At 37.3% G+C, this 115343-nt stretch carries 94 protein-coding genes (1 of these 94 cut by a window edge); 33 read left to right on the top strand and 61 right to left on the bottom strand.

Going from position 1 to position 115343, the window contains the following annotated elements:
- Positions 1-2139 carry the 3' portion of a peptidoglycan-binding domain-containing protein gene (locus ACTJJF_RS01395; protein ID WP_440698435.1) on the top strand. It extends 1077 nt beyond the left edge of the window, so the window shows 2139 of its 3216 coding nt (coding positions 1078-3216); its start codon lies off the left edge, out of view; its stop codon occupies positions 2137-2139.
- Between the two features lie 6 nt (positions 2140-2145).
- Positions 2146-2643, top strand: a complete 498-nt coding sequence (locus tag ACTJJF_RS01390; protein ID WP_312296680.1) for a hypothetical protein — start codon at positions 2146-2148, stop codon at positions 2641-2643.
- 199 nt (positions 2644-2842) lie between these two features.
- Here ACTJJF_RS01390 and ACTJJF_RS01385 read toward each other — a convergent pair whose 3' ends face one another.
- Together ACTJJF_RS01385 and ACTJJF_RS01380 are read right to left on the bottom strand one after the other, a co-directional pair.
- On the bottom strand, positions 2843-3754 hold the full coding sequence (locus tag ACTJJF_RS01385; protein ID WP_440698434.1) for a helix-turn-helix domain-containing protein: 912 nt from the start codon (positions 3752-3754) through the stop codon (positions 2843-2845).
- A gap of 81 nt (positions 3755-3835) precedes the next feature.
- Complete coding sequence (locus ACTJJF_RS01380; RefSeq protein ID WP_440698433.1) at positions 3836-4774, bottom strand: NAD-dependent epimerase/dehydratase family protein; 939 nt, start codon at positions 4772-4774, stop codon at positions 3836-3838.
- A gap of 341 nt (positions 4775-5115) precedes the next feature.
- On the opposite strand from ACTJJF_RS01380, the gene ACTJJF_RS01375 reads away from it, so the two are divergent.
- On the top strand, positions 5116-5487 hold the full coding sequence (locus tag ACTJJF_RS01375) for a jacalin-like lectin (protein WP_312296675.1): 372 nt from the start codon (positions 5116-5118) through the stop codon (positions 5485-5487).
- 105 nt (positions 5488-5592) lie between these two features.
- On the opposite strand, the gene ACTJJF_RS01370 is transcribed toward ACTJJF_RS01375, so the two are convergent.
- Both ACTJJF_RS01370 and ACTJJF_RS01365 read right to left on the bottom strand, forming a co-directional pair.
- A complete protein-coding gene (locus tag ACTJJF_RS01370; protein ID WP_440698432.1) occupies positions 5593-7101 on the bottom strand; it encodes an adenosine kinase in 1509 nt (502 codons plus the stop codon).
- A gap of 365 nt (positions 7102-7466) precedes the next feature.
- Entirely contained in the window at positions 7467-8276 is an 810-nt protein-coding gene (locus ACTJJF_RS01365; protein WP_440698431.1) for a phospholipase D-like domain-containing protein, read from the bottom strand.
- Positions 8277-9113: 837 nt separating this feature from the next.
- Between ACTJJF_RS01365 and ACTJJF_RS01360 the strand changes: the two genes are divergently transcribed.
- Together ACTJJF_RS01360 and ACTJJF_RS01355 are read left to right on the top strand one after the other, a co-directional pair.
- On the top strand, positions 9114-12068 hold the full coding sequence (locus ACTJJF_RS01360; RefSeq protein WP_440698430.1) for a SusC/RagA family TonB-linked outer membrane protein: 2955 nt from the start codon (positions 9114-9116) through the stop codon (positions 12066-12068).
- A 9-nt stretch (positions 12069-12077) separates the two neighbouring features.
- Positions 12078-13541, top strand: coding sequence for a RagB/SusD family nutrient uptake outer membrane protein (locus ACTJJF_RS01355; RefSeq protein ID WP_440698429.1), 1464 nt, complete (start codon positions 12078-12080; stop codon positions 13539-13541).
- A 168-nt stretch (positions 13542-13709) separates the two neighbouring features.
- On the opposite strand, the gene ACTJJF_RS01350 is transcribed toward ACTJJF_RS01355, so the two are convergent.
- The 3 genes from ACTJJF_RS01350 to ACTJJF_RS01340 all read right to left on the bottom strand — a co-directional run bounded on the left by ACTJJF_RS01350 (position 13710) and on the right by ACTJJF_RS01340 (position 16856).
- The gene (locus ACTJJF_RS01350) at positions 13710-14966 is read right to left on the bottom strand and encodes a retropepsin-like aspartic protease (RefSeq protein ID WP_440698428.1); all 1257 of its coding nucleotides are present in this window, start codon (positions 14964-14966) and stop codon (positions 13710-13712) included.
- Positions 14967-15225: 259 nt separating this feature from the next.
- Positions 15226-15753 (bottom strand): DUF305 domain-containing protein, encoded by a 528-nt coding sequence (locus ACTJJF_RS01345; RefSeq protein WP_440698427.1) that lies wholly within the window; start codon positions 15751-15753, stop codon positions 15226-15228.
- 149 nt (positions 15754-15902) lie between these two features.
- Positions 15903-16856 carry an alpha/beta fold hydrolase gene (locus ACTJJF_RS01340; RefSeq protein WP_440698426.1) on the bottom strand — a complete coding sequence of 318 codons (954 nt, stop codon included), beginning with the start codon at positions 16854-16856 and terminating at the stop codon, positions 15903-15905.
- A 190-nt stretch (positions 16857-17046) separates the two neighbouring features.
- On the opposite strand from ACTJJF_RS01340, the gene bla reads away from it, so the two are divergent.
- The 3 genes from bla to ACTJJF_RS01325 all read left to right on the top strand — a co-directional run bounded on the left by bla (position 17047) and on the right by ACTJJF_RS01325 (position 19280).
- A complete protein-coding gene (bla, locus tag ACTJJF_RS01335) occupies positions 17047-17937 on the top strand; it encodes a class A beta-lactamase (RefSeq protein WP_440698425.1) in 891 nt (296 codons plus the stop codon).
- 3 nt (positions 17938-17940) lie between these two features.
- A complete protein-coding gene (locus tag ACTJJF_RS01330) occupies positions 17941-18978 on the top strand; it encodes a serine hydrolase domain-containing protein (protein WP_440698424.1) in 1038 nt (345 codons plus the stop codon).
- Positions 18979-19070: 92 nt separating this feature from the next.
- The gene (locus tag ACTJJF_RS01325) at positions 19071-19280 is read left to right on the top strand and encodes a hypothetical protein (protein ID WP_440698423.1); all 210 of its coding nucleotides are present in this window, start codon (positions 19071-19073) and stop codon (positions 19278-19280) included.
- Here ACTJJF_RS01325 and ACTJJF_RS01320 read toward each other — a convergent pair.
- Positions 19261-20397, bottom strand: a complete 1137-nt coding sequence (locus ACTJJF_RS01320) for an acyltransferase family protein (protein WP_440698422.1) — start codon at positions 20395-20397, stop codon at positions 19261-19263. The two genes, ACTJJF_RS01325 and ACTJJF_RS01320, sit on opposite strands and share 20 nt — an antisense overlap.
- A gap of 185 nt (positions 20398-20582) precedes the next feature.
- Between ACTJJF_RS01320 and ACTJJF_RS01315 the strand changes: the two genes are divergently transcribed.
- The 5 genes from ACTJJF_RS01315 to ACTJJF_RS01295 all read left to right on the top strand — a co-directional run bounded on the left by ACTJJF_RS01315 (position 20583) and on the right by ACTJJF_RS01295 (position 24707).
- Positions 20583-21647: a sensor histidine kinase gene (locus ACTJJF_RS01315; protein ID WP_440698421.1), complete on the top strand. Its 1065-nt coding sequence runs from the start codon at positions 20583-20585 to the stop codon at positions 21645-21647.
- Positions 21640-22335, top strand: coding sequence for a LytR/AlgR family response regulator transcription factor (locus tag ACTJJF_RS01310; protein ID WP_440698420.1), 696 nt, complete (start codon positions 21640-21642; stop codon positions 22333-22335). Before ACTJJF_RS01315 ends, ACTJJF_RS01310 begins: the two co-directional genes overlap by 8 nt.
- 373 nt (positions 22336-22708) lie before the next feature.
- Complete coding sequence (locus tag ACTJJF_RS01305; RefSeq protein WP_312296650.1) at positions 22709-23254, top strand: hypothetical protein; 546 nt, start codon at positions 22709-22711, stop codon at positions 23252-23254.
- Positions 23255-23334: 80 nt separating this feature from the next.
- A complete protein-coding gene (locus tag ACTJJF_RS01300) occupies positions 23335-24039 on the top strand; it encodes an ABC transporter ATP-binding protein (RefSeq protein WP_312296649.1) in 705 nt (234 codons plus the stop codon).
- 227 nt (positions 24040-24266) lie between these two features.
- Positions 24267-24707: a hypothetical protein gene (locus tag ACTJJF_RS01295; protein WP_440698419.1), complete on the top strand. Its 441-nt coding sequence runs from the start codon at positions 24267-24269 to the stop codon at positions 24705-24707.
- A gap of 58 nt (positions 24708-24765) precedes the next feature.
- On the opposite strand, the gene ACTJJF_RS01290 is transcribed toward ACTJJF_RS01295, so the two are convergent.
- On the bottom strand, positions 24766-25566 hold the full coding sequence (locus ACTJJF_RS01290; RefSeq protein WP_312296646.1) for a patatin-like phospholipase family protein: 801 nt from the start codon (positions 25564-25566) through the stop codon (positions 24766-24768).
- A 173-nt stretch (positions 25567-25739) separates the two neighbouring features.
- On the opposite strand from ACTJJF_RS01290, the gene ACTJJF_RS01285 reads away from it, so the two are divergent.
- Together ACTJJF_RS01285 and ACTJJF_RS01280 are read left to right on the top strand one after the other, a co-directional pair.
- On the top strand, positions 25740-26315 hold the full coding sequence (locus ACTJJF_RS01285; RefSeq protein ID WP_440698418.1) for a Crp/Fnr family transcriptional regulator: 576 nt from the start codon (positions 25740-25742) through the stop codon (positions 26313-26315).
- Positions 26316-26386: 71 nt separating this feature from the next.
- The gene (locus tag ACTJJF_RS01280) at positions 26387-27214 is read left to right on the top strand and encodes a hypothetical protein (RefSeq protein WP_440698417.1); all 828 of its coding nucleotides are present in this window, start codon (positions 26387-26389) and stop codon (positions 27212-27214) included.
- Positions 27215-27292: 78 nt separating this feature from the next.
- Here the strand turns inward: ACTJJF_RS01280 and lpdA are convergent, their stop codons facing one another.
- Positions 27293-28681: a dihydrolipoyl dehydrogenase gene (lpdA, locus tag ACTJJF_RS01275; RefSeq protein WP_312296642.1), complete on the bottom strand. Its 1389-nt coding sequence runs from the start codon at positions 28679-28681 to the stop codon at positions 27293-27295.
- 225 nt (positions 28682-28906) lie between these two features.
- Positions 28907-29170, bottom strand: a complete 264-nt coding sequence (locus ACTJJF_RS01270; RefSeq protein WP_065399692.1) for a hypothetical protein — start codon at positions 29168-29170, stop codon at positions 28907-28909.
- Positions 29171-29524: 354 nt separating this feature from the next.
- Between ACTJJF_RS01270 and ACTJJF_RS01265 the strand changes: the two genes are divergently transcribed.
- Positions 29525-30415, top strand: coding sequence for a hypothetical protein (locus tag ACTJJF_RS01265; RefSeq protein ID WP_212648929.1), 891 nt, complete (start codon positions 29525-29527; stop codon positions 30413-30415).
- Positions 30416-30469: 54 nt separating this feature from the next.
- Here ACTJJF_RS01265 and ACTJJF_RS01260 read toward each other — a convergent pair whose 3' ends face one another.
- The 11 genes from ACTJJF_RS01260 to ACTJJF_RS01210 all read right to left on the bottom strand — a co-directional run bounded on the left by ACTJJF_RS01260 (position 30470) and on the right by ACTJJF_RS01210 (position 46792).
- Positions 30470-31906 (bottom strand): alpha-L-fucosidase, encoded by a 1437-nt coding sequence (locus tag ACTJJF_RS01260; RefSeq protein WP_440698416.1) that lies wholly within the window; start codon positions 31904-31906, stop codon positions 30470-30472.
- Positions 31907-31955: 49 nt separating this feature from the next.
- A complete protein-coding gene (locus ACTJJF_RS01255) occupies positions 31956-32855 on the bottom strand; it encodes a TIGR01777 family oxidoreductase (RefSeq protein ID WP_440698415.1) in 900 nt (299 codons plus the stop codon).
- A 67-nt stretch (positions 32856-32922) separates the two neighbouring features.
- Positions 32923-33627 carry a YqjF family protein gene (locus tag ACTJJF_RS01250; RefSeq protein WP_440698414.1) on the bottom strand — a complete coding sequence of 235 codons (705 nt, stop codon included), beginning with the start codon at positions 33625-33627 and terminating at the stop codon, positions 32923-32925.
- A gap of 18 nt (positions 33628-33645) precedes the next feature.
- A complete protein-coding gene (locus ACTJJF_RS01245) occupies positions 33646-34122 on the bottom strand; it encodes an SRPBCC family protein (protein ID WP_440698413.1) in 477 nt (158 codons plus the stop codon).
- A gap of 147 nt (positions 34123-34269) precedes the next feature.
- Entirely contained in the window at positions 34270-34932 is a 663-nt protein-coding gene (locus tag ACTJJF_RS01240; protein ID WP_440698412.1) for a methyltransferase domain-containing protein, read from the bottom strand.
- Positions 34925-35869 (bottom strand): hypothetical protein, encoded by a 945-nt coding sequence (locus ACTJJF_RS01235; RefSeq protein ID WP_440698411.1) that lies wholly within the window; start codon positions 35867-35869, stop codon positions 34925-34927. Before ACTJJF_RS01235 ends, ACTJJF_RS01240 begins: the two co-directional genes overlap by 8 nt.
- 76 nt (positions 35870-35945) lie before the next feature.
- Complete coding sequence (locus ACTJJF_RS01230; protein ID WP_312296631.1) at positions 35946-36449, bottom strand: GbsR/MarR family transcriptional regulator; 504 nt, start codon at positions 36447-36449, stop codon at positions 35946-35948.
- Positions 36450-36595: 146 nt separating this feature from the next.
- Positions 36596-41110 (bottom strand): TonB-dependent receptor plug domain-containing protein, encoded by a 4515-nt coding sequence (locus tag ACTJJF_RS01225; protein WP_440698410.1) that lies wholly within the window; start codon positions 41108-41110, stop codon positions 36596-36598.
- A 3-nt stretch (positions 41111-41113) separates the two neighbouring features.
- The gene (locus tag ACTJJF_RS01220) at positions 41114-43885 is read right to left on the bottom strand and encodes a hypothetical protein (protein WP_440698409.1); all 2772 of its coding nucleotides are present in this window, start codon (positions 43883-43885) and stop codon (positions 41114-41116) included.
- Positions 43886-43954: 69 nt separating this feature from the next.
- Positions 43955-46258, bottom strand: coding sequence for a T9SS type A sorting domain-containing protein (locus ACTJJF_RS01215; RefSeq protein ID WP_440698408.1), 2304 nt, complete (start codon positions 46256-46258; stop codon positions 43955-43957).
- Positions 46259-46270: 12 nt separating this feature from the next.
- The gene (locus tag ACTJJF_RS01210) at positions 46271-46792 is read right to left on the bottom strand and encodes an RNA polymerase sigma factor (RefSeq protein WP_440698407.1); all 522 of its coding nucleotides are present in this window, start codon (positions 46790-46792) and stop codon (positions 46271-46273) included.
- 210 nt (positions 46793-47002) lie between these two features.
- Between ACTJJF_RS01210 and ACTJJF_RS01205 the strand changes: the two genes are divergently transcribed.
- Positions 47003-48205 (top strand): aminopeptidase C, encoded by a 1203-nt coding sequence (locus ACTJJF_RS01205; protein ID WP_312296623.1) that lies wholly within the window; start codon positions 47003-47005, stop codon positions 48203-48205.
- Between the two features lie 306 nt (positions 48206-48511).
- On the opposite strand, the gene ACTJJF_RS01200 is transcribed toward ACTJJF_RS01205, so the two are convergent.
- On the bottom strand, positions 48512-49573 hold the full coding sequence (locus ACTJJF_RS01200; protein ID WP_312296622.1) for an NADH:flavin oxidoreductase: 1062 nt from the start codon (positions 49571-49573) through the stop codon (positions 48512-48514).
- A 123-nt stretch (positions 49574-49696) separates the two neighbouring features.
- Between ACTJJF_RS01200 and ACTJJF_RS01195 the strand changes: the two genes are divergently transcribed.
- Positions 49697-50086: a winged helix-turn-helix transcriptional regulator gene (locus ACTJJF_RS01195; protein WP_440698406.1), complete on the top strand. Its 390-nt coding sequence runs from the start codon at positions 49697-49699 to the stop codon at positions 50084-50086.
- Between the two features lies 1 nt (position 50087).
- Here ACTJJF_RS01195 and ACTJJF_RS01190 read toward each other — a convergent pair whose 3' ends face one another.
- From ACTJJF_RS01190 to ACTJJF_RS01180, 3 genes are all read right to left on the bottom strand, one after another.
- Positions 50088-51116 carry a hypothetical protein gene (locus tag ACTJJF_RS01190; protein WP_440698405.1) on the bottom strand — a complete coding sequence of 343 codons (1029 nt, stop codon included), beginning with the start codon at positions 51114-51116 and terminating at the stop codon, positions 50088-50090.
- A gap of 60 nt (positions 51117-51176) precedes the next feature.
- Positions 51177-51914 carry a methyltransferase domain-containing protein gene (locus ACTJJF_RS01185; protein WP_440698404.1) on the bottom strand — a complete coding sequence of 246 codons (738 nt, stop codon included), beginning with the start codon at positions 51912-51914 and terminating at the stop codon, positions 51177-51179.
- A 117-nt stretch (positions 51915-52031) separates the two neighbouring features.
- Positions 52032-54464, bottom strand: coding sequence for an alpha-ketoacid dehydrogenase subunit alpha/beta (locus tag ACTJJF_RS01180; RefSeq protein WP_440698403.1), 2433 nt, complete (start codon positions 54462-54464; stop codon positions 52032-52034).
- A gap of 136 nt (positions 54465-54600) precedes the next feature.
- Here ACTJJF_RS01180 and ACTJJF_RS01175 point away from each other — a divergent pair, with 136 nt between their 5' ends.
- Entirely contained in the window at positions 54601-54894 is a 294-nt protein-coding gene (locus tag ACTJJF_RS01175) for a hypothetical protein (protein WP_312296616.1), read from the top strand.
- 1 nt (position 54895) lies between these two features.
- On the opposite strand, the gene ACTJJF_RS01170 is transcribed toward ACTJJF_RS01175, so the two are convergent.
- The 6 genes from ACTJJF_RS01170 to queA form a co-directional block, all read right to left on the bottom strand.
- Positions 54896-55873 carry a polyprenyl synthetase family protein gene (locus tag ACTJJF_RS01170; protein WP_440698402.1) on the bottom strand — a complete coding sequence of 326 codons (978 nt, stop codon included), beginning with the start codon at positions 55871-55873 and terminating at the stop codon, positions 54896-54898.
- Positions 55874-55946: 73 nt separating this feature from the next.
- On the bottom strand, positions 55947-56822 hold the full coding sequence (locus ACTJJF_RS01165; RefSeq protein ID WP_440698401.1) for a hypothetical protein: 876 nt from the start codon (positions 56820-56822) through the stop codon (positions 55947-55949).
- A gap of 143 nt (positions 56823-56965) precedes the next feature.
- Positions 56966-57916 (bottom strand): sterol desaturase family protein, encoded by a 951-nt coding sequence (locus tag ACTJJF_RS01160; protein ID WP_312296610.1) that lies wholly within the window; start codon positions 57914-57916, stop codon positions 56966-56968.
- 74 nt (positions 57917-57990) lie between these two features.
- Positions 57991-59025: a 23S rRNA (adenine(2503)-C(2))-methyltransferase RlmN gene (gene rlmN / locus ACTJJF_RS01155; RefSeq protein ID WP_312296608.1), complete on the bottom strand. Its 1035-nt coding sequence runs from the start codon at positions 59023-59025 to the stop codon at positions 57991-57993.
- 32 nt (positions 59026-59057) lie between these two features.
- A complete protein-coding gene (locus ACTJJF_RS01150) occupies positions 59058-59405 on the bottom strand; it encodes a four helix bundle protein (protein WP_440698400.1) in 348 nt (115 codons plus the stop codon).
- 41 nt (positions 59406-59446) lie between these two features.
- Positions 59447-60496, bottom strand: a complete 1050-nt coding sequence (gene queA, locus ACTJJF_RS01145) for a tRNA preQ1(34) S-adenosylmethionine ribosyltransferase-isomerase QueA (RefSeq protein WP_065398568.1) — start codon at positions 60494-60496, stop codon at positions 59447-59449.
- 154 nt (positions 60497-60650) lie between these two features.
- On the opposite strand from queA, the gene ACTJJF_RS01140 reads away from it, so the two are divergent.
- The 6 genes from ACTJJF_RS01140 (at position 60651) to ACTJJF_RS01115 (ending at position 67221) form a co-directional block, all read left to right on the top strand.
- Positions 60651-61364, top strand: a complete 714-nt coding sequence (locus tag ACTJJF_RS01140; protein ID WP_440698399.1) for a hypothetical protein — start codon at positions 60651-60653, stop codon at positions 61362-61364.
- A gap of 37 nt (positions 61365-61401) precedes the next feature.
- Positions 61402-62094, top strand: a complete 693-nt coding sequence (locus ACTJJF_RS01135; RefSeq protein ID WP_440698398.1) for an AIM24 family protein — start codon at positions 61402-61404, stop codon at positions 62092-62094.
- A gap of 47 nt (positions 62095-62141) precedes the next feature.
- Positions 62142-63677 carry a M61 family metallopeptidase gene (locus tag ACTJJF_RS01130; protein WP_440698397.1) on the top strand — a complete coding sequence of 512 codons (1536 nt, stop codon included), beginning with the start codon at positions 62142-62144 and terminating at the stop codon, positions 63675-63677.
- A gap of 220 nt (positions 63678-63897) precedes the next feature.
- Complete coding sequence (locus ACTJJF_RS01125) at positions 63898-65295, top strand: Gfo/Idh/MocA family protein (protein WP_440698396.1); 1398 nt, start codon at positions 63898-63900, stop codon at positions 65293-65295.
- Positions 65285-66199 (top strand): sugar phosphate nucleotidyltransferase, encoded by a 915-nt coding sequence (locus ACTJJF_RS01120; RefSeq protein WP_440698395.1) that lies wholly within the window; start codon positions 65285-65287, stop codon positions 66197-66199. The genes ACTJJF_RS01125 and ACTJJF_RS01120 overlap by 11 nt, the downstream gene beginning before the upstream one ends.
- Entirely contained in the window at positions 66190-67221 is a 1032-nt protein-coding gene (locus tag ACTJJF_RS01115) for a phosphotransferase enzyme family protein (RefSeq protein ID WP_440698394.1), read from the top strand. Before ACTJJF_RS01120 ends, ACTJJF_RS01115 begins: the two co-directional genes overlap by 10 nt.
- Positions 67222-67364: 143 nt before the next feature.
- Here ACTJJF_RS01115 and ACTJJF_RS01110 read toward each other — a convergent pair whose 3' ends face one another.
- The 6 genes from ACTJJF_RS01110 to ACTJJF_RS01085 all read right to left on the bottom strand — a co-directional run bounded on the left by ACTJJF_RS01110 (position 67365) and on the right by ACTJJF_RS01085 (position 74263).
- A complete protein-coding gene (locus ACTJJF_RS01110) occupies positions 67365-67856 on the bottom strand; it encodes a DNA-deoxyinosine glycosylase (RefSeq protein WP_440698393.1) in 492 nt (163 codons plus the stop codon).
- A gap of 158 nt (positions 67857-68014) precedes the next feature.
- Positions 68015-70009, bottom strand: a complete 1995-nt coding sequence (locus ACTJJF_RS01105) for an alpha/beta fold hydrolase (RefSeq protein ID WP_440698392.1) — start codon at positions 70007-70009, stop codon at positions 68015-68017.
- Positions 70010-70280: 271 nt separating this feature from the next.
- Positions 70281-70625, bottom strand: a complete 345-nt coding sequence (locus ACTJJF_RS01100; protein ID WP_312296593.1) for a phage holin family protein — start codon at positions 70623-70625, stop codon at positions 70281-70283.
- A gap of 117 nt (positions 70626-70742) precedes the next feature.
- Positions 70743-71165: a PaaI family thioesterase gene (locus ACTJJF_RS01095; protein ID WP_312296592.1), complete on the bottom strand. Its 423-nt coding sequence runs from the start codon at positions 71163-71165 to the stop codon at positions 70743-70745.
- Positions 71166-71286: 121 nt separating this feature from the next.
- A complete protein-coding gene (locus tag ACTJJF_RS01090; protein WP_440698391.1) occupies positions 71287-72840 on the bottom strand; it encodes a GMC family oxidoreductase in 1554 nt (517 codons plus the stop codon).
- Positions 72841-72856: 16 nt separating this feature from the next.
- On the bottom strand, positions 72857-74263 hold the full coding sequence (locus tag ACTJJF_RS01085; RefSeq protein ID WP_440698390.1) for an aldehyde dehydrogenase family protein: 1407 nt from the start codon (positions 74261-74263) through the stop codon (positions 72857-72859).
- A gap of 102 nt (positions 74264-74365) precedes the next feature.
- Here ACTJJF_RS01085 and ACTJJF_RS01080 point away from each other — a divergent pair, with 102 nt between their 5' ends.
- A complete protein-coding gene (locus tag ACTJJF_RS01080; protein WP_440698389.1) occupies positions 74366-75235 on the top strand; it encodes a helix-turn-helix domain-containing protein in 870 nt (289 codons plus the stop codon).
- A gap of 94 nt (positions 75236-75329) precedes the next feature.
- Complete coding sequence (locus ACTJJF_RS01075) at positions 75330-75752, top strand: hypothetical protein (RefSeq protein WP_440698388.1); 423 nt, start codon at positions 75330-75332, stop codon at positions 75750-75752.
- A gap of 325 nt (positions 75753-76077) precedes the next feature.
- Here the strand turns inward: ACTJJF_RS01075 and ACTJJF_RS01070 are convergent, their stop codons facing one another.
- The 15 genes from ACTJJF_RS01070 to ACTJJF_RS01000 all read right to left on the bottom strand — a co-directional run bounded on the left by ACTJJF_RS01070 (position 76078) and on the right by ACTJJF_RS01000 (position 94956).
- Entirely contained in the window at positions 76078-78204 is a 2127-nt protein-coding gene (locus ACTJJF_RS01070) for a DNA topoisomerase 3 (protein ID WP_440698387.1), read from the bottom strand.
- A 120-nt stretch (positions 78205-78324) separates the two neighbouring features.
- Positions 78325-81699, bottom strand: a complete 3375-nt coding sequence (locus tag ACTJJF_RS01065) for a hypothetical protein (RefSeq protein ID WP_440698386.1) — start codon at positions 81697-81699, stop codon at positions 78325-78327.
- Positions 81700-81778: 79 nt separating this feature from the next.
- A complete protein-coding gene (locus ACTJJF_RS01060) occupies positions 81779-82507 on the bottom strand; it encodes a M17 family peptidase N-terminal domain-containing protein (protein WP_440698385.1) in 729 nt (242 codons plus the stop codon).
- 290 nt (positions 82508-82797) lie between these two features.
- Positions 82798-84165, bottom strand: coding sequence for an alginate export family protein (locus ACTJJF_RS01055; RefSeq protein ID WP_440698384.1), 1368 nt, complete (start codon positions 84163-84165; stop codon positions 82798-82800).
- Positions 84162-84593, bottom strand: a complete 432-nt coding sequence (locus ACTJJF_RS01050; protein ID WP_440698383.1) for a DoxX family protein — start codon at positions 84591-84593, stop codon at positions 84162-84164. The genes ACTJJF_RS01055 and ACTJJF_RS01050 overlap by 4 nt, the downstream gene beginning before the upstream one ends.
- 236 nt (positions 84594-84829) lie before the next feature.
- A complete protein-coding gene (locus ACTJJF_RS01045) occupies positions 84830-86602 on the bottom strand; it encodes an amidohydrolase (RefSeq protein ID WP_440698382.1) in 1773 nt (590 codons plus the stop codon).
- 59 nt (positions 86603-86661) lie between these two features.
- On the bottom strand, positions 86662-87351 hold the full coding sequence (locus tag ACTJJF_RS01040) for a hydrolase (protein WP_110010611.1): 690 nt from the start codon (positions 87349-87351) through the stop codon (positions 86662-86664).
- Between the two features lie 40 nt (positions 87352-87391).
- Positions 87392-88267 carry a pirin family protein gene (locus ACTJJF_RS01035; RefSeq protein WP_440698381.1) on the bottom strand — a complete coding sequence of 292 codons (876 nt, stop codon included), beginning with the start codon at positions 88265-88267 and terminating at the stop codon, positions 87392-87394.
- Positions 88268-88747: 480 nt separating this feature from the next.
- Positions 88748-89332 (bottom strand): Crp/Fnr family transcriptional regulator, encoded by a 585-nt coding sequence (locus tag ACTJJF_RS01030; protein WP_413931741.1) that lies wholly within the window; start codon positions 89330-89332, stop codon positions 88748-88750.
- Between the two features lie 10 nt (positions 89333-89342).
- Positions 89343-89654: a hypothetical protein gene (locus ACTJJF_RS01025; protein WP_440698380.1), complete on the bottom strand. Its 312-nt coding sequence runs from the start codon at positions 89652-89654 to the stop codon at positions 89343-89345.
- A gap of 295 nt (positions 89655-89949) precedes the next feature.
- Positions 89950-91560 carry a Na+/H+ antiporter gene (locus tag ACTJJF_RS01020; protein ID WP_440698379.1) on the bottom strand — a complete coding sequence of 537 codons (1611 nt, stop codon included), beginning with the start codon at positions 91558-91560 and terminating at the stop codon, positions 89950-89952.
- A 338-nt stretch (positions 91561-91898) separates the two neighbouring features.
- Positions 91899-92519: an alpha/beta hydrolase gene (locus tag ACTJJF_RS01015; protein ID WP_114822502.1), complete on the bottom strand. Its 621-nt coding sequence runs from the start codon at positions 92517-92519 to the stop codon at positions 91899-91901.
- A 5-nt stretch (positions 92520-92524) separates the two neighbouring features.
- Entirely contained in the window at positions 92525-93478 is a 954-nt protein-coding gene (locus ACTJJF_RS01010) for a VOC family protein (RefSeq protein WP_212648965.1), read from the bottom strand.
- Positions 93479-93667: 189 nt separating this feature from the next.
- Positions 93668-93964, bottom strand: a complete 297-nt coding sequence (locus ACTJJF_RS01005) for a GNAT family N-acetyltransferase (protein WP_047433770.1) — start codon at positions 93962-93964, stop codon at positions 93668-93670.
- A gap of 59 nt (positions 93965-94023) precedes the next feature.
- On the bottom strand, positions 94024-94956 hold the full coding sequence (locus ACTJJF_RS01000; protein WP_440698378.1) for a ring-cleaving dioxygenase: 933 nt from the start codon (positions 94954-94956) through the stop codon (positions 94024-94026).
- A 573-nt stretch (positions 94957-95529) separates the two neighbouring features.
- Here ACTJJF_RS01000 and ACTJJF_RS00995 point away from each other — a divergent pair.
- From ACTJJF_RS00995 to ACTJJF_RS00975, 5 genes are all read left to right on the top strand, one after another.
- Entirely contained in the window at positions 95530-96525 is a 996-nt protein-coding gene (locus ACTJJF_RS00995) for an EamA family transporter (protein ID WP_440698377.1), read from the top strand.
- A gap of 18 nt (positions 96526-96543) precedes the next feature.
- A complete protein-coding gene (locus ACTJJF_RS00990) occupies positions 96544-97572 on the top strand; it encodes a methionine ABC transporter ATP-binding protein (protein ID WP_440698376.1) in 1029 nt (342 codons plus the stop codon).
- Positions 97565-98221, top strand: coding sequence for a methionine ABC transporter permease MetI (gene metI, locus ACTJJF_RS00985; protein ID WP_413931733.1), 657 nt, complete (start codon positions 97565-97567; stop codon positions 98219-98221). The genes ACTJJF_RS00990 and metI overlap by 8 nt, the downstream gene beginning before the upstream one ends.
- A gap of 131 nt (positions 98222-98352) precedes the next feature.
- Positions 98353-99162, top strand: a complete 810-nt coding sequence (gene metQ, locus ACTJJF_RS00980; protein ID WP_440698375.1) for a methionine ABC transporter substrate-binding lipoprotein MetQ — start codon at positions 98353-98355, stop codon at positions 99160-99162.
- A 479-nt stretch (positions 99163-99641) separates the two neighbouring features.
- Positions 99642-101906 carry a glycoside hydrolase family 3 C-terminal domain-containing protein gene (locus tag ACTJJF_RS00975; protein ID WP_440698374.1) on the top strand — a complete coding sequence of 755 codons (2265 nt, stop codon included), beginning with the start codon at positions 99642-99644 and terminating at the stop codon, positions 101904-101906.
- 459 nt (positions 101907-102365) lie between these two features.
- Here ACTJJF_RS00975 and ACTJJF_RS00970 read toward each other — a convergent pair whose 3' ends face one another.
- The 8 genes from ACTJJF_RS00970 to ACTJJF_RS00935 all read right to left on the bottom strand — a co-directional run bounded on the left by ACTJJF_RS00970 (position 102366) and on the right by ACTJJF_RS00935 (position 114658).
- Positions 102366-104528, bottom strand: coding sequence for an outer membrane beta-barrel protein (locus ACTJJF_RS00970; RefSeq protein ID WP_440698373.1), 2163 nt, complete (start codon positions 104526-104528; stop codon positions 102366-102368).
- Between the two features lie 316 nt (positions 104529-104844).
- On the bottom strand, positions 104845-105396 hold the full coding sequence (locus ACTJJF_RS00965) for a DUF2652 domain-containing protein (RefSeq protein ID WP_440698372.1): 552 nt from the start codon (positions 105394-105396) through the stop codon (positions 104845-104847).
- 59 nt (positions 105397-105455) lie between these two features.
- On the bottom strand, positions 105456-106868 hold the full coding sequence (locus ACTJJF_RS00960; RefSeq protein WP_440698371.1) for an efflux transporter outer membrane subunit: 1413 nt from the start codon (positions 106866-106868) through the stop codon (positions 105456-105458).
- A gap of 17 nt (positions 106869-106885) precedes the next feature.
- On the bottom strand, positions 106886-110026 hold the full coding sequence (locus ACTJJF_RS00955; protein ID WP_440698370.1) for an efflux RND transporter permease subunit: 3141 nt from the start codon (positions 110024-110026) through the stop codon (positions 106886-106888).
- Positions 110027-110035: 9 nt separating this feature from the next.
- Positions 110036-111181, bottom strand: coding sequence for an efflux RND transporter periplasmic adaptor subunit (locus ACTJJF_RS00950; protein WP_440698369.1), 1146 nt, complete (start codon positions 111179-111181; stop codon positions 110036-110038).
- A 214-nt stretch (positions 111182-111395) separates the two neighbouring features.
- Positions 111396-112310, bottom strand: a complete 915-nt coding sequence (locus tag ACTJJF_RS00945) for a helix-turn-helix domain-containing protein (protein ID WP_440698368.1) — start codon at positions 112308-112310, stop codon at positions 111396-111398.
- A gap of 73 nt (positions 112311-112383) precedes the next feature.
- Entirely contained in the window at positions 112384-113136 is a 753-nt protein-coding gene (locus ACTJJF_RS00940; protein WP_440698367.1) for a metallophosphoesterase, read from the bottom strand.
- Positions 113137-113266: 130 nt separating this feature from the next.
- Positions 113267-114658, bottom strand: coding sequence for an MFS transporter (locus tag ACTJJF_RS00935; protein WP_440698366.1), 1392 nt, complete (start codon positions 114656-114658; stop codon positions 113267-113269).
- 143 nt (positions 114659-114801) lie between these two features.
- Here ACTJJF_RS00935 and ACTJJF_RS00930 point away from each other — a divergent pair, with 143 nt between their 5' ends.
- The gene (locus ACTJJF_RS00930) at positions 114802-115272 is read left to right on the top strand and encodes an Lrp/AsnC family transcriptional regulator (protein ID WP_131435042.1); all 471 of its coding nucleotides are present in this window, start codon (positions 114802-114804) and stop codon (positions 115270-115272) included.
- The last annotated feature ends 71 nt before the right edge of the window (positions 115273-115343 follow it).

The raw sequence follows: 115343 nt of genomic DNA, 5'->3' as shown, positions 1-115343 counted from the left end.
GGATTAGAAGCTTTATACAAACAATATATTGATTATATTAAGTTTAAAAACAGTCATGAAGCCACACTTTATGAACCTGGGGATCCTAATAAAGCCTTTTTTGAAAATGCATTAAATAGACAATCAGAAGCATTATTCTTATCCCTTAACACAAATGGGTTCACATTAGAATCATTCAAAAAAATGATTACAGATTATGAACTTTCTTTCCGTAAAGAAACTGTTCACATTGCAGAAGATGCCCTGATAAAATACAGACATCTTCTTTTTGAACAAAAAAAGAAATTACTTGATAATGTATTTATAAAAAACTTATTAGAAAAAATAAAAGCTTCTAAAGCTAAAGAAAGTTATCAAGAATCTGATAAAGCTACTCCGCATTTTTATGACAGGCTGTCAGCACCAGCTGAAAAGGAATTTAAAGCTAAAATGGAAACACTTGCCGGAAGTAAAAAAGCAGAAGGTGATGCAGCCATTAAAGAATTATCTTCTATCATTCCGCTGACTGAAGACAATGGCTTTGATAAGGAGGATTTTTCCAAAGTAGAAACTCAGCAGGAACTTCATAGCTTTTTAGAAGATTATATTAATGATCAGGAAGAAAATATAAATAAAATCATTGCAAATTTACATGCCCATCAAGGACTTTCTATCTATGGTTTCCCAGATTTGCTTCAAAAATCAAAAGAGCAGCAAGGAATAGTTAGAGACAGTATTTTTGACTTAATAATTGCAGATAAAACCGAAGAAGAAAGTGCTAAATATATTATAAAAGGTATATTAATAGGAGTTTTAGCAGTTGCTTTAGGATTACTTTCTTTTGGTACAGGAACAGTTGCAGTATTATTGGCCGCAGGAAATTTTGCTTTAGGAGCTTATATTACTTATGAAGAAATTGAAGCTTACCGTACCCAACTTGCTGCCTATAAGGTAAATATTTCCCAAGATGAACCAAGTGCTGTTTGGGTGGTTATCTCAGTTGTAGGTTCGCTTTTAGATGTTGCTGCTGTAGCAAAAATATCAGCTAAATTAGTAGAAGCAGGCAGAGTATTTGAGCTTACAAAGGATATCAATCAAACTAAAAAGCTGCTCACAGAAGCAAAATTACACCCTACAATTCAGGACAAGATCATAAAGGCATTGGAAGAAGATTTAGCCAGAATCAAAGGTCTTGAAAATAAGGTAGAAGCTAATATTTTAAAACAGACTGAACTAAAGGCAGAATTCGACAAGTTATCACATGAGTTTTTACAAGCCACAGCGACATTTAATACGGGCATTAATCCTGCAGCTCTGCCAAAACTAACTCGTTTAGCTGGTGTTGGCATTCAAAGAGGCATTACTACTTTTGAAGGTTTCTTATTAGAATTGCAACTTAACAAAATAATTAGAAGTATAGACAGTCTCACTGATGACGAGCTAAGGATTATCAAAGATGCATTTTCTAAAGCTAAAAATAATGATAAAGTTGCAGGAAAAGTTGATAACCTATATAATGAAATTGATGTTAACCACAAACCAAAGGGATTTGAAAGTCTTGAAGATATTGAGAACTTTGACCCTAAATATGGAAGAGGAATCGTAACGAGATTTGATGATTACGAAGGATATTTTTACAGAAATTATGATTCTAAGAAAAAGATTTTTACTTTTAACCATGGATTTTCAAATGATTTACCGAAATGGGTGGAAGATGTAAAAGTACCATTAGTAGAAGGGAAAGGTATTCCTACCCAAGCTTATTTTACCTTAAGACAGATGAAATTATTAAGTATCGCTGAAGGGGAAATACAAGTGGTAAAAATGTCTCAGATACAGAATTTAGATACTGCTGCTTTTATTCACAAGATGACAGAAGGAAAAATTATACGTAATTTTGATTCAATAGATATTTTAGATGCACCAAGTAATGCATATATGAAAACGGTTATGACACAAGCCGGCTATGAAACCATAAGTGGAAGAATTACAGGAAAAGGTCAATATATTTCAGTAAAACAACTTCAAAAAAATGATTATCCACTTAACCCTAAATTTAAAGGTTCCTATGATGCATTCATGAAAGAACATGGATTAACGTTAAGTGATATGTTATATATTAATTATAATATTGAAATAAAAGTGAAATATGTAAAATAAAGAACTATGATAAAAGTGAAATTATTAAAAATAGAAAATGTTGAGCCAGTAGGAGTAGATAATTTGGATAAATTTATTCAAGGTTTAAATAATGTTTTGGGATATCCGGTAGAAACTGTAAATAAAGTAGATCCTAATTTTGATGGATATTATTTATTACCAATGGGTTTTACAATTCCGGAAGATGGAAATGGCTCTGTAAAAGAAAATATTAATGAAAAAGTTTTTTTGTTGAGTGTAATTAATAGTAATATTCCAAGAATACTAGAAGAGTGTAAACCAGCAGGATTAACAAATTGGGCACTTTTTTTTAAAGCTGGAACATCAGTAATAGGTAAAAAAGAAGTGATTGATAAAGTATCAATTCGTGAAGAAGATGAAGATGTATGGTATGAAGATTTAGGCTATGACCAGTATATACCGATATTAAAAGATGGCACTTATGAAACTGTCGCAAAGTCTATTTTAAGTTATTTACAAGCTTATGATAAATATTCACAATAATGGTAGAGATTACTATGAAAATAATATAAAGAAATAGACACTATCCCGTAAAGTGGTAAGTTAAAAAGTTAGGCTTGGATTTTATAATCTGAGCCTTTTTTCAAAAAATAAGCATAAAATTGATTGAGAACAATTCTCCGATTTTGGATAGTGGGAAATACTCATGATTTTTCGACCTATATTCTCATTCCTCAAGGTATTAATTAAAAGAAGTCCTGAACTCCAAAGGCGAGAAAGAGGTCCGGTTTTTAAATAAACGGTGGAAAGACTGTGGATGCTCAAATCCCAGATGGTAAGCAATTTCAGAGACAGACATTTCCGTGGTAGACAGCATTTCTTTGGCTTTTTCAATCAATCTGTTTTGAATGTGCTGCTGGGTGGTTTGCCCGGTCTGCACTCTAAGCATATCACTCAGGTAGTTCGGGCTCAGATTCAACTGCTCAGCAATAAAATGAACAGTAGGAATACCGTTCAGAATCAGCTGATCATTTTTAAAATACTCATCCAGTAAGCCGTCAAGCTTTGAAAGCAGATCATTGTTTATTTTTTTCCGGGTTAAAAACTGACGGTTATAAAAGCGGTCACAATATTTCAATAAAAGCTCCAGATTAGACACCAGAAGATCCTGGGTAAAGGAATCCATATTGGTTTCTATCTCCTGTTCTACATTTTCTATAATATCCATGATCGATTTTTCTTCCTTTTCAGAAAGATAAAGAGCCTCGTTCGCAGTATAGGAAAAAAAACCATAATCTTTGATCTTTGCAGCGAGTGGATACCCCTGAAGAAAGTCAGGATGTACAGTCAGTACAAACCCATCAACCTCATTCAGGAGAATATCTTCAAACTGCAGTACCTGATGAGGTGCCAAAAAGTACATAATTCCTTCTTCAAAATCATAATATTGCTGTCCATACCTGCATTTTCCTCCGGCACAGTCTTTTTTCAAAGCAATTACATAAAAATCCGTGGCTATTGCACTGAGAATTGTTTCCGGTTCAAGCTTTACCTCATCAAAGCTGAATACACTTATCAGTGGATTTGAAGGCTTTTTCAATCCCAGATATTGATGCATTGCGTGTATTGATTGGACTTTCACCGGTGTTTTCATATTGATTTTCTTTATTGAATCACATAGGCACATAGCCTTAATAAATATAAGTCATAATTCATACTTTCTAAGTTACTGATTTTATTTTTGGTTAGAAAGCTGTTCGTTTTTGATCTGGCTGATTCCCTGTTTATAAGACGTCACCTGAAAATCGGGAAATCTGATTCTAAACTTCGAATCATCAAATACATTATCATGTTCATATCTTGGGAGCAGTTCCAGTAATTCTTTCACTCTTTTATTGAACAAAGCGCCAAGTTTAAAAACAAATTTAGAAACAACGGAATATTTCAGATCCCGGCCATAAATTCCGGAAGCGGTTCTGATGAATTCTCTGTAAGTTGGATGGGTTTTATCTACGGGAAGGTGCCAGGTCTGTCCAAATGCATCCGGTGTATTTCCGATCAATGCGGTGGCACGGCTTGCATCCGGCGTCCATATCAGACTTCTTTTTTTATCTGCACTTAATGGCACTTTCAGTTTTTTCCCTTCTTTGATATTATTAAAAATCAGCGTGTTGGTGATGCTCTGCGTTTTTCCCGGCCCGTAAAATTCAGGGGCACGGCAGATCACAGCTTCCAGTTTACCGGACTCTATTTCCTTCAAAACCATTTCTGCCATTTCTCTTCGCACCCTGCCCTTTCTTCCCACCGGAGCAAATCTTGTATTTTCAGTCAAAACATGATCATCCTGAGGATACATATACGTATTATCAAAGAAGACAAGTTTGGTCCCATTGATCTTACAGGCATCAATCACATTGCGTAAAATAAGCGGAAACTGTTTTTCCCAAAGATCTGAACTGATCGGAAGCCCCAATGTAAAGTAGGCAATTTCACTACCTTTTACCGCTTCAACAGCCTTTTCCCGGATCGAAAGGTCTGCAGAAAACACTTCATCCGTATCATTTACTTTTTTTGCATCTCTGCTGACAATGCGAATATCTGATGTAAAATTTCTTTTCAGTTCCCTTGCCAGCTCTTCACCAATCTGTCCGTTGGCTCCTAATATTGTTTGCATATGACTTTATTTTGATAAACATTAATACTCTTCCTGTTTTGGTATGACAAAGTTCGGAAGAATAGAGCTCATAAAAGTATCTCAATTCCGGGAAGTTGTAACAGAATCTCTGTTCAGGAAAAAACATGGCCGATTTTTTTAAAACAATATAGATTCTGCTTATACCGGGTGCAAATACGTATTTTTCAAAACAAGTATTCTCCTTCTCATTCTGTGCCGGGGGCATCGCTAAATTTGTTGTATCAAAAGCTTTTGACAGTGAAGATCTGAAATCACTCAAAAAACGAGGCGGAACCGAAAAGCCAGACGAGTAGGTTATTAACTCTTTAAAAACAAGAATCATGAATCATTACATCATTAAATCTATCGGAGGAGGCGGAGGTTCTCTCTTTGACATGTCCATCGTTCAATCTATCGGCATCCATGCCGGGAAATATGTAGACCAGATTATCATCAATGGCGTTACTCACGGCGGAGGAGGTGGTGACAACGATGGGACTTTAATTCTGGAAGATGATGAATTCGTTGAACGGATTGATTACAGAGCCGGAAAATACATTGATTATATTAAATTCACTACCAACAAAAACCGCAGTATTTCAGGTGGAGGTAGAGGTGGTGACGAAAATACGATTGACGGAAAACTCATTGCCATTTCCGGCCAAAGCGGAAAATACGTTGACAGCTTAAATTTTCTCTTAGAAATAAACTGATCTGATCAGGCAAAAAAAATAATCATCTCTATGAAATACCATAAACGCATGATTACAAAAAAAAATCGGAATTATTCAAATTCCGATTTTTGACTTTTATGGATATTAAAATTTTCCGCCAGTTTGCTTCTTAATAAAATCTTCCCATTGTTTATTCAGGTATTCAACAGCCTGTTTCTTTTCACTGGCATTCAGAGACGAGTAATTGATTGAGTTGAAAACAAGTTTTTTCATCGCTTTTACATCTAATTCCCAATACACAAAAGCCATCCAGAAATCGTAGCTGAGTCCTTCGTATCCATAGACTGACGGATCATCGCTGCTGATGGAGCACTGTACCCCGTTACTTAATAAAACTCTCGCCGGGTGATTTCTAAGATCACTCACATATCCAAGAACCTGGTTGCTGATAGGGCTTACCTCAACCAATTTATTCTGTTTTCTGATCAGTTCCATTGTTTTCGGAAAATAAATCAGATTCAGACCATGTCCGATTCTTTGGTTATTCAGCAAAGCAATATCCAGAACATTTTTATTCGACACCGAATTACTTTCACCGGCATGCAGGAAAAGCGGCATTTCTACTCCGTATTTTTTAGAAAGTTCTTTCAGTTGGGTCCAGTTTCCCTGGAAATAATTAATGCGTTTACCGGTAGCTTCATCTGCCACCAGATCAAATCCCGAGATCAGATCCGGATATTCCTTTTTGAACTCAAAAGCTGTTTCAAGTTGCTTTTCCACTTCATCCTGTCCTAAAAACTTAAAACTTGAATAAATTAACTTCAGGGTGAACTGAGGATGGGTCTGGCGAGTCTGTTTAACAATATCCTGCAAATCTGTAATGGCTGTTTTTGAAGAATATTTTCCGTGCTGAAAATCGTAAAGATCACCAAAGATATATCTGATCTCAACATGCTGTACATGATCTTTTACAAGGTCCTGAAAGCCTTTCAGATAATATTCTTTAAAAAACGGACGATAAGGCAGCAACAGATTAATACGCTGAAAACGTTTCTCGAATTCAATCCAGTAATCGGTATAAGAACATAAATTATCACGCTTCAGGATGAGAAGATCCTGCAATTCCTTTTCAAAACCGGGATTAGAGATCAGTTTCTGATCAAGGCTCACAAAACCGCCGGGTACTTTTCCTTTCTCAAAAAAAGCCAGCTGACCATAAATATAGTCTCCTTGATCTTTTTGATCATAAACATAGCATTCTCTATATTTTCTTACGGTCGCTATCACCCATTTCACATCGGTAAACCCTCCGCTGTGGGTATGCAGCAGGCCTCCTTTAGGCATTGATCGGATGACGTCAAACAATTTGCTGCTTTCGATCATCGGTTTTATTTCGTTGAAAGACAGGTTGTATAAAGGTATTTTTTTGTCTTTCGCATCACTCATGATCTGTTGCCTTAATCCGGACAGTTTATGATCCAATGCTTTTTCAGCATCAGACAATGTCAGATCTGCATCAAAGGCAACGGCCTCATTTTGCTGTTCCAGTGAGGTCCAGCTCTTTTGATAATCAGAATTTTGATTTCCTTTATTCTGAGCTCCCAATAGCGGGAATCCCAAAAGTAATATATACGTTAAATATTTTCTCATCATAAATATTGTGTTAGATTAATACGATCAATCATTCTTAATGTTTATGAACAATTGACCCTATGAATACAATAATTTACAAAAATATAATTAATTTTTCTGGTAAAAAGAAGTATTGATTTAGAATAAAAGATCAACACATAAGATATGATCAGGACCGGTAATCGTAAGATCAGGATAGAAGTCATATCATTAAATGTAGAGAATAGTGATGATAAAAACGCCTTAGAAAGCTTTTTGCCAACAAACCACCTGATTCATTTATTTTGTTAAAATTAAAAAAAATTTCTTAAACCTGATAATGCCGCAGAATAATTATTGTATTAATTTTTTTTTTAATTCAAAATTGCAGATTAAATGATGAGTGATCAATACATTTCTTCTCTGTAAACTCTTTTGCCAAGATAAAAAAGTTCATGTTTCTTAAGATTAACGTTATCTTCAAAAATATCATGAACAAAATGGATGAGCTCATTTACTTTTTCCTTCTGTGTAATTCTGATCCGGGATTCAAAATTGGTGGTAAATCCGCTCTTGGTATAGTTCAATGATCCGAGGTAAGCTACTCTCCTATCGATCACATAAATCTTTGAATGCAGGAATTTACTTTCATAGCGGTTATTCCGGATAAATTTGAAGTTCAGGTTTTCAGAGTAATGGTATTTGTAAATCTCCATTTTTTCCACTTCGGTTTTCTTTTCCCAGCACAGGTAAAACCCATAAAGAGAGACAACCGAAATCAAGAGAGCAAAAAAATTATTGGCATTGATGAGGTCATCAATAATATGAATACCAAAATAGGCCAGCGAAATGATCCCCAGGCACAACAAAGCTATGGCAGTCAGAAAATAAATGCTTTTCAGGCTTTCTCTTCTTTCCTTTTTCTTTACATCTGTTACCTTATGCTGATGAATAAGCTTCCGGAGTACATCTTCATATTGCTCCGGCCGCAGATCACTGAATGCCAGTCTCACATTCACCGCTCTATTCTTCAGCATCAGGAGATCATCTACTTTAGATTCATCAATATAAGGCGAAATGATCAAAACTTCTTCCTGCGCATTCAGGATATCCTTATTCAACTGGTTTCCTGCGTTTTGCCCAACAAAGACTTCAACACCTTCTTTATTTTCGGTATCAATTTTAAAATAATATTTTTTGTGTTCTCTGTAATACACTTTGTTTTTTCTTAAATTCTATTCGGATAATGGTGGCTTCAAATATGCTCAAGATCTGTTCAGGAACCGAACAAGCCTGTTATCATATTTTTCAGGCCGCAAATTTACATTTCTTTTCCTGGTATACTTTACGGTTTAGCATAAATGAATAAAGAAAATTTCATTCTTCCCAAAACAATAATGCAATCTCCAACATAAAAGAATAAAATCAGTAAAAACAACAAATCAGTGATATAAAATAAACAAAAAGTCTATAAAAACAATAGACTAATATTATTAACTTTTATTCATCACTGAAATTTTAAATAATCACAGTACTCAAAACAACAGTAAAACACTAATAATCAAAATGTTACATTTGTTAACTCAATTACCCTACTAAATCAGTAGACTTATATGATATTTCTCATACCCTCTTTTAACAAAGTTTTATGAATTATTAAATAATTTTGACCCAGTTAAAAAAAATATATAAACTTTATTCTCATGAATAAGAACAACTTTGATTCTTACCTATGCACCATCAAGGCTGCGTTACCTGCTCAACAAACGTGTTCTGCAGCGCCTGCTTTTTCACAACACAATCTTATTTCCAAATACATGTGTTCTGATATGATGTGCCCAATGATGATGTCATAACTTTCAAGCAAATACTATCATTACTGTAGGAATTAAAGTAAATCATTCCAGACTTCTTTAATCCGGATACTCTCCTGTAATTTTTTAACGTTTTACCTTTCACAACCTCCCTGAAAAAGGAGGCAGGGAATTGTTTTCTTTCATTCGCAGAGACCGGCAGTAATACACACATTCACTTTTAAACCTAAGATTAATATAATGAGAAAAAAACAATGCAAAATTGGTGTATTGGCTGTGGTTCTGTCTGCACAATATGCCTTTGCACAGACCAAAGACAGTCTTTCGAAAGAGACGTCCATCAAAGAAGTGGTGGTGGTCGCTTTCGGAAAGCAGAAAAAAGAAGAAATAACAGGATCTGTACAGTCTCTGAAAGCCAAGGATCTATCTACCCTTCAAAATGGGAATATCCTTCAGGGAATTGGAGGTAAAGTGGCCGGAGTACAGGTGATCTCTTCCGGACAACCGGGTTCACAACCTACCATCAGAATGAGAGGAATAGGTTCCATCAATGCATCCAGCGATCCTCTTATTGTACTGGACGGTATCCCTTATAGCGGAAACCTGAACAGTATTGCCGCATCAGATATTGAAAGTATTTCTTTCCTTGAAGATGCGTCATCCAATGCTCTGTATGGGTCAAGAGGAGCCAACGGGGTTATTATCGTAAATACCAAACGGGGAAAAAATAAAGGGCTGAGCATTGAAGCTGATGTGAGAACCGGAGTCAATTTCAGATCTATACAGGACTATTCCGTTTTTACTTCCCCACAGGATTATTATACGGCTTTTTATAACAGGGGGAGAATCGGGGAAATCGCAAGATTAAAACAGCCGGGAGCTGTTCCTTCCGGTAATACCCCTCATGATGTGGGTCTGGCTGCACTTAACAGATTGGGATACAATGCTTATAATGTACCTTTCAGCCAACTGATCGGAAAAGACGGTAATTTTAATCCCGATGCACAGCTTCTCTATCAGGATAACTGGAAAAAACTGCTTTTCAGACCTGCTTTAAGAAGGGAAGCAACCTTAGGAATCAATGCCAATGGTGATCAGGTGAAATCATATACTTCTCTTAATTATCTGGATGATAAAGGGTATCTGATCTCCTCCGGATTTGAGAGATTTGGAATAAGGTCTAATGTAGATTATTCCATCACATCAAAATTAAAACTGACGAGTGCCCTGTCTTACACATACAGCAAGCAGGATTTCGGGGAGACAGGTGGCTTTTCCAATCCTTTCCAGTTTGCCAGAAATATATCTCCTTTTTACCCGGTATTTCTCAGAGATGATAATTACCAGAGATTATATGACAGCCATGGAAATGCTTTGTATGATTATGGAGACGGACAAGGTCCAAACGGAGCCACAAGGTCATATGCGGTTTTTGAAAATCCGGTAGGTAATCTACAAAAGGATAAATCTCAGACAGTAAGCAATATCACCAACCTTAATCTTGGATTAAATTATGAGATTATTAAAGGCCTGGATTTTACCTATAATTTTGGAGCCTATCTTGAAAATGTAAAAAATCTTCAGTTCGGAAATACGGAAGGAGGAACCTCTTCTTCTGTAGGCGGAACAATTACCCAGGGATCAATATTCAAATACACTCTGAATCATCAGCAATTGCTTACTTATCAGAAGAAGCTGGGGAACCATAATTTCAACATTCTGATTGGACATGAGCTGAACAAAATAAAAAATGAAGGTTTTTCAGGAACGAAGCAGCAGCTTTTATTACCAGACTCACATTCTTTTGATAATGCCGTAAAGATCACAGATCTGTCAGGAAACGGCTACGAATATGCTGTAGAAGGGTATTTTTCGAGGCTGCTTTATAATTATGACGGAAAATATTTCTTTAATGCCAACATCAGAAGAGACGGTTCGTCCGTATTTTCACCTGAAAGCAGATGGGGAAATTTTTATGGGTTGGGTGCCGCATGGAATGTAGCAAAAGAAGATTTTCTTAAGGACAACAGTGTGATCAGTTCTTTAAAACTGAAAGCGTCTTACGGACAGCAGGGTAATGATAATATCCTTCTGGATGGTACTAACAGAGACTATTATGCATACCAGGACATCTACGGAATCAATAATTTTGGTGATGGCAAACCGGTTTTATCCCTTAAAAAGCAGGGAAATAAAGACCTGAAATGGGAAACTTCCAAAAATCTGAACGCAGGATTTGAGATTTCTCTTTTGAAAAACAGAATAACGCTGAATGCAGATTATTTTGAAAGAAAAGTGTCTGACATGATCTATACGCTTCCTCTTCCTCCTTCCAATGCCGGATCTTATGTGAAATACGGAAACATCGGTGATATGACTAACCGGGGAGTACAGGCCAACATCAACGTTGATATTTTCCGCACGGAACAGTTCCAATGGAGTGTGTATGCCAACGCAACCCACTATAAAAATAAGATTACACGGTTACCTGCCGAACAAAGAAACACGGGTCTCGTTACAGGTTTATTTATCCTTACTGAAGGTGGAGACCGGTATACCTACTATCTGAAGGAGTTTGCGGGAGTAAACCCTGATAACGGGGATGCACTGTGGTACCGAACCGTCATCAATCCGGTTACTCAACAGCAGGAAAGGGTTATCACCAACAATTACAAGGAAGCAACCGATTACAATACAGGAAAATCTGCAATTCCGAAGGTATATGGAGGATTCGGAACGGATGTGACTTATAAAAGATTCAATCTTGCAGTCAATTTTGCCTATCAGTTTGGAGGATACGGCTATGATGATATTTACAGGAGTTTATTCCATTCCGATACTTACGGTTCTAATTATTCTACTGATCTGGATAAAACATGGACGCCTGAAAATCCTACGGCAGCATTACCGAGAGTTGACCTTACAGCGACCAATCAGAACGGAAATTCAACGCTGTATCTGATCAAATCTGACTACATCAGCTTACAGGATGTAACACTCTCTTATCAGTTGCCTGATGCTTTTGCCCAGCAGGCCGGCTTATCCGGTTTGAAAGTCTATTTCACAGGAAACAATCTTTACTTATGGTCTAAAAGAAAAGGTTATGATCCGAGGGCTTCACTGACCGGAGTATCTGATCCCTACAGGTATTCCCTGTTATCAAGTGTTTCTGTAGGCTTTAAATTAACATTTTAAAAGAAAACAATGAAAAAAATAAAATACTTTGTAGCTGCACTTGCCATAGGCTTTATTACCAATAGCTGCGCCAGCGACCTGAATACTTTACCGGAAGGAGATATATCCGGTGAACAGCTGAACGATGATCAGTCCAAGCCTGAAAAGATATTAGGCGGAATTTACCTTGATCTCCGAAGCAACGGAGCCGGAGGAACCACTTCCCATTCTGATTTCGGGATTATGGCGATAAAAGCGGGAGCTGATCTGATGTCTAATGACGTTATTCAGTCTACCAACCAGCATTTGGGAATGTTTTATAATTATGAGGCAACCAACGCAAGCAATCTTGCCTCGGAAATCGTCTGGACTACTTTTTATGCAAGAATATTCGTCATCAATAAACTCCTCGATGATCTGCAGAATGATGGAAATGCAAAGAACAGAGCTATCAAAGGGCAATTGCTGGCATTAAGGGCTTATTCTTATTTCTATCTGGTAAGATTCTATGCTCATGATTATAAAGAGCATCCGTCTGATCCGGGACTTCCGCTGGTACTGACAAGCAGTAATCCTAACCAGGGGCTTCCAAGATCAACAGTGTCTGAAGTGTATGGGCAGATCACCAAAGACATTGAAGAGTCTATCGGTTTACTTGACAGCTTTGCACGCCCATCAAGAGCACAGATTGACCAGAGAACGGCAAAAGCTATTGCTGCAGAGGTATTTCTACAAACGGGAGATTATGCAAAAGCAGGTAAATATGCTGATGAAAGTAAACAGGGTATTGCGCTCATGACTGAAAACGAGTATACTACTACAGGATTTTCCAACATCAATAACCCTGAGGTGATATGGGGCTTCCATAATACGATTTCTACAATGAGTATCGGAAACTACTATGCTTCTTTCTTTTCAATGTTTGATAATACCAACGAAGGGTATGCCGGGGCTGCACAAATCCGTAAGCTTATAGATAAAAGACTTTACGAAGCCATTCCGGAAACAGATTACCGAAAAAAAGTATTCAACGGAAGCCAGAGTGCCCAATATACCTTTAACGGTAAAACGAAAAACTACCCGGCCTATGTAAGCTGGAAATTTAAGGATCCCAGCCTTTTTGAAGGAGATTATATCTATATCAGGGCCTCTTCTCTGTATTATATAGAAGCTGAAGCACTGGCAAGACAGGGCCGTGAAGCGGAAGCAAGGCAGATACTGTTTGATATCACCTCAAAAAGGGATAAAAACTATACACTGTCATCAAAATCAGGAAATGATCTGATCAACGAAATCATCCTGCAAAAAAGGATAGAACTTTGGGGAGAAGGCTACGCATGGTTTGATATGAAACGACTGAACACCCCTCTGGAAAGGATTTATACGGGTACGAACCATACTTTCGGAAGGTTCAATCTTACTCCTGATAAATTCAGATTCCAGATACCGAATAAAGAGATTAATAATAACCCACAAATCAAACAGAATGAGTAAATAAACAGAACACGAGCTGAAAAGCACAACAATTTTAATATATTTGATTAAATGCTGTCCCTGTATTTGCAAAATGAAATGCAGGAGACAGCTTTTATATTTTTAATAAATTACCTTTTCTGATCTTCCTTGATGAGGTCTTTTATTATTATGTATCAGCTCTTCTTTTTAATCAAACTTAATGAACATCTGATCAAAGTTCAAAGTCATTGTATTGAACTGACGGATAACATCCTGCCCCATATTTCCGTAAACATTTTCTTTATTAATTTTAGATTTCAACAGGCTGATATCCTTCAGCAGGATTTCTTTTCCGAGTATGTGAAAGGTATGATTCACTTTGAAACCATCATATTCTGCATTCCCTCCTGCTCCACCCATACTGATTTTGGCAGGCTTATACCGTGCTTCAATATTCTTTTTGTTTTCCTGATAAAAAGGAGCATATAAAATAGTATGATCAGCACCGGTATCAAAGGTAAAATGTTTACCATCCACAAAAATAAGCGGAGTAAGGCCATCGATTGCCATATTGGACGGACCGGCTATTTTCGTTTCTTTTTCAGGCACTATAAAATAGTCGTCCTGAGTAAGCTGAACTTCCTTTAAAGCTTCTATGACAGGAAATCCTAAAATACCATTGATCTGATAGCTGATCTGCGGAAAGCTGAGTGCCTGATCTGCAAACACAAGAAACACTGCATTTTCAACGGTGATATTCCCAAACGTCAGTTTTTCACATACTGCAAGATCCGCTTTTACAGCAATACCGGTGATGGCATCCACATCAATATCTGCAGGAATGATTTTCATTTTTAAACGCTTTGCCGTACTAGCCGAAACAGTAGAAATATTAGCTCCCGTATCAAAGATAAAGTTCATGGAATCTGTCCCTGTTTTTATGGAAAGATTTTTCAGGTTAGCAACATCCTTTTTCATTTTCAGGCGGGTATTGCCGTTTCTTACGACCTTCTGCCGGGGCTGTTTCTCCAGAGCAGTCCAGATTTTCAGATTGTTTTTCAGATCCGTTCTCTCTTCTTCCGTAAGCAGATTATTATATTTTTGAAGAGTTACCTCTACAGCATTTTTTGCTCCTGAATAATCATACTGTTTCATACAGTTATCTTCTTTGATATGTGAAATTTTAAGCATAAGTGAATCAGGAAGTTCAGTTTTCAACCCTGAAAGTTTGAGAATTTTCCGATTGGACTCTTCAGGTTTATTAAATGCATTGTCAAGAACCGCCTCGGTAAAATACAGATAGTCTGCAGGCAATTTCTTTTTCGTTTCTCTAAAAATATCCCGGGCTTTAAAGAAATTTTTATCTTTTATCTGACGGTATATATTTTCAAATTCCAGATGACGCTGCTGTCCAGATCCTGCAACAGATAATAACAACAGCATAAGTAATGAAAGTCTTTGCATAGTTCTTTTCTTTAATACTGGTGTCTTTAAGCGTTTCTTTATAAATAATGGCTTTACAGCGACTGGATTCTTCATAGTAATAGTTTGGGTATTTGAAAGTTGACAATTCAAACTGCTAATTTATTTTAAAAAATAGGATCTCCGTATTTCTCCTCCTATAAATTTATTCCGTTCAGCCGGAATTCTAAAAAATAAGATAAAACAAATGGCATCATTGGTTGAAACGATGCCATTCTATACAATTTGATAATCAATAAAATTAGTTTTTATCCTCCTTATATTTTTCCATTTCTTTAAGTTTACGTTTCATCAGTTCAATTTCATCAGCTTGGGTTTCAAGAATATTCTTTTTCAGCTTTATCAGGTCCGGATCAGTAAGCTTTGCTTTTTCAGACATCAGTAACGCTGCAGCATGATGGGGGATCATCCCTTTTACAAACTGCCTGTCCCCAATATTGATCTGTTCCCGGATTCCAAACCATGAAAATACACCAAGCATAACTGCTATTGCACCAATGATCCAGTTTATTTTAGGATGGGTATACATTTTTCTCATCATCCATAATTCGATCAGCATCATTACGGAAACCATCAGCAGAGTCATATACAGGTTATTCAGATTCGGAATAAGATTCTCAAAACCGTCAATCATAGCAAACATAATGAAATACATTGCAACAAACATCACAAAGACCATGACGGCAAATCGCCAATACATGGAATATACTGAATGCTTCTCTTCATTTCCCGAAGAATGATCCATCCCCGTATGTTGCTGGCTTTTCATCACAATAAACTGATTATGTTACATTTATTCCGGACACGTATTCAGAACGCTGATCTTCAAATATAAAAATACAGCTATTTCTCTAAATGGTTTATGCTTCTGGTCATAACAGCGAATTCAAAAACATTAGCTTTTCCTCAGTTCTGTCTTTAATCCTGATAAAATTTTGGTTTGATTTTTTTAATGATCAAATCCTGCAGTTTTTCAGGTTCGGTGTTGAAAATGGTATGTCCTGATTTTTTGAACCAAAAAAGCTTTTTATTCTTAGCTTTTACAAACTGATAATATTGTTCGGCAATGGTATAATAAGACTGATTATCTCCCCTTCCGATGAAAAAATAAACGGAACATTGTATCTCAGGAACGGTGCCGAATAAATTTGTTTTTGCATTCTCTTTCCAGACCGGAAACCAGGTATCCATCCATTTATAATAGATTTTCCTGAAATCTTCGGTTCCTGCACCCTCTACTCCGTTGTGAACGAAGAGCCATTTCTGAGCCAGAAAAAAATCATCCTTATTACGAAACGGTATTTTTATGCTTTCCAATTCCCTGATCGCTTCATCGTTTTCTGTTTTTACTGCCCATTTTTTAAGGGAGTTTACTGATAAAAGAGCACTCTTATCAGCATCGATCACCGGACTGACAGGAATGTAGGCATACAGCAGCTCAGGATGTTTTACCGCTATATCAAATCCCATGACGGAACCCCAGGAATGAGAGAGTAAGAATATTTTCTTCTGGTGGAATTTTTCTATCAGATAGTTGACAACTTCCAGGGCATCTTTTTTAAGTAAATCAAGGCTAAGATCACTGGATGAGTTGTTGAGTTCCTCTATTTTCGGGGTCCCCCTCTGATCCCAGTTGACCACTACAAATTCTTTCTTCAGCTTATCTGTAAAACCGTCAGACATCGCTGTCAGTGATTTACCAGGTCCTCCATGCAGGATCAAAAGAACAGGATTTTCCCTATTATCCCCTTTTATACTGATCAACTGTCTGATCCCACCAATCCGGACAATCTCCGCAGTATCAATTTTTGTCTGGGCCGGACTCATGAAATAGATCAAACAAAGGACAGAAAGCAGGAAATTAGTTTTCATTGAATATTGGTTTTTAGTACACATCCGGAATCTTACACGTAATCAATAACCGGTATTGTTTTTCACCTCCAATATAGGAAAATACCCTACACCAGGGATTATAAAAACAAAAATCATTTCTTTAAATTTTCAGTATAAAGAAATACATATATTTGAGGCAATAAAAAACTCATAAAATAACCTTGTAAAAATGAAGAAGGAAGCCATTTTCACAATATTATTACTGTTTTTAAGTGTATCACTTTTTTCACAGCAGAAAACATTTCCTGATTTAGCTCAACAGCTTAAAACTCTTATTGCCGGCAAAAAAGCTGATGTAGGAATTTCCATTATTTCCCCTTATAAAAGAGAAGTTATCCAGATCAATGGGGACCGGTTTTACCCTATGCTCAGTACGGTTAAATTTCATATTGCCCTTACCCTTCTCCATAAGATTGAAAAAGGAGAATTATCTTTTCAGCAGAAGCTTTTCATCAAAAAAGAAGAACTCTTAGAAGATACATGGAGTCCTTTCAAAAAGGAATATCCTGAAGGAAATATTGAGATCAGTCTGGAAGACGCTATGAAATGGATGGTTTCCTACAGTGACAATAATCTGACCGACATCCTGCTGAGGTTAATCGGCGGCCCGGAACCTGTGCAGAAGTTCATCAACAGCCAAAACTTTATCATTAAAAACAATGAAGAAGACATGCATAAAGACTGGCAGTCTCAATTCATCAATACAATTACTCCCAATGAAGCTACCAGGCTGCTTGAAAAATTCTACAATGGGAAACTCCTGAATAAAAAGCATACCCAATGGCTTTATATGGCCATGATAAATAATGCTTCCGGAGCAAAAAGGCTCAAAGGCAATCTTCCGAAAACCGTGAAAGTAGCACACCGTACAGGTACTTCGTTCACCAACAAAGAAGGTATGACAGGGGCTGTTAATGACTTTGGAATTATAGAACTTTCTGACAAGGAAAGAGTATACATTGCCGTTTTTGTACATGATACCTACGAGACATTTGAAAACGCAGAAGCTATTATTGCAGACATTGCCAAAACAACCTATGACTACTATCACAAAAAATAAAAAATGACCCAAATAAAACTGTTTTTCACCCTTGCCCTTGCCACAATTCTGTCTGCCAATACACAGGCTCAGAAAAAAAACAACTATATCCATCAGATTGACAGCATTATAACAGCTTCTTCCCCACTCACGTTCAACGGGGTGGTTCTGGTATCGCAAAAAGGAAAAATAAAGTATCTCAAATCTAACGGCTATAAGGATTTTGATAAGAAAATTCCTTTGAAAACAGATGATCAGTTTGAAATCATGTCCAATACCAAACAGGTTACTGCCGTTTTGATCCTGCAGGCTGCCGAACAGGGAAAGCTTAATCTTCAGACTCCTATTAAAAAATATCTTCCTGCTCTGACACAGCCCTGGGCAGATTCGGTAACGATACACCATCTTTTAAACCATACCCACGGCATTACTAACGTAGAGAAACCCGCCGCTTTCAAAGCGGGATCACAGTTTAAATATGGAAATCTTTCCTATATGCTTTTAGGAGAAATCCTTAAAAATACAACCGGAAAGACCTTTACAGAACTGGCTGATTCTCTTTTCAGAAAACTGAAAATGGAGAAAACTTTTGTGTACAATACAAAAGATAACCAATCATTAGTACCAGGCTATATAAGCGAAAATAATCAGTTTGAAAGGGTAAAAGAATCATTTCTGAATGATGATATTGCCCCTGCTGCGGGCGTAGTTTCTACAGTACAGGATCTTGCCAGATGGGATCAGGCATTGTTTAAAGGAAAGCTTTTGTCACCGGAATTCCTGAAGCTGATGCTCACTCCTTCCACCACTTCCCAGCACAATGTTTTTGGAAAAGAAAGTATGGGGTTTGGCTATAATGTAAGGATCATTAAAGAAGCCGGACTGGATTATTTCGGGGTTACCGGTCTTGGAGACGGCTTCACATGCCTTAATGTATATTTCCCTTCCACAGATACAACTTTGGTTATTCTGGAGAATCAGATGCCGGAAAAGAGTGAAAACTGGAGCTTCCAGGAAGCAGCCATCAAGAATATTGTTCTGAAAAGTATAGCTTTACAGTAGTATTTTGCTCATCATCAGTACAGAATCAGCTTAAAAATGAAATAAGTTTCTGTATTTGTTATTTTTATCCTGTTTAAAACATAAATCTACAGATGGGAATAATCATTGTTTTTGTATTCATTATCGCTCTGCCTATGCTGCTGCTATCAAAATCAAAGATATCAAAGAGGCAAAAAATTCTGTGGCCTGTTTGTATCTTCATTAGTCTTGTATTTCTGGCAATGTATATTCTCATTCAGGGATTTGAAAGGGGAAGAGACCCTGAAAGACCTGCAGAAGAACTCAATCAGCCTGCAAAGTAGATTTCTCTTTATCTTTTAAAATTCCGGATCTAATTCCGGAAAAAGGTTTTTCAATAAGGATTGTGTACAGTACCGCTGCTGCAATACAAGCCAACAAACACAAAATCAAGCATATATTATCTGCTGTCTGAATATTAAACTTATCCAGTGTAACCTGTACCATATGTATAATCCCTTTGTGGGAAAGATAGATGGCATAAGATAGAGCAGCCAGCTTTGCTGTAATATATGACTTTGACCGATACAGGAAGGAAGATTTTGAAACGGCAGATATTACAATGAGCCCATAGCTTAAAGCTACCAGTGTAAATCCAAATACTGAAGCTGTTTCTGAAGTCTGCTCATTACAAATCCAAAATGAAATGCCCAGCAGCACAAGTCCTAAAAGAAAGATCATGTTTCCACGGTGGTGAACGATCTTTTTAAATCCTGATGAATACTGCATGAGATAACCGATCAGAACTCCCATACCAAGCCCGTCTAACCTTGTATGGGTAGGATAATAGATTTTCATATACCATGACCGCCAGAAGTCCAGGGAATCAGGCTGTACAGGGATTATATATTGGTTCCACATGACAATCCTTACCATCAAAGAAAAAGTGATTACACCAATGAGCAGTACAGGCAGATATTTAAAAAGTCTGGTTTTAGCCAAAATAAGGAGCAACAGTGGAAGAAAAAGATAAAACTGCTCTTCAATACACAGCGACCACGCATGTGAAAAGGTACCACGATTAATAACATCCAGCCCGTAGTTCTGTGTAAAGGTCAAAAACTTCCACAGGGGTGATAAGGCTTCCCGTTCCCTGAAAAAAGGAAATGTAAAATATAGGAAAAGTGTGAAAAAGTAAGCCGGAATGATCCGGAAGAACCGTTTGATATAAAATATCTTTACGCTAAATTTTCCCTTCCTTTCAATTTCTTTAAACAACTGGCCTGAGATCAGGAAACCGCTCAGCACAAAAAACAGATCCACCCCCGTCCAGCCGAATCTTCCGACCTCATCAATCCATTGAGGATGCTTAAAAGCCCTGTAATGATACATTAACACGAGTATGATAGCCGCAGCCCTCAGATGATCCAAACCATACCATCTTTCCGAATGTTTTTCCATTTATTTTTTTTCAGCAAATATGAATCAATCCCTGAATGCTTTTAAATACGTGGTCCGGAAAACAGATCAATTGGTATGAACAGTAAAATAAGCCGTCTGCATCTTTAATAGTGTTGTTTAACCGTTTTTTTAAACCTTTTACATCAATTTCATCAGTTGTTTCCTAAGTTTTTATATTTTTGATCATGATGAAGCTCCGGCCAGAAATTCATATCAGACAGAATATTTATTTTCAGTTGTTTTTCTGGATTGCTTTATTTGTATTCGGAATAGCGAGAACTTATGGTGAATACGACGGGATCATCATCAGGGAGCTTGTGATCTATAATTTCTGTCACTGGATTTTCCAGATCATCGGAGCCAATTTTATTTATTATATTCTGATCCGTTATTTTTTTGACCGGAGAAAATATGTAACGTTTTCAATAGGTCTTATCATCAGCCTTTATATGATTTCGGTGATCAACAGGATCTTTATTGTTTATCTTGCCGAACCTTTTTTCACTGATCTTCATAAAGATAGTTTCATCAGTATTTTCACGGATTTCAGATACCTTTTATTCCATTATACTTTTCCAATCATCAGTGGGACATTTATATTCGTTTCAGTGATGTTCATGATGCGTTACAAAGACGAAAAAGAACGTACGGCCCTATTACAGAGAGAAAAGGCGGAACTTGAGCTGCAATCTCTGAAGGCACAGCTTCACCCTCATTTTCTTTTCAATACGCTGAATAACATCTATTCCCTTTCTGTGAGCCATTCTGAAAAAACCTCCCAATCCATCAGCCAGCTTTCTGATATCCTGGATTATATTTTATACAAAGGTCAGAAAAAATGGGTTTCTGTTTCTGATGAAATAGCCATTATCAAACATTATATCACCCTGGAAAGCCTTCGTTATCATGACAGCAGACTCAAGATAAGCCAACATTTTTCCCTGAACGCTCCCAATACAATACCGCCTTTACTATATCTTACTTTGGTTGAAAATGCTTTCAAACATGGCGCAGGGAAAAGTTCAGCCCCTACAGATATAAGAATCGAAGTAGAAACAAACACCCATCAATCTGTTTTTACCATTGAGAATACCTGTACAAACAGCCGCAACAACAATGACAAAGGCATTGGTCTCCGGAATATCCAACGACAGCTGCAACACCATTACCAGGAAAATTTTGTTTTCAGAATTTCCCGGGAAAATAATAATTTTAAAGTTGAAATAATCACCCCTTCACACTATGATTAAATGCATCATTGTAGACGACGAACCTTTAGCTGCCACATTATTGGAAAACCATATTTCCAGGATTGACGACCTGAAACTGACCGGAAAAGCTACAGATGCACTGGAAGCCTATAAAATCCTTCAGAATCAAACGGTGGATCTTATGTTTCTTGATATTCAGATGCCTCATCTGAACGGGATCGACTTTCTGAAATCCTTATCTCAAAAACCCAAAACCATTTTTACCACAGCCTATCGTGATTTTGCTATTGAAGGTTTTGAGCTTGAAGCGGTAGATTATCTCCTGAAACCTATTACTTTTGAACGCTTTTTCAGGTCTGTAGATCGCATTCTCAGAAGTACAGCAGGAACAAAGGAAGAATTTATGATCGTCAGAAATGAAGGCGTACACAAAAAAGTGCCTCTTTCCGATATTCTTTATTTTGAAAGCCAGGGTAACGATGTCAAAATTGTCCTGACCAACCAGGAAAACAGTATTTCTAAAACCAAAATAACAGATCTTGAGAGGGCACTTTCCGGGAAAGGTTTTGTAAGAGTTCACAGGTCTTTTATCATCAACATACAATTTGTGACGGCCTTCAGTCATCATGAAGTAATGCTGGGCATCCACCATATCCCCGTCGGAAGAAGCTATAAGCAGGAATATGATTCTTTTACAGCTGCCATTTTAAAGAGCCGCCTGCTATAAAACTCCTTATGAATGGCTTATACTCTGGTATTACAAGTTTTCCATTACAACGAATTCTATTTTTAACGTTTATTTTAAATATTTTTTAATAAGATGAATTGAAGAATTATTTTTCGATCTGTTTTTCAACACCTTACACATTACCATCAGTATAATTTCATATCGCATGCTATAAGTTATTCATCTCAGAAAAACAAATAACAACATGATTTACAGCAAATTGAAAAACCAATGATATCCATAGCATTCGCATATCTTCCTTTATAAATATTAAAAAAAAGTATTACTTTTGCTTTAGATTAATAAAATTGTTTTAACTTATTTTATTAATAAATTTATGTGCACCAATTTATAAAACATTAAAATTCATTCCATGAGAAAAATAATTCTACTTATTACATGTATGTTCAGTATTTCAGTTTTCTCACAGATTAAAGTGTTGAAAAATGAAAGTTTGGTAGAAATTGGTAAAGATAATTCCGTTGGTCTATATAAAAAGGAAGATAAATTTACAATCAATTACCAGGATCTGAATACCAGCAACCTGAATACAATCCGGTCTTTTTCATTCCAAAATCTGAACGGGGATGTATCTGGCCTGTATAAACTCATTATGGATGGTTTTATATCAGCCGCTGATGAAAATATCATTCTGGAGCTTCCCAACGATATTATCGAACTTCATTATGAAAAAAATTATGGTCAGCAGACCGTACAGTTTATTCAGGTGATCAATAAAAACCGGAAATACATCGGAAAATCGCAGTTTTTAACCAGAAAACAGGTTGATAAAATCTTTGGGAGAACCAACGGAAAGTATGCTCTGTATGACAAACAGACTACGGTTCCGAATAAGGCAGCTTCAACTGCTTCTACAGCAACTCCAGCATCCGGAAACGGAAAAAAAGCAAGAAAATAATCATAATTTATAAATATTACGAAACTCATTCCATTGAATGAGTTTTTTTATTTTATTTTTGCAGAAAGACATTATAACTTATGCCGCTTCAGATAATCAATCTAACCAAAAAATTTGGTGAACAGACTGCCTTGGATACGATCAATATTTCTATCGATAAAAATGAGATCATCGGTCTTCTTGGTCCGAACGGAGCAGGAAAATCTACCCTGATGAAATCTATTGTCGGTGCATTGAAAGTGGATCAGGGAGAGATCATCTTTAACGGGTTGAATATTTCAGACCATCAGATTGAAAGCAAGAAAAAAATAGGATTTCTGCCGGAAAATAATCCTCTTTATCTGGAAATGTATGTAAAAGAATACCTTCAGTTTGTAGCCAATATTCATAAAATCTCTGAATCCAGAGTAGATGAGGTGATTGAGCTGGTAGGCATTACTCCTGAAAAATCAAAAAAAATAGGTCAGCTTTCCAAAGGATATAAGCAGCGTGTAGGACTGGCACAGGCCATCATTCATCAGCCGGATCTTTTAATTCTGGATGAACCAACGAACGGGCTGGATCCCAATCAGATCCTTGAGATCAGAAATGTAGTGAAAGAAATAGGCCAGCAGAAAACGGTTTTACTTTCCACACATATAATGCAGGAAGTAGAAGCACTTTGCTCACGGGTTATTCTGATACATAAAGGAAATATTCTGCAGGATTGCCCTATTGATGAATTTAAAGGGAAGTTCAATAGTCTGGAAGAGGCCTTTGCAAGTTATACAGCAACGCAAAAATAAAGAGATCATTTTAAAACTCAGATATTAAAAATAATCTTTAAACCATTAAGAAGGATGAAGATATTAAGTTGAGTTAAGGCAAAATAATTTTTTTTAGCTTTCTTTTTAATGTGAAACGTCTTAATATTCTTATTGGTTTAATCGCTTACACTGCCAATAATATTAAAAAGGCTACATAATGGCGTTATATTTGATGAGGTTTGACCGTTAACCAATAACCACTCAATATGATCAAGCATATTTTATTAGGAGCTTTTTGTTTAGCTCAGTTTTCTTTCGCTTCTGCTAAAGAAATTCCCAATCATCCGCAAACCGGAAACATGATAACATCTTCTGCGCTTCAGCAGGTACCAAAGACTGTTATTATCAAAACCAAAAAATTCAAGATAAGAATAGATAAGCAACCGAACGGTAAATATCTGTACCAATCCTGGAATGCCAATGCAAGCCTTACCACCAAGCCAAGTATGATCATCAGCGACGGTGAACTTGTTCCTGACGGGACAGGAGGTAACTATTATATTGCTTTCAATAATGAAGGCTATACTTATCAGGTTTGGAGAAATTACCTTACAGATTATGGTAAAAAAGCGCCTTACACCCTGACCGTTAATGATCCCAATGACCGTGAAATTCTAAGTCAGGACGGATATGTCGTAAAAAAATAAGCTGAATAACACTGAAAAAAATAAAATCCTGTACACTATTTGTACAGGGTTTCTTTTTTTATGTTCCGGATTGTCTGAGCTGTGTAAGGAAACGGCTGGATTCATAACTTTCTTTAGCTGCTTTATACCCGATGTTGAAGATTTCTTCCAGGCGTTCTTTCTTGCGTTCAAAAGTTCCGTAAGAAGATAATTTCTGAGAAGAAATGAACCAGTCACAATAATCAAATTTCCCACGTTCGATCCTGTAGGAAAGAAGATCGTAAGAGCGTGATACTATTGCTTTGATGGAATTCAGGTCTTTAATCTTTGCTTCGTTTGGCGGCGATACAAAAACGCCTATCAGCCTGTCACACTCGTCCCTGATGATATCTGCCGGAAAATTGTTCAGAACTCCCCCATCACAATACATTTCGTCACCAATGATGTAAGGTGTGGTAATGCCCGGAATGGAACAGGATGCAATGATGGCATCTACGATTTCAAAATCTTTGTCGAAAATCTTCTGGGTTCCGGAAACCAATTCTGTAGCTACTATTTTCACCTCTATATCCAGATCACCCAATTTCATATCATGAAAAACAGGCTTAAGATAATTTCTGAAAATAATGGAAGAAACCAACCCCGGCTGATTGAATGTAAAATGTTTCCAGTTGAAAAAATACACCGAATTGAAAAATTCCAGAATCTCATCGGGAGTTTTTCCTATAGCATGCAGGCAGCCTACAATAGATCCGGCACTGCAGCAGGAAAGGATATCAATTTCAATATTTTTTTCCTCTAAGAATTTTAATACTCCTGCATGGGCGATTCCTTTGGTACCGCCTCCTGATAAAACAAGTCCTACTTTCTCAAAATTCATTGAATAAATTTAAGAAAACAGGTTGATATAATCGGATTAATTTTTATAAATATCTTTATTTTAAAGTTATTTTAATATCCATCATGAATTTATTGTTCATATTTGCTCTAAATTCTGATATAAAATATAACCATGTAAGAATAACTTCTATAATCAGATTTATAGCTACATATATGGATGAAATCTATTTATACTTACAAACTCATTTTGGCACCACCCATGAAGATTGGGAGATAATAGCTTCTAAAATGTTTGTTCAGCAATTTAAAAAAAAGGAAATTATCCTACATCCGGGTGGCCAGGAAGATCATCTTTCATTTTTATCAAAAGGAGTATTAAGATTCTTTATCCCGACGGATGAAAATAAAGAAACGGATATTACGTATGATTTTATGTTTGAAAAAAAATTTGCGTGTGCCGACGAATCCTTTATTACCAGAACACCTTCCCTATATGGGATTGAGGCATTGACAGATGTATTACTTTACCGGTTTACCTATAAGGATCTTCAGGATATCTATAAAAAAACAAAAGGCGCTGAACGCATTGGAAGAATAGCTCATCAGAATATGTTTTTGGAGCGTTCTCAAAGGCTTCACTCTTTCCTAAGGTATTCAGCCAAAGAGAGATACCAAAATTTATTTAAAGAAAATCCTATTCTGATTAAACAGATCCCTCAAAAATATATTGCTTCTTATCTTGGAATTACACCTCAGGCTTTAAGCAGAATCAGAAGGCAGATTTATTAACATTTGTTCATTGTTTAATCAATAAGGGTCATCTAATTTTGCTCCCGTTTAATCAAACTAACAAAAAACACATGACATTATTGAAATTAAAACATTTTGCAGCTTCTTTTATTTTTATGAGTACTTCCATGTTCGGACAGGTAGGGATAAATACAGCAAATCCTCTGGGTACCTTCCATGTAGACGGAGGAAAAAACAACCCAACATCCGGATCTCCGTCAACCACCCAATTATCAGATGATTTTATTGTTGCAAAGACAGGAAATGTAGGCTTTGGTGTACTTTCCCCCTCTGTAAAAGTAGATATATCTACTTCAGGAACTGCAGCCTCACCTCTTCCGGGGATTAAAATAAATGATGGGCTACAAGGAAAAAATAAAGTACTCACATCTGACGAAAATGGTATAGGAACATGGAAGAGACAAAGCTTAGAGCTTGTAGTAGGAACCATGGGGAACGGATATAATCTTCCTTTTTTATATGATTACAATTATCATCAGACAGGGTCCAATATTGTGCTGCCTCCTGGAAAATGGCTTGTTACCGTAAATTTATTATCCGTAAATAATAATAATTCTGTATTAAATTCTGATGATTATATTTGGTTCAGATCTACATTTTCAGATTCTCAATTTTTCACTGATAAAAGTGCTGACATTCAAGGAAGTGCTGATAAAGTCAGTGGTATGCTGCAGGGGCCTGTTCCTTCAGGAGCACTAAAATATAATATTGCCAACGGCCAGGTTCTTATCAACAACAGTTCCGGCATCAGTAAAACTTATTGGCTCATTGTTGGAAACTCAGAAGTGATAGGAACTCCATCGTCTTCTGTTTATTTAGATCGTTTGGGAGGGGCAAACTGGGGAGAAAATATGATATCTGCAGTTCCGATACAATAAATAAGCTCATATTTCGATCAGTATCAACAAAAAGCCCGGAAAAAATCCGGGCTTTCTTATATAATTTTGTATTTCAGATTAGATGTGGATCACCTCACCGTAAGCAGCAGCAGCAGCTTCCATAATCGCTTCAGAAACTGTTGGGTGCGGGTGGATAGATTTGATGATCTCATGACCTGTAGTTTCCAGTTTTCTGGCTACAACAGCTTCTGCAACCATATCTGTTACACCTTCACCGATCATATGGCATCCTAACCATTCACCGTATTTAGCATCAAAAATTACTTTGATAAATCCGTCTGTATTTCCGTTTGCCGTAGCTTTACCACTTGCAGAAAGAGGGAATTTACCTACTTTGATTTCGTATCCTTTTTCTTTAGCCTGTTTTTCTGTAAGACCTACAGAAGCTACTTCAGGGTGGCAGTAAGTACATCCAGGGATGTTGCCGTAGTCAATTTTCTCAACGTGCATTCCTTTGATTTTCTCAACACAAGTGATTCCTTCAGCAGAAGCAACGTGAGCCAGTGCCTGAGTAGGGATGATATCACCGATTGCATAGTAACCAGGTACTGAAGTTTCATACCATTCGTTTACCAATACTCTTCCTTTGTCTGTCTGGATTCCTACTTCTTCTAAACCGATGTTTTCGATGTTGGCAGCAATACCTACAGCAGATAACAGGATATCAGCTTCAAGGGTGATGTTCCCGTTAGCAGTTTTAACGTTAGCTTTTACGCCTTCTCCTGTTGTGTCTACGCTTTCTACAGAAGCGTTTGTCATGATTTCGATTCCTGACTTTTTCAAAGATTTCTCAAGGTGCTTAGAGATTTCTTCATCTTCTACAGGAACGATGTTTGGCATAAATTCAACAACAGTTACTTTCGTTCCCATTGTGTTATAAAAATCAGCAAATTCTACCCCGATAGCTCCTGAACCTACAACGATCATGGATTTCGGCTGCTCAGGAAGAGATAATGCCTGTCTGTATCCGATTACTTTTTTACCATCCTGCGGTAAATTCGGTAATTCTCTTGAACGGGCTCCTGTAGCGATAATGATATGAGTACCTGTATATTCAGTTACTTTACCGTCTTTATCTGTCACAGAAACTTTTTTACCTTTCTGTACTTTTGCAGTACCAAGAATTACGTCAATCTTATTCTTTTTCATTAAGAATTCGATTCCTTTGCTCATTTTGCTGGCAACACCACGGCTTCTCTGGATTACATTCGGGAATTCAAAGCTTGCCTCTACTTTATTCAAACCATAATCTTCAGCATGGTTGATATAATGAAAAACCTGAGCAGATTTCAATAAAGCTTTAGTTGGAATACATCCCCAGTTAAGGCAGATTCCCCCTAAATTTTCCTTCTCGATAATTGCGGTTTTGAAACCCAATTGAGCTGCTCTGATCGCAGTAACGTATCCACCAGGACCACTTCCAATGACAATAATATCGTAATTCATTACTTTAAAAATTTTTATGCGAATTTAAGGAAAAATATTGGATGTTTCATGTTTCTTCAGATTGATCTCAAAATGCACCGACGAAGCTATTTTATTCAATTTTAAATAAAAAAGAGAACACAAAAAGCATTCTCTTTCAATAAATCTTATTTTGTAATGAAAATTTATCAAATTCCAAAATATAAAAAACGGTTTTCTAATTTCAATAACTGCAAAAATTATGTATTATTTTGCCTGTCTTAGTAATCGTTTTTCTGCCGCATATCTTTCATTCAAGGCTTTCATCTGATCTCTTTTCATCTGCTTGGTAGCAAGAGGATGATTAAGGATGAGTTTTTTTTCAGTATTGTATTTTTTGGTGAGCTCCTGCATTTTAATATTCACCAACTCACTTTTTGAAGGATGCGGAGGAGCCGGCGGTCGTTTCTGAGCTGATACATTCATTGATAAACCTAATAGCAATAGTGTTGATATTAAAAACTTTTTCATGATGTTTATATTTTTGAATGAATTCAACGGATTGGTCATGATCTCATTTCATTCATTCAGGTTCAGTGATTAATCTGCATATTTCATACCAAGATTTTTCAAAAACTCAAAATACGATACATAAATGATTGATGAATGGGTATGTTTACAAGATCAGCAAAAGTTTATGGATGGTCATGACGATTAAGAAGTTACATCTTACCGAAAATTTCAGGGCCATCTGCTGTTTCGCTTAATCCTTCATCTTTTCCAATATCACGACCATGTGATTTTATAAAATAAGTGTATAATTTATTATTTATTAAGTTATATTTAGAATATTTTTTTATATTTTTGTTTAACAAATAGAATAGTATGAAAAAATACCTCTCGATTCTCTTATTCGGAGCTTTATCCCTCAATGCACAAGTAGGAATTAATACTACTACTCCGAATAGTACCTTGGCAGTCAACGGTTCCCTGAGAGCAGGCTACACCCAGGTTACAGCCACCAGCTATAATATTCTGGCTAATGATCATTATATTACCTACAATGGAACAGCTAATGCAACTTTTACGCTTCCTGTGATCGGAACAGGTACTTCAAGTTATACGGGAAGGATCTACAAGATCAAAAATATTTCGGCTTCCAGTATTACGCTTCAGGCTTCAAGTGGAAACACCCTCCGAATTGATAATACACCGGTTGCTTCTTTTGTAATTCCTACCGGGGCTTATGCAGAGGTAGTCAACAACAGCAATACCACAGGCGGCACCTGGGATATGTCTTTTACTGTACTTCCCAAACCCAGCAATGTGGAAATTTATGGTGCCCAGCTTGCAATACCGCCACATAATGGAGCGAGCCCGGGAGTGACAGACTGGACACTGCATGCCAATACTTCTTTTGATACAGGAACAGGAGCCGATGCATGGTGGATTATCAGCAAATCCTCTGTCAATAGTGCATTCGGCAGAACTACCGATACGTCCGGTTTTACCAATAGCAGCAGAATGACATTGGTTTATGAATATCAGGGTGCACCATTCAATGTAACCAATATGTACCCTATTCTTACGGCAGGAAATAACTCAAGTTACCCTGATGTGTTTACCGCTTCCTTTGTAAGCCTTGCCAATGTAGGGGGGAAAACAAGACTTACGGTATCGGTTGCCCGTGTAGATTTTATGGGAACTAATGGGACCAATAACAGTAACTGGGCCGGTACATTCCTACTAAACGTATTGCTGGCAAGAAAATACTAAAGATTTTAAAAACTATATTTTTTTAGTAAGAGCGGATCTATTTCTGCTCTTTTTTTATTGTTTCAATTGAATTACGGCAGCATATTTAAGGTTTTCCCTGTTCTCAGGAAACTGTACTGTAATGCTATTTCCAGATTTCTTCCAGTGAACCTTGGAAAGTCCTAAAACGTTCAGTGATTTTGGGTTAAATTTTTCAGGGAGTATAAAGGTTAATTCTGAAGGGGCCTGATATTCTGATTTTTCGTTAAGATGAAAAACATTCAGAGTATTCCCGTCTTTGCTTTGGGTATAATAAAAATTCCCTTCATGATAAGGGGCTACAGTTCTTGTTGAAAATACGGCAGACTGATTCTGATCCATCCAGCCTGAAATCTCTTTTAATCTTTCATATACTATGGCATCATAGTCACCATCAGGGCCGGGCGCAATATTCATCAGATAATTCCCGCCTCTTGAAATGATTTTCACCAATGTTTCAATGATTTTTTGAGAGGTTTTATAATGATCGCCGGGAACGTAAGAGAAAGAATCTCCCATGGTGATACAGCTTTCCCACGGAATGGAAAGTGCATGCTCAGGAACTGCCTGTTCAGGTGTCACATAATTTTCCCATTTTCCGGGAACGGTACGGTCTACGATAATGATTCCCGGCTGATTTTTCCTGGCCATTGTACCTATTTTATCCATATCGATATCCTGCTCTGTTTTGATAGTGCGCTGCCATTCTACTTTGGGATCAATGGTATGAAAAGGACGTACCCAGCCTCCATCCAGCCAGAGAATGTCAATTTTACCATAGTTGGAGGTAATTTCATTCAGCTGATTGAATGTGAATTTTTTAAAGTTTTCCCATCGTTCAGGATATTTTTTAGGATCATAATTAACGTTTCTGTCTTTCGGAGGGAAGTAAGGCCACCAGTAATCATCGGAATGCCAGTCCGGCTTTGAAAAATAAGCCCCGATTTTAAAACCTTCTTTTCTAAACGTACTAAAAATTTCTTTCGTTACATCAGCCTTTGGATTTTTGGAAAAGGGTGTTTTTGAAGACGTGATTTTATAATCAGATTCTTTGGTGTCAAACATGGCAAAGCCATCATGGTGCTTCGTGGTAAAGACAACGTACTTCATTCCTGCTTTTTTCACCGCATCGGCCCATTTCTGTGGATTGAACCGGACAGGGTTAAAGGAAGTCTGAAGGTTTTCATAGTTCTTTACATATTCATCATAGGATTTTCCGTGTTCAGGCTTTCTTTGCGTCCAGGATTCATCTTCCGGGCAAAGGCTCCAGCTTTCAACAATTCCCCACTGGCTATATGTTCCCCAATGCATAAACAGACCGAACTTCAGATCCTGCCATTGTTCCAGATTCTGAACGACAAGGGGATCTGCAGGTTTCTGATATCCCTCAGATACATTATGTGCCTGAGAGAGCAGTGCTGAACCTGTAAGAAATGATAAAAAAAGTAAGCTCGCTTTTGTCCTGATTAGCATAGAAAGTAGTTTCTGCTAATTTAATTATCCTGCGGTTAATTAACAAATATCAGGATTTTAACAGATTATCAAGGGCTTCATCGAAGGTGTAATACGAGAATTTAAATCCGCTTTTAAGGAGATTTTCAGGATATACATTACGGCTTTTCAACAGTAATTCGGTTTCTGTTTTCAGGAATATGGAGGCTATTTCCAGCTGCCATACGGGCGCATTCAACCCGAAAGGAACTTTCAGTTTTTTTCTTAATTTTTCCATCATTACGGAATTGGATAAAGGAGCCGGAGCCGTCACATTCATTGCTCCTGATATATTTTCATGCTGAATGATCCACTCTACAGCTTTACAAAAGTCATCAATATGGATCCAACTTACCATCTGATTGCCTCTCCCCTGCTTCCCTCCTAAACCCAGCTTAGTAATCATCCGCAGTTTTGGAAAAGCACCGCCGTTATTCCCCAGAACAATAGAAGTACGCAGGGCTATTTTTCTTACTTTCCGGTTATTGATTTTAAAAAATTCTTTCTCCCAGCTTTTGCAGATATTCATTGAGAAATCATCCCCGATAATACCGTTTTCTTCTGTGTTAAGATGCTTTTCGGAATGTACATAAATGGTTGCAGAACTTGCATTCAGCCAGATACCAGGTGGGTTCATGCATTGATCTACCGCTTCCTGTAATACTTTTGTGCTATCAATTCTTGAAGTATAGATCTCCTGTTTATTTTTTTCATGATACCTGCAGTCCACGGATTTCCCTGTCAGATTGATCAGAACATCTGCTTCTTCAAGAGCAGACTTCCATTCGCCTATTGTTCCGGCGTCCCAATAAATTTCATTTTCTCTTTCAGGCTTACGGGTCAGAATGTATACCTGATTTCCTTTTTCTGTAAAGTATTTCTCCAGGTTTTTACCGAGAAATCCGGTGCCTCCGGCGATGAGTATTTTCATTGTATTGGTTTTTTGTTTTAATAGGTTGCGGATTTCAAATCCGGAGTTTGAGGATGGTTTAAGTGTATCAGATCAAATACTTTTTGGTTCTTACCTCTATTTCAGAGCCTTCGGCCAGCATTACAGAAACCGGCTCCTGACTGTCCAGAGATTCGAAATCTTTTCCGTAGATATTGCCGAAGTGAATGTCAAGTTTATAATCTTTAATCAGATAGTATTTCCATTTGGGATGGCATACTTCATATTCTGAAGTTTTATTTTCATTTTTGGTAAAGCCCCAGTAATGCTCGGTGATAAACTCAAACTCTGAATTGGCTTCCATTGTCTGTGCTTTACTTTCCGCAGTAATCTGAAGAGTGTGCCAGCTTTTATCTTTCCAGGAATAGCTGATCAGCAGTTCATCTTCTTTTTCATGAATAAGATTCCTCATCGGCATGGTATGGTAATTTTCTTTGTAAATGGAATTGGCTACGAAGCTTAAAGCAGGCTTGGGAACGATTTCCTTAATAAACACCACGCCTCTTTTCCAGATACCATTTTCTTTTTTCTTTACATAAAATCTTAAGTTCACTTCTTCAAAATTTCGGTGAAAAGGAATAGGTAGTCCCAGTAGTCTGGTATTTAAAAACATGAATCCAACCAGGCTTACATAGCATTTGCCTTTATAAAAATCGAGTTCTGTACCTTCAGGAAGGTATTGTAATAATAGATCGGGATTGATTTCGTAATTGATAATGGCTAATTTTCTCCATTCTGCTTTTAAAAAGTTCATAATTGAATGTTTTGGAGGTTAAAAAATGGCTATTCCGTCACGGACAGAAGATTCTGCAATGGTTTTGATCATTTCATTTCTTCGGATCAGAAAGTTTTTGAGATACCCTCTGAGAAAAACAGCATTAAATAGTTTTCCAATGATGCCCAGCGGAGATTCAAATTCAAAAATATCTGTCATCAGGGTATTTCCGTTTACAGATTTAAAAATATGTCGGTGACGCATAGATTTGAAAGCTCCTTTCAGCATGACATCAATGAATTGAACAGGTTTTTCCATGCTGATAATTTTGGTGGTAAGGGTTTGATAGACTCCTAAATGTTTTGCTCTCCAGGTCACTGTTTCATTTTCTTCGATCAGGCCTGATGTACGTCCTGCAATCGCTTTCTCGTGAGTTCGTGAGGTGGATTGCTGATGGAGATCGATATTTCTTGCCAAATCAAAAACATAGTGAATATCTGCTTTGATGACTGTATTTAAATAGATGATTGACATTTTTTTTAATGTTTTAAATTTTATAGTTTAAAGTGATCCTTTTCGTCTGAAATAAATAATCAGGAATAAGTGAATGATTAAATTTTTCATAATTATTATTCATTTAAAATTTTCAGTAATTTTTGGAATATGGTTTCAAATAAAAAATCAGTTTCTTTTCACATGAAGAATTTCAACCAGATCCAGATATCTTTTGTGCGATATGATGGTAAGTCCGTTTCTGATAAACTGGTCTTTAAGATCTTCCAGGCTTTCATTTTTATTGATATAATGGAACAATTTTCCAAATTCGTTTCCAAAAACCTTTGTCACAAGAACTTCTATATACCATTTCACACAACTTAATCTCCACTTTGTTTTGGGTTTTACAAATTCTACGATGATAATTTCACCTTTCTCATTAATAATATTTGAAAGTCTATCTGCAAAAATCGGTTTCTGATCTTCTTCTATCGTCTTTGTCCCGTAAGAGCAAAGGATAACGTCCATAGAATGATCGGGAATCTGGCTTTCGAAAAAATCGTTCCGAATCTGTTGTACTGACAATTTGTTTTTGAATGTTGCAGCCAGTTTCATGTGCATTGCTGATGAGAAATCCAGTGCTACAATTTCTGTATTATCATTGTGAGCCTGTATAAATTCTAAATTTTCTCCCTGCCCGCTCATCAGATCCAGAACTCTTTTATCTCCGTAGCTTTTCACCTTTTGAACAGCCATTTTCCTAAACAGTCTGGTAAACCCTAAAGATGCAATTTCATTAATATAATATCTGGGTTGCAGGTTGTCAAAATATTGTTGCAGATTATTCATTTTCAGATTGTGTTTTTATAGATTGCAATACATGGCTTTGCATTTTATCGATGATATATCCTGACCATTTTTTCCAATACCAGGTAGGGGCAATTTTGTAACTGTATTTTGTTTTTGCAACTATCTTTGTTTTATTTTCTGATAGCTTGTCTAAAGTAATTTCACCATACTTTACAATAAAATAATCATGTAAATGTTTAGCATCAATATCTTCATAAGGTGTTATTTCTTTCATTGGAACAGTCTGATTTTCCAAAGAGAATTTAACTTTTTTATTTTCTATAAATTCATTGATATTAAGTTGTAATTCATCATTATTGGTCTGACAGCTGTAGCCCAATTTTCCGTTTTCATTAACAAGTTTTATATTCTTTGGATAGCTGACTCCTTTTTCAAACAGGATAAAATCAGGCGTATCGAAATTGATTTGTGTATTTAAAAGTTTCCATACTTTTTCATTGGAAGAATTCACAATCATTTCTGTTGTAATAGTTTCCTCAATGGGTTTTGTATAGGTATCAAAAATATAAGATGCGGGATTGATAAAAAGAATAAATGCTATAACGCTTCCCATATGTCTTTTTTCGTCAAATACTCCTATGATAAAACCAATATTGAAGCCTACGAACATGGCTAAGCCAATAAATGGAATGGCCATAATAATACAAATAGCTCCTTCCACACCAGCTCCTATTAAAATAAGAGAGAAAATGACTAATCCCAAGACTATTTTTAAGATTGTCTTCAAAACATTCATTAATCCGATTTTTTTAAAATACTTTACATACCCAATGATAAAGCCAATAGAAACCGGAATGGTGAAGAATATTGTCACTCCATATTCACCTTTGGCAACGAGAAAAAACCAGACTGCAACAATTAAAACAACAGTCAGAAAGAGACTTAAATAGAGATGACGTTTAAAAAAATTCTTCATGATATTATAAGTTTTATATTTTCAGTAATTTTTGAAAGTTTAATTGAAATAAAAAAGGATTTTCATCCTCTTTGTTCTATTTCAGCAGGTTGGTAATCTTCCCTACCAGCCAGTGATCATCACTTTTTATGGCCAGATCCATTATATTATTGATCTTTCCGGTGACGGAACTGAAATCATTCATCAGTTTAATAAATTCTTTTGCTTCTTCGGAATCTTTATCATCAATATTCTTCAATTCTTCCAGGAAAGAAATAACAGGTTCTATTTCTCTTTTTCTGCGCTCTTTGGTGATCTGCTTGAAAAGATACCAGACATCTTTTTCTGCTACGAAGTATTCTTTTCGATCTCCTTTTATGAATTCTTTTCTTACAATTCCCCAATCTATCAGGGCTCTGAGGTTCATGTTGGCATTTCCTCTTGAAATTTCCAGTTCTTCCATGACCTCATCTGTAGAAAGCGGCTTACCACTTGCCAGAAGCAATGCATGCACCTGTGCCATCGTCCGGTTGATTCCCCAATTCGTTGCAAAGGTTCCCCATGTTTGAATGTACTTTTCTTTTGCTTCTGAAAGCTGCATTTTGTTTTACTTTTAGGTTTCTGATACAAATATAATTATATTTTCCGAATTTTCAATAATTTTTGAAAATTAATTTTATAATAAAACAGACATTCTTCTGAATGCCTGTTTATGAATGAATTAAATCATGCAGTAAACCTTAGGTATCAAGGTTCAGTTTTCACCGTAATTCCCGGATTCCAATATTTGGATTCAGGCATATAATACAGATAAACGTTCCCTGATTTCCCTGTGTATTCTCCTGCAAACTCCACTTTCAGATCGAGGTTGATCACCTTTGTTTCTTCAGCATCAAGATGTTCCCAGTACAGTACAAGGTAGTTATCAAAAATTTCATAGTAAGAAACCTGCTTTTTATCAACCATATCTTTCAATAAAGCATTTTGTAATGTCAATCCAGCAGGAATACCTATTTTAGCGACCGTCATGGGAAGTTGGTTATTCACTTTATTTTTAATGGTCACTGTCATTCTGTTTGTTTCTCCTATTTTAGACTGAGGAGACTTCAGCCGGGTTTCCATGGTTACAGGAATATCAGCACTTACGGGTGGCTGCAGAGTATAATATTCATAATCCAGCTTATAAGGAAGTCCTTTTGAAGCCGGATATTGTACACGGATATGATTTTCTCCAGTTTTATAAGCTGATGCAACACTGATCCCAGGCAAGATATAGACTCCGTTTATCTTAATAGCAGGCCTTTCATTTCCATAGAGTTTTTCATTTTTTGAGAAGAATTCGGATAAAGCTTCTATTGCCAGGCTCGTGGCCTGAGTAGAACCAAATCCGTAATAACCGTTATAAGCAATAAGCTGATCTGCAGTTTTTGCAATTTTCAGATGATTTAATTTCTCATCTTTCTGCAAAGCCATCATATACAGAGAAAGAGCTTCTGCATCCGCAGAAATACTGCCTGAGCCTGTAAAGGTTATCCCAGGTTTTACCTTTTGAGTTTCATACTGTCTTCCCAGAATTGAGATCAGATTCTCATATTCTTTATGTTTCCCAAGACTGGCAGAAGCATTGGCCAATAATGCCAGCTGATAAGCATCTTTTGTTACTAAAGCTCTGTTCAGCATTACTTTGTAAGAATCTTCAATTTCATTTTTTATACCCAATTTAGACAAAGCATACAAAATATACATATTTCTGGACCACATATGCTCTGAATAAGCATTTTTTGCTTCATACTGTTTTCTCACTTCAAATAATCCGTTTCCATTTTTCTTAGCTAGAATAAACGAATAAAGTTCCTGAATCAGCTTTGGATCAACAGTCACATATTTCTTCAGTTCCGTAAATTCCAGTAAAGCGAAAGCAGAAAGTGCCACATCAGATTCTGTGGTTCTGAAATATCCAAAACCTCCATCTTTATTTTTGAAACTCAGCATTTTCTGAAATCCTTTTTTCAGATTTTTCACCACCAGGGTTTCGGTAGGTGTATCAATTTTTTTAGCTGATTTTAAATAATCCAGAATGAAAATATTAGGATATACTGTTGAAGAAAGTTGCTCAAAACAACCATAAGGCTCTTTCTTCAGTCTCTCCAGGTCTTCAAACATCTGAAATGCAGCATTTTCAAATACATAATAAGAAGAAAGCAAACTGCCGTTAATGTATTCAGGAATATTGATTCTGATATCTTCAGTTGTATTATTGATCAGTGAGTAGCGTTGAAGAAAGCCTTTTTCTTCTACCTGAAACGGTAAGATGACGGTTTCCCGGAAATCTCCGGATCTTACGGTAAACTGAATATTGGAATCTACCACTTCATCGGTCTGAATTCTTACAAATAATCTTCCGGACTCCATCGGCTTAAGGGTGATCAAGCTGTCAGCATGCATCAGCTTAACATGATTCGGGACGATAACATCCATTGTCATATTTCTGGTCTCCGGAGAATTATTTTTTACAACCACGGGAATAAGCATCTGGTCTGTTCTTGTCAGATACTGTGGAATTTTAGCATCTATTGAGATCATACTCTTTGCGGCATATGTCATTTCACTTCTTCCCACGGTACCGGCTCCGGAAATACCTTCTGTCATCACTCTGAATGTAGAACTGGCATCAGAATTATAGAATTCAATTTTTGCTTTACCATTTTTATCGGTTTCTATTACAGGATTCCAGTATAGAGCTTCTCTGTAATCAAATCTATAGGGAGTATTGGTGGTTTTATATTCCGGGTAGGCAAATTGCCGGCTCTCTGAAAATTCCGTCAGATTTTCGGCCGGTATCACTTCTACTGCAAAATAGGATTTCGGGGTAATGTCCCATTTATTTTCCATATTCCCGTTTTTAAAGGAATTGATGAGAATTGCTCCGTTCACAGCCCTGCTCCCATAGATTGCTGTAGCTGCAGCATCCTTAAGAACTGTAATACTGCTGACATCATTCGGGTTGATGGTTGTATTAAAATTTTCTACAGGAATTCCGTCAACAACAAATAAAGGGGTTTTATTGGGAACCGAAGCTGCCCCTCTTATATGTACCTCTCCACCGGTTCCCGGCTGCGCTGTAGATGATACAACTATTCCTGCTACTTTTCCGCTTAGTAATGAAGTGACATCAGGATTCTGAATTTCAGGAGAAGCCGATAACAAAGTGACAGAATTGGCCTTGTTTTCTTTCTTTATAGAATAGGCACCAGTAACAATAACCTCTTCAATATAACTGTTTCTGTCTGTATCTGATTTTGTTTTATCACGTTTAGGGGTCTTGCTCACTTCTTTAGACTCCTTTTTTGCTGCTTCTTTAACTTCAGCCTCTCTTATAATTTCTTCTACATCTATATTATTCAGTTTTTGTTTCACCAGAGGGTTAATATCCAGATGGTAAGACAGAATCCTGATTCGGACTCTGTGTTTGGGCAGGAAGGACTTGCCAATGATTCTATAGAAACCGTCAGTATTTAAATCTGAAAAATAAAATTTACCATTTTCTGCAGTTTCCTGTCTGAGAATTTTATTTCTACGGGTATCTACCAGAAAAACCTCTGATTTTACAGGATTCTTATTTTCATCTTCTACAATTCCGTAGACTGTATTCTTTTTTTCGGGCAGATATTTGTACTGATTGTTTTTTATGATTTCCGGGATAAGCTCGAAGTATCTGTACCCGTTGGTAAGCATGACAAGGTCCAGGCTTTTATCGGCTTTTTCTTCTTTTTTGTCAAAATAAAACTGCGGTTTTTCAATCTTACCTCTCAACTCAGAATCCATCAGCAGCCAAGAAATGATATGGTTTTGTTGATCATCAGCGTAGGTCCATAGTTTATCATCCACTACACTTAGAGCAAGATTAGCGGGAACCGGTTTGTTATTACCGTCTGTAGTTACGATATTCAAGACTACTTTTTCTCTGGGTTGATAATATTGTTTGACAGGTTCAACTTTTATGTTAAGCTGATTGATTTTATTGGTAAAAACAATACGTTCTGCAAGGGCTGAATTATTTTCCAGGACGGTAAATCTGATAATTCCCGCAGGAAAGTCTTTTTCAGAAACATCCAATGAACCTGAACCGTTTTTCAATAGAAGGGATTTGCTGTAAACTTCCTTTCCACGAAAGCTTCCTTTAATGATAATGCTTCTTTCCTGAGTAGAAGTCACTTTAAAGTGCAGTAAACCGTTTTCTTGTCTGATATTCAGAACTATTCCATCATTCTGAGCAACGGGAAGACTGTATGTCTGCATTATATTTTCCGGCTTCAAAACCCTGGCATAATAGGATTCTCCTTTCTGGGGAGTAAAAATGAAACTTCCCATTCCAAAGTTATAGGCCGAAACTTCTTTTATTTTTTCATGATTCTGATTGTAAATGCCTAAAACCGCATCTACAGGCTGTTCAAATTCGTCAAGGATTTTAAAGGCAATATTTTGTTCTATCTCATTGATCAGTGTTCCACCCTCTGGCATCAGTCTGACGTCGAGATGATTTAAGACAACCGGAATATTCCGGGAAACAGATTCTGTAAAACCATCAAAATTCACTTTAATATTCAACAGGGCATCAGCAGATTTAAGCACTGCAGGAAGTTTAAATTTTAATATTTTTTTGCCATCTTTATCTGTGATCAGTTTTCCTTCTGAGATAACTTCTCCGTTGTGCATCACGGTATATTCCGCTTCATAAAAAGGAATGGGTAAATTGGCCAGGCTCCGCATAGAAAAGTCTGCTGTCACCTCATCTGCCGGGCCATATCCTTTTTTGGGGAAGTCAAGCTTCATTAAGATTCTCGGAGATACAACTTTTTGAAGGGTGATCTCCTTTTCAAATGCATTTTTATCCTGCTCATTCTGCATCCAGTTGGTATAGGCTCTGATCTTATAGATTCCTCCTTTCATATCATCAGAGAATTGGAAATACCCCTGGGCATAGCCATTGGTGATCTCATATTTCATTTTTTTCAATATGCTTCCCCCGGGATCAAGAATTTCAAAATTGACAACCCTGCTGTCTTCTGCCGGAAGGTTGTCTGCTCCTTTTACAACGTAGATTTTAAAATACATTCCTTCTCCCGGCTTATAGAAAACATGATTGGTCTGAATGTAAGTTTTTTCTTTTTCAAAGTCCTGCATAATACTCTGTCCTTTTACTGAAACAGCTGAGAACAGAATACAGCATACAATGATATAGGATATAAATTTAAGATTCATAGGTTAAAATTTGAATGAAACGATACAGCCCAATGTTTTAAAAGAAGGAAGATTGAAGAAATCCAAACCTCTTCCATTTTCTGTTTCGTAGAAAGTCTGATTGGGATCAGCTCCTGTTTTAGCCTGCCAAAGCATAAGATTATTAGCATACAAAGTGAATTTTAATGTACGTTGGCTGTGGTCAACAGGAAAGCTTGCAGACAGGGAAATATTATTGATTCTTACATAATCTGCCTTTTGAATATAATTTTCCGCTACTCCGGCGTATCCATACCTTGACCATCTGTTTTCCTGAACATTCCTGCCGGGATCATAAAAATCTACAGGAATCTGATTGGTATTTCCGTCAGAAAATACGCCCTGAAAAATATAATTTTTAATATTCCTCTCTTCACCGGATGTATAAGAGCGTCCATAATAATCAAGAACAGCCTCGGTACCGTTCCAGACCTGACCGCCTTTTCTCCATTCCCAGTTAATATCCAAAGAAAATCTTTTGTAAGTAAAATTATGATTGAATTTCATGACAAAATCAGGAGTAGGATCTGCAATGATCTTCATTCCGGCAGCCTTTCGAGGAAACCCGGAGTCATCAATGATCAACTGCCCGTTGGCATTACGCTCAAAATAACTTCCCCTGATCGCCCCAAGTACCTCTCCTTCCGTCAATGTTTTGTAAATATCCTGAAATCCCGAAACAGCAGTATTGTTATATCCTGAAGCAACACGATCCACAATATCCCTGTATTTGAAAAATGAAATCCTGTTCGTTGTAAAGAAATCATATCCCAAACGCAGCCGTTCATAGGTAAAGTTGAATTCATATCCGCTATAAGTATGGTCTGCCATGTTTTTTAGCCTTAGCTGATTATTTTCAAAAAGGGGAAAAATATCATCCTGAATTTTCCTTCTGAAATATTCTCCCTCCAGACTAAAATGATAGCCGATATTCATTCTGGCACCCGCTTTCCATTCTATGGTATTGATATTAGACAATCCTCTGAAAGTTTCCACTTCCCGGATTGGAAAATATTGATTATTGTTCTCTGCCTTCAGCAAAGTAGTTGCATAAAAAGCATAAGATCTTGTGATTTCCGGTTCGGAACTTAAACGGGTATAGCTTCCCAAGATTTTAAAATTAAAATGATTCCAGTTGAAAACATCTGCAAACTTCACATAAGCATTCGCCTGTGGAAGCCAATAGCTGTTTTTATGTGATGTATTGGAAACGTAAAATGAATTTCCAAGATTGATCCCGGCTTCAAAATCACCATCGTAGATTTCCATATTATAATTCAGTATATAATCCTGTGAAGTCCTTTGATAGCTGTATTTCTGATCTGTCAGGCTGTTATAAACCTCCGATTTTTTATCGTTTAATATGAAATTAAAGAGAACACTATTTTTAAAATCATAATTTCCCGGCAGTGTGTATGCACCTTGTATATTAGAATAATACAGGCTGTTTTTCTGTGTCCTTTCATTGTAAATTCCATTGCTGAAGCCGGAAGTTGACAGTTTATACCTATCCAGATTCCAGATGCTATTGTTCTCGTACGATTGAGCGATATTCAGTTTAAAACCCTTCCACGTCTTAGCGGCACTGAAGTTTACCTGCCGTTGATTATTCAGATAATGATATTGATTATTCTGCAACAAAAGAAATGAAGGGTTATCGGCATACTGACTATAGCTCCTCTGTGAGCCGTCATTTAACAGCAGCTGTTGTGCATTGGAAAATGAAACAGGAGTCAGCAGTGCATTCTGATATATTCTGTTAAAAAGCCCTGCTCTGTTTACATTTGTGGCTTTATTTTCATCATAATTGAAAGCCATATTCATGACATAGCCTCCCAGATTGGCTGTAAACTTTGTTTTAAAGGTATGGGTATTATTAAACTGATCCATAAAATACATCTGATCCTTTTGCTGCCCCAGATCTAAGGAAAGCCGGAATTTCTCAACATATTCTTCTTTTATAAAAAGATTTGCATTAAGCCGATTACTGTATCCTACAATCGTTTTAAAAAGATCATTATCATACCCTTTTGCCCGTGATAATCCATTCATCCATTGGACCAACCTTCCATTCTGATCATAGGTATAAGGCTGCCCGTCAAATCCCAATGCAGAAATATCCGGTCCGAAACTGAACAGCTCATTTGTTTCCGGCCCTTTCCATACAGGATTTCCGTTTTCAGATCTTCCCTGAACGTACTGATGCTGAACTTCAGGAATTGCGTTTCTGTTTTTAACTTCAACAGAAGTGGTAAAGCTTCCGTTAAAATATAACGTTTTCCTTTTGAAACCCTTCAGGATATAAGTACTATCATTCCTCTGCTTCAGTTTTCTTACATTATTTACATATTGGTCGGAACTTTTACTTAAGGCTGTTCCATTATTTTCAATACTGAAATGATCTTTTATATTCTTTGATATCAGGCTGTCATAAGCTTTACTGTGAACAGCTTTCACATATTTTTCATCTACCTGATTCTTTAAAATAGTTTTCAGCTCTTTCAGCTGATAAGAAGGGATGACCAGCATACTTTTACCATGATTCCATGTCAGCGTATCATAAGGCTTTGCGGCAATGATGGCAAAACCTTTTTCATCAGTGAGTTCGTAGATACCCGTGTTTTTGTTATAAACTTTCAGAAAGTTCTGAGCCTTATTTTTAGTCCCTAAAAATGTTCCCGAATAATAGAGTTTTGAATCCTGTGCCTGTAATCCGGTAATGATAAAGGACAGCAGCAGTAAGTAGCTTTTTCTCATCAATCAAAATATGTTTCAAGATAAAGAAAAAAAGAAATTCCCGGAGAAATTTCTTTTTTTGAATTTAATTTAATTTCTGATGACCTTAAAGGTTTCCCAAACCTCACCGGACCGGATACGAAGCAGGTAGATACCTTGTGGATATGAGGTCATGTCAATAGTGTTTTTACCTTCATTCAGGTGTTCTTTCCGCATGATAATTTTCCCGGCTATATCATATACAAAAAGCTCATCAACAGCCTTTTTTGTTTTGATCTGAATAGGGCCTTTTGTAGGATTTGGAAATACAACGGTTCTGGTATCAGTCTGATTCTCAATTTCAGTTGCCATCTTTTTGTTAAGATTTACATTAGAAATTCCGTTGCTGCATTCCGGAAGCGTAGCTCTTTGAAGAATAAGCCTTAACAAAAGGTCGTTAAGTTTTTCAACTTCATAAGATGCTGCGGTGGGCTTTATGTGATCATTTCCTATGCCACTGTCATTCGTCAGGAACGTATAGGTACCGTTGGTAAGCAATGCAAACGTTCTCATGAGATATTCCGTTTCTTTATCGGTATCACTTGCTGCCAGCGGGATAATGGTAATTCCTTTTTTAGCGGCACTTTTTATTTTCTCATACAGTTTTTTAGTGTTTTCTTCTGACTGATGAGGTGGTGCATCCAAAATCAAAAACATAATTTTGGTTGAATTTTCACTGCTCCATTTCAGCTCATCGATAGAAACCTGCATGGCTTCCACAACAGCCTCCGGAGTATCTCCGCCACCATTGGCCTGCTGGTTTTTGATGAAGCCTATCAAATCTTCTGCTTTATCAGAAAAATCAAATTTCCGGGTCACATATTCATCTGCTTTATCTCTGTAAAACACTGATCCATATCTCACCTCTGTATTTTTTAATTTTGTTTCCACTTTTTTCAGAACATCCAACAGTTCAGATTGCAGGTAAGAAATCTCATCTCCCATAGAACCTGTAGCATCCACCACAAAAGCAAGATCCAGTTTTCGTTTTTCCAGACAGGACTTATTGAGCATAATGATATTCTGCCCGTTTTTAAATTCCCTGATATTTGAACTTATCATCTGCCCGGAACCATCTTCCAGATAATATTTACCTGAATCTGAATTTTCATTGGTCATCGGGCTGATCCATAATTCAGCATTTCCCAAATTATCAGAAACTGCCTGCCAAATGATATTTTTCTTGTCATCCAGCAGCTTTACTTTTTCGCCTACTACCGGTTTTTTATCTTTATTTACCAACTGAACGGAAACCCTTCTGTCAGGAAAAAATTTCCAGGTATTTTTATAACGATCCAGTTCAGGAACGGCAACATCCTTCCAGTAATCCCATTTAGAAAAATCATTCACCTCACCACCTATGAGCTGTCCTGCTTTTGGGAGTTCTTCTTCAGCCTCTTCAACAGGTTCTTTCACAGGTTCATCAATTCCTTTTGCCAATAATTCATTGAATTTTTCCTTTTCAGCCCTACGGAGGCGTTTTGTTTTTATAATGACGACTCCGTTACTTGCTTTGCTCCCGAATATTGCAGCAGCCTCAGCACCTTTCATTACAGACATGTTCTTAATACGTTCCGGATCCAGAATTTTCAGAACCTCCATATTGACTGGTTTTCCGTTAACAATCACCAATGGTTTTGTCGAACTTCCTGCTACAGAACTCATTCCCCTGATCATCATTTTCATGTCTTTTCCTGATTTGGAAACTGATAAGCCGGCAACTTTCCCGCTTAATTCTTTGGCTACAGTGGTTTCGGTTGATGCAACAACCGTACTGGATGAGGTTACGCTTTTTTCTCTCTTAACAGTAGCCTTATACCCCATTACCACGACCTCTTCTATATTCTTAACCACCCCACCTGAAGTCTCCATATGGCGTTCAATTGGCGGAGGCGGCATATCTCCCCGTGATGATGAAGCGGTGGCTGGTGATACAATAACCGAAGCCGTACCTGGAACAGGAACAGGAACTGAAATTGAATTTACAGCCAGTTTTTCTATTGCAGGCTTCGCATTCTTTTTCTCTTTCTGAATATTTTCTTTGGTTATCCCATCAATTTTTGCAATATCTTTACTGGAAACCGGGTCAGGTGCTGTTTTACTTTCAGCGATTACCGGCTTCATGAGTTCAGCAGTATCTTTTTTATTCATAAAATAGAAGGCTCCCAAACCAATAATAAGACTGGCAGCAATCCCGTAAGGAAACCAGAGAGGAATTATTTTCTTTTTCTCTTTTGGAGTATCCAGCTTCTCTTCAACTTTTTCCCACACTTTTTCAAAACCAGGAAAAACCGTTGGCTCTTCTGAAAGCCTTGAAGCTTCATTGAATTGTTGATCTATATGATTATTTTCCATTGTTGTAAAAGTTTAAATGTTTTGATTCACCAGAAGTTCCTGTAGTTTTTTCCTCGCAAAATTGAGCTGGGATTTTGAGGTCCCTTCGCTGATGGAAAGCATCGTTGCTATTTCTTTATGAGGATAGCCTTCAATGGCAAAAAGATTAAAAATAGCCCTGCAGCCTTCCGGGAGGAAATTCAGCAGATTAAGGATATCTTTTTCCAGAGCAAGATTCTCTGTGCCGCTTTCAGGGGCGTCAATCTTATTATTTTCTTCCAGAGAGATAAATAATGATTTATTCGTCCGTAATTTCTGAAGACATTCATTCACGGTAATTTTTCTGGCCCAGGCTTCGAAAGTATCCGGATTCTGAAGCTGGCTGATCTTCATGAAAATCTTGTAGAATGTATCTGCCAATACTTCTTCAATATCTTCATCATTTTTCAGATAGCGTCTGCAGACTGAATACAGCCTGCCCGCCATTTTCTCGTAGACTTTCCGCTGCGCATTGCGGTCGTTCCGTTGACATTCTAGTAATAATTCTCGTTCCATAGTCAGGAGGTTATATGAGTATAGATGCAGGAATTTCCGGATGGGTTGGAAACATGGTAAACTTTTTTCTAAATTAAGGTAATTGAGCCAATGAACAGATGGGCTTTCTTTACTTTTTCTTAAAAAAACTTTAATTCCGGATTTAACTTTTCCTTTTGTAACAAATCTCTTTTATTAACGACTATTAATGTAAATAATCTTTTTATAGTAATGAAAAATGCCAAAATTGCATCATTACTTTTTGTTTTGTCTGCAGGAAGTATGATGTTTGCCCAGGATGATTTAATCAACAAGTTAAAAAACAACCACTCACAAAATGCTAATTTCCAGTTCACAACGCTGAAAGACGTTGGTGCAACTTCTGTAAAGAACCAGGGTTCATCAGGAACCTGCTGGAGCTACTCGGGAAATTCGTTCCTTGAATCTGAAATGCAGAGAATGGGTAAAAAACCTGTAGATCTTGCTGAAATTTTTACAGCGAGAAACTCTTATCATGATAAAGCAAAGTTATATGTATTGAATAACGGAGCCATCAGCTGGGGTGACGGAGGTGAGCTTCACGATGTAATCAACATGTACAAAAAATACGGTGCGGTTCCTCAGGATGTGTATACAGGATTAAAAGCTGGCCAGACTACCAACAACTTCAAGGAGATGCAGGGAAAACTGAAGCCGGTTCTTGACAGCCTTGTACAGGCTTCTTCTAAAGGAAAACTTACAGATAACTGGATGGATTCCGTAGATGCAATCCTGGATGAATATTTAGGAAAAGTACCTGCCAACTTTACGTATGAAGGGAAAAATTACACTCCGAAAACATTTGCTAAAGAAGTGGTAGGAATTAATCCTGAAGATTATGTAGAGTTGTCTTCTTACAAAGATTATCCATACTATCAGAAATTTGTAGTTCCGATTCCTGATAACTGGAGCCACGATTCTGACTGGAACGTTCCGATGAAAGATCTTACATCAATTATTGACAATGCTGTAACTAAAGGATATTCTGTAGGTTGGGCAACTGACGTTTCAGAACCTTATTTCTCTTACAAAAACGGGGTGGCTTATGTTCCGGATATGGACCTGGACCAGATCAATGCAGAGAATAAGCAGACCTTGTTCACAGAACCTAAAAAAGATAAAACCATTACTGAAGATATGCGTCAGAAAGGCCTTAACAATCTTTCTACAACGGATGACCACGGTATGCACATCGTAGGTTTGGCTAAAGACCAGACCGGTAAAGAGTATTATATGGTGAAAAACTCCTGGGGAGTAACAAATGACTTTGCAGGATATCTTTATGTAACAAGACCTTATGTGGAATATAAATCAACTGCAATTTTAGTACACAAAAATGCAATTCCGAAAAATATTCTGAAGCAACTGAAGCCAACTAAAAATATTGGTTTATAAGAAATCACTTCTGCCTTTTCAATGGCAGTTTTAGATATTTAAATCTGTTAAACAACGAGCGCCCGGAAATCCCGGGCGCTCGTTCGTTCTATCACACTGAGAATCATTAAGTTTCAATCATAAAAACCCGCCTTCAGAGATTCTGAAAGCAGGTTTCTTAATAAATAGGTGAAAATTAAATATAAAATAAAGTGAATTATGATGATTAATGTGAATAGTGAATGGTTAATTTTGCTTCACAAGTGAGTAAAATATGCTGTTAAAAAAAAACGATCTGTAAAGCTCATTAATTATCCACTACTCCCATTAAAATAATACGCCCATACTTTCTGCTGAAAAGTCAAGAAGAGCTTCCGTGTTTCCATCTTTGATCTTCTGTACCCATTGGTGATCCTGTAAGATTGCACGCCCCACGGCAACAAGATCAAATTCTTCGTTATCCAGTCTTCTGATCAGCTCTGTGAGATCGGTTTTCTCAGTTCCCTGCCCTGCAAAAGCATTAAGGAAATCTCCGTTCAAACCAACTGATCCTACAGTAATGGTCGGCTGCCCGGTTATTTTTTTTGCCCATCCTGCGAAATTCAGATCAGAACCTTCAAATTCCGGTTCCCAGAAACGGCGTTGTGAACAGTGGAAAATATCCACTCCGGCTTCTTTTAACGGTAATAACCAATCTTCCATTTCATTTGGAGTGAATGCCAGCCTGGTTTTATAATCCTGCTGCTTCCATTGTGAAAGGCGAAGGATAATGGTAAAGTCCTCTCCTACCGCTGCTCTGATTGCTTTGACTACTTCAACAGCAAACCGGCTTCTTTCTTTCAACGTTTTACCACCGTATTCATCGGTTCTGGTATTGGTTACTTCCCAGAAAAACTGGTCGATGAGGTACCCGTGAGCGCCGTGAATTTCAAGACAGTCAAAACCAAGGTCCCTGGCAGATTTTGCTGAAGCTGCAAACTGGGCAATCGTATCCTGAATATCTTCAACCGTCATTGTAGAAGCTTTTTCCATGGCTACCAACGGATATTCTTCGGACATTCTGGTATCTCCCACGTGCCAGATCTGAGGTCCCATTTTCCCACCGTTTTTATGTACAGTATCAATTACGTTTTTCCAGCCGTTTAAAGCTTCTGTTCCGTAGAAGTCCGGAATATTCTGCAGGTTTTTAGAACCGGGTCTGTTGATGACAGTTCCTTCTGAAAGGATCAATCCTACTTCTGAAGCTGCCCTTCTTCCGTAGTAATCTGCTATTTCCTGGGTAGGAACTCCATTGTCAGATTGTGCTCTGGTCATGGGAGCCATTACGATCCTGTTTTTCAGCTGTAAATTTTTATATTGGAATGGTTTAAATAACGATGATGTGCTCATATTAAAATTACATTTTACAATTGTTACACAAAGTAACTAATAATAGTTTGTTTTTGTATCTTTTATTAAAAAAATAGTGGTAACTTCGCAGTAACTTACATTAGTAACATTAAAGTAACTTCTATGAAAAAGAACGAATTGATGCAATACAGCTGTCCTCTGGGCAAAGCTATGGCCGCATTGGGAAGCAAATGGAAGCCCATTATTGTTCTGGTCATTAAAGACCGTAAGCTGCGTTTCGGAGAGCTTGCCGTACGTATTAATGTCATTTCAAGAAAGGTTCTTACCGACCAGCTGAGAGAGATGGAAACGGATGGCTTGGTAATCCGTGAAGAATTTAAAGAACTTCCTCCGAGAGTGGAATATTCTCTTACCGAAAAAGGATTGGCATTACTTCCTATCCTATATCTGCTTGAAGAATGGGAAGCGAAATATCAGGTGAAGGGAACCTATTCGGAAGAATGTATTGAATTGATTAAGGAAAAGAAAAAGAAAAAGGTAACTGAAATGTAAATTATATTTCAATAATCTTAATCTTTGTGATATATTTTTTCAGTTGTTTATTATAAGTAGAATAATGAACCAGCATTTTTCCATCATTCATTATAAGTGTTTTATTGATATAAATTTTATGGGTATCCAAATCCTTAAGAGGTTTCAAGTCTCCTCTTCTAAAACTGCTTATTTTCCGTGATGAGAATATCACCAGGTTATTTGAATGGTTAAACCGGGCTGATTTTATACAACCCTTATACTCAGTATTCAATATAATATCAATTCCGCTATCTGTAGATTTCAGTATCATTAAATTTCTCCCGGAACTCAATATAATTTCTCCCAGAGAATTGATGTCCTGAATAATATACCAGTTGTTTTTTAAAAGATATCTGGTAATGCTTTCCTTATCTGTATCGATCACAAAAAGCTGGTGATGTATTTTCCCCACAAATATATTCTCACAAGACTTGTAATCATGAAAATAGGATATATCAATATTTTCATTTTCGGAAAGATCCTGTAGGGGAATCTCTCTGATACTTTCACCTGAACGGGAATGAAGAACTATTTTCAGACAATTATTTCCTATAAAAGCATTTTCTGCAATTTTCTTACGTTGCCATTTATTTTGAAAAGACATAAAATATTCACCATATATCCAAATAGCATCGATGAGGTATTGTCTCGAAGTATTATCATCATATCTCAGTTTTTTTTCCTCTATCCTGCGCTCTGTATAAAGGCGGAACAGATCCGGAGGAAAAACCGCCTTAATCATTTCGGTATTCAAAAAATTAGCAGTGTCTTTACTCAGTGAATTGATAAAGACTCTGCCATCTATCAGTTTCTGAAAAAAAAAGCCCGAATTGATTGTTGTAATATTTTCCCTGTCATCAAGTTCAATACTTTTTCTATAGGTTTTAAAATCCGTAACGACAATTTTATAGGTTTTATGATGATACAAATTCACCAGTAAAATAAACCTGTCATCCACATCTATCATATCATAGATGTATTCGTCTTCAGGAAAAGATATTGTTTTCATATAGGCCAGTGCTATTTTCTAATTTTAAAAATAAAGTATTTCTATTGACTTAAGATAGCTTTAGACCTTTTCTATAACCAACATATCCGCAAAAGGAGTAATCTTTTTATTCTTAATTATTTTCAGTCCGGATGGTGAAATAGAATCCATCCACTGTTTACGGCTTAAAAAATGAAAGGCTCCGATATTGAAGAAAACAAAATTGGTAGTATCTCTGAACTGTTCTGAAATAATAATTACACCTCCTTTTTTCAGTATTCTTTTGGCTTCTTTAAAGAATAGAATCCTTTTCTCATGATCTAAAATTTCGTGAAGAGCTGTCACTGCAAGAATAACGTCCTGAGATTCATTTTCAAACGGCAATTGATCCGGTGAAATCTTTATTTCCTTCGGATTGGGAGGAAACATTTTTTTAGAAACCTCAATCCCGCTTTCGTGCTCGTGTCTGTTTCCGTAAATATCACAAACCGTCAGGTTCAAATCAGGGTATTTCTCCTCCAGTCTTTGGGATAACGGATCAAAACTGGCGTGGATGAGAACTGCATTTTCTGTTGTGCTCCAATTGATTATCCCGTTTAAATCATTCAGTTCATATAAATCAGAATTGTCATAGAGAATATAAGATGCTGTAAGTGAAGCAATGATATTGATGATAATAAGGGTTCCCAAACCTCTCATCAGAATAATCAGTATTTCTGAGCCTATCTGAAATGACAGTATAAAAAGAAACAGTGAAATAACAGCTCCAAGAAGGATCTTTTTATAATTGAAAAGGATAACGAGGCGGGTAATTTTCATGGTAGTTTTCAGTATACAAATGACTGTTTTTCAAATGTACGAATTTCAATGGTTTAATGGTTAAAACAAAAACCGCTTCCTAAAAGAAAGCGGTTTTAAAATTTATCTAAAGTCCAATTAGAATATCGCGGGATATTTCTGAGGATTTGTTTCATTAAACATGGCGTAGATCTTTTCTACCATATCATCTGCAGACGGCTTACTGAAATAGTCACCATCACTTGCATAAGCTGGTCTGTGATCGTTTGCAGCAATCGTCAACGGATCTGAATCCAGATATCTGAATGCTTTCTGTTTTTCAAGGATCTGCTGTAAGATGAATCCTGTAGTTCCACCTTCCACGTCTTCATCAATCACAACTAGTCTGTTGGTCTTCTTCACACTTTCGGCAATTTCGTGAGATAAATCGAAAGGAATTAAGGACTGGATGTCGATCACTTCTGCAGAAATTCCAAGTTTTTCCAACTCGTTGGCTGCTTCTGTTACAATTCTCCAGGTAGATCCGTACGTTACCAATGTAACATCTTTTCCTTCTTTTGTCACTTCAATTTTCCCTACAGGAACAGTGAATTCACCTAAGTTATCAGGTTGTTTCTCTTTCAATCTGTATCCGTTCAGACATTCTACGATGATCGCAGGTTCGTCCGTCTGAAGCATTGTATTATAGAATCCGGCAGCTTTTGTTAAGTTTCTAGGAACCAGCACCAAAATACCTTTTGAAAGGTTAAGGATTCCCGCCATCGGAGAACCTGAGTGCCAGATTCCTTCTAACCTGTGCCCTCTTGTTCTGATGATCAAAGGAGCTTTCTGGCCTCCTTTTGTTCTGTAATGTACCGTTGCCAGATCATCACTCATTCCCTGCAGACAGTAAAGAACATAGTCCAGATACTGGATTTCAGCGATAGGCTTCAGACCTCTCATGGCCATACCAATTCCCTGTCCAAGAATGGTAGCTTCACGAATTCCTGTATCAGCAATACGCAATGCGCCATATTTTTCCTGCATTCCTTCCAACCCTTGGTTCACGTCACCGATATTTCCGGTATCTTCCCCAAAGATCAAAGTTTCAGGATATTTTTCGAAAATTTTATCAAAGTTATTTCTGATCACTACTCTACCGTCAACATCTTCTGAACTGTCTGAGTAAACAGGCTTGATTTCCTTGATGTTTTCAGCCTTCCATTCAGACTCAGAATATAAGTGAGAAGAATAATTGTCTTTTTCAATTTCAGCTACTTCATTGTACTTCTGCATCAATTGGCTTCTTTCCGCAGAGTTGGTTCCTCTTGTAGCCAATAATGTTTTTCTTGCTAAATGGAATACATCTTTCTTAGCTTTTGAAACTAATTTATTGAAATGAGTAAGAGCAGCTTCTACTTCAGCATTCTGACCTTTAAGGTTTTCTACTAAAGGTAAAACAGACTGAATTAATTCTTTAATTGCAGTTTGATAATGATCCCATGCCGCTTTCTGTCCTGCTTTAGCTATCTTTTTAGCTTCTTCATCTATTGCTTCAAGTTCTTCAGCAGTAGCAATGACCTCTTCTTTTCCGTCGATTTCAATAGAATAATTTAAGATCCATTCTTTGAATTTGGCCAATCCGTCATATTCTGCTTCCCATGCAAGACGCTCTTCATTTTTATATCTTTCGTGAGATCCGGATGTAGAGTGTCCCTGAGGCTGAGTAACATCAATCACATGCACTACCACCGGTACACTTTCTGTTCTTGCAAAATGCTCTGCCTTAGCATAAGCATCCAATAATGCAGGATAATCCCATGCTTTCACCTGGATAATCTCACATCCCTGATTTTCTCCTTCTTTTCTCTGGAAACCGCTCAGCATTTCACTGATATCAGCTTTAGCTCTCTGGTTCTTTGTAGGAACAGAAATTCCGTATCCGTCATCCCAGATTGAAACGATCATAGGAACCTGAAGTGCACATGCAGCGTTCAGAGTTTCCCAGAAATGACCTTCTGCTGTAGAAGCATCACCAATGGTTCCGAAGGCAATTTCATTACCGTCTTTAGAGAATTTTTCAGAACCGTCAAATTTTACACTTTTATAGATCGTAGAAGCCTGAGCCAATCCTAATAATCTTGGCATCTGACCTGCCGTAGGAGAAATATCCGAAGATATATTCTTCTGAGCTGTAAGATCTTTCCAGCTTCCGTCTTCATTTAAACTTCTTGTTGCAAAATGCCCGTTCATCTGTCTTCCTGCTGATGCAGGCTCTCTTTCCACGCTTGTATCTGCATACATCTGTGCAAAGAAACTTTCTACGGTCAAAGCATCTATTGCTAATGCAAAAGTCTGGTCCCTGTAATATCCTGAACGGAAGTCCCCATTTCTGAAAACCTTCGCCATTGCCAACTGAGGAAGCTCTTTACCATCCCCAAAAATTCCGAATTTAGCTTTTCCGGTGAGTACTTCTCTTCTTCCGAGATAAGACATTTCACGAGAGATCCTTCCTAACCTGTAGTCTTCAAGTATTTGATTTTTAAAATCTTGAAAGGATATTTGCTGTGTTTCAATATAGGTTGTTTGCATAGCTAAGTAAAAAAGTTTTTAATCTTCAAGTATTTTGCTAATATACAATTTTTAAATTAATTTTAATTTTTAATAATCTTTTTTAAAAATTTGATAATAAAAAAAATTGTGCTTTATTTTGAAAAAAATTGTAAAGATGGAAAAAAAGTCACCTCATATCCTGAACGCATCGAGCAATCTTTTAGGCTTTTCACTGATCATCATTACATCACTGAAAATCGCTAAAATCAGTCACAACACGTATTTGGACGAATTTGCGGGTCTTGCCTGCATGCTTTTTGCCTGTAGCTGTTTCTTTTCATTTCTGGCCATCAGAACGAAAAATAAAAAGCGGGAATATACGTTTGAGAGTATTGCGGATTATTTATTTTTAATCGCTTTATTTTGTATAGTTCTGGCCGTTATTATTGTAACCCTGAAAATAATTTAACTTAAAATTTTCGCTCAATTACATAATCCAGCATAATATGTAAAGATTTTCTCGCTTCAGATTCAGGAAATTCATTAAGAATATCCTTAGCTTTCTGCTGAAAATCTTTCATTACCTGGATGGCATATTCCAGTCCGCCGGAATTTTTAACAAACTCAATCAGCTCCTTTACTCTTTTGGGATTATTATTGTAACGTTTTATCGTGTCAAAGTAGTATTTTCTGTCCTTCTCGCCGGCTGTTTTAAGGGTATGAATCAAAGGCAGGGTCATTTTCTGTTCTTTAATGTCAATTCCTACAGGCTTACCGATCACGTTTGAACTTAAATAATCAAAAAGGTCATCTTTAATCTGAAAAGCCATTCCGGTATAGGTTCCGAAATCCATCATTTTCTTCGCCAGCGCTTCATCTGTACTGTTGGAGAGAACTCCTATTTCGCAACAGGCAGCAATCAGGGTAGCCGTTTTCTGACGGATAATCTCGTAATACACTTCTTCCGTAATATCCAGTTTTCTGGCCTTTTCCAGCTGAAGAAGCTCTCCTTCAGACATTTCACGGATCGTTCTTGAAATCACACCCAGTAAATCATAATCTTTATGATCTGTAGACAGCAATACTGATTTCGACAAAAGATAATCTCCTACCAAAACGGCAATTTTATTCTTCCACAAAGCATTGATCGAAAAGAAATTACGGCGTTTAAAACTTTCATCCACCACATCATCATGCACCAGTGTGGCCGTATGAATAAGCTCGATCATCGAAGCACCACGATAGGTTTTCTCCGTCACATCACCCACCAGCTTGGCACAAAGAAAGACAAACATAGGACGCATCTGCTTTCCTTTGGTGGTCACAATAAAACGGGTTACTTTATCTAGTAAAGGTACTTTACTCTGCATCGATTCATAAAACTTCTGTTCAAAAAGTTTCATTTCCTCGTTGATCGGTCGTTTAATCTCTTCTACTGTATTTGCCACAATCTGCGAATGCTGGGTGAATAATTATTAATTCTCACAAAGATAATTTTTTTCGCTCAATTTTAAGAGAAAATTAATCCTTGAGTTGATCTTTGGGGATAAAATAAAGCGAAGGTTTTACACTTCCCAACGGAGATCTGAATTTTTCCCCTGAAATATAAATTCCCGTTTCATCTGCGGTAATTCCTTCGATCTGGCTTACAGACAGAGAACTTCCGAGATAATAATGCTTAGGAACTTCCTTAAAAAATATTCCCGGTTCTGTTTCTGTAAAAATATCTAAAAATACTTCTGTCTTTTTAGTATACCCTATGAGATACAGTTTTTTCTCAAAATAAGCGGCATCGGTGACCACAAAGTTGGTTTTATATGACTCTGTTTTTACAGCATCCTGTTTTTCATAGTTTTCGGGATCAATTACGTAGTGGGTAGTGGATCTTGCTGTCCATTCTTTGGTAAAAAGATGAATTTTCCCATTGAGAAAAATCATGGCTTCAGCATCAAAATCAGTCTTTAAATAACCATCACCGAACACCTCCTGCTCAGGATACTGAAATGAAATCTTTCTGATCTCATTATTCTGTAAGCTGTCATTCGAAAAAGGAACTTTATAGATTTCAAGATCTTTCCTTTTTCCGTCATTATTTCCGAAGTCACCTATATAGAAATGGGTTCCGTCATTAGCCAGGGTCTCCCAGTCTTTATTTTTGGCATTAACTCTGAACGTATTTACAATTTCCCCGGATGTTTTACTGATCTCAAATAATTCCGGATCATTTCCACTATCATTAAAGGTATAGAGTTTCCCCTTCAGAATGCTTAACCCGGAAGTTTCCTGAATTCTATTATCCAAATGACCGATTCTGTACTTTTTTATTTTCAGAAAATCAGTTTGTTGAGAAAATGCAGGTTGACTAACTAAAAGAGCAATAATCAGGAGTTTTTTCATAAGACAAAAGTAAGTTTTTATTCTGAGCTGGTATGTTGGAGAGTTGGCGAGTTTTAAGGTGAGAGCGTTGGTTTTCTTTCTAAAATAGAAAAACGGACAAATAGCCCGTTTTCCCTGAGATTTCTATTGATATAAAACAGAAATTAAGCAGTTTTCTGCCCTTCCTGAGTTTGCTGTTGTTCTTTTTTCTTTTGCTGTCTGGCAAAGTATTCCTTCTGGTATTGCCTTACTGTTTTTCCGGTACCGTCATGTCTCCATCCCGGAGAGTTGAAAATATAATTGATTCTGTCTGTGAATTTCAGCCCCGGCTGCTTCAGGTCTTTCCAGATCTTTCTCCATTCATAAAAAAGAACGGTATCTGGTCTGTTGTCCGGCATTTTCGGGTAAATCCCATATTTTACCGGTACATTTGGGTCTTCTTTCTGAAAGGTTCCGAAAATTTTATCCCAGATGATCAGGCACATTCCCATGTTCTTATCCAGATATTTTACATTACATGCGTGATGCACACGATGGTGGGAAGGGGTTACCAGAATATGTTCCAGAAATCCCATACTTTTCACAGTCTGTGTATGCACCCATGTTCCATATACCTGCCCGATAGCATAAGCCACCATGATATGCCATGGATTAAATCCTAAAAATGCTAACGGTGAAAAGTATAAATATCTGTAAAGCGGCTGTAATACAGGGCTTCTGAATCCTGTGGTGAGGTTGAAATATTCTGAACTGTGGTGCGTGATATGAACTGCCCAGAATGCTCTGGATCTATGGTCTACATAATGGAGAACGTAATAGGCAAAATCTGTGATCACGAAACAAGCCAGTAAATACCAGATGCTGAGATCCCATGAAAAAAGCCTGTGGCTGTAAAAGAAAAACATCACCCCCATGGCGAATGCTTTCATGATGAGGTCAAGACCGAAATTCATCAATGCCAGATAAACATTGGTGGCAAGATCTTTTCCGCTATACAACTTGGCTTCTGAAACGTGGCTGTAAATCATTTCAGCTAAAATCACAGTGGCATGCAAAGGAATAGCCCAAGCATACACATGTTCCAGCCCGTCCTCGCTCATAATAAAATCCATCATCACTAAATAATTTGTGCAAAGGTAGGACTTTAAGAGATGCTTTAACGGAAATTTAAGGTTTTTTTAAGGAAATTTTAATCCGCAGTTTTGTTGGCCAACTGCCCACAGGCAGCGTCAATATCACCTCCACGGCTTCTTCTGACCATTACGGTAATTCCTGCATTTTCAAGCTGACGGATGTAGTTTTCTTCCGCCTGTTTGTTGCACTGGTCGTATTTTCCGTCACCAATCGGATTGTACTGAATAAGGTTTACTTTAGAAGGTACCTGTTTGCAGTATTTTATCAAAGCTTTAATATCCTCGTCTCCATCATTGATTCCTTTCCATACACAGTATTCAAAAGTAATTACGGAACCGGTCTTCTGATACCAGTACTGAAGAGATTCCATAATATCTGTCAATGGAAATTTGTCAGAGAAAGGCATGATCTCATTACGCTTGGATTCGATGGCAGAATGAAGGGATAGTGCCAGTTTCACACGCAACTCATCATCAGCAAGCATTTTGATCATTTTAGGAATACCGGATGTAGAAACGGTAATTCTCCTTGGAGACATTCCCAATCCTTCCGGCTGGGTGATCTTTCTGATGGCTTCCACTACATTTTTGTAGTTCATCATCGGCTCTCCCATTCCCATGAATACGATATTGGACAGCGGTCTGTCAAAATACATACGGCTTTGGCTGTCAATAAGGGCTACCTGGTCTACAATCTCAGCTACTTCAAGGTTTCTCATCCTTTTCAGTTTTGCGGTAGCACAGAATTCGCAGTTCAATGAGCAGCCTACCTGTGAAGACACACAGGCTGTAGTTCTTGTTTCTGTTGGAATAAGAACAGATTCCACCAGTAATCCGTCGTGAAGTTTCACTCCGTTTTTGATGGTTCCGTCGGTACTTTTCTGAAGCAGATCTACGGAAACAGGATTAATGGTATATTCTTCGGAAATTTTTTCACGAAGGGTTTTCGAAAGATTCGTCATTTCATCGATCGAATGGAGGTTTTTACTCCATAGCCAGTCATAGACCTGTTTCGCACGAAACGGCTTTTCTCCTAAAGATACAAAGTAGTCTTTAAGCTGATCTAGTGATAATGTACGGATGTCTTTCATAATATTAAAGAGCCAAGTTAAAAGTAAAAGGTTTAAAGTTGAGTATTGTTAACTATTGCAGCCAAAATGTTTTTCAATTCGTTACTTTCATTCAATAAAGCTTTAAATTCCTCAGAATCATAACCATCCAGTTCTTCTAAAACCCGAAGCCAGAAATGACTTTCTCTAGCTTCTCTTAAAGCAATTTTTACTTTATTTTTAAAATCTGCTTTAGAAGATCCTGCCTGGGATTCTTCATAATTAGCACCTATTGAAGTAGCTGATTTCCCGAGTTGAAATCTTATTAATTTACTTTCAGAATCATTGGGGAGTGTTCTTAAAAACTTAAGGCAATTAACTCCAAATGTAAAAGTTCTGATAAGTAAATCATTTTGTCTCATTTCTACTTGTATTACTTTTAACTTGGCTCTTTTTACTTTTTTTATAGAATTAACATTGCGTCACCGTAAGAGTAGAATTTATACTTTTCTTTTACGGCTTCTTCATAAGCATGCATTACAAAATCTCTTCCGGCAAATGCAGCAATCATCATGATCAAAGTAGACTTCGGCGTGTGGAAGTTTGTGATCATTGAGTTGGCTACTCCGAAATCGTGAGGCGGATAAATGAATTTATTAGTCCATCCGTTGAAAGCGGAGATTTTTTTGTTTGAAGAAACAGAAGTTTCCAATGCTCTCATTGTAGTAGTTCCTACTGCACAAACTCTTCTGTGGGCATCTACTGCTTTGTTGATGATCGCAGCGTTTTTCTCATCAATGATGATCTCCTCAGATTCCATTTTGTGCTTGGAAAGATCTTCCACCTCAATAGGGTTGAAAGTTCCCAATCCTACGTGAAGGGTAACTTCAGCAAAATTGATCCCTTTGATCTCTAATCTCTTCATCAGATGCTTAGAGAAGTGAAGACCTGCTGTAGGGGCAGCAACTGCTCCTTCTACTTTTGCATAGATCGTCTGATATCTTTCTGCATCTTCCGGCTCTACAGCTCTTTTGATATATTTTGGAAGCGGAGTTTCTCCCAATTCCTTTAATTTCGTTCTGAATTCTTCATAAGAACCATCGAACAGGAATCTTAATGTTCTACCTCTTGAAGTCGTATTGTCAATAACTTCAGCTACTAAAGACTCATCTTCTGTGAAGAATAATTTGTTACCAATTCTGATTTTTCTTGCAGGATCTACCAAAACGTCCCAAACTCTGGTTTCTTTATCAAGCTCTCTTAAAAGGAAAACTTCAATTTTAGCACCTGTTTTTTCTTTATTTCCGTAAAGACGTGCAGGGAAAACCTTAGTATTGTTGAAGATAAACAAATCTTCTTCATCAAAATAATCCACAACATCCTTGAATAATTTGTGCTCGATAGTCTGTGTTTTTCTATCAAGTACCATTAATCTCGCTTCGTCTCTGTGCTCTGATGGGTGTTCTGCTAATAATTCCGCAGGAAGATCAAAATTAAAATCTGATGTTTTCATTTTTTAAATTACGGTTTAAAAATTATTGAAATTACAAGGTGTAATTTTCGGAGTGCAAATATACGACATTCAACACCCCTTTGTCAAGTATTATTTACAATCAAATGTAAAACCGTGATTTTACGGGGAATTTTAAAGCATAAAAATAGTATTTTTGAAAAAATTATCATCCAACATGGAATCCGTAAGTAAAATATACTTTATTGATAATCCGTATCCTAACGGCCACAAAATTGAAACATTCAGCTGGAGCGGGCGGATTGATGAATATGGATTTATCTGGTTTGATTTTCATTTAAAAACTGAAAATTATTACACCGATGACGATGAAAACAGTGAAGAAGAAGACGAAGATCTGTCCGACTGGGACTCCAAAATCGTATGGGAAAATTACCATGCCTGTACACTCTCGTCCAACTACTGGAGCGAACAAAGAGGAATCAGAATTAACAATCTTGATGAAAAACTGAACTTCGATACCGTTGTTAAAAATGATCTGTTCAGCAACGACCTTCCGTCTGAACAACATTCTGATGATGATGATCTTGCCTTCAATATCTATCTGCTGGGGCATGACAGTTGTGCGGGACATCAGATCCGGTTTTCAAAAACAGATAATAACCGGTATGATATTACATGGACGGGTAAAATAGCATTGACCTACTCAGGCGATGATGAGTTTTCGCATGATTTCAAAGCGCAGATTTTCAATGCTGAATTTGAAGGTTTCCATTATCCTAAAACATGGTCACTAGAAAAGGCCACTGAAATGTTCAAAGCCAGGCTTGCCCATTTTGAAGCGTATGAATTTGTAGATCTGAATCCTAAAAGTAACAAAAGGGAGTATAAACTCGACAAACTCAAGTAATAACACTATAAAAACAACAAATTAAAAAATTATAATTATGAGCAAATACTCAATTGAAGCATTTATCAATGAAACGAAGGAGAATCCACAGCAGAGAGATTATTTTGAGCTGGAAACCAAGCATCTTCTGGAAATCAACCTTAACAATCAGGCTGTATGGACGAAAAAAGGAAGTATGGTAAGCTATGTGGGAAATATTAATTTTGAAAGACAGAGCATGATGTCCGGCGGTCTTGGCAATCTTCTGAAAAAAGCCATCAGTGGTGAAGGAAGCAAACTGATGAAAGCTGAAGGTACAGGAAAGCTATATGTGGCAGACTCCGGAAAAAAGGTCAGAATCCTTTATCTGAATAATGAATCTGTATGTGTAAACGGAAATGATGTGCTGGCACATGAGCAAAGTGTAAAAAGTGATATTACGATGCTTAAAAGTATTGCAGGCATGATGTCCGGAGGTCTTTTCCAGGTAAAGCTTTCCGGAACGGGGCATATTGCCATTACTACTCACGGTGATCCTTTAACCTTACTTGTAACTCCTGATACTCCTGTCTTTACAGATCCTAATGCCACTGTTGCATGGTCCGGAAACCTGAGTCCGGAGCTGAAAACCAATGTTTCTTTGAAAAGTCTGATCGGAAGAGGAAGCGGTGAAGAATTCCAGATGAAGTTTTCAGGACACGGATGGGTATTGATTCAGCCTTATGAAGAGGTATATTATATGGAAAAATAAAGCCTAACCTTGGGCAATTTTTGTACTTTAGTAAAAACTAAAAGCAGATGGATAACCTGATAAAGTTACTTTTCGTACTGGTTCTACTTCCAAGCGCAATTATTGCCCAAAAATCAAATAAAAATTACGACTATACGATAGACCTTCTTCATGTATCCAACGATGAAGTGAAGATTTCTTTTGCACCGCCAGAAAATAATCTTAAGCAGGGAAAATTTATTATTCCCAAGCTGGTTCCCGGATTTTATCAGGCGATGAACTTCGGACAAAACGTTTCCAATTTCGTTGCCACTGATAAAAACGGAAAAAAAATACCTGTTGAAAGGCTGGATAAGAATAGCTGGTTGGTACACGATCTTAAACGTGTAAAGAAAATATCCTATCAGGTAGCTGACGGATGGGACTCTCTGGAAAATGATACTCACGAAGCCAAGTCGCCGGGCACCATGTTTAAAAAGGACAGTGTTTTTGTCATCAATTATAATTCTCTGGTAGGATATTTTGAAGAAATGAAAGATCTTCCCTTTCAGATTAATATAACAAAAAACAAGGGTTTTTATGCTTCCTCTGCTTTGGATTATCAACAGAAAAATAAAAATACAGACAGAGTCTGGGCGAAAGATTATCGTCAGCTGGTAGACTCTCCGGTTCTGTATTGCGTTCCCGACACAACATGGCTGAAAATAGGCCATACTGAGGTACTGGTATCATTCTATAATCATAAAGAACGGCATTATTCAAAAACAATCGCCCGTGAAATAGAGCATATTCTGAAGAATCAGCAGGCTTATCTGGGAGGAACCTTGCCAGTCAATAAATATGCTTTCCTCATCTATTATGAATCTTCGAATGAAAGTGGATATTTAGGAGACGGGCTGGAGCATTCCCACTCTACAGTCTGCCTGTACCGTTCCGGAAGCATGAAGTTTCTTCCCAATGCTTTAAACCGGGTGGCCTCCCATGAATTTTTTCATATTGTGACTCCGCTCAACATTCACTCAAAGGAAATTCAGCATTATGATTTCCTGAATCCTGTCATGTCTCAACACCTTTGGTTATATGAAGGGATGACGGAGTATGCGACCATTCATATGCCTGTCAAACAAAAAATGATCAGCCTGGAAGATTTTGAAAAAAGTCTGGAAGAAAAGATCAAAGAGATGAAAGCATTTGACAACACCCTATCTTTTACAGAAATGAGTAAAAAATCTATGGAAAGACAGGACCAGTATATGAATTTTTATATGAAAGGTGCATTGCTCGGATTATGTCTGGACATAAGATTAAGAGAACTTTCCGGCGGTAAAATGGGAACTCAGGACCTGATGCAGATGCTTATGAAAAAATACGGAGAAGGTAAATATTTTAATGATGGTGAGCTTTTTGATGAGATTACAAAAATGACTTATCCTGAAATACGTACATTTTTCAGAGATTATATCGAAGGTACCCAACCCGTTCCTTTAAAAGAATATCTTGAAAAAGCAGGTTTCAGCTATGATGAGATCACCGGAAAAATAACTCCTGTTCCCAATCCTGACTCAAAACAGATTGCATTAAGAAAAGCCTGGATCAATCAATAAATTTTCATGCAGACAATACATATTTAAAAAAAATATAAATGATCAAAATAGAGAAAAAAGTGAAAATTAATAATCTCTACATCAACAACTCCAAAACCATTCAACTTTAAAACCCAACAACCCACAAATTCTTACAAACCACCTCTATTACTTCATTATCCTATTTCCCATCACTTCATCGGGATTTACAAAAGTTTTAATATATTTAGAAAAAAAATAGATGGACAATAGCACTTCCCGCAGAAACTTTATAAAAACAGCAGCTTTGGCAAGCTTTGGTGCATTGGTTGTACCGAATTCTTTATTTGCCTATTCCAATGATTTTAAAACAGATAAGAAAGTCCGTGTAGGTTTTATCGGTGTGGGTCTTCGTGGTCAGGAACATGTAAAATTACTGGCAAAACGTAATGATGTAGAGATCGTAGCTTTTGCAGATCCGGAAAAAAGGATGCTTGCTGCTTCTCAAAAAATCTTAAAAGACAACAATAAACCGGCAGCCCAGGAGTTTTCCAACGGAGAGTATGACTATCGAAATCTTTTAAAGTTAAAAACAATAGACGCTGTTGTGATTGCTACTCCTTGGGAATGGCATCTTACTCAGGGTGTAGAAGCCATGCGTGCTAAAAAGATTGTCGGAATGGAAGTTTCCGGAGCGATCAAACTTCAGGATTGCTGGGAATTTGTGAAGGTATATGAAGAGACGAAAGTTCCTATTTTCATGATGGAAAATGTGTGCTACCGAAGAGATATCATGGCCATTCTGAATATGGTACGTAAAGGGATGTTCGGAGAACTGGTACACGGAAGAGGCGGCTATCAGCATGATCTGAGAGGTGTACTTTTCAATGACGGGGTAACGCCTTATAATTCCGGGGCTGAATTTGGAGAAAAAGGTTTCAGTGAGGCGAAATGGAGAACCGAACATTATGTAAAACGTAACGGAGAACTTTATCCTACCCACGGATTAGGCCCTGTGGCAATGATGATGGACATCAACAGAGGAAATCGTTTAACAAGGCTTTCTTCATTCTCCTCAAAATCTGTAGGCCTTCATAAATATATTGCAGAACATCCTAAAGGTGGTGAAAATCATCCGAGTGCAAAGGTAAAATTCAACCAGGGAGATATTGTTACAACACAGATTGCCTGTGCTAACGGGGAAACCATTCTTTTAACGCACGATACCAGCTTACAGAGACCATATGATCTTGGCTTCCGTGTACAGGGAACGGAGGGATTGTGGCAGGACTTCGGATGGGGAGATTTCAACCAGGGGCATATCTATTTTGAAAAAACAATGAACCACAGCCACCGTTGGGAAAATACGGAGAAATGGATGAAAGAATTCGACCATCCGATGTGGAAGAAATTTGAAAACGTAGCTGCAGGCGCAGGACACGGCGGAATGGATTTCTTTGTGATGAATACGTTTATTGAATGTATTAAAAGAAATATAGAATTCCCGATGGATGTTTATGATCTTGCCTTATGGTACTCGATTACGCCATTGAGTGAAGAGTCTATTGCCAAAGGCGGACAGGTGGTTGATATCCCTGACTTCACCAACGGTAAGTGGAAAACCCGTAAACCTGTATTTGGAATGACCGATGAGTTCTAGGAAAACATTACTTATATTAGCAGGCGGGTTAGGCAGCAGATACAAAGGACTTAAACAAATAGACGGAATACTTGATAACGGTTCGCCGATTCTTGAGTATTCTATTTTTGATGCTCTGGAAGCCGGTTTTCAAAAAGTAGTTATTATTGTTAACAAACTGATTCCTGAAAGTTATATTGAAAGACTTAACGGCATTTCAAAAACTAAAAACTTTGAACTGTGCTGGGTGTATCAGGAGCTGGACAGTATTCCTATTTCTTTGGAAGGTTTTGATTTTCCGGATCGTGAAAAACCATGGGGAACGGCTCACGCTGTTCTTTGTGCCAAATATTCAATACAGGAGCCTTTTGTCATGATCAATGCGGATGATTTTTACGGAAAAGAAGCGTATCAGCTGGCGGCTCATGAAATTGACCATCACCCTATTTCTGCTTCACAGCTGGGGATGATTGCTTATCCGGTGGAAACAACGTTAAGTGGCAACGGTGCTGTAGCAAGAGGAATATGTACACTGGATTCCGAAAATGATCTGATCAGGGTAGAAGAACAAACCTCTATTCAAAGAATCAATAATTCCATTATTTATACTGAAAACGGAGTACATATAAAGCTGGATCCGGAAACATTGGTTTCAATGAACTTTTTTATTTTTCATCCTCATATTTTCTGTGACCTGGAAACTTATTTTTATGATTTCATAGAATCTGATCCTTTGCCCAACCAGGAGTTTTATATTCCTTCTGCTGTGCAGAGAATGATGGATGAAGGCAAAGTGAAAGTAAAGGTAAAAGCTTCTCCTTCCCAATGGATGGGGGTTACCTATGCCGATGATAAAAAAGAAATTAAAGATTTTCTCACCACAGAAATTCAAAACAACAGATACCCGGAGGATTTATGGAGTTAAATGATATTGTTGCAGAATTTATCACTACTGATAATTACGAACTCACTCCTATTACTGATGGATTGATCAATACAACTTATCTTTTGGAGAATAAAGATCTGGGGAAAAAGTTTATTCTGCAGAAAATCAACAATCATGTTTTTAAACAGCCGGAGGTGGTCATTAATAACCATTTAATGATTAATGAAGTTCTCAGGTCAAATAATTATCAATTTGAAATTATAGAACCTATTCCTTCTCTTACCGGTCAAATTCTGGTAAAAGATAAAAATGGTCAGCCATGGCGTATGCTGAGTTTTGTAGAAAACAGCATTACTTTCCTTACCGCTCCATCTTTACAGACGGCTTTTGAAGCAGCTAAAACTTTCAGTCATTTTCTAAACACTGTAAATACTGAAAAACTATCTGCCATTGAGGATTCTCTTCCTAATTTCCTCAATTTTGAGAAGAGGGTTGCAGATTATAAAGACTCCCTAAAAAATGCTGAGCCTTATTTAAAAGAAAACGCCAAGGCTGAAATAGAAATCACTAATCAGCTTTTGTCCTTACCTGACCGATGGATTAAAATGGAGAAAACCAATCAGATTCCCAAAAGGATTATTCATGCTGATGTAAAAATCAGTAATATTCTCTTTGATCAGAACCATAGCCCGTTAGCTGTGATTGATCTGGACACCCTAATGATTTCTACTATTCTGTATGATTTTGGAACCATGATTCAGTCTTATACCAATACAACACAGGAAGATGACGGAACTGCCCAAAACAATTTCAATCCTGAAATGTATAAGGTTGTAAAAGAGGGGTTTTTATTTCATTTACAGGAAAAATTGACTTCTGAAGAATCTGAGAATCTTGATTATGCGGCACAGGTCGCCATTTATATTCAGGAGATTCGTTTTTTAACCGATTACCTTAACGGAAGTGTTTATTATTCCACGAAATACCCTGAGCATAATCTGGACAGAACAAAAAACCAGCTGGAGCTGCTGAAAGGATTGAGAGAATATCTGGGAGATTAATGATTTACTAAGATTACATGTAATTTAGATTCCTATGGAATGACAAACAAAGCGCTTTATTTATCCGCACACTTTGTCATTCCGTAGGAATCTAGCTTTATCTTCTCACTCTCAAACCCTCTCATTCCCAAACTCTCCCACTCTCAAACCAAAAATTCCAGTATTTTCTTCCACTCTTCCAGCTTCTTTTCAAAGGAAACGGTATGAAGCGGACTTGTGGAAGGCAATGCAATGATGGGTAATCTGTAGTTCTTCCCCAACAGTTTCTGAAGGTTTTTGTAAGACTTTCCACCATTGCAGAATATAGCTTTGATATTAGGATGTTCTTCCAATAATTCAGCAACCTGATTAGCTTCTTCATTTCTGATCTCGGAATCCAGGCTTCCTTTTCTTTCGCAGGAATCAATGACATCCCACAGAGCAATATGGTGTTTTTTTAATATTCCGATTCGTTCTGAGTAGTTTTCTGTAAATTCTTCGTGAAGCAATTCAAAGATGATTTTCCAGAATTTGTTCTGAGGATGGGCATAATATTGCTGCTTTTCCAACGATTTCACTCCGGGAATTGAGCCTAGAATCAGAATTTCAGACTGGGAATCAATAATGGGTAAAAATGAGGAAATACGGTTTTGCATATTCAAATATAGAGATTTTATTTCTTCAAGCTCCCAACTTCCAACCCTCTCTTATCTTAAACTCAGCCTATCTTAGGTTTTGGCTAAAGCCGTTTGGACTTTTGATTATAAAAAAAGCGGGCTAAAGCCCGCTCCTATTGATGTTTTATATTGTCTGTCTATAAAGTTTCCTTCAACCAGTCGAAGAATTCTCTCTGCCATACCAATCCGTTTTGAGGATGAAGTACCCAGTGGTTTTCATTCGGGAAATACACCAGTTTAGATTTTAATCCTCTTAATTTTGCGGCCTGGAAAGCTTCCTGCCCCTGCTCGTAAGGAACACGGAAATCAATTCCTCCCTGTACGATCATGATCGGCTTATTCCATTTTTCTACAAAGTTGCTTGGGTTGAATTCTGTATAGGCTTTCGGTTGAGGTTTATCCCATGGAGAACCGATATCCCAGTTTGCAAACCAAAGTTCTTCCGTGGTAAGGTACCATGATTTCATATCAAATAATCCGTCGTGAGCGATGAACGTTTTGAATCTGTTTTCATGGATTCCTGCCAGCATAAATACACTGTATCCTCCGTAACTGGCTCCTACAGCTGCTACTCTGTCACCGTCTACATAAGGTAAAGTTTTCGCAAAGTCTGTTGCAGCCAGATAATCTCTCATCGGTTGTCCGCCCCAGTCTTTTGAAATTTCTTCATTCCATTTTGTTCCCCAGCCCGGCATACCTCTTCTGTTTGGAGCTACTACGATGTAACCGTTAGCGGTCATTAACGCAAAGTTCCATCTTATACTGAAATATTGAGTAAGTGCAGACTGTGGCCCTCCCTGGCAGTACACCAGTGTAGGATATTTTTTATTCGGGTCAAAGTTCGGTGGATAATGGAACCATACTCCCATTTCTTTACCGTCTGAAGTTTTTACCATTTTAAGTTCAGATTTTCCCTGAGCCAACTTCGCATAAGTGTCTTTGTTCGCTTCAGTTACCTGCTTCATTTCTCCATTTTTAAGATTAACTGAGAAAAGTTCTGTAGCATGGTTTACATCTGTTCTTCCTACTAGAAGTGAATTTTTATTATCTGTAAAAATTTCGTTAACATCAAAATCTCCTTTCGTGATCTGCTGTACTTTTGCAGATTTTGAATCTAAAGAGAAAAGTTGTTTTGTTCCTCTGTAAGCTGCCGTAAAGTAGATCGTTTTTGAATCTGCACCCCAAAGTACATCTCCTGAAACGCTGTCATCCCAACCTGCTGTAAGGTTAGTTGTCTTCCCACTCTTCCAGTCCATAATCTTTACATCATTCTTATCTGCTTCGTATCCGTCTCTGGCCATACTCTGCCAGATCAGTGATTTTCCGTCCGGACTGAATTTAGGGTTAACGTCATATCCTTTGTTAGGCTCAGTCAGGTTTTTAGTTGTACCTGTTGCCATATCATAAGCGAAGATATCTGTATTGGTGCTTGTTGCATATTCTTTACCGCTCTTAGGCTTGGTCACATATAAAAGCTGTGCAGAATCCGGGCTCCAGATAAAATCTTCAGCTCCACCGAAAGGTCTCTGTGGAGAATCCCATGTTTTTCCTTCCAACAGATCTTTGGCTGCTTCTATTTTATCTGAAGTATTGACTACAAATACGTGATTATACTTTCCTTCATTGAAGTAATCCCAGTGTCTGTGGTTCAGGTCTGTATATACCTGAGCTGTAGTTTTAGGAGTATCACTGTATTTATCTTTCCCCATCAATTTTTCTACCAGAACCTGCTTGCTGAAAGCGATTCTCTTACCATCCGGAGAAATTACGATATTGTCTGCTTCACCAATGGTATAAAATTCTGCCCAGGTTTTTCCGGCATCTTTTGAAAGATAGATTTTGTCTCCTTCCTGAGCATAAATTCCGTTTTTATCCCACTGAATAAGTGCTTTTTTACCGAAATCTATTTTCGAGGACTGATTATTAAGAACATTCAGAAAATAGTTCTCATTTTTTGTTTTTTCTGTTTTCAGATCTACCTGCCCTACTTTATAAATAAGGGAAGCCTGATCCGGAGAAACTGCCTGTACTCCAACTTTTTTCAAAGTCCAAAGAGTTTCAGGCGTCATTACTTGTTGTGCATTCATTAAAAGCGGAGCTGCCAGAGCCAGCAGACTGTACTTAAGTTTCATATGTTGCTATTCATTTTTTAACGGATGTACAAAATCAGCTGATTTCCTACATCCTTTTATTAAATTCAAAGATTGCCAAAGTTAGTACTTAAAATAAAAACGGACGAAAGAATTAACAATAAAGTTGGGTAAAACAGGTAAAATATGCATCATCACTATATCCCCGCACTCAGTATCCCGCAACAGCCAAACTCTTCGACTCAAAATTAGCCATAAAAAAAGCCCGCCGGTTTAACACCAACGGACTGTTATATAATTTATTTTCAATCAATTAATCTCCATCTGAGAACATTGAATTGGCTAAAGAAGTGACAATTGACAACAGAATACTGAAGATAAATGCCCACCAGAAACCGTCTACCGCCATACTATCCATAAAATAATCTGCAATCATGATAATGGCTGCATTAATGACCAGTGCAAAGAATCCAAGTGTCAGAATCGTTAACGGAAGACCGAAAAGACTCAGGATAGGTTTTACAAATATGTTTAAAACCCCTAAAACAATAGCAAAAATAATCGCTGCAGAAAAGTCTTCAAAGCGTACTCCTGGTAAAATTTTGGTTAAAAGAAAGGCTACTATCGCCGTTACAAACAATCGGATAATTAGGTTCATATTCTTATTTTTTAATGTTTATGGGGGTTATGGAGCAAAAGCCATTCCATTCCGGTAAAAATAATTTCACAAAACCCTTTATTCAAGGAATATTTATCTCTTTTTCACCTGATTGTGTTACTTTATTTTCATCATTGTCACCAATGAGGTAGCCACATGGCTTTCTGAACCACCATTTTCATCCTGAACATAAATTTCTGTACGAACCACACTGATCTTTGCACCGCCTTTGATCACATAAGATTTTGAAACCAGGGCGTCTCCAATGGCAGGACGAAGGTAATTTACTTTCAGTTCCACGGTTACTACATAGCAATCTTCTTCATAATGACTCACCGCAGCATATCCCGAGGAAACATCTACCAAAGAGGCGATCATTGCACCATTGAACATTCCTGCCTTTCTGGTCATCATTTCCATTTTAGGGATTTTCATGGAGATAAAATCGGTTTCTACTTCCAGCAGTTCTGCTTTATAAAACTGTAAGGTTTCTGAACGGCCGAAGCTGTCTGTAATGAGTTTCTTTTTTTCTGGTGTCATGAATTTTATTTTAAACAAAGGTAAGTGCTACAGACTTTTTTATCTCAACGATCTTTAATTTTTTCGTTAAAAAGCCGTTCCATAAATACGAAACGGCTACTTTTCAAGGTTTTAATCTCTCTTACACAACAAACGATAACTTTTCAGATGAACCTGACGCTTTCAGATGATGATCTTCTTTGATCATATCGGCAGCTTTTTCACCAATCATAATGGTAGGTGCATTGGTATTTCCGGAAACTACATCCGGCATAATGGATGCATCTGCTACCCTTAGTCCTTTTATTCCGTATACTCTCAATCTCGGATCTACTACAGAATGGCTGTCGATCCCCATTTTACAGGTTCCGGTCATATGATGATAGGTGGAACATGATTTTTTGATATAATCTATCACTTCCTCTTTTGTTTTTCCTTCTCCGGGATAGATTTCACCGTCATTCCATTCTTTCATGGCTTCTGTTCTTCCCATTTCACGGCATATTTCAACGCATTGATAAAGGGCTTCCAGATCAGATTCTTCAGAAAGATACATCGGATTGATCTCTGGTGATACAGAAGGATCAGAGGAAGTCAGTTTAATATATCCTTTACTGGCAGGTCTGATAAATCCTGCACAAAATGTAAAAGCGTTTTCGGGCCCTGTGAATCCCGGGCTGTAGTAAGGAAGTCCCATGAACAAAGGCTGTAGGTCAGGGAAAGCCATTTCTTCTTTGCTCTTCCAGAATAATTGAGCTTCCAGCAGATTGGCTTCCGGAGCTGGAATTTCTTTTTTAGCTTTAAAAATAACACTGGTCAAAAGGTGATCCTGTAGGTTTTTGCCAACTCCTTTCAAGTCTTTTACTACTGGAATTCCTACAGATTCCAGTTCTTGCTTGTCACCAATTCCGGAAAGCATCAGAAGTTTGGCAGATTCTATGGTTCCGCAGGATACAATGACTTCTTTTTCGGCTTCCATTTCTATTAATTCACCGTCTTTCAGATACTGAACTCCAATACATTCATCTCCTTCAAAAATCAGTCTCTGAGCCAATGCATTGGTATGAATATGCAGATTGGGTCTCGATTTCACAGGATCTAAGAATGCTTTTGCCGTAGAACATCTTTTATGGTCTTTTCCTACGCTGAGATGATTAAGACCTGCACCCCAGATTTCTTTGTTAAAATCATCTGTCAGAGGATAGCCCAGTTCTTTACAGGCTTCAATAGCGCTTATTGAAATGGCATTCGGATGTTTGATACGACTTACATACAGTGGTCCTTCCCCTCCATGAATGTCATCTGCACCCTCTTCATGCGTTTCTGATTTTTTAAAGTAAGGTAAAACACTTTCCCAGTCCCAGCCCACACATCCTTTATAAGCCCAACTATCATAATCCTGTTGATGTCCTCTGATGTAAATCATTCCATTGATGGAACTTGAACCTCCCAATGTTTTACCACGAGGCCAATATCGTGTATTTCCTCCTGCATGTTCCTGAGCAACGGTATGATAGGCCCAGTCTCTTTCAGTATTCCATATGGCGGGCCAGCCTGCCTGTTCTTCTACTTCAGGCACTTTATCATCGGGACCTGCTTCCAGCAGAAGAACATTTATACTTTCATTTTCGCTTAATCTGTTGGCTATTACAGCCCCTGCCGAACCGGATCCGACAATTATAAAATCGTATTTCATCTGTTTTTTATTTGTTTTATTTTTTGATACTGATTACTTTAGGAACGGTAACTGCTTTGAGTCCTTCAACTCCGAATTCTACTCCATAACCGGATTGTTTTGCCCCTCCAAACGGTACAAACGGGTTGATAGCTCCATGCTGATTGATCCATACGGTTCCTGCTTCCAATTGTGCGGCAACTTTCTGAGCTTCATCAAGATCATCACTCCAAACGGAAGCTCCCAGTCCGTTTTCTGAATCATTTGCTTTGCTGATGGCTTCTTCCAGTGTCTTGTATTTAATGATTGGCAACACCGGACCGAACTGTTCTTCGTCTACAATTCGATCTCCGTTATCGACATTTCCAACCAGCGTTACGGGAATAAAATAGCCTTCCAGATCAGGTTTTTGTCCTGTGAATATAAAGTCAGCCCCCATTTTTTCAGAATCACGGATCAGATCCTGAATTTTGTCGTACTGCATTTTATTCTGGATAGGTCCAAGAATACTGGCTTCATCAGCGCCATTCCCCATCGGAATATTGGATGAGTAATCTGCCAACGCTTTAACGACTTTTTCGTAATCGTTTTCATGAACGTATAGTCTCTTTAAGCAGGCACAGGTTTGCCCCATATTCAGAAAAGCACCCCAGAAAATTCCTTCGATATGTTTTGCAATATCAAGTCCCGGTAAAATAATCCCAGCATCATTTCCTCCGCATTCAAGGGTTAATCGGGCCATATTTTTAGCAGAAGCCTCAATGACTTTCTTCCCCGTGGCAATAGAACCTGTAAACATAATTTTCCCAATTTCCGGATGTGAGGTAAGATAACCTCCTACCTCTCCTCTGCCGGTAACTACCTGCAAAATATCCTCAGGAAGGACACTGTTGATCACTTTTATCATTTCCAGACTGCAAAAAGTGGTATATTCCGAAGGTTTGATGATGACTGCATTTCCCATTCTCAATGAAGGAATAATCTGCCAGATAGCGATCATCAAAGGCCAGTTCCAGGGAGCAATGGCAGCTACTACTCCAATCGGATTTCTATATAAAACATCTTTTCTGGTTTCATCTTCAAACACAATTTCTTCAGGCAAATCCAGTGAAGCGGGAACCTGCGTCCAGCCTACACAAGCCTGCATTTCGAAATTAGCTCCAGGACCATTCAACGGTTTTCCTTGCTCTCGGGTGATCCATTCTGCAAGCTGTTTTGAATTTTGCTGTAGAGCTTCCGCTACTTTTAATAAAATCTCTTTTCTTTCTGCATCCGGTCTTGCTGACCACAGTTTCTGGGCTTTTTTTGCTTTCTCAATTTTAGCGTCAATCTCCTCACGGGAAGTATTGGTTACTTCGCCTATAACCTCCAAATTAGAAGGATTTAGAGATAAAAACCGGGTATCTGGAGTATGGGTTTCTTTGACTGCTGATGTATTTTCCATTGTTTTAAATTATTTTGTATTTTACGTAGCTCGAAAATGGCAATAACATGATATAAATCATTTACCTATTCTCTATTTTTTTTAACCTAAACTCTACCTATCATGGAAAAGATCGAAGAAAGAACTGTTTTCAGCATTCCTTTTGGTGAATTGAATGTATTTGAAACGAATGTAGTTTGTCATGATTTTCCTTTCTATTTTGAAAAGCCTGTCATCACGCTGATGTTGAGTGGCAATAAGATTATTCGCAGTGAGGATGAAACTTTTGAGTTTAATGAAAGAAGTGTATTTATTCCGCCCTGCAATAAAGAACTGAGCATAGATATCCATCCCATTTTCAAAGAACCTACAAAATGTCTGGTATTGAATATAGAACAGGAATATATTGACAGTGTATTTTCTGAAGTGATTGAAAACTGGCATCCGGATTGGGACAGAACGGGAATCATGATGAAAGAAAATGCAGTAAAAAAGTTCGTAAGCTCGGATGAATCTTTGTGGAGAAGCCTTACCAATCTTTATAACAGAAGAATTGACGGAAATCTTCATAATACCTCGGATTTTCTTTTAAGCTTAAGTCTGAAAGAACTGATTTATGAGTTGATGAAAACCAATGCAAAACATATTTTGCTGTATTCTGACAAGACAGGAAATGTGCAGAACAGACTTCAGGAAGTGGTTCATTTTATCAAACAAAATTACCGAGAACCAATTACGATCAAGAAGCTGGCCATGATCGCAGGAATGAGTGAAGCCAATCTGTTTAAAAAGTTTAAACATTCTTACAACTGTACTCCTGTAGAATATATTATCCAGTTGAGAATAGAACATGCCAAGCAGCTTTTGATCAGCAACCCTGAAATCGGGATTAAAAATATCTGTTTTGAATCCGGTTTTAATACACTGGAATATTTTTACAGAAAATTCACTCAGATCACTGGAAAATCACCTAAAAAATTTAAAATAGACTGATAGATAAGGCTGGAAGATGGAAGCGAGAAGATGGAGGTTAGTACCAGTCTTTTTATTTCTGACAGTTGTACTTATTAAATAAAGTAATCATCTTATGTATTATAAAAATGTGTTTGTTATTTTAAGTCTTTTCTTATGCTGTATTTTTCATGCGCAGACGCTGCATTTGTATGGAGGCGCAGATCAGGATCAGTATCTGGGATGCTTAAACTGTGATAATTTTGATAAAAATTCGATTTGGAATAAATTCAGCGATTACGGAAACGTTTACAGCTCAAAATCGATATGGAATACTTATGGAAATTATGGAAGCTCATACAGCACCTATTCTCCCTGGAATGCTTATGCTTCCTACCCTCCTGCGATTGTTGATCAGGATGGAAATTTCTTTGGGTTTCTTACTTTGAATCCTTATAAATCTGACAGGTCTGAGCTGGAACTGGCTTTGATTTTATGTAAGCATCATGAGGAGATTAAGAGTGATGTTGGGGTTTGGTATGAGAGATTGTTTCGGTAAACCACCCCGTCAAAAATTCTTGGAATTTTCGCCACCCCTCCGGAAGAGGGGAATTTTTACGTCTTCAGTTGTATTATTAGTGTGAAGGAACATTTTCTGAAAGTGTAAAAAAATATAAGGTTAGATTCCTGCGGAATGACAAGTACAACGCTTAGTTTATCCATACAGTTTGTCATTCCGTAGGAATCCAGATATAAAATAATCTATACGCTTAATTCAGTATTGAAAAATCACGGGTTCGAATCCCGTATTCTCCACTTGATAATTCTAGTTAGTTTATTTTTTTCTAATGATCATTGACGATGTGGATTAAATATGCTATTGATTAGCTCAGTTGTACCTGGAAATCATCACTTAAAGTCAAAACACCTTCTGTGATAGCTTCCGGATGGGTAGAGAAGCCTTTTAATTTTGAGGTTTTTCCTTTTAATACCAAGTCTAAAAGTTGTTTATCAGATAATTTTTTTCCGAAAATGTCAAAGGTAATTTTAAAGCCACAGTTTTTGAAATCGGAGCAGCCTACAGCAGTTTTCCCTTTGATCAGATTGTGTTCTTTACATTTCGGGCATTTCGTTTCTTCCCAGGACTGAAGTTCTTTCTTCTGGGCAGGCTCTCTTTTTTTCTTTTCTTTCACCACTTCTTTCTCTTCCTCCTGAAGAGTGATGACTTTCCCTTTGCCGTCAACAACCTTTTTGGTAAGCTCGGTCACCATCTGGATCAATTCTTCTTTGAAAAGATTGGCTTCATACTCTCCTTTTTCAATTTTACGAAGTTTGGATTCCCATTCTCCGGTCAATTCCGGGCTTTTTAACAGCTCGTCTTCGATGGTATCAATCAGTTGGATTCCGGTTTGGGTAGCGATGAGGTTTTTCCTTTTCTTCTCGATGTATTTTCTTTTGAAAAGGGTTTCAATGATGTTGGCACGGGTAGATGGTCTTCCGATCCCGTTGTTCTTCAGCATTTCACGCAATTCTTCATCTTCAACCTGTTTTCCGGCAGTTTCCATCGCTCTCAGCAGTGTTGCTTCCGTGTATGGTTTTGGAGGGGTTGTTTTTCCCTGGTGGATCATAGGATCGTGGGGTCCGGTTTCTCCTACAGTAAATTCAGGGATGGTTTGTTCTTCCTCTTTTTCTTTTTCCTTATCGGTAGTCTCTTCTTTCGGTTCTTTAGCGTAAACGGCTCTCCATCCTGCTTCAAGAACCTGTCTTCCGCTTGTTTTGAAAGGAATGGTTCCTACTTTTCCCTCTACTAAAGTATTGGAAATTTTACATTCCGGATAGAATACCGCAATGAAACGCTTTGCAATCAGATCATAAATCAGTTTTTCTTCCCTGCTCAAATTCTGAGAAGGTGGAATTTCTGTAGGAATGATGGCATGGTGATCGGTTACTTTTGTATCGTCGAAAACAGCCTTTGATTTTGGAATCGGAGCTTCCAACAAAGGTGCAATCAGATCCTGATACGGATACATTTTCTGAAGAATCCCTGTTATTTTCGGATATAAACTCTCGGATAGATAAGTAGTATCAACACGAGGGTAAGTTACGTGCTTCTTTTCGTAAAGACTTTGAATATAATTCAGCGTATTTTCAGCTGAATATCCGTATTTTTTATTGGCTTCTACCTGAAGTCCGGTCAAATCGAAAAGTCTTGGATTTTTTTCTTTTCCTTCTTTAATTTCGAAAGAAACGATCTCAAATGGATTGACTTTAAGATATTCCAATCCTTTTTCTGCACGTTCCAACGTCTTTAAACGATCTATGGCTGCACTGAAAAGGACATCACGGTATTTGGTTTTCAGCTCCCAATATTCTTCCGTGGTGAAGGCATCAATTTCTTTCTGACGCTGCACCAGCATCGCCAATGTAGGGGTCTGCACTCTTCCAATAGAAAGAACCGCTTTATTTCCCCCGAATTTCTTGGTAAAAAGTCTGGTAGCATTGATTCCCAATAACCAATCTCCTATGGCTCTGGCATTTCCGGCCAGATAAAGGTTTTTGTAATCTTCTGCTGGCTTTAAGCTCGCAAATCCTTCTTTGATAGCATCTTCCGTTAGTGAAGAAATCCATAAACGCTGAATCGGTTTGTTGCATTTTGCCTTCTGTAAGACCCAACGCTGAATGAGTTCTCCCTCCTGCCCGGCATCCCCACAGTTAATGACCTCATCACATTCTTCTACTAATTTCTCGATTACTTTAAACTGATTTTCAACGCCTTTATTCGGGATCAGCTTGATTCCAAAACTACTGGGAATAATAGGTAGTGAAAAGAGGTTCCAGGATTTGAACTGTGGACCGTAGTCATGAGGTTCTTTCAGGGTACAAAGGTGTCCGAACGTCCATGTTACGCAATAGCCGTTTCCTTCCATATAGCCTTGTTTAGGCGTGGTAGCGCCCAATACTTTGGCGATATCTCTGGCAACACTGGGTTTCTCGGCAATACATAATTTCATGAACTCGGGTTTATTGAAGGAGTGCAAAAATCGGGATTTTTTTTGACTTAAAAAATTGTAACAACAAAATACTACTCATTAATTCTTGCTCAAATTATTATTAAATAAAATATCCTTTTACTAAACATTAAAATCCTTATTCTCTATTCTTATTTTTACATTCTTTCTATCAAAATCAGGAGGTGTTGGTTTTAATACTGTTTTTCCTCCATCGATATCATCTTTTTGAAGATGATATTCTTTATATTGAAAGTTTCTTAGCTTCTGAATATCTAAATTCCCAACTAATATAGTTGAATTATTTCCTCCTTTAACTTGAATGAGATCTTTACAAAATGATTTTGATGGCTGTATTATTCTAGAATCACCAAAATCTGACGAATTTACTTGAATAAAATAGGAATGTATATCTCTTACCCAAGCACCTGCAATATCAGCAAAATAACTTGTATCTTTATTATATTCTGATGCAATTATAAAATCAACTTTTGACTTAAATAAAGACCTGTGGTTAATATCTGCTAATTCAAAACAATTATAAACTGAAAAGTATGTTTTTCTCCAATGAAAAAGGTCATATGACATTGTATAATTATCTAAATTTTCATTTGGAATTAATAAACGATAGCCTTTTATTTGATGTTTTTCAAAATGTGAATAATGATTTTTTAACCGTAATTTTATTATTGAAGTCGTATAATAATTAATTTTAAATGGTAAAATAGTAACCATAAAATTAAATACAACTCCTTTCGAATTTACCCAATGTTCCAACCCTGCAACAATTCCCATAAATCTTTTATGACTTCTTTCAGCTAATAGCCTTATCCAAGAATATGGAATTGAAACTTCAGGGAAAACTAATAAATCAGCCTCATTTTTATCTGCTTCATTTATTAATCCAAAAATATTCTTTCTTCTATTTTTTTTAACATTTGCATGTCCTGTTATACTAGCAAACATATCTGCCGAATTAATTTTGATATTTGCTATTGCTATATTTTTATTAACTTGATCAGAATAACCGTTATCAACCTTATCTCCAGTAACGTTTACATATATAGATTGAGAGCTTTTAGTATGTTGTTCAAGCTTATCAATAGTAAAGTACCTTTTCTTTGTTCTTTCAAAATCTATTATTTTGACATTAAACTTCCAAGAATAATTTATAAAATAATATAACTTAAAGCTATCATCAGGTATACTATTAATAATATCAATTTCTTTGTCTTTAATCTTTTTTACTGTTTTACCCTTCGCATCTTTTTTAGGAGGATACAAATAATCAAACTCATCACTTTTCTTTATAGTAATATTATCTAAACTTGTAATTACTTGAATTATTCTTAATATATTAACATCATGAAATTGTACATAATAAGGGACTAAAAAGGCAAAAGATTTATTTACCTCAAAAATATTTATAGCCTTACTTTCGTTTTTATATTTATTAAAATCATTTTCTAATAAAGATAGATTTGTACAGAGGATATTTGTTAAATTACATGATGGTATTGACATTAAAGAATGTCTAATTAAATTACTTTTCCTAATTCCTAATGAAAGTTTTCTAATATTTTTGAAAAATAGTTGATCTGATTCATTAAATAAGTGATATGAAACGAAATTTGGATTAAGTGCTAGAGGAATTGCAACAGACACTTCTAAATAATCAAAAAGTAATTTTCTTTCTTCTTCACTATTTTTTCTACTTTCTGAAAATGATCTAAATGAAAAATCTGTATGATGAATTGCTTTTTCGACATTTTTTATAAACTTAAATAAATACTCTTCTCTATTACTAACAATAAAATATGTTGCAACTTTCTCCCAGAGTGAATAAAATTTTATAGCTATTTCTCCTTTAAAAAAAGTTAAAATTTGATTATCTGAATCATCATCTATCTCTTTATCACCAAAACTTTTAGCAAATATCTTTTTTGCCAAAAACTTTGAAGCACCATATTTATTTTCTGAAAAATCGCTTATACTTCTAAATTTATTAATAGAATCATTATATCGTAATTCAAATGCCTCTTCATCAAACTTCTCACTAATTTCATCTTCGTCAGGTAGAAATCTAAATTCACTTCTTTGATTATCAAGCTTTCTTTTAAAAATATTAATAATTGCTCTCGACTCTTTATGATCAAGATAATGTAAAACAACTTTGGAACTTTGAATGGTTAGTTCATCATAATTAAATAAATCATCATTTTTTTCATAGATATCCTTATCATTTCTTTTGTCAAATGTTTTAATCTTAAACTTAATATTGTCCGTCAAGAAAACATTTGTTTTATTCTCATCAAAGTCTAAATTTTCCTTTTGCTTTTTTAAACGATCATTCTCAAGTATTGATTCTTTTAAATCTAAATAATCACCATTTTTAAAATATGTATCCTTTATGTATTCATTTTTTACTTCAAAATCTAGAATATCTTTTTTGACAAAATTTTTATTTAAAAATGTAATTATGGATGAATTTAAATCTTTATCTACAAAATTATTTATATCGGAAAATACAAACATTAAATCATCTACATATCTTCCATAAAAAGCTGGATTAATGTTATTTATTATACGTTCATCTAATTCTTTTAAATAATAATTAGCTAATAATCCTGAGGATATTAGCCCAACTGGAAGATTATACTCATTCGGATCAGGAATTTGATTATCAAATATTTCTCCGAAGAATGTAATGCATTTTTCCTTATAAAGTTTATGGATTTTTAAAAGCCAATCGTTTATTTTTTTAACTCGCTCAATCTCTAACTCCGAATTATTAGATTCTACTCTGCTAATCTGTTTCTCTATTTGTTTAAACGTTGATAATAAATTAATTCTAACAGAATGATAGTAGTTCTTAATATCTAAGCTTAAAATAGTGACATCCCTTCCTTCATTAAGTAATGCTTCTGCTTTCGTAATAGCAGTATCTCTCCAGGTCTGATATTGAACAAAATATGGCTTAAACAACTTAAAATTAGAACTAGGTTCATTTTTATTATTTAAAAATTCCATGTCCAAACAATTAGCATAACTAGAACCATTTATATAAGAGTTTAAATATCTTCCACTATACAATATCCAAAGAACACTAATTATATGCAATTCTATAGGCATATCAGCAAAATAACTAAATCGCTCAATTTTAAGATTTTCATTAATATTAGCTTTATTAGTAATAATATCTAAATTCTGTTTTCTAAGTGATTTTGGCAATTTTATTAAACTAATCCTTTCTTTTAAAATTTTTTCAGAAACAAGATTATTTTCAAAATAATCATTAATAAACCCACTAACACGTTCGAATAAAATATCTTTTACTTCTTTTACATTATGGGAAGGAATATGTTCATTAGAAAAAAATAGCTCATTTTCGAAATTTGATATCTTCTTTTTTTCCAGCAAATTAGCATTATCATAGTAGAAAAAATGCTTTACTTTTTTATATGCTAAAAAAATTTCATCTTTATTAAAATATGTCATTATTAGTTTTTTTACAAATCTAACAAAAAGCCTCCTTATAAAAAGGAGGCCGGATCAACAATGTAATGAAACTAGTTCATTATTTCTTTTTTACTTCTGAAATGGCATCGGAAATTCCTCCGCCTGCGGTTTCAAAAAAGGCAGGACCAGCCAGAAGGTATACTTTTTCTATTTTTTTGGTGGTAGATAATTTGTGTTCTTTCAAGTAATTTTCGGAACGGTTGGCATGTACAATTCCTCTTACTACATTTCCCGCTACCAAAGCGGTGGGTAAATCTATTCCGGCATCTTTCAGATCACTGGCGAATGCAAAATTGGTAACGCCTAACCTCATGGCTTCACGGGCCGCCACTTCCCCTACGGAAGTCATTAAATCGGGAGTGAATTTATTACGGTCACCTAAACCGATCAATAATAATTTCTTGGCAGACATCGATCCTGCAGGCGGTGTAATTAAAATGGTTTCCAAAGAATGTCCCTGAAACTGTCCTGTTTTTCTAAGGTTGGTCAGTTCTCCTTTTAAAGCCTCATCCAGGTGAACCAATCCGTTCAATTTAGCGGGTAATGCCTGAGCATTGAAGATGTCTCCTTCTGTATATTCGAAAACACAGGCTACCTGAAGTTGGGCGTCAGCAGATGATGGACCTTGTACTAATCCTATCATGGAAATTCCGTCTACGGTTCCCCAGGTTTTGGAAGTTCCGATGGCTGTTGTTTTTGCAGGAGCTGTGGTTGTGGTTTGTGCAAAGTTTAAGGTAGATAATGCTAAAGCTGCAATTACCAGTGATTGTTTTAGTGTATTTTTCATGTGATTTATTTTTTGTTGTTTGTTGCTGGTTATTTTTGTTGCTGGTTTCGAGTTATGGGGTGCGAGTTGCGGGGTTCAAATTGCGGGTTGTCAATTTTGTTTGTTGGAATAACGCAAGGGCGCAAAGTTTTTTTAAGGTTTATGTTGTTAAGGCGCAAGTCGCTTCGCTCCTGATATTTTTTTCTTTTTCAAAGGTAGTTTCTGTGATGGAGAGGTGCATTGATGTGGGATAATTGTTCAATTTATTTTCAAATGATCTCATTTTCAAATTTTCAAATTCCCTGTGTTTTTTAAAATTTAAATACGATTCTGGAATTGATGAAAAGTCCGTCTTTGTGGTTGTCGATTACGTCGTTGATAAAGGCTCCGGTATTGAAATATTGTATTCCGGTGTTAAAGGTTAAAAATGGATTGATCTTATAATTAAAGCTTCCTAAAAATGCGGTTCCGATGTATCTCTTTTTTGAGTTGGAAGACGCCAGGTTCAATGTTCCGCTGGGTCTGTAAATTCCGTCCTGGATAGAATATCTCCAGTTGAAAACTACGTCTGCCTGTACGGTTATTTTTTTACCTAAATCAATGGTTGCATAAGGATGGATATCAATTAAATTCACCGGACCGATCTGAGGATTAAATCCAAAATACCCACCTTTCGGGTACAGCGGGTTGAATGTTCCCAATGTTCCGTCTCCTTTATTGCTGTCTCCTGAAATATAGTCGTTTCTAAGGTTGATGGTCGGTTTTCCTTTTACATTTTCAAACATATATCCGATGTCTGCAGAAGCTGTCCAGGCGCTGATATTTCCTGCATTAAAGTTCCCAAACTGGTAGGCTGCTTCGAAATTGTAAATAAAACCTCCTCCATATTTCCATAATCTTCCGCCAAAAGTATGTCTGTTCTCATCGGAAAGTCCATCTTCAAAACGTACATCCTTTCTGTGAATCCCCAGATAATAGAGCTCCAGATTTCCGCTTCTGGGAATAATCCATGTGTTGTAACTTCCCCAAAGATTGATTGATTTTGAAGACTTGTTATCAAAAGCTCCCGGATTGATTTCACTGGCGGCCATCATAAAGGCATCAGATCTGAAATTTCCTTTTTTGTACATGAATTTTAATCCATCAAAATAGAGTCTTAAATTCGGACCTTCTCTTACTGAGATCAGTCTTCCGCTTCCATAATCAAGTTCCTGTCTTCCGGCACGCACTGTAAGCTTTTCTTTATCATTTTTCAAAATATCAACATCAATGAAGAGATTCTGGATATTCAAATGATCTTCATCAATAGGTCTCGGACCGTTCTTTCTTCCATTTTCCCATGCACTTCTCACCTGTCCGAAAATTCTTACTCTTGAGCCCAGATGCAGATCTGCATGTACACTGTATCTTTGAATCAGAAAAGGATTACTTCCAATGTCCATTCTTCCCCAATCTTCATTATTAAAGTCTACAAATTCCAGTCTTGCTTCTCCTCCCAATGAAAGATAATGGTTGCTTTTTTCTGCAAGCGGTATATATTTGATGGAATTGTAAAAAGTTTTTGCAGAGTCTTTATAGGAAGCATAATCTTCATCAAACCTCATCAGCTTAAACTGAGCCGAAAGCTGAACGGGAATAAAAATCTGCAGCAACAGTACAATGGCAATCAGTTTTTTCATAATGATTTCTTTGTTAAATAATGATCCACTGAATATCTTCCCGCTCCCATAAACAGTAAAAACAGGTAACACAAACTGTACATGAAAGGAGTATCTTTTACCAATAAAGCATCATTCCAATGGAGAATAAAGTATCCTGTAAGCGTCACCGCTAAGATCGGCAACACAGCAATTCTTGTGAAAAGACCAAAGATTACAAATACCGGAAATACGAGATTGGCAGCATCAGCGAAAAGGCTATTGAAAGCTTCAGGAAGATGCAGCGGGTTGGGCACCTGCTCTGCTTGTGAAACGCCTACTCCTATTTTTTTTAATCCGTGAGCTACGATTAATTCTACGGAAAGTAAGATTCTGAAAGCTAGAAGGGCAACATCTGTTAATTTTCTTCCCGGATTGGTATTGGTGATGATATGGATTAACTTTTTCATGATTGGAATGAATTTTTAAAATGATTTTTGTTTTTTTTAACTGCAGATTACACGGATTGACACGGATGATTGGGGGTATTTATAGTGGTAATTTCTTTGTGTATAGAACCACCCCGTCAAAAATTCTTTGAATTTTCGCCACCCCTCCAAGGGAGGGGAATTTTCACCCCTTCAATTGAAATGTTGGTGGATACTTGAGTGATTAGAAGCTTTCGTGACTTTTGTGATTTAAAAAATTATTTTGTCTGATAGCCTCCGTAATATTTTACGGGTGACCAGTCTGGAATAACTGGAAGTGGTGCGGGTGCTGCTGTTTTGTAGGTTTCATCTCCGTACACGACTTTTCCGTCTACGATTGTCAGTTTTGAAGTGATGTTTTTGATGTCTTCATCATTGATCGTGAAATAATCTTTGTCCAGAATAGTAAGATCTGCAAAGTATCCTTTCTGGATTTTTCCTTTCTGGTAGTCTTTGATCAATTCGTATCCTCCGTAAGTAGAAAGTGATAAAGCTGTTTTTCTGTCCAGTGTATTTTCTTTAGCCATCACCTGAGTTCCTCCTATTGTTTTTCCTGTAGTAATCCAGTATAAAGCCACCCATGGATTGTAACTTGCTACTCTTGTTCCATCAGTTCCCAATCCTACCGGAATTCCCATTTCCAGCATTTTTTTCACGGGAGGAGAAGCTAAAGCGGGCTTTTTACCATATCTATGGATGAAACTTTCTCCCTGATATGCCATTCTGTGCTGTACTGCAATTCCTCCACCCAACGCTTTGATTCTTTTCATATTATCTTCGGTAACGGTTTCTGCGTGGTCGATAAACCATACTAATCCGTTCAAAGGAGTTTCTTTATTGACATCTTCGATAACATTTAAAAATCTGGTGATACTTTCATTGTACGTCGCATGGATTCTGAAAGGCCATTTATTTTTTACCAGAAGACTTACTACGTCTTTCATGTTTTTTTCCATCGTAGCCGGAAGTTCCGGTCTTGGGAAAAGAAAGTTTTCAAAATCGGCTCCGTCTGATACGAGGTTTTCTCCTCCTCCGTTGACATGATAATCGATTTCATTAAAATCATTGTGACCATGGTCATCAATTTCTACCATTCCAATCCATTTGGTATAATCGGCAAGTTCAGATCCTTTTTTCTGGGCAAATAAGTAGTAAGGAAGTCGAACGGTAATTTTCCCCTGTTTGTTCAACTGATCTGTTGTTCCGTAGTCGTCCGGGAAATTCTGGAATCCTCCACCTGCATCCATTACGGCAGTCACTCCTAATCTGTTCAGTTCCGTCATGTATTGAAGGGTAGAATTTACTTTTTCTTCTTCTTTCAGCTCCGGCAGTTTCGCCAATGTTGAATAAAGAATAAATGCATTAGGCTCTGCCACCAGTAATCCTGTAGGATCTCCGTTATTGTCTTTTTCAATTAAACCTTGGACAGGATTGGGAGTATCTCCATTGATATTCAGTTCTTTTAATCCGGCTTTGTTTAACCAGGCTTTTCCATAGAGATACATGACAAAAGTGGGCACATTTCCTGTAGCTTCATTAATTTCAGCCAGCGTGGGAAGTCTTTTTTCTTCAAACTGATATTCATTCCAGCCTCCGATGACTCTTACCCATTGTCCTTTCGGTGTTCTCTGAGCTTGTTCTTTCAACATTTCCAAAGCTCTTTTTAAAGATTTCACACCATCCCAACGAAGTTCAGTATTATAGAACCTTCCTCCTCGAATCACATGCAAATGGCTGTCAAACAATCCGGGAATCACCCTATTTCCTTTGGCATCAATGACTTTTGTATTACCATTTTTTAATTTTAAAATCTGGGCGTTGGTTCCCACCTGTAAGATTTTGTGGTCTTTGATGGCAACAGCCTGTGCTTCCGGATTTTTATCATCCATTGTGGTGATCTTTCCATTGGTGATGATCATGTCTGCTTTCTGAGCATTCAGAATTCCTGCTGCCAGAACTGTGGAAAGTGTAAGTATATTCAGTAGTTTCATTATTTCAATATTTAAGTTTGAAGGTTTCGGCAGGCTTTCAGCCTGCCGAAACAGCCCCATTAGTGTTTTAACATTTCCTGAGCATACTGAATTCCAATACCGTAAGCTCCACCATGTTTTTTCATCAGATCATTAACCGGCTTGTAGGTTTCTTTTCTTGCCCAATCTCTCTGCAGTTCCAATACATACTGAACAGAGGTGATTGGATGCGCTCCTGCCTGAACCATACGGGTGATTGACTGATCGTGAGCTTCTTTAGAAATATCCCCTGAAGCATCGGTTACTACGTAAACATCATAACCTTCGTCAATCGCTGATAATACAGGTCCTACGATACATACACTTGTCCATAATCCGGCAAAAACCAGTTTCTTTTTATTTTTTCCTGTAATGGCTTTGTGAGCATTAACATCTTCCCATGTATTCATGGTAGTTCTGTCTACATATCCACTGGTTGCTTGAGGATATACTTCTGAAATTTCCGGGAAAACAGGTCCGCTGAATGACTTTTCTGCCACCGTCGTTACTACTGTAGGAACATTGAATATTTTTGATCCACCTGCTACCAGTGCTACATTATTTCTTAATTCTTCCATGCTGATGCTTTTTGTTGCGAAAGCCATTTGTCCTTCATGGTCGATAAGCACTACTGCATGATTGGTAGGATTTAATAATGATTTTCCAGGGTTTTGAGCTGATGCTGTTAATGATAATAAACCAGCTGCAAATGATAGGATTAATTTTTTCATAATAATTTAAAATTTAAGAGTTGTTATTTTTGTTTAATTTTTATAGTGTCATTGGTACTTCCATTAAAAGGATTTCTGTACCTTCCTGAAGGGTTTTGATTGTAATTTCCTGAATATCCCAAACTCCGAATCCATCTCGTTCTTCTATGATCTCTCCGCCTATTTCTGCGCTTCCCTTTAAAATAAAAGCATAGATTCCGTTTCCTTTTTTTCTGATCTGATAAAGCGTTTCTTTATTCTGATCAAAAGTTCCCAGATGAAACCATGCATCCTGATGAATCCATACACCTTCGTCATCTTCATTGGGGGAAAGAATCTGTTGAAATTGATTATGACCTTTGGTTTTGTCTAAAGTGATCTGATCATATCTCGGCGTCACATTTCTTTTTTTCGGATAAATCCAGATTTGAAGGAATTTCACCAGTTGATCACTGTTTTTATTGAATTCACTGTGCATAATTCCGGTTCCTGCACTCATGACCTGAATATCTCCGCTTCTGATCACTGCTGTATTTCCCATGCTGTCTTTGTGTTCAAGATCACCTTCCAAAGGAATACTGATGATTTCCATATTGTCATGAGGGTGGGTTCCGAAACCTCTTCCTGCCTCCACTTTATCATTATTCAGGACTCTCAATACTCCAAAGTGCATTCTTTCAGGGTTGTAATAATTGGCAAAACTGAAAGTGTGCTGACTCAACAGCCATCCGTGATCTGCTTTTCCTCTTGAATCAGCTCTGTGGATCACAGAGTTTTCTTTTATTTTTGATTCTGTATTGGGAAGATGATTGTATCCGATAGGTTCTAATGGTTCGATCTCGTCGATGTCATTTTTCATAGCACTGGCCAAAGAAGCTGATGCTACAAACATTCCTGTTCCCAATAATCCTTTCTTTAAAAAATCTTTTCTGTCCATATCAGATTGTTATTTGTTCTTGTTTGATAGGACAAATTTAGAGAGACCGGAAACCCTGCACATTTAACTAGTTTAATAAATGACTTTGCAGCAAAAAAAAATGCCGGATACTTTTGTATTCGACAGTATAACTATATTGGATTGCTATTTTTTGGAAAGCGCAAGAGGCTTTTTACTCTTAGGAACTATTTAATTTGATATAATATTTTAAAGAATAACTCTATTTAGATTCCTACGGAATGACAAACTGTGTGGGTAAGGCCATTATTGCAATTGTGTCATTCCATAGGAATCTCTGTATGGATGATAAGTCAAAAAATAGTTGGAAAACGCAAAGGCGCAAGTTGTTTTTTAAGCTAAATATTTTTAAGGCGCAAGGATTTTATCTCCGATAAAATGGGTGACTATAATTTCACAGGAATATTCACACCTATAAAATCCATGCAAATCTCTGCAATCTGCAAGTATAAAAACTAAGATTTATTTCTCCTTTGAAGCAAGGCGCTTTCTGATGGTACTGACAAATTCTTTTGAAACTCCCAGATAGGAAGCAATATAATACTGTGCTACTCTTTGCGGGATTGAAGGATATACTTTGATGAACTCAAGGTATCTGTCTGATGCAGTTTTGGAAATGGTATTCACCAGTCGGCTCTGCAGGGTTGCCAGGTTTCTCTGAACCAGCATTCTGAAAACCCTTTCGAATTTAGGAATCTCCTGTAATAGTTTTTCTTTCGTTGAAGGATTCAACATATAAATTTCTGAGTCTTCCAACGTTTCAATATACACTTTAGAAGGTTTCTGCTCCTGAAATGAGGCAATATCACTGATCCACCAATCTTCAATGGCAAATAACAACGTTACTTCAGAACCATTATCATCCAAACAATACATTCTCACACATCCTTTGTGAATATACCCTTCAAACTGGCAGATCTCTCCTTCTCTGAGCAAAACCGTTTTCTTTGGAAACGACTGGCAAACAAGCAGATCTGTAAAAGTTTTTTCTTCTTCCGGAGTGATTGATATAAATCGTGTAATATTTTTGATGATATTTTCGAACATACTATCAGGTTTATCCCTGCAAATTAGGAAAAAGACTGTAAACTTCATTCTTTAAAAGTCCACTTCCTCCTCCGTAATGATCGATTACTTTAACGTCCTTATCCAAACCGGCACAGAATATTTTTATATCTTTCTCAAAATCCTCCTCTAAGCCGGAACTTAAAAGAACAATATCCACCGTATTATTCTTTATATACTGATAGCAGAAATTTTCATCACTTTGTATTTCTGCTGTCCAGCCTTCATTGTTTTCTATAATTCTTTTTAAAGTATCCAGAATTTCCCGATTCTTTCCTATGACTAAAAAATGTAATGTTTTCATGTTGTTCAGTGTTTAAAGTTTAAAATTCAAGGTTTAAGGTTTAAAGTTCGAGGTTTAGAGTTTAATGTTTATATTGTTTATGTAAAGGGTAAAATGACGATTTGGATTCCTGCGGAATGAGATAGTGTGTGGATAAATAAAGTGCTTAGTTTGTCCATTCTGTAGCAATTTACACCCTTACAATTTCAAACGCACCCATCCTCAAACTCACCCACTCGTATCCGAAACTCGAAACCTCACACCCCAATCTCAAACTCTCTTACTCTCAAACCCGTATCACGCATCCCGAACCTTCCTACAAATGCTTATTCCCTGTAATTTTCAATTCGTTTAAATCCAGTTGTGATTCTGCTTTTCGGATTTCATCATCACTGAAAAGTTTTTCGCGTTTCATTTTAAAGAGTTCTTTTCGCTGTAAGGCAAATATATCCAGCATTACTTTATGATATTCTGCCATATCATTTCGTCTGTTGGTGCACATTTCAATAGAATTGAGATGATTCTGGTGAAGTTTGATATCACTTTCCAGCGCCTTTTTAAGGTTCTCCAGCAGACCATTGCTGTTCACCGCGTCATTGTATTCATTATCAAGTTTATGAACGGCAAGTTTATCCAGTCTCATCTGAATTCCGGCCTGCTGTTCGTGAGAAGGCAAAATATGATCAATCTCTCCTATTTTGGTTAATTTAATGATCAAAGGCAGGGTAAGTCCCTGAAACACCAAGGTTACAAAAATAACCACAAATGTGATAAAAATAATCAGATTTCTCATCGGAAACTCAGCTTGTGAATTCATCATCACCGGAATAGACAAGGCTGTTGCCAGGGAAACCACTCCTCTCATTCCTGCCCAGCCTATGATTAAAGGATTTTTCCATCCCGGACTCGGATCACGGCGGGCCTTTTCACTAAACCATCTTGGAAGATGAGCCACTGGATAGATCCATAAAAGACGTACCACAATGACGATCAGGCTTATAATCAAACCATATTTAATACCTTCCATTAGTGAAATGTCCCCTAATCCATTGATTATATCCGGAAGTTCAAGACCAATCAATACAAAAACCAAAGCATTCATCACAAAAATCAGGGTGTTCCAGACTCCTGTCATATTGATTCTTGTGGTTCCTGTTTTAAAAATCTCATGAGCACGGAAAGACATAAACAATCCTCCGCTCACGACAGCCATCACCCCAGAAAAATGAAAATGTTCCGCAGAAAGAAATAAAATATATGGCGTCATTACCGTAAGTGCTGCATCAATAGCGGGTGTAGTGGGTAAAAAACGGTGAATAGCATAAAAAATATGAGCTCCTGAAATCCCTACGACAACACCCATACCTGCTACCAGAAAAAACTGTCCAGTCGCTTCATGCATTGAGAAAGCACCTGTCATTACAGCGGCCAGAGCAAATCTGAAAACAATCAGTGAAGAAGCATCATTAATCAAACTTTCTCCTTCCAATATGGCAATCGTACGTTTGGGAACTTTTAATCCTTTTAAAACTGTTGTGGCTGCTACGGCATCCGGCGGCGAAACAATTCCTCCCAATAAAAATCCTAATGCCAGCGTAAACCCCGGAATCAACATTTGTGAAGTGTAGGCAACTACTAAAGAAGTCAGAAATACCAACCCGAAAGCCAAGAGACTGATGGGACGCTTCCATTTCCAGAAGTCATTCCATGAAGTGTACCAGGCTGCTTCGTATAAAAGAGGTGGTAAGAAAATCAGAAATATAATCTCCGGATCCAGCTTTAAAACAGGGACTCCGGGAATAAGGCTGATCCCCAATCCGGCAAGTACCAGAAAGATAGGATAGGCTATTTTGATCCGCTGTGCCAGCATGACCAGCAGCATAACGAGTAATAAAAGTCCAAGGATTAAAAGGAGTTGTTCGTGCATGTTTTTTTAGAAATTAGAAATTAGAGGTTAGAAGTTAGTTTTTAGGTTTGGGTTATTTAGGTTTGGGCTATTTAGGTTTGGGCTAAAACCAGTGATTTTTTGTTTGGCGGGCTAAAGCCCACCGCTATTGAATGCTAATTGATGTATTGGGTTAGATTCCTAAAATGTAATAACCACAAAAGTCACAAAGTTTTTGTTTTAAAATGTTTAAGAAGTTTAATAAAAATACTATATAAAGATCACATAAGAGAAAAATCAAAGATTTTTATAAAACTTAAGTATTCTTGTCAAAAGTTCAATATTAACTTATCAAATCTTTTGTGACTTTTGTGGTTACATTATTTAAATATAACTGAATTAGCGATTTCAATTTCTTCCTCGTTAATAGAATGTCCGAAATTGGCATATACTTTTTCTGTTACCTCTGCATTCATTTCTCTTAAAATATTGGCTGTAGCGTATACTCTTTCTACCGGAACATGAAAATCAGGATTGCTGGTTCCCAGGAAAACCGGAGTTCCTGCAAAATCGCCATTATAATTTTCACGGTTGATTTTATCTCCAATCACACCACCGATAATGGCAGCTGCTCCACCGAACTTCTGAGCGTTTCGGGCTAAAAATTCAAGGGTAAGACAGGCTCCCTGGGAAAATCCGAAGAAGTAAATGTTTTCAGGTTTAATTCCTGCATTAACAGCTGCTTTTACAGTTTCTTCAACCATTTCAATAGCAGATGATAACCACGGTTCATTTTGTTCTACGGGAGCTATAAATGAAAAAGGATACCAGGTGTGATTCAAAGCCTGTGGAGCCAGCAGTGCATAATCTTTTACATTTAAATGCTGGGACAAACTCAGAATATCCTGAGCACTTCCTCCGCGTCCATGAATCATTATTAAAGCTTTTTCTGCCTGATTTAATGGAATTCCTGCTGTTTTTATATTTAAAATATGACTCATTATTTTTATCTGAATTTTTCTGTTGGATAATCGATTTTAGGAAGAACTTCTTTCAAACGTTCTCTTCTTTTTTCAAACTGTAGCGGCAATTGCAGATCTTCTCCTAAAAATGCTGCTTCTTCATCTACATCGAAACCTGGACCTGAAGTTGCAATTTCAAACAAAACGCCTCCCGGTTCTTTAAAATATACGGAAGTAAAATATTTTCTGTCTTTCACTTCGGTATGCTCCAATCCGTATGCATTTAATCTTTTTACCATTTCCAACTGGGATTCCGCATCGGGAGTGGCAAAAGCTACGTGGTGAACTGTTCCTCTTCCTGCTAATCCTTTTAAAGCATTTGGGGTAGAAAGCAGATCTACATATTTCCCCGGCATATTTTCTGTTCCCAATCTCAATCGGTCAGGGCTTTCTTTGATTACTTTATGATCCATCTGAGTGGTCAGAAGTGCTGCTGTTCTTTCATAGGCATCCTGCCAGATTTCCACATGATGAATTCCTTTTATCGCATAATCTTTAGGAATATAACCGTTGTAATATCCTTTTCTCTCGTCTTTATCATTAAAAACCAATTCCAATCCCAATCCATCAAAATCTTCAAGATAAATGAAAACTTCATCAGAGAACCTTTGCTGCGGCTGCTTGAAGGGAATATTGAATTGTTCCAGACGGTTCATCCAATAATCCAGGGCATCGATAGAAACTGAAAAAGCTGTTGTATTGAGCATTCCTTTACCATGTCTGCCATTGATCAGATCTTTACCATAAGGAAAAGTAGTCATAATCGTTCCCGGTGTTCCGTATTCGTCACCGAAGTAAAAATGATAAACATCTGAGTAATCAAAATTGACCGTTTTTTTGACCAACCGAAGTCCCAAAACTCCGGTATAAAAATCTATATTTTCCTGTGCATTGCCGGTAATTGCCGTAACGTGATGCAATCCTGTGATAAGTTTCATTGTGATAAAATTGTTAATTGGTTATTATGATGGATCCGAGATTTCGGGATTCGGGGTTCGGTTGATAAGTTCGAGAATAACTTTATTCATCTTATGTTTTTTAGCTCAAGACTCTCAAACCCTCTTACCCTCCGACTCTCAAACTCGAATCTCGAAAACCCGCATCCCGAAACCCGCATCTCAAACTCCCTACAGTTCTTCCTTCAACCATACATCATTATATTCTTCCGGATGACGTTTGAACTGAGCGTGAACATAAGGACATAGCGGTAGAATTTTCAAATCATTTTCTCTTGCGTAGGAAACCAGTCTTTCCAGTAAAATTTTGGCAAAACCTTTTCCTTCATATTCCGGGTTTACTTCGGTATGGTAAACAGTCAGCTTTTTTCCAATGACTGATATGTCCATTTTACCTGCTTTATGATCATCTGAGAAAAGCTGAATCTCTCCTTTTCTTCCTTCTAAAACTATTTCTGTTCTTTCCATTTTTATTGTTTTTAAATCTTAATTCAAAATTAGCATCTTTATAAAATATGACCGATGATCTATGATAAGTTCGACAATACTCCTTGTATTTTCTCACGCATTCCTTCATATTGAACAGGAAGTTTAAGGTTGGTTCCCAATTCATTCAAAGGTTCATCCACAGTGAATCCCGGATTATCGGTTGCTATTTCAAACAAAACACCCCCAGGTTCACGGAAATACAGTGAGTAGAAATAATCTCTGTTGATTTTTGGAGTGATACTTAGTCCTGCGGATAAGGCTTTCTCACGATATTCCATCAAAACATTGTCATCTTTTACTCTGAATGCAATGTGGTGATTGGTTCCCGCTGCATTTCTACCTGCCGGAATGGTATCATTTTCAATAATATCAACAATATTAGCCGTATCAATGGCATCAGTTGCCAATCTGTATCTTTCTCCCTCCTGTTTCTGCAAATCATACCCTAAAATATCGGTCAGAACTTTAATGGTAGGATCTGCTTTTTTTAAGGTTAAAGTAACATTATGAAAGCCTCTTAATGCATTTTCATCTTTAATATCATCAGTTGTCCATACTTTTCTGTTGTCTTCAACTAATGGTTCTATCAGCTGTAACTGAAGTCCGTCCGGATCATTGAAAGAAATCATCTTTTCTCCAAAAATTTCGCCTTCTTCTGTGGTTACATTGAGGCTTTGTAAATGATTTTTCCAGAAGTCAAGGCTTCCTTTGGGTACAGAATATCCGATATGAGTCGCCATTCCGCTTCCATTGGTACCTTTCCCTATTCCTTCCCACGGAAAGAATGTAAGAATGGTTCCCGGAGTTCCGTTTTCATTTCCGAAATAGAAGTGATACGTTCCCGGATCGTCAAAATTTACGGTTTTCTTTACCAGTCTTACGCCTAAAACTTTGGTATAAAAATCTAAATTTCTTTTCGCGTTGTCTGCAATAGCAGTGATATGATGCAGACCTAAAATTCTATTGTCCATGTCTTTTAATTTTGATGCTAAATTACAGTGAACAGAAATCTTGCGCATTTAACTAGTTTAATAAATGCAAAACTCCGTTTCCGCAAACACATTTTAAATCATTTTTTAAACATCACACAACCAACTTTACACAATTCTCAAAAAATTCAATTTATTTTATATTTTCCACAACTCCAATTACCAGTCAATTTCTATAGCATTTGAATTAAAAAGCATAAAACATTGATAAACAGTTTTAAATAAGTAAAAAATAAAAACACATAAAACACTGAAATAAAGCTAATTAACTCATTAATGATAATTTAATATTTAAAAAGCCTACTTTTTTAGTGGACTAATAAAAATTATATTATATATTTGCAAACGTATTCAGGAAATAAGACAAAATGAAGGCAGAATTAAAATATAATTCAATGAAGAAACATACCATCAAAAATATGATGAAGGATATGTGTATGCCTATACATCAAGAATACTGTGGTTGACCTTACTTTTATTTAGATATATTTTCAAAGGCTTTACCACGTGGTAGAGCCTTTTTTCATTGAACACAACAACATTAAAAAAATAAAAATGAGCAATTCTAAAAACAAATGGTTAATTCCATTGGCGTTTACAAACATTTATGTGATATGGGGAATTACGTTTTTAGCTATTTCATTTGGCTTAAAAGGTTTTCCGCCATTCATTCTTTCAGGATTAAGATTTCTGGTTGCCGGAATTCTGATGATAGGATATCTTCTGTCTAAAGGAGAAAAAGCAAATTCTCTGATCAACTGGAAGAAAAATGCCATTACCGGTATTCTTATTCTTACCGGAGGAACCGGGCTGGTAGCCTGGGGAGAACAATATGTGACAGCTTCTGAGGCTGCTATTTCTATCGCAACGGGGCCGTTCTGGTTTATTGCCATTGATAAAAAGAACTGGAAATATTATTTTTCGGATAAATTCATTCCGATAGGATTGATTATCGGATTTGTAGGACTGGTTATGTTTTTAAAAGGCAGCGTAAATTCTAATGCTCATGCAATCACTGATGGAAACCTGCGTATTACGGCATTTATAGTATTAGGATTAAGTTCCATTGCATGGGTATTGGGTTCATTATATTCAAAGAAAAATCCTGCTTCCCAATCTACGTTTATGAATATTGCACAACAGCTTATAGTAGCTGGATTAGCTTCTTTTATCATTGCTTTTTTCAGAAGAGAATGGACTGATTTTTCAGTTTCTGCGGTTCCGTTATCGGCATGGTTTGGGGTTCTATTTTTGATCTTCTTTGGATCGATAGTCGCTTATTTGTCGTACATTTGGCTTCTGTCCGTAAAACCCGCTGCTTTGGTAAGCACCCATACCTACATCAATCCTATTGTAACAGTGATTGCTGGCTGGATTGTTGCCAACCAAAGCATCAATGGAGGTCAGCTGTATGGTTTATTCATCATATTGTTGGGAGTACTTCTAACCAATGTCACCAAGTATTTCAGACTTTCAAAACGGGCCAAGGTCAAAATCAGAAGAGTAAGGAGATTTTTAAACAGAACAGGCAGAAGATATCAGCCTATTTAAAAAGTATATAAAATCAGAATGATAGAAATCAGAAACATATCAAAAACATTTCACCAGAAAAAACAGTCCTTTAAGGCACTGGATAAGGTGAGTCTTAATATAGATAAAGGAGATATTGTAGGAATTATCGGTTTTTCAGGTGCAGGAAAAAGTACGCTGATCCGTACGGTCAATTTATTAGAAAGACCGGATGAAGGACAGATCATTATTAACGGAAAGGATTTCACCAAACTTAGCTCCAAACAACTGGCTGAGGAGCGCAAAAAAATCGGAATGATCTTCCAGCATTTCAATCTTCTTTCTTCAAGAACTGTTTTTGATAATGTAGCGCTTCCATTGGAACTGGATCATACCAGCAAGGACGAAATCAACAGAAAAGTAAACGAACTCCTGAAGATTGTAGGACTTGAAGATAAAGCCAACGATTATCCTAAAAGCCTTTCCGGAGGGCAGAAACAAAGAGTAGCCATTGCAAGGGCTTTGGCCAATGATCCTCACCTTCTGCTTTGTGATGAAGCAACCAGCGCACTGGATCCGGCTACCACGCAGTCTATTCTGCAGCTTTTACGAGATATCAATCAGAGACTGGGAATTACTATACTTTTAATTACCCACGAAATGGAAGTCATCAAAGCGGTCTGCAACCACGTTGCTGTGATCGATAAAGGAAAATTATTAACAAAAGGAACTTTGAGCGAGATTATTTCGGATAAAGAAAACCCGATCATCCGCCAGTTCATCAATTCAGACATCATGACCCTGCCACAGGAACTCATCAACAGACTGCAGAAAGAGCCTAAAGAAGGTTTATTTCCGCTGGTCGAAATAGAACTTAACGAAAACATCAGTGTTGAACAGATTCTTTCAACGCTATACAGCCAATATAAAATCCCTTATAAATTGTTAAAGGCAGATGTAGAATATTTTGGAAATTCCAATTTTGGTAAACTACTTTTGCAGCTTCAGGGTGAAGCCGAAGAAAACCAACAGGCGATCTATTATTTCAACCAAAATAAAATTCAAAATACAGTAAAAGGATATGCTTAGTGATACGGTAATTGCCCTTTTGGCAAAAGGAACCTGGGAAACGGTTTATATGACATTTTTATCCGGATTTTTTGGATTTGTGCTGGGACTTCCGGTAGGAATCATGTTATTTTTAACCAGAAAAGGACAACTGCTGGAAAATGCAGCCTACCATAGAGGACTATCTATTCTTGTTAATATTTTCCGTGCCATTCCCTTCATTATTCTGATTGTATGGATGATTCCTTTCACCAGAATTCTTGCAGGAACTTCTATTGGTGTGAATGCCGCTTTGGTGCCTCTCAGTGTGGGAGCTGCCCCTTTTATTGCAAGACTTGTAGAGAACAGCCTGATTGAGGTTCCTCATGGTTTGATAGAAACAGCCAGAGCTTTGGGAGCTTCTCCATTACAGATTATCAGAAAAGTTTTGCTTCCTGAAGCACTTCCTTCATTAATCAATAATGCGACTATCACTTTGATTACCTTAGTAGGTTACTCTGCAATGGGTGGTGCTGTAGGAGCTGGCGGACTTGGACAGGTAGGCTACCAGTACGGATATATCGGATATGATATTGTTATTATGAACACCGTTTTGATTCTGCTTGTTCTTTTGGTATTTATCATCCAGTTTATGGGCGATAGATTATCAAAAAGATTTGATCACAGGTAGTTTTTGGGTGAGAGGGTTTGAGAGTGGGAGTGTTTGAGGGTTTGAGATTCGGGGTGCGAGTTTCGGGGTATGGGAATGGATAAGATCATTTTTTACTCTTTTGCTTCAATAGTATTTAAATAAAAAATAGAATGAAAAAAATAAAGATTTTTGGTGTATTGGTTGCAGGAATTTTGTTATTCAGTGCCTGCTCGGGAAGAAAAGATGACCCGAACTTTATCCGCGTAGGAATTACGTATGGTCCGGAACAGGAAATTGCTGAAGTGGCCAAAAAAGTAGCTAAAGACAAATACAATCTGGAAGTGGAATTGATCCCTTTCAATGATTATGTAGTTCCCAACGAAGCTTTGACCAACGGAGATATTGATGCTAATGCCTTTCAGCATATTCCTTATTTAACAGAACAATCAAAACAGAGAGGATACAACCTTGTGCCTGTAGGAAATACATTTGTGTATCCTATTGTTGCCTATTCCAAAAAGATTACGAATATCAGTCAGTTACAGGAAGGCAACACGATTGTTATACCCAATGATCCTACCAACGGAGGACGTTCTTTACTGCTTCTGCAAAAAAGCGGTCTGTTGAAATTGAAAGATGGTGTCGGACTTCTGCCCAAAGTAACGGATATTACAGAAAATCCGAAACAATTGAAAATCATGGAGATTGAAGGCGCTCAGATTCCAAGGGTTTTGGAAGACAGAGATGTTGTTGTAGGGGTGATTAATAATAACTTTGCAGCACAAGCAGGACTGGATCAGGAAAAACAAGGTATTCTCGTGGAAGATAAAGACTCACCTTATGTGAATGTGGTGGTCGCCAGGCAGGATAATAAAAACAGCCAGAAAGTAAAAAACTTTGTAAAAGCCTATCAGTCTCCCGAAGTGGAAAAGAAAGCTAAAGAGATCTTCAAAGGAGGTGCTGTGAAAGGATGGGATTGATGAGTGAGAGGGTTTTAGTGTGGGAGAGTTTGAGGGTTTGAGAGTATTAGAGAATTAGAGTTATGAGATTGGATTCGGGATACGAGTTTCGGGATGCTAGTTGGAGGATTGGAGAGTAAGAGGGTTTGAGTGAGATTCCTTCGGAATGGACAAACTACACGCCATACCTATACGTCCTCATTGTCATTCCGTAGAATCTAGACACTTTGTTAAGAGCGTAAGATTCGAGATGTTGAATGAAAGTATACGAGAGTAGCTCTATTCGTCTTTTATCATTTTGCAATTTCGCTTTTAGCCTTTTCACTTATATGTTTCCCCATCAACTTCTCTTCATTTTTTCTCGTAATAATTAAAAATATTTAATAATAAACTGTCTGCAAATGGGTAGACGGTTTTTTATTTGCTATTTTTTTTATTTTCTCAATTTGAGATAATAAAAATTTTGTCTATTTTTGTTTTTAATCAAACAGAAAGGCATTATGTTAAAGAAAACCGTCATTATAAGTTTACTCACCTTTATTTCTGCTTCTTATATGGCTCAGACAAGTAGTACCATCCCCGCTTATTTAGATGAATCAAAACCTGTAGAACAGCGTATTCAGGATGCATTATCAAGAATGACACTGGAAGAAAAAGTGGCTATGCTTCATGCACAGTCCAAATTCAGTTCACCGGGTGTACCAAGATTGGGAATTCCTGAATTCTGGACAACAGATGGTCCTCACGGGGTTCGTCCTGAAGTAATGTGGGATGAATGGGATCAGGCCGGATGGACCAATGACTCTATTATCGCCTACCCTGCCCTTACTGCTTTATCCGCAACCTGGAACAAAAAAATGTCATGGAACTATGGGAAAGCGTTGGGTGAAGAAGCCCGTTACAGAAAAAAAGATATTCTTCTGGGACCTGGAGTTAATATTTACAGAACTCCACTGAACGGAAGAAATTTTGAATACATGGGCGAAGATCCTTATCTGACTTCAAAGATGGTAGTTCCTTATATTAAAGGAGTGCAATCTAATGGTGTAGCCACTTCTGTAAAACATTTTGCCCTGAATAATCAGGAAATGTTCCGTCATACAAGCAATGTGAATGTAGATGACAGAGCGTTGTATGAAATTTATCTACCTCCTTTCAAAGCAGCTGTAACAGAAGGGGATTCATGGACTATTATGGGTGCTTATGATATGTACAAAGGTCAGTATGCCAGCCAGAATCAGTATCTTTTAAATGATATTTTAAAGAAAGAATGGAATTATAAAGGGGTTGTGGTATCAGACTGGGGAGCAGTCAACAATACGGAACAGGCCATCCATAACGGACTTGACCTTGAATTCGGATCATGGACCAACGGACTTTCCGCAGGTACTAAAAATGCCTATGACAATTATTATCTGGCAAAGCCTTACCTTGATCTGATTAAAGCAGGAAAAGTTGGCACCAAAGAACTGGATGACAAAGTAACAAGATTACTTCGTCTTGCTTATAAAACCACGATGAACCGCAACAAGCCTTTCGGAAATATTGCTTCTGAAGAGCACAAAGCGGTTGCTAAAGAAATTGGCGAAGAAGGAATTGTTTTATTAAAAAATCAGGGAAATGTTCTTCCTATTGATCTTAATAAGGCTAAAAAAATAGCGGTTATCGGAGAAAATGCCATCAAAATAATGACTGTTGGCGGTGGTTCTTCTTCATTAAAAGTAAAATATGAAACACTTCCTCTGGACGGAATCAAAACCAGATTTGGAAAACAAGCTGATGTACAGTATGCAAGAGGTTATGTAGGCGATATCGGAGGTGAATACAATGGCGTAAAATCCGGACAGGATTTAAAAGATACCCGTTCTGAAGCCGAATTACTGAATGAAGCTGTAGAATTAGCTAAAAAATCGGATTATGTAATTTTCGTAGGAGGATTGAACAAAGCAGATTTCCAGGACAGCGAAGGAAATGACAGAAAAAGCTACGGATTACCTTATAATCAGGATCACGTAATTGCTGCTCTTGCCAAAGCGAATAAAAACCTTGCCGTTGTTTTAGTTTCCGGAAATGCTGTGGCAATGCCATGGATCAAGGAAGTTCCAACGGTTGTACAAGCCTGGTATCTGGGGTCTGAAGCCGGAAATTCTATTGCTGCCATTTTAGCCGGAGATGCCAACCCATCAGGAAAATTGCCGTTTACCTTCCCTATAAAACTTGAAGACAATTCCGCCCATCAGCTTGGAGAATATCCGGGACAAAAGGATGAGTTGGCCGCAGGAAAAGGTAAAGATCAAAAGAACCCTATCAATATTACTTACAACGAAGGCATTTTTGTAGGGTATCGTTGGCATGACACTAAGAATATAAAACCGTTGTTCAGTTTCGGACATGGATTGAGCTATACAACTTTTGAATTCGGAAAAGCAAAAGCCGACCAGACTACTATTTCACAAGACGGTAAAATTACATTTACAGTAACCGTTAAAAATACAGGTAAGAAAGCAGGAGCTGAAGTGGCCCAGCTTTATATCAGTGATTTAAAATCTTCTGTTCCGCGCCCTGCAAAAGAATTGAAAGGTTTTGAAAAAGTATACCTGAATCCTGGAGAACAAAAGGAAGTGAGTTTCACCATTGATAAAACAGCTCTAAGTTATTTTGATGCTCAAAAACATGATTGGGTAGCTGAACCGGGAGATTTTGAAGCACAGATTGGAAATTCTTCTGACGCTATTAAAACTAAAGTGAAGTTTACCCTTAAATAAAATTCATTTGAGAATATACTTTCAAAAAAAATATCTTACATTATATTAATTTATTTGGTTGAATGAAGCAGATCCCGAATTGGGGTCTGTTTTTTTTTATTCCTCATTATTTCACACACATCACGGAGATCTCAGAGATCTTTTAAAATCTACGAGAGATCTTTTTAAACCATTAAGGTGATTTAAGTTTTTAAGGAACATTAAGGTTCAAATAAATTTGAATGAAGCAACCTTCTTAAAAAATGTCTTTAGACATTCCTTAATACTCTTAACAGCTTAATATATTCTTAATGGTTTAAATTCACATATAGATTGTTTCCCGCAGATTTAGGAGATTACGCAATTTTTTTTTAACAATCAAGAATGTACCTCATTACTTCCCTCTTCTAGCTTCCAGCCAAAAATAAAAAGCAGATTCCAAATTGAAACCTGCTTTTATAGTATCTAACAAATCTTGAATTATTTTCCGCCGCCGCCGTTTTTCTCTACGTCAGTTTTGGTATTTTCTTTTACTTTCTGGTTTCCGAAACGTTTTACAAAAGTAAGAGAAACTCCGTACCAGTCCCATTTAGAGTACTGTCTGAAAGTTCCGTCAGGGCTGTAAGTAGTATTATCCGCATAAGGTCTTTTAAAGATATTCATCAGCTGCATGCTTAGCTCCATCTGGGTTTTAGGGAAAATCTTGGTCATAGAAATATTGTGGAACACATTAGTATTGTTGGCATAGGTATTCCCGTTATTCTGATTCGCAATTTCCATCCATACACTCAGGTTAATATTCTTGTTGAAAAGATTGGTGTAGGAAGCATTAAGAGATCCGCCCCAATAGTTGATATAATCTTTAGCTCCTAACTTATTCTTTTCATTAAAATCTTTATTATTGATATAGTACCAGCCAAATCCTACATTCACGTTCAGTTTATTTTTCAGAAAGTTCTGGTTGGTATTGGCAAAAAGATAATACTTTTCTACTTTTCCGTCAAAATTCCCAGGCAGGGAAACAGTTCTTCCGTTTTCAGATACATAGGTAGTCCAGTAATCCTGGTTGGTATGCATGTATCTTACGGAAAGGAAGTACTTTTTCAAAATTCCGAATTTCAGATAAAGACGGTCATTAGGGTTGGGATTCAGGTATAAATTTCCTCTGGAATACGTTCCGTTGATTTCAGGAACAAGGAAAGGATTGAATTCCTCATACCACGGTCTCCAGATACTTCGGTTATAGGTAAGGCTCACGTCATACTTTTCTGAAAAATTATATTTCAGCAAAAGATTGGGAAGAAAGCTGCCATAGGAATCTCTTCGTTCGGTGCCTGCTACATCCTGTCTTACTTTATAGTCGATATACTCGTATCGAAGCCCTACTCTTGCTTCCAGTTTCTTGAAAAACGTTTTGCTGTAGTTGGCATATAAAGAGCTCAGATTATCTTCGTAATGGAAGGTGTCATTTCTGAACAGGCTATAGAACTCTGAACCGGGATCATTTAAACTGAATCCGTAAAGGCTGTTCGGAATAACATGATTATTAAAATCCATTTTACCTCCTACTTCAATAGTTCCTCCGGATTTACCCAGCGGCTGTGTATAGTCCACTTTCAGGTAATAATTACGCATTTCGTTTCTATTGATAATTCCCAGTTCCTGGTTTTTGGCACCTTGTTTATTAATCAGATTATCATTATTATAACTTGAATAATTTGTTCCGATATTGATGTCCAGAATTTTGCTCTTTTCTTTATCATAATACTTATAAAAAGCATTAGTTCCTAAATTACGGCTGAATCCCCAGGTATTCTGGATCTGGCGGTAAGAGTCATTCAGAATGCCGTTCATTGACTGTGTTCCATTTGATTCAGCAAAAGATAAACTCCTGTTCTGGGAGTATTCCAGTACAATTCCGATATTGTTCTTCTCATTAATCTCAAATTCTGAAGTAGAGGAAAGAGAAGGACTTTCATTTTTCATCTCATTCTGCATGCTGAGCTGGGTAACCCTGTTATTTTCATACCGGGTATCTGTGGTTTCATTCTTTTGCACATAATACCCGTCACTGTAACTTCCAATAAAAGTCTGGGTAAATTTTTTCTTATGGTAATTCAGGTTAAAATTGGTGTATTGTGAGTTTTTGGTACTTTGTCTGTTATTCAGGGAAATACTGCCTTTTAGCCCTTCATCATCTCTTTTTTTTAATACGATATTGATCACAGATCCGGAAGTTTCATAACGTGAAGACGGGCTGGTGATCACTTCAATCTTCATCAGGTTATCTGCAGGAATCGTTTTCAGGTATTCTTTCAGTTCTTTTCCGGTAAAAACAGATTTTCTGTCGTTAATGTATACAGTAACCGTCTGCCCTTCCGCTTTTACGGCATCATTATTATCAATGCTTACCAGCGGGGTCATTCTGAGGACATCCCAGGTGGTATTTCCAGCCACAATAGAGCTATTGGCTACATTAAAAACGGTTCTGTCTACTTTAGATTCTACGGTAGGCTTTCTGGCTACAAGAGTTACCCCTTCTATCTCCTTTGCATTGGTCTTTAGTGTATCTTTTGCAGCCTGAGTCTGGGCTAAAGCTAAAGAACCCGTTAATATTGCTATGGGAAATAAGATTATTTTCATGTGAAATTATAGTTTTTTCTATAAGACCACTCATAAGGTACTTTTGTTACAGGAATTGGTAAAAAAATTTAAAATAAATATTTAGGGCTCAATAAGATAGCATTTCAACAACTCAATATAAATTCAAAAACAGAAAAATATGTCAATAAAATATCCATTTTTAAAATATTTCGACAACAAATCAACTCAAAACAAACATTATTCACAATTCTATATTATTAAAAAAAATCAAGATTACTATGGCTCATAAAAAAGCCCGGATCTCACCCGGGCCGCTAGCAATAGCAAATTTACAAGGATTAAAATAAAAAATATGCTAGTTTAAAGTTTCAAAATAATGGATAACTCCTACTTCAGGCAGGTGGTGTTGGTCATTATTAAATTCATGTTCCTGATTCTTACTGCTTTCCAGAAAAGAATTACTGTAAAGTGCATAGGAAGGCTGCTCTGCCACTCCGTTTTTCAACAGCTGATGAGCTTCTACGATTGTTTTTCCATATAGTTTTCTGAAATTACCGATATTATACTGCGAAAAAGATCCATAATGAACAATAAATTTGAGGGAAAGGTCAATCGTAGTGCTTAAGCTTTTACTAAGCTCTTCAATCTTTCTGTTGAAAGCATTTCTCATGTTCCAGAGCATTTTTGAGATGCTTTTGTAAGACGGACTTTCGTCATAACGGTAAAATAAAATGGCATCACCCTCAATCTCAGAAATTTCGAAATACTGATTATTCACATCAATCAGGGTAGACAGTAGCTGTCTTACGATATATTCACCGGTGTACAGTTTTGTATTGAACACAAATTCGGTAAATCCGCTGAAATCCGGAATAAGAATGATCCCCTCTTGTATATTTGTCTTCATAGTAATATGGATTTAAAAACCTGCTTCATTATGAAAGACGAAGCAGATTCAATTTTACTTTATTGCCATCCTCCACCTACAGAACGGTACAAAGCCGTTATAGCATTCAGCCTTTGGGCTTTCAGGGAAGCCAGTTCCAGCTCTGTCTGCAGTTTATTGGTTTGAGCCATAATAACTTCCACATAAGTCGCTGAATTATATTTAAATAAAAGATCAGCTTTATTGACAGCTTCACCGGATTTCAAGGCCAACCCTTCAGCAATTTTCTGCTGTTCTTCCAGCTTCTGAATTTGCACCAGTGCATCAGATACTTCACCCACTGCTTTTAAAACAGATTGTTTAAAACCGATTTCAGCCTGATCAGCCAGCACTTTCGACTGTTCATATTGAGTTTTCAACTGCTTCCCGTTCAGAATAGGCTGTGCAATCGCTCCTGCAGCCATTCCGAAAAGAGATCCCGGAATACTGAACCATTTGCTGATCTGGAAAGCATTTACTCCTCCTTGTGCGGTAATATTCAATGAAGGATACATGTTCACCTTTGCAATATGAATAGCTGCTGCGCTTTTTCTTACTTCGAGTTCTGCCGTTTTGATATCCGGTCTGTAGCTCAACAATTCTGTAGGAATACCTGCTCCTATCTGATCCGGAGACAGCACATTATCCAGCCCCGCACTTCTTTCAATCTTCCCAGGCATAGAGCCGGTCAGCAGACTCAGAGCATTTTCCTGAGTGGCAACCGAACTTTCAATGGCCGGAATTGTTTTCAGAATCTGATCCTTCACAATTTCCTGCTGCTGTACCGCCAGAGCAGTTGTCAATCCCAGTTCCTGTTGTTTTGTAAGGAATTTTAAGGTATTATCCGCATAGATTAAATTGGATTTTGTAATCTCCAGCTGTGTATCCAGCATCAGCAGGTTATAATACCCTTGCACAACCGCAGCCACCAACTTGGTTTTTACCGCCTTTGCCGCTTCCTGGGTTTTAAGATAATCGGTCAGTGCCTGCTCTTTCCTTCCTCTGATCTTTCCCCAGATATCCGCTTCCCACGAAATATTGACAGACGCTGTATAATCTTCCATATACCTCTTTCCCATAAACTGCCCGGCCATCATTCCGTTCATACTGTTGTCCGAAGGGCGGCTGATGTTGGCATTGGCCGCAGCACTTATGACAGGAACATTTCCCCACTTACTTTGAGTATAGGCAAGAGACGCAAATTCTATCTGTTTCAAAGCCACCTGAAGGTCATTGTTCTGCACCATGGCCTTATCGATAAGACCTACCAGAACCGGATCTTTGAAAAAGTCTTTATAACTGATCTTTGCAATATTTTCATGATGATCTGCAACAATACTGTCGCTTCTGAAGACTTCAGGCATTTTCACTTCAGGCTGTTCATATTTCTGAACTTTACAGGAAATAGCCGTTCCTGAAATGAATGCGATATATGCTATATTTTTAATTTTCATTTTTAAAATCATTTGAATTAATATTCCCAATCTGCATCGGTTACTACTCTTCCGTTGATTCTTTCATGCAATGCCTGGAATACCACAAAAAGAACAGGAACTACAAAAATCCCCAGAATGGTTCCGAAAAGCATCCCTGAAACAGCTGCATATCCAATGGAATGGTTACCCATTGCTGAAGGACCTACCACAAACAACAATGGAAGTAATCCTGTAATAAATGCCAGAGAGGTCATCAGAATTGGACGCAAACGTGCTTTGGCTCCTTCAACCGCAGAAGCGATAAGGCTTTTCCCAGCTCTACGTCTCTGAATGGCAAATTCCACAATCAGAATACCATTCTTCGCCAGCAATCCGATCAGCATCACCAAAGCAATCTGTACATAAATATTATTGGAAAGATCGGCAAACGTAATTCCTACAAATACTCCCGATAAACCTACCGGAATCGCAATCAATACTGCAAGTGGAAGAATATAACTTTCATATTGAGCAGATAAAAGAAAGAATACAAACACGATACACAGTCCGAAGATCATTACCGATTGAGAACTGGAACCTGCTTCTTCACGGCTCATTCCTTTGTAATCATAGGTATATCCCGGAGGAAGCACCTGCTTACTCACCTCTTCAACAGCCGCCATTGCCTGTCCCGTACTGTATCCAGGAGCAGCCATCACAGTTAAATTGGATGAATTGAACAGGTTAAAACGGTCTACCACTTCAGCACCTGTTACCTGTTTTAAACTCACCAATGTATTCACGGGTACCATTTGTCCTAAATTATTTTTTACGAAAATTCCGTTCAGAGATTCTTTATCCTGTCTTGCCTCAGGAGTGGATTGTACCAGTACCCTGTAATATTTTCCGAACCTGTTGAAATCCGAAGCCTGAATACTTCCGTAATATCCCTGCATCACGCCCAGTACATCTGAAACATTCACTCCCAGCTGGGCAGATTTTACCTCATCTACAAGTACTTCAAACTGTGGATAGGTAACATCAAACGTAGTAAATGCCACTGCTACTTCAGGTCTCTGCATCAAAGCACCCATCATTCCATAGGAGATATTCCCCAGGTTCTGAAGTTCTCCATTGGTACGGTCCTGAAGCACAAGCTCCATTCCGCTAGTATTTCCGAAACCATCTACCGTTGGGGTATTGATCACAAGGAAATTGGCTCTTTTATCCTGAGAAAGCATTCCCTGGGTTTGTCCTATAATGTCATTGATATTATTGACAGGTCCTCTCTCGCCTCCTTTTTTTAATTTAACGAAAATAGAAGCTGCCGATGATGACATGGAACCACTGAACAGGTTTAATCCGTCCACAGAAATCACTTTTTCTACTGCAGGATTCTTCATCAGCAGGTCTTCCGTGTCGGAAACTACTTTTGAAGTTCTGTCCTTGGATGCTCCCGGAGCAAGATTTGCTGTTACAATAATGAAACTCTGGTCTTCATCAGGAATAAATCCTTTAGGGGTAGTCATTGACATCCATGCAAACAATCCTCCGAATGCCACAATGATCACCAGGGCAATCCATTTTCTTTTTAAAAGGAATAACACGGCTTTTCCATAACGAAAAGTCAGTTTATTGAAGCTTGCATTGAATCCCGCAAAGAAACGATCCTTAAAGTTCATCTTTTCGTGAGCTCCACCATGATGCTGTTTCAGGAACAGGGCACACAATGCAGGACTCAGTGTCAATGCATTGACCGCCGAAATAACAATCGCAATAGCCAGTGTAAGGGCAAACTGCTGATAAAACAGACCTGTAGAACCACTCATAAATGCCACCGGAACAAATACTGCAGACATGATCAGGGTAATAGAAACAATAGCTCCCGTAATCTCACTCATGGCAGACATGGTAGCTGCTCTCGGATTGAGTTTTTTGTGCTCCATTTTAGCATGCACGGCTTCTACCACCACAATGGCATCATCTACAACGATACCGATGGCCAGTACAAGGGCAAACAATGTCAGAATATTGATGGAGAACCCGAAGACTTTCATAAAGAAGAAGGTTCCCACGATAGATACCGGAACTGCAATCGCCGGAATCAAAGTTGAGCGGAAATCCTGCAGGAAAATATACACCACAATGAATACGAGTATAAATGCCTCTATCAATGTATGAATTACCTGCTCAATTGACTGGTCCAATGCTTCTTTTGTGGCATAGGGAATTTCATAATCCATTCCGGCCGGAAAAGATTTTTCAAGTTCTTTCATTCTTTCCTGAAGGGCGATCTGCACTTCATTGGCATTAGATCCTGCCATCTGGAAGATCGCCATCGTTACGGAAGGCTTTTTGTTAAAGTTGGAAGAAACCGTATAGCTGTAAGCTCCGAATTCTACTCTGGCAACATCTTTTAATTTCAAAACAGAACCATCGCTCAAAGCTTTGATGGTAATATTCTCATACTGCTGAGGTTCTGTGAATTTTCCTTTGTAACGGAGAACATACTCCATCACTTCCTTACTTCTTTCTCCCAATCTTCCCGGGGCCGCTTCAAGATTCTGGGTCTGAATGGCACGGGAAACATCAGACGGAGTAAGGTTATATGAGGTCAGTTTATTCGGATCAAGCCAGATACGCATGGAATAATCTTTATTCCCATACACCATAGCATCTCCCACTCCCTTTACCCTTTTAAGTTCCGGTACGATATTGATCTTTGCATAGTTTTCAAGGAAAAGATCATCCATTGAGCCGTCTTTGCTCGTCAGGGAAACCATTGCAATCATACTGTTCTGCCTCTTCACCGTCGTGATTCCGGCCTGGATTACTTCAGCAGGCAGTTGGTTAGTCACCTGCGCTACTCTGTTCTGAACGTTGATCGCTGCCTGATCGGGATCTGTTCCCAGTTTAAAGATAACGGTAATACTTAAAGTACCGTCATTACTCGCAGTGGAAGTAATGTAATCCATGTTTTCCACTCCGTTGATGGCATTTTCCAATGGTGGTGCCACGGACCTTGCAATGGTCTCTGCATTGGCTCCCGGATAAGCCGCTGTTACCATAACGGTAGGTGGCGCAATGTCCGGAAATTTGGTAATCGGAAGGCTTACCATCCCTACAATCCCCAGAATAACAAGCAATACGGAAATAACCGTTGCCAGTACGGGTCTTTTTATAATTTTCTTTAACATGATTTCTTCTTACGATTTTTTCTGTTGAGCATTTTTCTTTTGTGCCACTACAGGGGTTCCCGGCTGCAATCTGTCGAAACCGCTGACAATGTATTCATCGCCTGCCTTCAGCCCTTTGGATACGATAAAATGATCACCTGCTTTTCCATCTACTTCAACCGGTAACATAGCGGCCTTTCCTCCTTGTACAGAGAATACAAAAATCTTATCCTGAATGGTTCTGGTAGAAGCAACAGGAAGTAAAATAACATTGCTGTAAAACTGATCCAGCATAATCTTCCCGGTATTTCCGCTTCTCAGTATATTCTTCGGATTGTTGAATTTTGCTCTTAGCGTAATGGATCCGGTGGTTTTGTTAAACTGTCCTTCCACAGCATCTATTTTTCCTTTCTCATCATACTTTTCTCCGCCAGAAAGCAGAAGGGAAACCGCCGGAGTATTTTTAATCACCTCATCAATGCTGCTTCCTGCATATTGTTTCTGAAAATTATTAAAATCATTTTCGCTCAGACTGAAATACGTATACACCTGATGGATGTCTGACAATAATGTGATAGGCTCCTGATTACCCGGCGTCATCAGACTTCCCAGACGGTAATTGAATCTTCCGATAAATCCGCTTACCGGCGCTTTGATGGTAGAAAAATTAAGATTGATCTTAGCCGATTCAATGGATGAAGTCGATTGGCTTACGGCTCCTCTTGCAGCATTATAAGCAGCTTCCGCTTCTTTAACCTGAATTTCCGAGACCATTTTATTTCTGAACAGTTCTTTCTTCCTGTCAAGATCAATTTTCGAGGTTGAAAGATTAGCCTGAGCGGTAATCAGAGCTGCCTGAGCACTTTTCAGCTGTTCACGGAAGACCTGATCTTCAATTTTGAAAAGAACCTGCCCTGCTCTTACAAAATCTCCTTCATCTACAAAAATTTTGCTTAAATATCCTGTTACCTGTGGCCTGATCTCCACATTGGAAACTCCTTCTACTGATGCTGCATATTCTCTGGAAACAGAAGCGTCACCCTGCTTCACTGTTGCTACAGGAAGTTCCGGTGCCTGCTGTTGATAAGACTGGTCTTGATTTTTTTTCCCACACCCCGCTAAAACGATCAGCGAGAGGAAAAGTATGGTTGATTTCTGAATAAAAAATCTTTGCATAACAATATTCCTTTTAAATTTCCGCACAAAATTCGAACGAAAAAAAATGAATAGGATTATTCGAAAAACTCCTTGTTTTGTCAGAAAGACTCCTAATTTTCAAAAACATGAGAAATATCATTTATAGACTTAATAAATGATGATATTCGGTATTTTAAATCAAATTTATAGCAAAATTTAGCAAAAAGACATCAAAATTATAACATACTGATTATCAATACAAATCATCTTTTCTGTATTCTAAAGGTGACCTGCCTGTATGTTTTTTGAAGAATTTACTGAAAGACGCCTGATCCGAAAATTTCAGCTGTGCTGCTACTTCATTCACATTCAGATTTGGATTTCTGAGCAGCAACCTGGCTTCTACGGCCAAAACCTGATGAACAATATCACGAGGCGACTTAAATGTGGTCTTATTGATGACCTTTGTAAGATATTTACGGCTGATAAACAACTTGTCTGCATAGAACTGAACATTATGCTCTTCTTTAAAATGCTTCTGCACAAGCTTGAAAAAACTGGTTGTAAGCTCGTCTTCCCTGTGGGTAACCAGATGAGGTTTATCAATTTTTTTGAAGTAATTATCAATTTCATAGATTACCAGTGAGAAGTGGTGCCAGATCATTTCATTAAAGTAATAATTATCTTTCTCTTTATTGTTGAGTGCTTTCAGTTCATCCAGATGAAAATCCATTCTCCTGTACAGATCAGGCTCATTCCGGACAATGTGCGTAGGGTCTGATGAAAGGCTTTTCAGAACATTATTTGATTTATAGTTAAAACCTGCATCGGAAATAAAATCAACGGAAAAGAAAATGTATTTCGCATGATAATCATCTGCTATATGATCTACCCAGAACGTTTCGGCAATGGGACAAAAAACGATATCTCCTTTTGATACTTCATAACCTTTATCATCCAGCCTGAAGCTCACACTTCCTTTCTGAACCATAAAAATGCAGAAATAATCTGAACGGTAGGGAATATTAGGTTTTATAATATAATTGGCTCTGTCGATTTCCATAACCACAAATTCCTGAATCCTGAGATCAAATTCAACCTGCGAAAGAACTTCATCAAAAGCTAACTGTGAAACAAAATCGGATTTCTGTTGGATTTTTTTAGACATGAAGCAAAATTATAAGAACGAAGGTAATAAATAGTTCCCAAAAAGCGAACAGGTAAAGATCACCTTTAATCTATTATAAAGCAACTTCCACAATCAGTTCTTTTTCGTATCCGTTGTATTTTTCATCAATATATCCATGAGGATTACAGATCACCTCTGTTTCTCCAATGGTATATCTGCAGGGTGTGTGAATGTGCCCGTGAATCCAGTACAAAGGTTTATATTCGGTGATTAATTCTTCAAGATCTGATGCATAAGCGGCTGATAACGGGTCTTCTTTATAAAGTTCCGGGACAGATTTTATACTGGGTGCGTGATGGGTAATAACAATATTTGTCAATTCTCCTGAATTTTCAAGACTTTCTTTTAACCATTGCCTTGAAAGCTGGTGAATTTTAAAAGTATCTATTGTTCTCATTTTGGAATAAGAAGGATCACGCCTGATCATTTTATAATCATTCATTTTAGTCTGACAGAGCATTCCATATTGGACAGGGTTTCCAAAGATGGAAAAGTCTGTCCATAAAGTAGCTCCGTGAAAGCGGATTCCATTAATATCTGCAAATGAATTTTCCAGTACAAAGACATTGGACCCCCGGGCGGTTTCTTTGATTTTGTGGAGTGTTTTCGGATATGATCCTTTATAATATTCGTGATTTCCCAGAACATAGAGTACAGGCTTATCGGGGATTGCATTTTTAATCCAATCAATGCCTTTCGTCCCAAGGTTGATGTCTCCCGCCAGAACAACAATATCTGCATTATCAAAACATAATTCCGTACTTCCGAATTCCTGGTGAAGGTCACTGATGATTTGTATTTTCATGATGTATAGCAGAAAGACAAAGGTACTGATTAAAGAGAGAATATGAATTCACAATATATATTTACAAAAAAGAACCGACACATAAAGCACCGATTCTTTCCTCATATAGTTTGTGTAATTTTAAGGTCGCTTATGATGAAACGGCTACTTTTGCCTGTTTCACTTTTAAGCTTTTCAGTATAAAGTAGAATAACATTCCCAGTGCTGAAAGGGCATATCCTATTAAAATTATCAGATTCAGGCTTCCTACTGCAAAATCAGAAGGAAAAACCTGGCTCATTAAAGTCATGAAAGACAGTCCAATTCCAGCTCCCAGAAAGTAACTTGTAGAACTCAAACTTGATGCCAATCCGTAGTTTGAAGGTTCAACATCCTGAATTCCCATTACTGAAAGTGCTGTAAAACAGAATGTCATTCCTATTCCTGAAATGCACGCTGCTCCTAATAAAACAACAGTTAACGGATGTCCTGTATAAACTGAAATCAACAACAGTACTCCACCGGTCAGCATAAATAACCATCCCAAAACACCCATTTGTGAAGAGCTGAAACGTTTTGAGACGTGAGGCAGGATAAATTTAGCTGTCAAAGCAGACAGAATACTGAAAGGAACCAGCATCAATCCTGAAGAAGCAGCACTGTACCCCATATCTTTTTGCAGCATCAGGGAAATAAGAAACAGAAATCCTATAAAAAATGCTCCCAATGCAAAGAATACCGCATTTGAAACTACTAATGATCTGTGTTTGAATAACTGCAAATCAAACAAAGGCTCTGCAACGGATCTCAACCTGTAGAAAACCATGATCAAAAGCAATACAGCCAGTACCAAAGAGCCTATTACCATAAAAGGCTGGTCTTTAACATGAACCAATTCATGAGTTCCGTATGTTAAACTTAAAAGTCCTAATACCATTACTATTCCGGAAACAATATCCGTTTTCTGAACAGCTTCATTTTTCTCATCTGCGGGAAGGTAATAATAAGACAGAATCAATGTGATAAAGAGAATCGGAACATTGATCAGGAAAACCCAATGCCAGCTGAGGTAAGTACTGATAATTCCCCCTACTGAAAGACCGCTTCCGGAGCCAATGGCAGCAAATGAGCTGAAAATCCCTATGGCACGGTTTCTCTCCTGTTCCCCCCTGAAGGTATTGGTAACAATTGACAGCGCTGACGGCATTACCAATGCTGCCCCTAATCCCTGCAAAGCCCGGAATACTGCCAATATTTCAAATTTTTCTGATAATCCTGCTCCTAAAGAGGTCAGCATAAAAATCAAAGCTCCCCATAAGAACATTTTCTTTCTTCCGATCTGGTCTGAAAGCTTTCCTCCGATAATCAGGAAGCCTCCGAAAAATAAAACATACAGCGTCTGAAGCCACTGAACAGTCTCTGCTCCAATTCCGAACTGCTGCTGAATAGAAGGAATGGTTAAATTAATAATGGCAATATCCAATGCTTCTACAAATGTTCCAACCGATGCTAAAATTAATATTATATTCTTCCTTGTATCCATGTATTCAAATTTCCTGCAAAATTAAAATTAACAGAACGTAATTGAAAATTTAACCCTAAATTTGGAACAATATTTAATATTTAAAATATTTAAAAGAACAAAACACCTGATCCATCAGGAAAAACCTATAAAAACAGAACAAAATGGCAACAGAAAATTATATTCCGGATGAAAAAGACCTTTCAATTTTAAGACTTCTCCAAAAGGACGCCAAAATGAGTGTCCGTGATATTTCGGCAAGGATCAATTTAAGTCCTACACCTACGCATGAACGCATCAAACGGATGGAAAAACAGGGAATCATTAAAGAGTATACGGCTGTGGTTGACCGTAAAAAGGTTAATAAAGGCATGATGGTAATCTGTATGATCGCATTGAATGTTCACAATAAAAAAACGGCCGGAAAATTTATTGAAGAAGTTGGCAGACTGAAAGAAGTGGTTGAGTTTTATAACATCAGCGGTGATTTTGATTTCATGCTTAAAATTCTTGCTCCTAATATGGATGAGTTTCATGAATTTTTTGTGAACAAGCTATCAGAAATTGAAGGAATCGGTCAGACCAAAAGTATTTTTGTCATGAACAGTATAAAAGAAAGTGCTCAGATTGTATAAAATATCAAAATGATCTATTCAGGTTAAATCATTTTGAACCGTTTTTATTATTCCAGTAAAATAAAAGCTCA

Origin of the sequence: Chryseobacterium sp. 22458 (assembly GCF_052044975.1) — a bacterium.
Classification (GTDB): domain Bacteria; phylum Bacteroidota; class Bacteroidia; order Flavobacteriales; family Weeksellaceae; genus Chryseobacterium.
Note: the sequence above shows the minus strand (reverse complement) of the source record. Positions and strands in the feature narration are given on the sequence as shown.

What these genes read in the sequence shown, in the direction of transcription:
- ACTJJF_RS01210 (WP_440698407.1), bottom strand. Translation starts at nt 46,792, where the DNA reads ATGGAACGAGAATTATTACTAGAATGTCAACGGAACGACCGCAATGCG.
- ACTJJF_RS00960 (WP_440698371.1), bottom strand. Translation starts at nt 106,868, where the DNA reads ATGAAAATTAAAAATATAGCATATATCGCATTCATTTCAGGAACGGCT.
- ACTJJF_RS01080 (WP_440698389.1), top strand. Translation starts at nt 74,366, where the DNA reads ATGGAAAAGATCGAAGAAAGAACTGTTTTCAGCATTCCTTTTGGTGAA.
- ACTJJF_RS01150 (WP_440698400.1), bottom strand. Translation starts at nt 59,405, where the DNA reads ATGAGACAAAATGATTTACTTATCAGAACTTTTACATTTGGAGTTAAT.
- rlmN (WP_312296608.1), bottom strand. Translation starts at nt 59,025, where the DNA reads ATGAAAGACATCCGTACATTATCACTAGATCAGCTTAAAGACTACTTT.
- ACTJJF_RS00955 (WP_440698370.1), bottom strand. Translation starts at nt 110,026, where the DNA reads ATGTTAAAGAAAATTATAAAAAGACCCGTACTGGCAACGGTTATTTCC.
- ACTJJF_RS01115 (WP_440698394.1), top strand. Translation starts at nt 66,190, where the DNA reads ATGGAGTTAAATGATATTGTTGCAGAATTTATCACTACTGATAATTAC.
- ACTJJF_RS01255 (WP_440698415.1), bottom strand. Translation starts at nt 32,855, where the DNA reads ATGAAAATACTCATCGCCGGAGGCACCGGATTTCTCGGTAAAAACCTG.
- ACTJJF_RS01050 (WP_440698383.1), bottom strand. Translation starts at nt 84,593, where the DNA reads ATGAAAAAGTTAATCCATATCATCACCAATACCAATCCGGGAAGAAAA.
- ACTJJF_RS01100 (WP_312296593.1), bottom strand. Translation starts at nt 70,625, where the DNA reads ATGAACCTAATTATCCGATTGTTTGTAACGGCGATAGTAGCCTTTCTT.
- ACTJJF_RS00990 (WP_440698376.1), top strand. Translation starts at nt 96,544, where the DNA reads ATGATAGAAATCAGAAACATATCAAAAACATTTCACCAGAAAAAACAG.
- ACTJJF_RS00995 (WP_440698377.1), top strand. Translation starts at nt 95,530, where the DNA reads ATGAGCAATTCTAAAAACAAATGGTTAATTCCATTGGCGTTTACAAAC.
- ACTJJF_RS01340 (WP_440698426.1), bottom strand. Translation starts at nt 16,856, where the DNA reads ATGAAAACTAATTTCCTGCTTTCTGTCCTTTGTTTGATCTATTTCATG.
- ACTJJF_RS01280 (WP_440698417.1), top strand. Translation starts at nt 26,387, where the DNA reads ATGACATTATTGAAATTAAAACATTTTGCAGCTTCTTTTATTTTTATG.
- ACTJJF_RS00970 (WP_440698373.1), bottom strand. Translation starts at nt 104,528, where the DNA reads ATGAAAATAATCTTATTTCCCATAGCAATATTAACGGGTTCTTTAGCT.
- ACTJJF_RS01285 (WP_440698418.1), top strand. Translation starts at nt 25,740, where the DNA reads ATGGATGAAATCTATTTATACTTACAAACTCATTTTGGCACCACCCAT.
- ACTJJF_RS01085 (WP_440698390.1), bottom strand. Translation starts at nt 74,263, where the DNA reads ATGGAAAATACATCAGCAGTCAAAGAAACCCATACTCCAGATACCCGG.
- ACTJJF_RS00940 (WP_440698367.1), bottom strand. Translation starts at nt 113,136, where the DNA reads ATGAAAATACAAATCATCAGTGACCTTCACCAGGAATTCGGAAGTACG.
- ACTJJF_RS01325 (WP_440698423.1), top strand. Translation starts at nt 19,071, where the DNA reads ATGGGAATAATCATTGTTTTTGTATTCATTATCGCTCTGCCTATGCTG.
- ACTJJF_RS01105 (WP_440698392.1), bottom strand. Translation starts at nt 70,009, where the DNA reads ATGAAACTTAAGTACAGTCTGCTGGCTCTGGCAGCTCCGCTTTTAATG.
- ACTJJF_RS01035 (WP_440698381.1), bottom strand. Translation starts at nt 88,267, where the DNA reads ATGGACAGAAAAGATTTTTTAAAGAAAGGATTATTGGGAACAGGAATG.
- ACTJJF_RS01305 (WP_312296650.1), top strand. Translation starts at nt 22,709, where the DNA reads ATGAGAAAAATAATTCTACTTATTACATGTATGTTCAGTATTTCAGTT.
- ACTJJF_RS01020 (WP_440698379.1), bottom strand. Translation starts at nt 91,560, where the DNA reads ATGCACGAACAACTCCTTTTAATCCTTGGACTTTTATTACTCGTTATG.
- ACTJJF_RS01385 (WP_440698434.1), bottom strand. Translation starts at nt 3,754, where the DNA reads ATGAAAACACCGGTGAAAGTCCAATCAATACACGCAATGCATCAATAT.
- ACTJJF_RS01320 (WP_440698422.1), bottom strand. Translation starts at nt 20,397, where the DNA reads ATGGAAAAACATTCGGAAAGATGGTATGGTTTGGATCATCTGAGGGCT.
- ACTJJF_RS01120 (WP_440698395.1), top strand. Translation starts at nt 65,285, where the DNA reads ATGAGTTCTAGGAAAACATTACTTATATTAGCAGGCGGGTTAGGCAGC.
- ACTJJF_RS00950 (WP_440698369.1), bottom strand. Translation starts at nt 111,181, where the DNA reads ATGCAAAGATTTTTTATTCAGAAATCAACCATACTTTTCCTCTCGCTG.
- bla (WP_440698425.1), top strand. Translation starts at nt 17,047, where the DNA reads ATGAAGAAGGAAGCCATTTTCACAATATTATTACTGTTTTTAAGTGTA.
- ACTJJF_RS01295 (WP_440698419.1), top strand. Translation starts at nt 24,267, where the DNA reads ATGATCAAGCATATTTTATTAGGAGCTTTTTGTTTAGCTCAGTTTTCT.
- ACTJJF_RS01180 (WP_440698403.1), bottom strand. Translation starts at nt 54,464, where the DNA reads ATGCAAACAACCTATATTGAAACACAGCAAATATCCTTTCAAGATTTT.
- ACTJJF_RS01000 (WP_440698378.1), bottom strand. Translation starts at nt 94,956, where the DNA reads ATGGACAATAGAATTTTAGGTCTGCATCATATCACTGCTATTGCAGAC.
- ACTJJF_RS01270 (WP_065399692.1), bottom strand. Translation starts at nt 29,170, where the DNA reads ATGAAAAAGTTTTTAATATCAACACTATTGCTATTAGGTTTATCAATG.
- ACTJJF_RS01040 (WP_110010611.1), bottom strand. Translation starts at nt 87,351, where the DNA reads ATGAAAAAATTAATCCTATCATTTGCAGCTGGTTTATTATCATTAACA.
- ACTJJF_RS01235 (WP_440698411.1), bottom strand. Translation starts at nt 35,869, where the DNA reads ATGAAGAATTTTTTTAAACGTCATCTCTATTTAAGTCTCTTTCTGACT.
- ACTJJF_RS01370 (WP_440698432.1), bottom strand. Translation starts at nt 7,101, where the DNA reads ATGATGAGAAAATATTTAACGTATATATTACTTTTGGGATTCCCGCTA.
- ACTJJF_RS01045 (WP_440698382.1), bottom strand. Translation starts at nt 86,602, where the DNA reads ATGAAACTACTGAATATACTTACACTTTCCACAGTTCTGGCAGCAGGA.
- ACTJJF_RS01245 (WP_440698413.1), bottom strand. Translation starts at nt 34,122, where the DNA reads ATGTCAATCATCTATTTAAATACAGTCATCAAAGCAGATATTCACTAT.
- ACTJJF_RS01075 (WP_440698388.1), top strand. Translation starts at nt 75,330, where the DNA reads ATGTATTATAAAAATGTGTTTGTTATTTTAAGTCTTTTCTTATGCTGT.
- ACTJJF_RS01090 (WP_440698391.1), bottom strand. Translation starts at nt 72,840, where the DNA reads ATGAAATACGATTTTATAATTGTCGGATCCGGTTCGGCAGGGGCTGTA.
- ACTJJF_RS01345 (WP_440698427.1), bottom strand. Translation starts at nt 15,753, where the DNA reads ATGAAAAGCCAGCAACATACGGGGATGGATCATTCTTCGGGAAATGAA.
- ACTJJF_RS01110 (WP_440698393.1), bottom strand. Translation starts at nt 67,856, where the DNA reads ATGCAAAACCGTATTTCCTCATTTTTACCCATTATTGATTCCCAGTCT.
- ACTJJF_RS01215 (WP_440698408.1), bottom strand. Translation starts at nt 46,258, where the DNA reads ATGGAAAATAATCATATAGATCAACAATTCAATGAAGCTTCAAGGCTT.
- ACTJJF_RS01350 (WP_440698428.1), bottom strand. Translation starts at nt 14,966, where the DNA reads ATGCAAAGACTTTCATTACTTATGCTGTTGTTATTATCTGTTGCAGGA.
- ACTJJF_RS01065 (WP_440698386.1), bottom strand. Translation starts at nt 81,699, where the DNA reads ATGACATATTTTAATAAAGATGAAATTTTTTTAGCATATAAAAAAGTA.
- ACTJJF_RS01330 (WP_440698424.1), top strand. Translation starts at nt 17,941, where the DNA reads ATGACCCAAATAAAACTGTTTTTCACCCTTGCCCTTGCCACAATTCTG.
- ACTJJF_RS01220 (WP_440698409.1), bottom strand. Translation starts at nt 43,885, where the DNA reads ATGAGAAAAAGCTACTTACTGCTGCTGTCCTTTATCATTACCGGATTA.
- ACTJJF_RS01175 (WP_312296616.1), top strand. Translation starts at nt 54,601, where the DNA reads ATGGAAAAAAAGTCACCTCATATCCTGAACGCATCGAGCAATCTTTTA.
- ACTJJF_RS01360 (WP_440698430.1), top strand. Translation starts at nt 9,114, where the DNA reads ATGAGAAAAAAACAATGCAAAATTGGTGTATTGGCTGTGGTTCTGTCT.
- ACTJJF_RS01125 (WP_440698396.1), top strand. Translation starts at nt 63,898, where the DNA reads ATGGACAATAGCACTTCCCGCAGAAACTTTATAAAAACAGCAGCTTTG.
- queA (WP_065398568.1), bottom strand. Translation starts at nt 60,496, where the DNA reads ATGAAAACATCAGATTTTAATTTTGATCTTCCTGCGGAATTATTAGCA.
- ACTJJF_RS01375 (WP_312296675.1), top strand. Translation starts at nt 5,116, where the DNA reads ATGAATCATTACATCATTAAATCTATCGGAGGAGGCGGAGGTTCTCTC.
- ACTJJF_RS01005 (WP_047433770.1), bottom strand. Translation starts at nt 93,964, where the DNA reads ATGGAAAGAACAGAAATAGTTTTAGAAGGAAGAAAAGGAGAGATTCAG.
- ACTJJF_RS01025 (WP_440698380.1), bottom strand. Translation starts at nt 89,654, where the DNA reads ATGAAAACATTACATTTTTTAGTCATAGGAAAGAATCGGGAAATTCTG.
- ACTJJF_RS01030 (WP_413931741.1), bottom strand. Translation starts at nt 89,332, where the DNA reads ATGTTCGAAAATATCATCAAAAATATTACACGATTTATATCAATCACT.
- ACTJJF_RS01260 (WP_440698416.1), bottom strand. Translation starts at nt 31,906, where the DNA reads ATGCTAATCAGGACAAAAGCGAGCTTACTTTTTTTATCATTTCTTACA.
- ACTJJF_RS00975 (WP_440698374.1), top strand. Translation starts at nt 99,642, where the DNA reads ATGTTAAAGAAAACCGTCATTATAAGTTTACTCACCTTTATTTCTGCT.
- ACTJJF_RS01230 (WP_312296631.1), bottom strand. Translation starts at nt 36,449, where the DNA reads ATGCAGCTTTCAGAAGCAAAAGAAAAGTACATTCAAACATGGGGAACC.
- metI (WP_413931733.1), top strand. Translation starts at nt 97,565, where the DNA reads ATGCTTAGTGATACGGTAATTGCCCTTTTGGCAAAAGGAACCTGGGAA.
- ACTJJF_RS01205 (WP_312296623.1), top strand. Translation starts at nt 47,003, where the DNA reads ATGAAAAATGCCAAAATTGCATCATTACTTTTTGTTTTGTCTGCAGGA.
- ACTJJF_RS01195 (WP_440698406.1), top strand. Translation starts at nt 49,697, where the DNA reads ATGAAAAAGAACGAATTGATGCAATACAGCTGTCCTCTGGGCAAAGCT.
- ACTJJF_RS01390 (WP_312296680.1), top strand. Translation starts at nt 2,146, where the DNA reads ATGATAAAAGTGAAATTATTAAAAATAGAAAATGTTGAGCCAGTAGGA.
- ACTJJF_RS01310 (WP_440698420.1), top strand. Translation starts at nt 21,640, where the DNA reads ATGATTAAATGCATCATTGTAGACGACGAACCTTTAGCTGCCACATTA.
- ACTJJF_RS01355 (WP_440698429.1), top strand. Translation starts at nt 12,078, where the DNA reads ATGAAAAAAATAAAATACTTTGTAGCTGCACTTGCCATAGGCTTTATT.
- ACTJJF_RS01290 (WP_312296646.1), bottom strand. Translation starts at nt 25,566, where the DNA reads ATGAATTTTGAGAAAGTAGGACTTGTTTTATCAGGAGGCGGTACCAAA.
- ACTJJF_RS01240 (WP_440698412.1), bottom strand. Translation starts at nt 34,932, where the DNA reads ATGAATAATCTGCAACAATATTTTGACAACCTGCAACCCAGATATTAT.
- ACTJJF_RS01160 (WP_312296610.1), bottom strand. Translation starts at nt 57,916, where the DNA reads ATGATGGATTTTATTATGAGCGAGGACGGGCTGGAACATGTGTATGCT.
- ACTJJF_RS00930 (WP_131435042.1), top strand. Translation starts at nt 114,802, where the DNA reads ATGGCAACAGAAAATTATATTCCGGATGAAAAAGACCTTTCAATTTTA.
- ACTJJF_RS01165 (WP_440698401.1), bottom strand. Translation starts at nt 56,822, where the DNA reads ATGAAAAAACTCCTGATTATTGCTCTTTTAGTTAGTCAACCTGCATTT.
- ACTJJF_RS01130 (WP_440698397.1), top strand. Translation starts at nt 62,142, where the DNA reads ATGGATAACCTGATAAAGTTACTTTTCGTACTGGTTCTACTTCCAAGC.
- ACTJJF_RS01300 (WP_312296649.1), top strand. Translation starts at nt 23,335, where the DNA reads ATGCCGCTTCAGATAATCAATCTAACCAAAAAATTTGGTGAACAGACT.
- ACTJJF_RS00935 (WP_440698366.1), bottom strand. Translation starts at nt 114,658, where the DNA reads ATGGATACAAGGAAGAATATAATATTAATTTTAGCATCGGTTGGAACA.
- ACTJJF_RS00965 (WP_440698372.1), bottom strand. Translation starts at nt 105,396, where the DNA reads ATGAAGACAAATATACAAGAGGGGATCATTCTTATTCCGGATTTCAGC.
- ACTJJF_RS01070 (WP_440698387.1), bottom strand. Translation starts at nt 78,204, where the DNA reads ATGAAATTATGTATTGCCGAGAAACCCAGTGTTGCCAGAGATATCGCC.
- ACTJJF_RS01010 (WP_212648965.1), bottom strand. Translation starts at nt 93,478, where the DNA reads ATGAAACTTATCACAGGATTGCATCACGTTACGGCAATTACCGGCAAT.
- ACTJJF_RS01200 (WP_312296622.1), bottom strand. Translation starts at nt 49,573, where the DNA reads ATGAGCACATCATCGTTATTTAAACCATTCCAATATAAAAATTTACAG.
- ACTJJF_RS01265 (WP_212648929.1), top strand. Translation starts at nt 29,525, where the DNA reads ATGAAAAAATACCTCTCGATTCTCTTATTCGGAGCTTTATCCCTCAAT.
- ACTJJF_RS01060 (WP_440698385.1), bottom strand. Translation starts at nt 82,507, where the DNA reads ATGAAAAATACACTAAAACAATCACTGGTAATTGCAGCTTTAGCATTA.
- ACTJJF_RS00945 (WP_440698368.1), bottom strand. Translation starts at nt 112,310, where the DNA reads ATGTCTAAAAAAATCCAACAGAAATCCGATTTTGTTTCACAGTTAGCT.
- ACTJJF_RS01185 (WP_440698404.1), bottom strand. Translation starts at nt 51,914, where the DNA reads ATGAAAATTACCCGCCTCGTTATCCTTTTCAATTATAAAAAGATCCTT.
- ACTJJF_RS01190 (WP_440698405.1), bottom strand. Translation starts at nt 51,116, where the DNA reads ATGAAAACAATATCTTTTCCTGAAGACGAATACATCTATGATATGATA.
- ACTJJF_RS01250 (WP_440698414.1), bottom strand. Translation starts at nt 33,627, where the DNA reads ATGAACTTTTTAAAAGCAGAATGGAGAAAATTAGCCATTATCAATTAC.
- ACTJJF_RS01380 (WP_440698433.1), bottom strand. Translation starts at nt 4,774, where the DNA reads ATGCAAACAATATTAGGAGCCAACGGACAGATTGGTGAAGAGCTGGCA.
- metQ (WP_440698375.1), top strand. Translation starts at nt 98,353, where the DNA reads ATGAAAAAAATAAAGATTTTTGGTGTATTGGTTGCAGGAATTTTGTTA.
- ACTJJF_RS01055 (WP_440698384.1), bottom strand. Translation starts at nt 84,165, where the DNA reads ATGAAAAAACTGATTGCCATTGTACTGTTGCTGCAGATTTTTATTCCC.
- ACTJJF_RS01315 (WP_440698421.1), top strand. Translation starts at nt 20,583, where the DNA reads ATGATGAAGCTCCGGCCAGAAATTCATATCAGACAGAATATTTATTTT.
- ACTJJF_RS01135 (WP_440698398.1), top strand. Translation starts at nt 61,402, where the DNA reads ATGAGCAAATACTCAATTGAAGCATTTATCAATGAAACGAAGGAGAAT.
- ACTJJF_RS01225 (WP_440698410.1), bottom strand. Translation starts at nt 41,110, where the DNA reads ATGAATCTTAAATTTATATCCTATATCATTGTATGCTGTATTCTGTTC.
- lpdA (WP_312296642.1), bottom strand. Translation starts at nt 28,681, where the DNA reads ATGAATTACGATATTATTGTCATTGGAAGTGGTCCTGGTGGATACGTT.
- ACTJJF_RS01015 (WP_114822502.1), bottom strand. Translation starts at nt 92,519, where the DNA reads ATGAGTCATATTTTAAATATAAAAACAGCAGGAATTCCATTAAATCAG.
- ACTJJF_RS01095 (WP_312296592.1), bottom strand. Translation starts at nt 71,165, where the DNA reads ATGACACCAGAAAAAAAGAAACTCATTACAGACAGCTTCGGCCGTTCA.